General features: G+C 62.6%; 116 protein-coding genes, 2 tRNA genes and 1 pseudogene (1 of these 119 running past the window's edge). 51 read left to right on the top strand and 68 right to left on the bottom strand.

Going from position 1 to position 108,743, the window contains the following annotated elements:
* The 27 genes from AC1DS5_RS14450 to AC1DS5_RS14320 all read right to left on the bottom strand — a co-directional run.
* Positions 1-1,293: the 5' portion of a DUF802 domain-containing protein gene (locus AC1DS5_RS14450; protein WP_477718941.1), read on the bottom strand. It extends 879 nt beyond the left edge of the window; 1,293 of the gene's 2,172 nt are visible here — the first part of the coding sequence; its start codon is at positions 1,291-1,293; its stop codon lies off the left edge, out of view.
* Positions 1,290-2,081, bottom strand: coding sequence for a DUF3348 domain-containing protein (locus tag AC1DS5_RS14445; protein ID WP_477718940.1), 792 nt, complete (start codon positions 2,079-2,081; stop codon positions 1,290-1,292). The genes AC1DS5_RS14450 and AC1DS5_RS14445 overlap by 4 nt, the downstream gene beginning before the upstream one ends.
* A gap of 312 nt (positions 2,082-2,393) precedes the next feature.
* Positions 2,394-2,470: transfer RNA gene (locus AC1DS5_RS14440), tRNA-Met, on the bottom strand.
* An 18-nt stretch (positions 2,471-2,488) separates the two neighbouring features.
* Positions 2,489-2,887: a 50S ribosomal protein L17 gene (rplQ, locus tag AC1DS5_RS14435; protein ID WP_477718939.1), complete on the bottom strand. Its 399-nt coding sequence runs from the start codon at positions 2,885-2,887 to the stop codon at positions 2,489-2,491.
* An 82-nt stretch (positions 2,888-2,969) separates the two neighbouring features.
* Positions 2,970-3,959, bottom strand: a complete 990-nt coding sequence (locus AC1DS5_RS14430; protein WP_011481468.1) for a DNA-directed RNA polymerase subunit alpha — start codon at positions 3,957-3,959, stop codon at positions 2,970-2,972.
* 95 nt (positions 3,960-4,054) lie between these two features.
* Positions 4,055-4,678 (bottom strand): 30S ribosomal protein S4, encoded by a 624-nt coding sequence (gene rpsD, locus AC1DS5_RS14425; protein WP_477718938.1) that lies wholly within the window; start codon positions 4,676-4,678, stop codon positions 4,055-4,057.
* 128 nt (positions 4,679-4,806) lie between these two features.
* Complete coding sequence (rpsK, locus tag AC1DS5_RS14420; protein ID WP_007869288.1) at positions 4,807-5,211, bottom strand: 30S ribosomal protein S11; 405 nt, start codon at positions 5,209-5,211, stop codon at positions 4,807-4,809.
* A 13-nt stretch (positions 5,212-5,224) separates the two neighbouring features.
* Positions 5,225-5,590 (bottom strand): 30S ribosomal protein S13, encoded by a 366-nt coding sequence (gene rpsM / locus AC1DS5_RS14415; protein WP_011481466.1) that lies wholly within the window; start codon positions 5,588-5,590, stop codon positions 5,225-5,227.
* 25 nt (positions 5,591-5,615) lie between these two features.
* On the bottom strand, positions 5,616-5,729 hold the full coding sequence (gene rpmJ / locus AC1DS5_RS14410) for a 50S ribosomal protein L36 (RefSeq protein ID WP_011481465.1): 114 nt from the start codon (positions 5,727-5,729) through the stop codon (positions 5,616-5,618).
* 28 nt (positions 5,730-5,757) lie between these two features.
* Positions 5,758-5,976 (bottom strand): translation initiation factor IF-1, encoded by a 219-nt coding sequence (gene infA / locus AC1DS5_RS14405; RefSeq protein WP_007869286.1) that lies wholly within the window; start codon positions 5,974-5,976, stop codon positions 5,758-5,760.
* An 18-nt stretch (positions 5,977-5,994) separates the two neighbouring features.
* Positions 5,995-7,314, bottom strand: coding sequence for a preprotein translocase subunit SecY (gene secY, locus AC1DS5_RS14400; protein ID WP_477718937.1), 1,320 nt, complete (start codon positions 7,312-7,314; stop codon positions 5,995-5,997).
* Positions 7,315-7,334: 20 nt separating this feature from the next.
* Positions 7,335-7,766, bottom strand: coding sequence for a 50S ribosomal protein L15 (gene rplO / locus AC1DS5_RS14395; RefSeq protein ID WP_477718936.1), 432 nt, complete (start codon positions 7,764-7,766; stop codon positions 7,335-7,337).
* 13 nt (positions 7,767-7,779) lie between these two features.
* A complete protein-coding gene (gene rpmD / locus AC1DS5_RS14390) occupies positions 7,780-7,962 on the bottom strand; it encodes a 50S ribosomal protein L30 (protein WP_011481462.1) in 183 nt (60 codons plus the stop codon).
* Positions 7,963-7,974: 12 nt separating this feature from the next.
* Complete coding sequence (gene rpsE, locus AC1DS5_RS14385; RefSeq protein WP_011481461.1) at positions 7,975-8,493, bottom strand: 30S ribosomal protein S5; 519 nt, start codon at positions 8,491-8,493, stop codon at positions 7,975-7,977.
* 17 nt (positions 8,494-8,510) lie between these two features.
* Positions 8,511-8,876 (bottom strand): 50S ribosomal protein L18, encoded by a 366-nt coding sequence (rplR, locus tag AC1DS5_RS14380; protein ID WP_007869273.1) that lies wholly within the window; start codon positions 8,874-8,876, stop codon positions 8,511-8,513.
* A gap of 11 nt (positions 8,877-8,887) precedes the next feature.
* Positions 8,888-9,421 carry a 50S ribosomal protein L6 gene (rplF, locus tag AC1DS5_RS14375; protein WP_477718935.1) on the bottom strand — a complete coding sequence of 178 codons (534 nt, stop codon included), beginning with the start codon at positions 9,419-9,421 and terminating at the stop codon, positions 8,888-8,890.
* A 24-nt stretch (positions 9,422-9,445) separates the two neighbouring features.
* On the bottom strand, positions 9,446-9,841 hold the full coding sequence (gene rpsH, locus AC1DS5_RS14370) for a 30S ribosomal protein S8 (protein ID WP_122954342.1): 396 nt from the start codon (positions 9,839-9,841) through the stop codon (positions 9,446-9,448).
* A gap of 18 nt (positions 9,842-9,859) precedes the next feature.
* A complete protein-coding gene (gene rpsN / locus AC1DS5_RS14365) occupies positions 9,860-10,165 on the bottom strand; it encodes a 30S ribosomal protein S14 (RefSeq protein WP_293405188.1) in 306 nt (101 codons plus the stop codon).
* Positions 10,166-10,173: 8 nt separating this feature from the next.
* Positions 10,174-10,713 (bottom strand): 50S ribosomal protein L5, encoded by a 540-nt coding sequence (rplE, locus tag AC1DS5_RS14360; protein WP_477718934.1) that lies wholly within the window; start codon positions 10,711-10,713, stop codon positions 10,174-10,176.
* Positions 10,714-10,715: 2 nt separating this feature from the next.
* The gene (gene rplX / locus AC1DS5_RS14355) at positions 10,716-11,036 is read right to left on the bottom strand and encodes a 50S ribosomal protein L24 (RefSeq protein WP_477718933.1); all 321 of its coding nucleotides are present in this window, start codon (positions 11,034-11,036) and stop codon (positions 10,716-10,718) included.
* Between the two features lie 9 nt (positions 11,037-11,045).
* The gene (gene rplN, locus AC1DS5_RS14350; protein WP_007869247.1) at positions 11,046-11,414 is read right to left on the bottom strand and encodes a 50S ribosomal protein L14; all 369 of its coding nucleotides are present in this window, start codon (positions 11,412-11,414) and stop codon (positions 11,046-11,048) included.
* Positions 11,415-11,904: 490 nt separating this feature from the next.
* Entirely contained in the window at positions 11,905-13,521 is a 1,617-nt protein-coding gene (locus tag AC1DS5_RS14345) for a glycerol-3-phosphate dehydrogenase/oxidase (protein ID WP_477718932.1), read from the bottom strand.
* 28 nt (positions 13,522-13,549) lie between these two features.
* Positions 13,550-15,673 carry a TIM-barrel domain-containing protein gene (locus tag AC1DS5_RS14340; protein WP_477718931.1) on the bottom strand — a complete coding sequence of 708 codons (2,124 nt, stop codon included), beginning with the start codon at positions 15,671-15,673 and terminating at the stop codon, positions 13,550-13,552.
* A 55-nt stretch (positions 15,674-15,728) separates the two neighbouring features.
* A complete protein-coding gene (locus tag AC1DS5_RS14335) occupies positions 15,729-16,730 on the bottom strand; it encodes an ABC transporter ATP-binding protein (protein ID WP_477718930.1) in 1,002 nt (333 codons plus the stop codon).
* Positions 16,731-16,757: 27 nt separating this feature from the next.
* Positions 16,758-17,801 carry a carbohydrate ABC transporter permease gene (locus tag AC1DS5_RS14330; protein WP_477718929.1) on the bottom strand — a complete coding sequence of 348 codons (1,044 nt, stop codon included), beginning with the start codon at positions 17,799-17,801 and terminating at the stop codon, positions 16,758-16,760.
* Between the two features lie 10 nt (positions 17,802-17,811).
* On the bottom strand, positions 17,812-18,801 hold the full coding sequence (locus AC1DS5_RS14325; RefSeq protein ID WP_477718928.1) for a carbohydrate ABC transporter permease: 990 nt from the start codon (positions 18,799-18,801) through the stop codon (positions 17,812-17,814).
* Positions 18,802-18,945: 144 nt separating this feature from the next.
* Complete coding sequence (locus AC1DS5_RS14320) at positions 18,946-20,223, bottom strand: ABC transporter substrate-binding protein (RefSeq protein ID WP_477718927.1); 1,278 nt, start codon at positions 20,221-20,223, stop codon at positions 18,946-18,948.
* Positions 20,224-20,580: 357 nt separating this feature from the next.
* Here AC1DS5_RS14320 and AC1DS5_RS14315 point away from each other — a divergent pair, with 357 nt between their 5' ends.
* The 4 genes from AC1DS5_RS14315 to AC1DS5_RS14300 all read left to right on the top strand — a co-directional run bounded on the left by AC1DS5_RS14315 (position 20,581) and on the right by AC1DS5_RS14300 (position 24,302).
* Entirely contained in the window at positions 20,581-21,348 is a 768-nt protein-coding gene (locus AC1DS5_RS14315) for a DeoR/GlpR family DNA-binding transcription regulator (RefSeq protein ID WP_477719049.1), read from the top strand.
* 39 nt (positions 21,349-21,387) lie between these two features.
* The gene (glpK, locus tag AC1DS5_RS14310; protein ID WP_477718926.1) at positions 21,388-22,881 is read left to right on the top strand and encodes a glycerol kinase GlpK; all 1,494 of its coding nucleotides are present in this window, start codon (positions 21,388-21,390) and stop codon (positions 22,879-22,881) included.
* A gap of 104 nt (positions 22,882-22,985) precedes the next feature.
* The gene (proC, locus tag AC1DS5_RS14305) at positions 22,986-23,822 is read left to right on the top strand and encodes a pyrroline-5-carboxylate reductase (RefSeq protein WP_477718925.1); all 837 of its coding nucleotides are present in this window, start codon (positions 22,986-22,988) and stop codon (positions 23,820-23,822) included.
* Between the two features lie 243 nt (positions 23,823-24,065).
* On the top strand, positions 24,066-24,302 hold the full coding sequence (locus AC1DS5_RS14300) for a protein tyrosine phosphatase (RefSeq protein ID WP_477718924.1): 237 nt from the start codon (positions 24,066-24,068) through the stop codon (positions 24,300-24,302).
* A gap of 352 nt (positions 24,303-24,654) precedes the next feature.
* Here the strand turns inward: AC1DS5_RS14300 and ubiA are convergent, their stop codons facing one another.
* Genes ubiA through AC1DS5_RS14285 form a run of 3 tightly spaced genes read right to left on the bottom strand, consistent with a single transcriptional unit; the run spans position 24,655 to position 27,447 of the window.
* Entirely contained in the window at positions 24,655-25,515 is an 861-nt protein-coding gene (gene ubiA, locus AC1DS5_RS14295) for a 4-hydroxybenzoate octaprenyltransferase (RefSeq protein WP_477718923.1), read from the bottom strand.
* Positions 25,515-26,438, bottom strand: a complete 924-nt coding sequence (locus AC1DS5_RS14290; protein WP_477718922.1) for a Dyp-type peroxidase — start codon at positions 26,436-26,438, stop codon at positions 25,515-25,517. The genes ubiA and AC1DS5_RS14290 overlap by 1 nt, the downstream gene beginning before the upstream one ends.
* A 7-nt stretch (positions 26,439-26,445) precedes the next feature.
* A complete protein-coding gene (locus AC1DS5_RS14285) occupies positions 26,446-27,447 on the bottom strand; it encodes a LysR substrate-binding domain-containing protein (RefSeq protein ID WP_477718921.1) in 1,002 nt (333 codons plus the stop codon).
* A gap of 850 nt (positions 27,448-28,297) precedes the next feature.
* Here AC1DS5_RS14285 and AC1DS5_RS14280 point away from each other — a divergent pair.
* Complete coding sequence (locus AC1DS5_RS14280; RefSeq protein ID WP_477718920.1) at positions 28,298-28,663, top strand: hypothetical protein; 366 nt, start codon at positions 28,298-28,300, stop codon at positions 28,661-28,663.
* Between the two features lie 69 nt (positions 28,664-28,732).
* Here AC1DS5_RS14280 and recG read toward each other — a convergent pair whose 3' ends face one another.
* Positions 28,733-30,937: an ATP-dependent DNA helicase RecG gene (gene recG, locus AC1DS5_RS14275; RefSeq protein WP_477718919.1), complete on the bottom strand. Its 2,205-nt coding sequence runs from the start codon at positions 30,935-30,937 to the stop codon at positions 28,733-28,735.
* A 256-nt stretch (positions 30,938-31,193) separates the two neighbouring features.
* Here recG and queA point away from each other — a divergent pair, with 256 nt between their 5' ends.
* The 6 genes from queA to AC1DS5_RS14245 all read left to right on the top strand — a co-directional run bounded on the left by queA (position 31,194) and on the right by AC1DS5_RS14245 (position 38,308).
* On the top strand, positions 31,194-32,255 hold the full coding sequence (queA, locus tag AC1DS5_RS14270; RefSeq protein WP_477718918.1) for a tRNA preQ1(34) S-adenosylmethionine ribosyltransferase-isomerase QueA: 1,062 nt from the start codon (positions 31,194-31,196) through the stop codon (positions 32,253-32,255).
* Positions 32,256-32,516: 261 nt separating this feature from the next.
* Complete coding sequence (gene tgt / locus AC1DS5_RS14265) at positions 32,517-33,713, top strand: tRNA guanosine(34) transglycosylase Tgt (RefSeq protein ID WP_477718917.1); 1,197 nt, start codon at positions 32,517-32,519, stop codon at positions 33,711-33,713.
* 3 nt (positions 33,714-33,716) lie between these two features.
* Complete coding sequence (locus AC1DS5_RS14260; protein WP_477718916.1) at positions 33,717-34,964, top strand: glycosyltransferase family 9 protein; 1,248 nt, start codon at positions 33,717-33,719, stop codon at positions 34,962-34,964.
* Positions 34,934-35,494 (top strand): GtrA family protein, encoded by a 561-nt coding sequence (locus AC1DS5_RS14255; protein WP_477718915.1) that lies wholly within the window; start codon positions 34,934-34,936, stop codon positions 35,492-35,494. Before AC1DS5_RS14260 ends, AC1DS5_RS14255 begins: the two co-directional genes overlap by 31 nt.
* Positions 35,481-37,265: an ArnT family glycosyltransferase gene (locus AC1DS5_RS14250; protein WP_477718914.1), complete on the top strand. Its 1,785-nt coding sequence runs from the start codon at positions 35,481-35,483 to the stop codon at positions 37,263-37,265. The genes AC1DS5_RS14255 and AC1DS5_RS14250 overlap by 14 nt, the downstream gene beginning before the upstream one ends.
* A gap of 41 nt (positions 37,266-37,306) precedes the next feature.
* Positions 37,307-38,308 carry an aldo/keto reductase gene (locus tag AC1DS5_RS14245; protein WP_477718913.1) on the top strand — a complete coding sequence of 334 codons (1,002 nt, stop codon included), beginning with the start codon at positions 37,307-37,309 and terminating at the stop codon, positions 38,306-38,308.
* Positions 38,309-38,329: 21 nt separating this feature from the next.
* Here AC1DS5_RS14245 and AC1DS5_RS14240 read toward each other — a convergent pair whose 3' ends face one another.
* The 4 genes and pseudogenes from AC1DS5_RS14240 to AC1DS5_RS14225 form a co-directional block, all read right to left on the bottom strand.
* Complete coding sequence (locus tag AC1DS5_RS14240) at positions 38,330-39,409, bottom strand: serine endopeptidase (RefSeq protein WP_477718912.1); 1,080 nt, start codon at positions 39,407-39,409, stop codon at positions 38,330-38,332.
* Between the two features lie 42 nt (positions 39,410-39,451).
* Positions 39,452-39,604, bottom strand: a pseudogene (locus tag AC1DS5_RS14235) (DUF2145 domain-containing protein); the annotation flags it as partial.
* 148 nt (positions 39,605-39,752) lie between these two features.
* Positions 39,753-41,702 (bottom strand): MFS transporter, encoded by a 1,950-nt coding sequence (locus AC1DS5_RS14230; protein ID WP_477718911.1) that lies wholly within the window; start codon positions 41,700-41,702, stop codon positions 39,753-39,755.
* Between the two features lie 104 nt (positions 41,703-41,806).
* Entirely contained in the window at positions 41,807-42,613 is an 807-nt protein-coding gene (locus AC1DS5_RS14225) for a hypothetical protein (RefSeq protein WP_477718910.1), read from the bottom strand.
* A gap of 126 nt (positions 42,614-42,739) precedes the next feature.
* Here AC1DS5_RS14225 and AC1DS5_RS14220 point away from each other — a divergent pair, with 126 nt between their 5' ends.
* The gene (locus AC1DS5_RS14220; RefSeq protein ID WP_477718909.1) at positions 42,740-43,471 is read left to right on the top strand and encodes a helix-turn-helix domain-containing protein; all 732 of its coding nucleotides are present in this window, start codon (positions 42,740-42,742) and stop codon (positions 43,469-43,471) included.
* Between the two features lie 162 nt (positions 43,472-43,633).
* Here AC1DS5_RS14220 and AC1DS5_RS14215 read toward each other — a convergent pair whose 3' ends face one another.
* Together AC1DS5_RS14215 and AC1DS5_RS14210 are read right to left on the bottom strand one after the other, a co-directional pair.
* Positions 43,634-44,926 (bottom strand): FIST signal transduction protein, encoded by a 1,293-nt coding sequence (locus AC1DS5_RS14215; protein WP_477718908.1) that lies wholly within the window; start codon positions 44,924-44,926, stop codon positions 43,634-43,636.
* Positions 44,927-44,954: 28 nt separating this feature from the next.
* Positions 44,955-45,848 carry a PhaM family polyhydroxyalkanoate granule multifunctional regulatory protein gene (locus AC1DS5_RS14210; RefSeq protein ID WP_477718907.1) on the bottom strand — a complete coding sequence of 298 codons (894 nt, stop codon included), beginning with the start codon at positions 45,846-45,848 and terminating at the stop codon, positions 44,955-44,957.
* A 322-nt stretch (positions 45,849-46,170) separates the two neighbouring features.
* Between AC1DS5_RS14210 and AC1DS5_RS14205 the strand changes: the two genes are divergently transcribed.
* Both AC1DS5_RS14205 and AC1DS5_RS14200 read left to right on the top strand, forming a co-directional pair.
* Positions 46,171-46,584: a VOC family protein gene (locus AC1DS5_RS14205; RefSeq protein ID WP_477718906.1), complete on the top strand. Its 414-nt coding sequence runs from the start codon at positions 46,171-46,173 to the stop codon at positions 46,582-46,584.
* Between the two features lie 67 nt (positions 46,585-46,651).
* On the top strand, positions 46,652-47,254 hold the full coding sequence (locus AC1DS5_RS14200; protein WP_477718905.1) for a MarC family protein: 603 nt from the start codon (positions 46,652-46,654) through the stop codon (positions 47,252-47,254).
* A 39-nt stretch (positions 47,255-47,293) separates the two neighbouring features.
* Here the strand turns inward: AC1DS5_RS14200 and AC1DS5_RS14195 are convergent, their stop codons facing one another.
* Positions 47,294-48,289 (bottom strand): fumarylacetoacetate hydrolase family protein, encoded by a 996-nt coding sequence (locus AC1DS5_RS14195; protein WP_477718904.1) that lies wholly within the window; start codon positions 48,287-48,289, stop codon positions 47,294-47,296.
* A 271-nt stretch (positions 48,290-48,560) separates the two neighbouring features.
* On the opposite strand from AC1DS5_RS14195, the gene AC1DS5_RS14190 reads away from it, so the two are divergent.
* From AC1DS5_RS14190 to AC1DS5_RS14180, 3 genes are all read left to right on the top strand, one after another.
* Complete coding sequence (locus AC1DS5_RS14190) at positions 48,561-49,358, top strand: IclR family transcriptional regulator (RefSeq protein WP_477719048.1); 798 nt, start codon at positions 48,561-48,563, stop codon at positions 49,356-49,358.
* A complete protein-coding gene (locus AC1DS5_RS14185; RefSeq protein WP_477718903.1) occupies positions 49,355-50,518 on the top strand; it encodes a DUF3108 domain-containing protein in 1,164 nt (387 codons plus the stop codon). The genes AC1DS5_RS14190 and AC1DS5_RS14185 overlap by 4 nt, the downstream gene beginning before the upstream one ends.
* A gap of 129 nt (positions 50,519-50,647) precedes the next feature.
* Positions 50,648-50,929, top strand: coding sequence for a BTH_I0359 family protein (locus AC1DS5_RS14180; RefSeq protein WP_477718902.1), 282 nt, complete (start codon positions 50,648-50,650; stop codon positions 50,927-50,929).
* Positions 50,930-51,069: 140 nt separating this feature from the next.
* Here AC1DS5_RS14180 and AC1DS5_RS14175 read toward each other — a convergent pair whose 3' ends face one another.
* Positions 51,070-52,251, bottom strand: a complete 1,182-nt coding sequence (locus AC1DS5_RS14175) for an AbrB family transcriptional regulator (RefSeq protein WP_477718901.1) — start codon at positions 52,249-52,251, stop codon at positions 51,070-51,072.
* Between the two features lie 73 nt (positions 52,252-52,324).
* On the opposite strand from AC1DS5_RS14175, the gene AC1DS5_RS14170 reads away from it, so the two are divergent.
* The 6 genes from AC1DS5_RS14170 to AC1DS5_RS14145 all read left to right on the top strand — a co-directional run bounded on the left by AC1DS5_RS14170 (position 52,325) and on the right by AC1DS5_RS14145 (position 57,917).
* Positions 52,325-53,206: a ChaN family lipoprotein gene (locus AC1DS5_RS14170; RefSeq protein ID WP_477718900.1), complete on the top strand. Its 882-nt coding sequence runs from the start codon at positions 52,325-52,327 to the stop codon at positions 53,204-53,206.
* Between the two features lie 222 nt (positions 53,207-53,428).
* Positions 53,429-54,277, top strand: a complete 849-nt coding sequence (gene purU, locus AC1DS5_RS14165; RefSeq protein ID WP_477718899.1) for a formyltetrahydrofolate deformylase — start codon at positions 53,429-53,431, stop codon at positions 54,275-54,277.
* Between the two features lie 5 nt (positions 54,278-54,282).
* Positions 54,283-55,182 carry a LysR substrate-binding domain-containing protein gene (locus AC1DS5_RS14160; protein ID WP_477718898.1) on the top strand — a complete coding sequence of 300 codons (900 nt, stop codon included), beginning with the start codon at positions 54,283-54,285 and terminating at the stop codon, positions 55,180-55,182.
* A gap of 100 nt (positions 55,183-55,282) precedes the next feature.
* Positions 55,283-56,785: an FAD-linked oxidase C-terminal domain-containing protein gene (locus AC1DS5_RS14155; protein ID WP_477718897.1), complete on the top strand. Its 1,503-nt coding sequence runs from the start codon at positions 55,283-55,285 to the stop codon at positions 56,783-56,785.
* A 42-nt stretch (positions 56,786-56,827) separates the two neighbouring features.
* A complete protein-coding gene (locus AC1DS5_RS14150) occupies positions 56,828-57,199 on the top strand; it encodes a CidA/LrgA family protein (protein ID WP_477718896.1) in 372 nt (123 codons plus the stop codon).
* Positions 57,192-57,917: an LrgB family protein gene (locus AC1DS5_RS14145; protein ID WP_477718895.1), complete on the top strand. Its 726-nt coding sequence runs from the start codon at positions 57,192-57,194 to the stop codon at positions 57,915-57,917. The genes AC1DS5_RS14150 and AC1DS5_RS14145 overlap by 8 nt, the downstream gene beginning before the upstream one ends.
* Before the next feature lie 93 nt (positions 57,918-58,010).
* Here the strand turns inward: AC1DS5_RS14145 and AC1DS5_RS14140 are convergent, their stop codons facing one another.
* Both AC1DS5_RS14140 and AC1DS5_RS14135 read right to left on the bottom strand, forming a co-directional pair.
* Complete coding sequence (locus tag AC1DS5_RS14140) at positions 58,011-58,562, bottom strand: bactofilin family protein (RefSeq protein WP_477718894.1); 552 nt, start codon at positions 58,560-58,562, stop codon at positions 58,011-58,013.
* A gap of 148 nt (positions 58,563-58,710) precedes the next feature.
* Complete coding sequence (locus AC1DS5_RS14135; protein ID WP_477718893.1) at positions 58,711-59,016, bottom strand: RNA recognition motif domain-containing protein; 306 nt, start codon at positions 59,014-59,016, stop codon at positions 58,711-58,713.
* Between the two features lie 253 nt (positions 59,017-59,269).
* Here AC1DS5_RS14135 and AC1DS5_RS14130 point away from each other — a divergent pair, with 253 nt between their 5' ends.
* Entirely contained in the window at positions 59,270-62,224 is a 2,955-nt protein-coding gene (locus AC1DS5_RS14130; RefSeq protein ID WP_477718892.1) for a bifunctional diguanylate cyclase/phosphodiesterase, read from the top strand.
* A gap of 178 nt (positions 62,225-62,402) precedes the next feature.
* Complete coding sequence (locus AC1DS5_RS14125; protein WP_477718891.1) at positions 62,403-62,771, top strand: SPW repeat protein; 369 nt, start codon at positions 62,403-62,405, stop codon at positions 62,769-62,771.
* A 181-nt stretch (positions 62,772-62,952) separates the two neighbouring features.
* On the opposite strand, the gene AC1DS5_RS14120 is transcribed toward AC1DS5_RS14125, so the two are convergent.
* The 4 genes from AC1DS5_RS14120 to AC1DS5_RS14105 all read right to left on the bottom strand — a co-directional run bounded on the left by AC1DS5_RS14120 (position 62,953) and on the right by AC1DS5_RS14105 (position 68,016).
* Positions 62,953-63,396 (bottom strand): host attachment protein, encoded by a 444-nt coding sequence (locus AC1DS5_RS14120; RefSeq protein WP_477718890.1) that lies wholly within the window; start codon positions 63,394-63,396, stop codon positions 62,953-62,955.
* Positions 63,397-63,577: 181 nt separating this feature from the next.
* Positions 63,578-64,063 (bottom strand): adenosine-specific kinase, encoded by a 486-nt coding sequence (locus AC1DS5_RS14115; protein ID WP_011481379.1) that lies wholly within the window; start codon positions 64,061-64,063, stop codon positions 63,578-63,580.
* Positions 64,064-64,382: 319 nt separating this feature from the next.
* A complete protein-coding gene (locus AC1DS5_RS14110) occupies positions 64,383-67,406 on the bottom strand; it encodes an L-glutamate gamma-semialdehyde dehydrogenase (RefSeq protein ID WP_477718889.1) in 3,024 nt (1,007 codons plus the stop codon).
* 157 nt (positions 67,407-67,563) lie between these two features.
* Positions 67,564-68,016, bottom strand: coding sequence for an Lrp/AsnC family transcriptional regulator (locus AC1DS5_RS14105; RefSeq protein ID WP_477718888.1), 453 nt, complete (start codon positions 68,014-68,016; stop codon positions 67,564-67,566).
* Between the two features lie 185 nt (positions 68,017-68,201).
* Between AC1DS5_RS14105 and AC1DS5_RS14100 the strand changes: the two genes are divergently transcribed.
* The 8 genes from AC1DS5_RS14100 to AC1DS5_RS14065 all read left to right on the top strand — a co-directional run bounded on the left by AC1DS5_RS14100 (position 68,202) and on the right by AC1DS5_RS14065 (position 75,361).
* Positions 68,202-69,287, top strand: a complete 1,086-nt coding sequence (locus AC1DS5_RS14100; RefSeq protein ID WP_477719047.1) for an ornithine cyclodeaminase — start codon at positions 68,202-68,204, stop codon at positions 69,285-69,287.
* Between the two features lie 20 nt (positions 69,288-69,307).
* Positions 69,308-70,234: an arginase gene (gene rocF, locus AC1DS5_RS14095; protein WP_477718887.1), complete on the top strand. Its 927-nt coding sequence runs from the start codon at positions 69,308-69,310 to the stop codon at positions 70,232-70,234.
* Positions 70,235-70,332: 98 nt separating this feature from the next.
* Entirely contained in the window at positions 70,333-71,727 is a 1,395-nt protein-coding gene (argH, locus tag AC1DS5_RS14090) for an argininosuccinate lyase (RefSeq protein WP_477718886.1), read from the top strand.
* A 72-nt stretch (positions 71,728-71,799) separates the two neighbouring features.
* A complete protein-coding gene (locus AC1DS5_RS14085; RefSeq protein WP_477718885.1) occupies positions 71,800-72,570 on the top strand; it encodes a basic amino acid ABC transporter substrate-binding protein in 771 nt (256 codons plus the stop codon).
* A gap of 35 nt (positions 72,571-72,605) precedes the next feature.
* Positions 72,606-73,373, top strand: coding sequence for an amino acid ABC transporter permease (locus AC1DS5_RS14080; protein WP_477718884.1), 768 nt, complete (start codon positions 72,606-72,608; stop codon positions 73,371-73,373).
* Entirely contained in the window at positions 73,351-74,082 is a 732-nt protein-coding gene (locus AC1DS5_RS14075) for an amino acid ABC transporter ATP-binding protein (protein WP_477718883.1), read from the top strand. The genes AC1DS5_RS14080 and AC1DS5_RS14075 overlap by 23 nt, the downstream gene beginning before the upstream one ends.
* A 153-nt stretch (positions 74,083-74,235) precedes the next feature.
* Positions 74,236-74,712: an Lrp/AsnC ligand binding domain-containing protein gene (locus tag AC1DS5_RS14070; RefSeq protein WP_477718882.1), complete on the top strand. Its 477-nt coding sequence runs from the start codon at positions 74,236-74,238 to the stop codon at positions 74,710-74,712.
* Between the two features lie 97 nt (positions 74,713-74,809).
* Positions 74,810-75,361 (top strand): DUF3617 domain-containing protein, encoded by a 552-nt coding sequence (locus AC1DS5_RS14065; protein WP_477718881.1) that lies wholly within the window; start codon positions 74,810-74,812, stop codon positions 75,359-75,361.
* A 295-nt stretch (positions 75,362-75,656) separates the two neighbouring features.
* Here the strand turns inward: AC1DS5_RS14065 and AC1DS5_RS14060 are convergent, their stop codons facing one another.
* On the bottom strand, positions 75,657-76,373 hold the full coding sequence (locus AC1DS5_RS14060; protein ID WP_477718880.1) for a YggS family pyridoxal phosphate-dependent enzyme: 717 nt from the start codon (positions 76,371-76,373) through the stop codon (positions 75,657-75,659).
* 50 nt (positions 76,374-76,423) lie between these two features.
* Here AC1DS5_RS14060 and AC1DS5_RS14055 point away from each other — a divergent pair, with 50 nt between their 5' ends.
* The 3 genes from AC1DS5_RS14055 (at position 76,424) to AC1DS5_RS14045 (ending at position 79,753) form a co-directional block, all read left to right on the top strand.
* Complete coding sequence (locus AC1DS5_RS14055; protein WP_305638300.1) at positions 76,424-77,467, top strand: type IV pilus twitching motility protein PilT; 1,044 nt, start codon at positions 76,424-76,426, stop codon at positions 77,465-77,467.
* Positions 77,468-77,614: 147 nt separating this feature from the next.
* Positions 77,615-78,751 carry a PilT/PilU family type 4a pilus ATPase gene (locus AC1DS5_RS14050; protein ID WP_477718879.1) on the top strand — a complete coding sequence of 379 codons (1,137 nt, stop codon included), beginning with the start codon at positions 77,615-77,617 and terminating at the stop codon, positions 78,749-78,751.
* 87 nt (positions 78,752-78,838) lie between these two features.
* Positions 78,839-79,753 (top strand): NAD(P)-dependent oxidoreductase, encoded by a 915-nt coding sequence (locus AC1DS5_RS14045; protein ID WP_477718878.1) that lies wholly within the window; start codon positions 78,839-78,841, stop codon positions 79,751-79,753.
* Positions 79,754-79,858: 105 nt separating this feature from the next.
* Here AC1DS5_RS14045 and AC1DS5_RS14040 read toward each other — a convergent pair whose 3' ends face one another.
* From AC1DS5_RS14040 to AC1DS5_RS14030, 3 genes are all read right to left on the bottom strand, one after another.
* Positions 79,859-80,530 carry a BON domain-containing protein gene (locus AC1DS5_RS14040; RefSeq protein ID WP_477718877.1) on the bottom strand — a complete coding sequence of 224 codons (672 nt, stop codon included), beginning with the start codon at positions 80,528-80,530 and terminating at the stop codon, positions 79,859-79,861.
* Positions 80,527-81,126, bottom strand: coding sequence for a phosphoheptose isomerase (locus tag AC1DS5_RS14035; RefSeq protein WP_477718876.1), 600 nt, complete (start codon positions 81,124-81,126; stop codon positions 80,527-80,529). The genes AC1DS5_RS14040 and AC1DS5_RS14035 overlap by 4 nt, the downstream gene beginning before the upstream one ends.
* Before the next feature lie 136 nt (positions 81,127-81,262).
* The gene (locus AC1DS5_RS14030; RefSeq protein WP_477718875.1) at positions 81,263-81,730 is read right to left on the bottom strand and encodes a YraN family protein; all 468 of its coding nucleotides are present in this window, start codon (positions 81,728-81,730) and stop codon (positions 81,263-81,265) included.
* Between the two features lie 50 nt (positions 81,731-81,780).
* Between AC1DS5_RS14030 and rsmI the strand changes: the two genes are divergently transcribed.
* Together rsmI and AC1DS5_RS14020 are read left to right on the top strand one after the other, a co-directional pair.
* A complete protein-coding gene (rsmI, locus tag AC1DS5_RS14025) occupies positions 81,781-82,620 on the top strand; it encodes a 16S rRNA (cytidine(1402)-2'-O)-methyltransferase (protein WP_477718874.1) in 840 nt (279 codons plus the stop codon).
* Positions 82,617-83,846: a multidrug effflux MFS transporter gene (locus AC1DS5_RS14020; protein WP_477718873.1), complete on the top strand. Its 1,230-nt coding sequence runs from the start codon at positions 82,617-82,619 to the stop codon at positions 83,844-83,846. The genes rsmI and AC1DS5_RS14020 overlap by 4 nt, the downstream gene beginning before the upstream one ends.
* Positions 83,847-83,901: 55 nt before the next feature.
* Here the strand turns inward: AC1DS5_RS14020 and AC1DS5_RS14015 are convergent, their stop codons facing one another.
* The 3 genes from AC1DS5_RS14015 to AC1DS5_RS14005 form a co-directional block, all read right to left on the bottom strand.
* A complete protein-coding gene (locus tag AC1DS5_RS14015; RefSeq protein ID WP_477718872.1) occupies positions 83,902-84,396 on the bottom strand; it encodes a hypothetical protein in 495 nt (164 codons plus the stop codon).
* 293 nt (positions 84,397-84,689) lie between these two features.
* The gene (locus AC1DS5_RS14010) at positions 84,690-85,142 is read right to left on the bottom strand and encodes an Lrp/AsnC family transcriptional regulator (RefSeq protein ID WP_477718871.1); all 453 of its coding nucleotides are present in this window, start codon (positions 85,140-85,142) and stop codon (positions 84,690-84,692) included.
* A 118-nt stretch (positions 85,143-85,260) separates the two neighbouring features.
* On the bottom strand, positions 85,261-85,746 hold the full coding sequence (locus tag AC1DS5_RS14005; protein ID WP_477718870.1) for a hypothetical protein: 486 nt from the start codon (positions 85,744-85,746) through the stop codon (positions 85,261-85,263).
* A gap of 104 nt (positions 85,747-85,850) precedes the next feature.
* On the opposite strand from AC1DS5_RS14005, the gene AC1DS5_RS14000 reads away from it, so the two are divergent.
* Positions 85,851-86,555 carry a TetR/AcrR family transcriptional regulator gene (locus AC1DS5_RS14000; protein WP_477718869.1) on the top strand — a complete coding sequence of 235 codons (705 nt, stop codon included), beginning with the start codon at positions 85,851-85,853 and terminating at the stop codon, positions 86,553-86,555.
* A gap of 216 nt (positions 86,556-86,771) precedes the next feature.
* On the opposite strand, the gene AC1DS5_RS13995 is transcribed toward AC1DS5_RS14000, so the two are convergent.
* Positions 86,772-86,847 (bottom strand) — tRNA-Arg (locus AC1DS5_RS13995).
* Between the two features lie 218 nt (positions 86,848-87,065).
* Here AC1DS5_RS13995 and AC1DS5_RS13990 point away from each other — a divergent pair.
* Positions 87,066-87,932 (top strand): c-type cytochrome, encoded by an 867-nt coding sequence (locus AC1DS5_RS13990; RefSeq protein ID WP_477718868.1) that lies wholly within the window; start codon positions 87,066-87,068, stop codon positions 87,930-87,932.
* Between the two features lie 105 nt (positions 87,933-88,037).
* Here the strand turns inward: AC1DS5_RS13990 and AC1DS5_RS13985 are convergent, their stop codons facing one another.
* The 4 genes from AC1DS5_RS13985 to AC1DS5_RS13970 all read right to left on the bottom strand — a co-directional run bounded on the left by AC1DS5_RS13985 (position 88,038) and on the right by AC1DS5_RS13970 (position 91,270).
* Positions 88,038-88,595 (bottom strand): DUF2946 family protein, encoded by a 558-nt coding sequence (locus AC1DS5_RS13985; protein WP_477718867.1) that lies wholly within the window; start codon positions 88,593-88,595, stop codon positions 88,038-88,040.
* Between the two features lie 57 nt (positions 88,596-88,652).
* Positions 88,653-89,543: a YheT family hydrolase gene (locus AC1DS5_RS13980; RefSeq protein ID WP_477719046.1), complete on the bottom strand. Its 891-nt coding sequence runs from the start codon at positions 89,541-89,543 to the stop codon at positions 88,653-88,655.
* Positions 89,544-89,928: 385 nt separating this feature from the next.
* Positions 89,929-90,375 carry a YybH family protein gene (locus tag AC1DS5_RS13975; protein ID WP_477718866.1) on the bottom strand — a complete coding sequence of 149 codons (447 nt, stop codon included), beginning with the start codon at positions 90,373-90,375 and terminating at the stop codon, positions 89,929-89,931.
* Positions 90,376-90,379: 4 nt separating this feature from the next.
* Complete coding sequence (locus AC1DS5_RS13970; RefSeq protein ID WP_477718865.1) at positions 90,380-91,270, bottom strand: hypothetical protein; 891 nt, start codon at positions 91,268-91,270, stop codon at positions 90,380-90,382.
* Between the two features lie 43 nt (positions 91,271-91,313).
* Here AC1DS5_RS13970 and AC1DS5_RS13965 point away from each other — a divergent pair, with 43 nt between their 5' ends.
* The 3 genes from AC1DS5_RS13965 to AC1DS5_RS13955 all read left to right on the top strand — a co-directional run bounded on the left by AC1DS5_RS13965 (position 91,314) and on the right by AC1DS5_RS13955 (position 93,421).
* Positions 91,314-91,919 carry a LemA family protein gene (locus tag AC1DS5_RS13965; protein WP_477718864.1) on the top strand — a complete coding sequence of 202 codons (606 nt, stop codon included), beginning with the start codon at positions 91,314-91,316 and terminating at the stop codon, positions 91,917-91,919.
* A gap of 64 nt (positions 91,920-91,983) precedes the next feature.
* Complete coding sequence (locus AC1DS5_RS13960; protein WP_477718863.1) at positions 91,984-92,874, top strand: TPM domain-containing protein; 891 nt, start codon at positions 91,984-91,986, stop codon at positions 92,872-92,874.
* Between the two features lie 4 nt (positions 92,875-92,878).
* On the top strand, positions 92,879-93,421 hold the full coding sequence (locus AC1DS5_RS13955) for a TPM domain-containing protein (RefSeq protein WP_477718862.1): 543 nt from the start codon (positions 92,879-92,881) through the stop codon (positions 93,419-93,421).
* Between the two features lie 539 nt (positions 93,422-93,960).
* Here the strand turns inward: AC1DS5_RS13955 and AC1DS5_RS13950 are convergent.
* The 9 genes from AC1DS5_RS13950 to AC1DS5_RS13910 all read right to left on the bottom strand — a co-directional run bounded on the left by AC1DS5_RS13950 (position 93,961) and on the right by AC1DS5_RS13910 (position 101,172).
* On the bottom strand, positions 93,961-94,377 hold the full coding sequence (locus AC1DS5_RS13950) for a F0F1 ATP synthase subunit epsilon (protein WP_477718861.1): 417 nt from the start codon (positions 94,375-94,377) through the stop codon (positions 93,961-93,963).
* A 12-nt stretch (positions 94,378-94,389) separates the two neighbouring features.
* Positions 94,390-95,793, bottom strand: a complete 1,404-nt coding sequence (gene atpD, locus AC1DS5_RS13945) for a F0F1 ATP synthase subunit beta (protein WP_011481299.1) — start codon at positions 95,791-95,793, stop codon at positions 94,390-94,392.
* A gap of 49 nt (positions 95,794-95,842) precedes the next feature.
* Positions 95,843-96,709 carry a F0F1 ATP synthase subunit gamma gene (gene atpG, locus AC1DS5_RS13940; protein ID WP_477718860.1) on the bottom strand — a complete coding sequence of 289 codons (867 nt, stop codon included), beginning with the start codon at positions 96,707-96,709 and terminating at the stop codon, positions 95,843-95,845.
* 53 nt (positions 96,710-96,762) lie between these two features.
* The gene (atpA, locus tag AC1DS5_RS13935; RefSeq protein ID WP_477718859.1) at positions 96,763-98,316 is read right to left on the bottom strand and encodes a F0F1 ATP synthase subunit alpha; all 1,554 of its coding nucleotides are present in this window, start codon (positions 98,314-98,316) and stop codon (positions 96,763-96,765) included.
* Positions 98,317-98,377: 61 nt separating this feature from the next.
* Positions 98,378-98,908, bottom strand: coding sequence for a F0F1 ATP synthase subunit delta (locus tag AC1DS5_RS13930; protein ID WP_477718858.1), 531 nt, complete (start codon positions 98,906-98,908; stop codon positions 98,378-98,380).
* A gap of 12 nt (positions 98,909-98,920) precedes the next feature.
* Positions 98,921-99,391 carry a F0F1 ATP synthase subunit B gene (locus tag AC1DS5_RS13925; RefSeq protein ID WP_477718857.1) on the bottom strand — a complete coding sequence of 157 codons (471 nt, stop codon included), beginning with the start codon at positions 99,389-99,391 and terminating at the stop codon, positions 98,921-98,923.
* 31 nt (positions 99,392-99,422) lie between these two features.
* Positions 99,423-99,671: a F0F1 ATP synthase subunit C gene (atpE, locus tag AC1DS5_RS13920; protein ID WP_477718856.1), complete on the bottom strand. Its 249-nt coding sequence runs from the start codon at positions 99,669-99,671 to the stop codon at positions 99,423-99,425.
* A gap of 77 nt (positions 99,672-99,748) precedes the next feature.
* Entirely contained in the window at positions 99,749-100,627 is an 879-nt protein-coding gene (atpB, locus tag AC1DS5_RS13915; protein ID WP_477718855.1) for a F0F1 ATP synthase subunit A, read from the bottom strand.
* Between the two features lie 23 nt (positions 100,628-100,650).
* On the bottom strand, positions 100,651-101,172 hold the full coding sequence (locus tag AC1DS5_RS13910) for an ATP synthase subunit I (protein ID WP_477718854.1): 522 nt from the start codon (positions 101,170-101,172) through the stop codon (positions 100,651-100,653).
* 207 nt (positions 101,173-101,379) lie between these two features.
* Here AC1DS5_RS13910 and AC1DS5_RS13905 point away from each other — a divergent pair, with 207 nt between their 5' ends.
* The 7 genes from AC1DS5_RS13905 (at position 101,380) to AC1DS5_RS13875 (ending at position 106,397) form a co-directional block, all read left to right on the top strand.
* Entirely contained in the window at positions 101,380-101,826 is a 447-nt protein-coding gene (locus AC1DS5_RS13905) for a CopD family protein (RefSeq protein ID WP_477718853.1), read from the top strand.
* 66 nt (positions 101,827-101,892) lie between these two features.
* A complete protein-coding gene (locus AC1DS5_RS13900; RefSeq protein ID WP_477718852.1) occupies positions 101,893-102,402 on the top strand; it encodes a DUF2062 domain-containing protein in 510 nt (169 codons plus the stop codon).
* 125 nt (positions 102,403-102,527) lie between these two features.
* Positions 102,528-103,430, top strand: coding sequence for a D-amino acid aminotransferase (locus AC1DS5_RS13895; RefSeq protein ID WP_477718851.1), 903 nt, complete (start codon positions 102,528-102,530; stop codon positions 103,428-103,430).
* Positions 103,427-103,750: a YbeD family protein gene (locus tag AC1DS5_RS13890; protein WP_477718850.1), complete on the top strand. Its 324-nt coding sequence runs from the start codon at positions 103,427-103,429 to the stop codon at positions 103,748-103,750. The genes AC1DS5_RS13895 and AC1DS5_RS13890 overlap by 4 nt, the downstream gene beginning before the upstream one ends.
* Positions 103,751-103,892: 142 nt before the next feature.
* Complete coding sequence (lipB, locus tag AC1DS5_RS13885) at positions 103,893-104,543, top strand: lipoyl(octanoyl) transferase LipB (RefSeq protein ID WP_477719045.1); 651 nt, start codon at positions 103,893-103,895, stop codon at positions 104,541-104,543.
* Positions 104,544-104,641: 98 nt separating this feature from the next.
* Positions 104,642-105,670 (top strand): lipoyl synthase, encoded by a 1,029-nt coding sequence (gene lipA, locus AC1DS5_RS13880; RefSeq protein ID WP_477718849.1) that lies wholly within the window; start codon positions 104,642-104,644, stop codon positions 105,668-105,670.
* A 1-nt stretch (position 105,671) separates the two neighbouring features.
* On the top strand, positions 105,672-106,397 hold the full coding sequence (locus AC1DS5_RS13875) for a helix-turn-helix domain-containing protein (RefSeq protein ID WP_477718848.1): 726 nt from the start codon (positions 105,672-105,674) through the stop codon (positions 106,395-106,397).
* 154 nt (positions 106,398-106,551) lie between these two features.
* On the opposite strand, the gene AC1DS5_RS13870 is transcribed toward AC1DS5_RS13875, so the two are convergent.
* The gene (locus AC1DS5_RS13870; protein ID WP_477718847.1) at positions 106,552-106,749 is read right to left on the bottom strand and encodes a hypothetical protein; all 198 of its coding nucleotides are present in this window, start codon (positions 106,747-106,749) and stop codon (positions 106,552-106,554) included.
* A gap of 216 nt (positions 106,750-106,965) precedes the next feature.
* On the opposite strand from AC1DS5_RS13870, the gene AC1DS5_RS13865 reads away from it, so the two are divergent.
* Complete coding sequence (locus AC1DS5_RS13865) at positions 106,966-107,835, top strand: DMT family transporter (RefSeq protein ID WP_477718846.1); 870 nt, start codon at positions 106,966-106,968, stop codon at positions 107,833-107,835.
* Between the two features lie 132 nt (positions 107,836-107,967).
* On the opposite strand, the gene AC1DS5_RS13860 is transcribed toward AC1DS5_RS13865, so the two are convergent.
* Positions 107,968-108,531, bottom strand: a complete 564-nt coding sequence (locus AC1DS5_RS13860; protein ID WP_477719044.1) for an OmpA family protein — start codon at positions 108,529-108,531, stop codon at positions 107,968-107,970.
* Positions 108,532-108,743: the final 212 nt, after the last annotated feature.

Below are 108,743 nucleotides of genomic sequence, written 5' to 3'. Positions count from 1 at the left end.
CTCCAGTGTCTGGCAGACGGCCTGCTGTTGGGCGAGCGACTGCGCCCCGACGCGCTGCCATTCGCCGTGCAGCGTGGCCGCCATGGACTCCATCGCCTGCGTCCAGGCCTGCAGTCTCTGCCGATCCGCCGAGGCCTGGTCCGATTGCGAGCTGGACACGGCCTCGCCGACCGTTGCCAGCAACGCGCCGGAGCGCTGCTCGAAGGTGTCCGTGAAGGCCGCCAGTGCCCGGTCCAGGCCACTAACCTGGCTTTCGCTGGTCCGCGCATGGTTCTGGAGAGCCGTCGTCCAGGTCTCGGACACGGTGCGGGCGGTGGCGCTGAACTGGGCCGAGAGGCCCGTCAACTGGGTCTGCGCTGCGTCGCTCACGCGCTCGTGCAGACGCTTCGATTCCTGCGCAATTTCCGACATCGCCGCCTCGACCACGGGCTTGATGCTCTCGCCCGCCACTCTTGCGCTGGCCGTCAGGCTGTCTTTCAGGGACTGCCCGACGGTGTCGGCCAGACCGGTGTAGGCGACGCTCACCTCACGGTGGAAATGCGCCTGACTGCCCAGCAGCTGCTCGTTCAACTGCTGGCTCCGGCGTTCCATTCCCTCCATCATGGCCTGCAGCTTGTCGACCACGTCGGGCAAGGCGTGCGCCTGCACCTGCAGCGCCTTGAAGGTTTCCTGACGCTGATGGGCGAGCGAAAACGGCCGAAAGACGGTCGCAATACGGGAGTCCAGCTGCCGCGCGACGTCCACCCTCTCGCGGCGGCTGATGGCCGACAGCAGACCCAGCATGGCCGACGCGGCCACCCCGGCCACCGAGGTGCCAAATGCTAGCCCCAGGCCCTTGATGGGTGCGGCTAGCGCCGACCGGATAGCGTGAAGATCCGTCGAGCCCTCCAGAGCGAACACGGCCCCCTTGAAGGTCACAACCATCCCCAGGAAGGTACCGAGCATCCCCAGCATCACCAGCAGCCCCACCAGGTACGGTGTCAACGCGGGGCCCGGCAAGGCGACCCGTTCACCCTCGATCCGTAAACGCACGGAGTTTTGCAGGGAAGAAGGTACGCCGACTAGCCAGACGCCGATGTCCGGCAGCGGCTGAGGAATGTCGGCAAGCGCCGCCGCCAGCGAGGCTGTGGCAGCGCGAAACTGTCTGAGTTCAAACGCGCCCAGCAAATAAACCCCGGCAATCACCGCCGTCATGACCAGGGCGATCCAGCTCGAACCGACAAACCCCAACCCCACCCAGGTCACGGTCATCAGACCGATGGCGAAGGCGACTGCAAAAAAAATCCTGTTCATTGGTACTTCTTAACCTCGTTGCTGAATGCTTCAATTAGTCCCACGACCGGCTGCAGCCGGACCCCCAGTTCCGCCAGCAAGACCTCCTGCATCTCCTTGCCGAAGACGTCCAGCCACCCGCCCGGTTGTCGCCACAAGGCCGGGTCGTCCTGCTGCTGCGCAAGGTCGAGCCCGAGCTGGTGGGTTTTGCGCAAGTGCCCGAAACGTCGCTCAAGCAGCACAGGCACCGTTGACAGCAGTTTTTGCTCCCGGCCACCGAGCATCTGGTCCATCACGGCATCGAAGGTTGCCAGCTGCCCGAGTTGGGGAGAGACCTTCGCGATGGCTTGCCGGACATGGGCACGCAATGCATCAATCCTCAATGCCATGTGGCGTTGCTGGTCGAGATAACGCTGGTGATACGGTGCATATCCAGCGTCCGTTTCCGTGGCGGCTTCTGGCTGGGGTATCGGGTTCCTGACTTGTTTTCCGCTGGCAGGGGATGCACTGCTTGCTGTGATGGCCTTCACCAAGGCTGTTCGCACCCGATGAAATTCTTCTTCCAGAGCGAAGGTTCTGCCCAACAGCGCATCCGATGGTTTCTCTTCGTCAACCGTCTTGATCGACTGGTGCGCCGCATGGAGCGTGATGCCATCGAAAACGTCCAACCACAGGCCCAATCGTTCCGCAAAGTCCTGCCTCGACGCCTCAACATCCACGGAGGCCAAATCACTGAGCAAGCGAACGAGTCTTGCGCTGCTGAAATTCCTGGGCAAATACATTCCTTTGACGTTGAAACGTGGGAACAAAGTCTGTCGGACTCTACATAAGTAGCCAAAGTCATCGAAAACATGGCCCCTGTCGAGACCACCACCGCAGACACCGCAAAAAGACGCCTTTGAAATAAGGTCTGTCGGAACTTGAACCGAACCGCCCCCTACGACCAGAAACGCTCATCAGTCGGTCAGTGACACGGCTACCTGCAGAAATAGCCAATGGTCACTGCTGAATTTTGAGAAATTTTGTGGCACAGGCTGGGCACGATATAGGCACAGAGTGGGCACAAAGCAAAACGCCCACATGAAGTGGGCGTTTGCTACCAGCCTTGACGGCTTGGATGTTGGTTGCGCGGGCAAGATTTGAACTTACGACCTTTGGGTTATGAGCCCAACGAGCTACCAGGCTGCTCCACCGCGCGATATGTGTTTAGTATACCTTACTCTGCCTTCGCCGCGTCAGTAGTAGTGTCTTCTATTTCAGGACGATCCACCAATTCAACCAGGGCCATGGGTGCATTGTCGCCAACGCGAAAACCCATTTTCAGGATGCGGGTGTAGCCACCAGGACGGGCTTTGTAGCGTGGGCCCAGTTCTGCAAACAGCTTGACCACCATGTCGCGGTCGCGCAGGCGATCGAAGGCGAGACGCTTGTTGGCCAGCGTTGGCTCTTTGGCCAGCGTGATCATCGGTTCCACCACACGGCGCAATTCCTTGGCCTTTGGCAGGGTGGTCTTGATGACTTCGTGCTGAAGCAGCGAGTTCATCATGTTGCGCAGCATGGCGAGGCGGTGCTCGCTGGTGCGGTTCAGTTTACGTAGTCCGTGTCCGTGTCGCATGGTGATTTCCTTTTTAATAATCAGGCAGCCGTATCAGGTACTGCCCGTGCGCCATCTCTTCGAAGATGGTCAGTTTTACAAATTAACGTTTGTCCAGGCCTGCAGGTGGCCAGCTCTCAAGGCGCATGCCCAGAGTCAAGCCGCGGGAAGCCAGCACTTCCTTGATCTCGTTCAGAGATTTCCGTCCGAGATTGGGAGTCTTGAGCAGCTCATTTTCAGTACGCTGAATCAGATCGCCAATGTAGTAAATGTTTTCTGCTTTCAGGCAGTTTGCCGAACGCACCGTGAGCTCAAGCTCGTCGACAGGGCGCAACAGGATAGGATCAAACTGCTGCGAGCTGCGCTGCACCGGTGCATCAAATGCCGCCAGTTCATTGCCTTCCAGCTGAGCGAACACAGCCAGCTGCTCAACGAGAATCTTCGCCGATGCGCGGACAGCATCCTCAGCGGTCACTGCACCATTGGTTTCAATTTCGAGGACCAGCTTGTCCAGGTCCGTGCGCTGCTCAACGCGGGCGCTTTCGACGGTGTAGCTCACGCGCTTGACCGGGGAAAACGAAGCGTCCAGCACAATGCGGCCGATGGATTTCGGTGACTCATCGCCATAGCGACGCATGGTGCCCGGCACGTAGCCACGGCCATTCTCAACCTTGATCTGCATGTCGATCTTGCCGCCGTGCGACAGATTCACGATCACATGTTCAGGGTTGATGATTTCCACGTCGTGCGGCGTCTGGATGTCGGCGGCAGTGACGGGGCCTTCGCCGTCCTTGCGCAGGCTCAGCGTGACTTCGTCGCGGTTGTGGAGCTTGAACACCACACCCTTGAGGTTCAACAGGATGTTGACGACGTCTTCCTGCACACCGTCGATGGACGAGTACTCATGCAGAACGCCGGCAATGGTCACTTCAGTGGCGGCATGGCCAACCATGGAGGACAACAACACACGGCGCAGGGCATTGCCCAGCGTGTGGCCGTAGCCACGCTCGAATGGCTCCAGAGTCACCTTGGCGCGATTCGCGCCAAGCTGCTCCACATTGATGGTTTTAGGTTTCAACAAATTGGTCTGCATGCAGTCTTCCTCTCAATACCCTCGGTTCGTTACACCGATAAGGCCGGCGAAGCACACCCTGGCGATACGGTGCCCCGTATCGCAGGAACGAAAAATTAGCGTGAGTACAACTCGACAATCAACGATTCGTTGACGTCGGCGGCAAACTCATCGCGGTCAGGAACCTTCTTGAAGGTGCCTTCGCCCTTGTCGGCGTTCACATCGACCCAGGCGGGCAGGCCGACCTGTTTTGCGAGCTCGAGCGCTTCGGTGATGCGGGTCTGCTTCTTCGACTTGTCGCGCACGGCGATGACGTCGCCGGCCTTGACCATGTACGAAGGAATGTTGACCGAACCGCCGTTGACCGTGATGGCCTTGTGCGACACCAGTTGGCGCGCTTCGGCGCGGGTCGAACCGAAGCCCATGCGGTACACCACGTTGTCCAGGCGGCATTCCAGGATGAACAACAGGTTGGCGCCGGTGTTGCCTTTGCGGCGATCGGCTTCCTCGAAATAGCGGCGGAACTGCTTCTCCAGCACGCCGTACATGCGCTTGACCTTCTGCTTTTCGCGCAGCTGCAGGCCGAAGTCGGAAGTACGGGTACCTGAAGTACGACCGTGCTGGCCGGGCTTCGAATCAAATTTGGCCTTGTCGCTGATGGCGCGGCGTGCGCTCTTCAGGAAAAGGTCGGTGCCTTCACGGCGGGATAGTTTGGCCTTGGGGCCGAGATAGCGTGCCACTTGAGTGTCCTTGTGTCATCTGCTGCATTGCTGCAGGAGCCTTCGGTGTGAACCTAACGGCGGTGGGCTTGATAAAAAATGCCTGACCTGGCTGACTGCAAGGCAATCAACCAGAGCAGGCAAGGCAATTAAATGCGGCGGCGCTTTTGTGGGCGGCAGCCGTTGTGCGGAACCGGGGTAACGTCGGCAATCGAATTGATCCGGATGCCCAGCGCGCCTAGTGCACGGACGGAAGATTCGCGTCCGGGACCTGGGCCCTTGATTTCAACGTCAAGATTCTTGATGCCCTGCTCAATGGCAGCACGGCCAGCCACCTCGGATGCAACCTGCGCTGCAAAAGGCGTCGACTTGCGCGAACCTTTGAAACCCTGACCACCGGAAGAAGCCCAGGACAATGCATTGCCCTGGCGATCCGTGATGGTGATGATCGTGTTGTTGAAAGAAGCGTGGACGTGGGCAATGCCATCCGCCACGTTCTTGCGTACTTTCTTGCGAACGCGCTGTGCGGCGTTATTGCTTGGTGATTTTGCCATGACGACCTCTCAATTATTTCTTCAAAGCAGCAGCGGCCTTGCGCGGACCCTTGCGGGTGCGGGCATTGGTCCGTGTGCGCTGGCCACGCATGGGCAGGCCGCGACGATGGCGGAAACCACGGTAGCAGCCGATGTCCATCAGGCGCTTGATGTTCATCGTGGTTTCACGACGCAAATCGCCCTCGATGGTGAACAGAGCAATCTGGTCACGGATTTTTTCCAGATCGCCGTCAGTCAGATCTTTGATTTTTTTCGAATAGGCGATATCACATGCTTCGCAAATCTTGCGAGCGCGTGTGCGACCTATGCCGAAAATTGCAGTCAAGCCGATTTCGGCGTGCTGCTGCGGCGGAATATTGATACCAGCGATACGTGCCATGTGCGTCCTCTAAATCTCTTGAAAATCAGCCTTGGCGCTGCTTGTGACGCGGATCCGTACAGATCACGCGTACAACGCCCTTGCGGCGGATGATTTTACAGTTGCGGCAAATTTTCTTGACCGAAGCTGAAACTCTCATTTCTTTCTCCTAAACTTTCTCTCTGTGCTTACTTGGCACGGAACACAATTCGTGCTCGCGATAAATCGTATGGTGTCAATTCAACTGTCACCTTGTCACCTGGAAGAATGCGGATGTAGTGCATGCGCATTTTTCCTGAGATGTGTCCAAGTACAACATGTCCATTTTCCAGCTTCACCCTGAAAGTTGCATTGGGAAGGTTTTCAACGACCTCCCCCTGCATCTGAATCACATCGTCTTTAGACATATCCCATCAAATATCCGGTTAACCGCCCAGTGACGTCTTGAAATTCGCCTTTTTAAGCAACGACTCATACTGTTGCGACATCATGTAATTCTGTACCTGGGCCATGAAATCCATGGTGACCACCACAATGATCATCAACGACGTGCCACCGAAATAAAACGGCACGTTGTATTTCAAAATCAAAAACTCTGGCAACAGGCACACAAACGTGATGTACACCGCGCCGGCCAAGGTCAAACGAACCAGAATCTTGTCGATATACCGGGCCGTCTGGTCACCCGGACGTATGCCTGGAATGAACGCACCACTCTTTTTCAGGTTGTCTGCCGTTTCACGGCTGTTAAACACCAGGGCCGTGTAAAAGAAGCAGAAAAACACAATCGCACTGGCATACAACATCACGTAAATGGGCTGGCCTGGTGTCAATGTGCCGGCAATGTCTTTCAGCCAGCGCATGCTTTCACCCGAACTAAACCATCCAACGACCGTCGCCGGCAACAAAATGATGGAGGAAGCGAAGATCGGCGGAATCACGCCTGCCATATTCAGCTTCAACGGCAAGTGCGAAGACTGCCCGCCATACACCTTGTTGCCCACCTGGCGGCGGGCGTAATTCACCAGAATCTTGCGCTGCCCCCGCTCGATAAACACGACGAAATACGTCACCAAAACCACGACGGCCACGATCACGATCGCTATCAGGATACTCATCGCCCCGGTACGCACCAGTTCCAGCAGGCCACCCATGGCGTTCGGCAACCCTGCCGCAATACCTGCAAAGATCAGAATCGAAATACCGTTACCCAGACCACGCTCGGTGATCTGCTCACCCAGCCACATCAGGAACATCGTTCCAGCGGTCAGGCTGAAGACCGCCGTCATCCGGAAGCCAAAACCAGGCACCAGAACCAGCCCGGGTGAGCTTTCGAGTGCCACGGCGATACCCATCGACTGAAACAGGGCCAACGCCAGTGTTCCGTAACGTGTGTACTGCGTGATCTTGCGGCGACCGGCTTCGCCTTCTTTTTTCATCTGCTCGAACGTCGGCACAACATACGTGAGCAGTTGCATGATGATCGAGGCCGAGATGTACGGCATGATGCCCAAGGCAAACACCGTGAATCGCGCCAGGGCACCACCGGAGAACATATTGAACAAGTTCAGTATGCCGCCCTGCTGGCCCTTGAAAAGCTCTTTCAGCTGGCTAGGGTCAATACCCGGCACCGGGATGTGCGCGCCAATGCGGTACACCACCAGGGCCAGCAGCAAAAACACAAGCCTGTTGCGCAAATCACCGTACTTGCCGGTTTTCACAATTTGAGCCGAGCTGGTTGCCACTGATTTATCCAGTCAGGTATTTAAGCGACGGAGCCGCCAGCGGCTTCAATAATGGCCTTGGCACCCGCCGTGGCGGAAATGCCGTTCAGCTTGACAGCCTTGGACAGTTCACCCGACTTGATGACCTTGACGTTCTTGGCGAGCTGACCCACCAGGCCGGCAGTCTTCAGCGCCAGCAGATCCACTTCGGCCAGGCCGAGCTGCTCCAGCGCGCCCAGAGTGACCTCGGCGTTGAACTTGAGCAGATGCGACTTGAAGCCGCGCTTGGGCAAGCGGCGCTGCATGGGCATTTGACCGCCCTCGAAGCCCACCTTGTGATAACCGCCAGCGCGTGACTTCTGGCCTTTATGACCACGTCCAGCCGTTTTACCCAGGCCCGAACCAATGCCGCGACCGACACGTCGCTTGGCATGTTTTGCGCCCAGGCTAGGCTTGATTCCGTTCAATTCCATGTTGAGTCTCCGCTCAGATAACCTTGACCAGATAACTGATCTTGTTGATCATGCCGCGCACCGCGGGCGTGTCCTGCAATTCGCTGACGCTGTTGACACCGCGCAGGCCCAAGCCGCGCACAGTTGCGCGGTGTGATTCCTTGGTGCCAATCGGGCTGCGAACCAGCTGGACTTTTACTTTGGCTTCTTTGGTCATTTCAATGCTGCCTTAGCCGAAGATTTCTTCGACCGATTTACCACGCTTGGCCGCTATTTCAGAAGCCGTGGTGGAATTGTTCAGTGCATCCATCGTGGCGCGCACCATGTTGTAAGGGTTGCTCGAACCATGGCTCTTGGCCACGATGTCGGTGATGCCCATCACTTCAAAAACAGCGCGCATCGGGCCGCCGGCGATGATGCCGGTACCCTTGGGAGCCGGCGCCATCATGACGTTGGCGGCACCCCAGTGGCCGAATACATTGTGGTGGATGGTGCCGTTTTTCAACGAGACCTTGGTCATGTTGCGGCGCGCTTCTTCCATGGCCTTTTGCACGGCTGCAGGCACTTCTTTCGACTTGCCCTTGCCCATGCCAACGCGGCCGTCACCGTCGCCAACCACTGTCAGTGCGGCGAAACCGAGAATACGGCCGCCCTTCACCACTTTGGTGACGCGGTTGACCGCGATCATCTTTTCCTTCAGACCATCGTCTGGAGCGTCGTTTTGCGATTTTGCTTGAAACTTAGCCATACTTAATTCCAGTCTGCTTAGAACTGCAAACCAGCTTCGCGAGCCGCATCAGCCAGCGCTTTGACGCGGCCGTGGTACGCAAAACCGGCGCGATCAAACGCCACTTTTTCCACACCTGCTGCTTTTGCCTTTTCGGCAATACGCTTGCCAATGGCCTGCGCAGCAGCAACGTTTCCACCTTTACCCGAAGCGCCAATTTCCTTGCGCACTTCCACTTCCGCGGTGGATGCAGCAGCCAGGACCTTGGTGCCGTCGCCAGAAATGACACTGGCGTAAATATGCAGATTGGTGCGATTCACGGTCAGACGGGCAACACCTTGCGTGGCGATGCGGATCCGGGTCTGGCGTGAACGACGAAGGCGCTGCTCTTTTTTGGTCAACATGATGCAGCTCCTTATTTCTTCTTGGTTTCTTTGATCGTGATCTTCTCATCCGAATAACGGATGCCCTTGCCCTTGTAAGGCTCGGGAGGACGAACTGCGCGCACTTCGGCGGCAATCTGGCCTACACGCTGACGGTCAGAACCCTTGATCACCACCTCGGTGGGGGTTGGGGTTGCGACAGTGATGCCAGCAGGCATGTCCATGATCACAGGATGCGAGTAACCCACGGTGAGGTTCAGCTTGGCGCCTTGCGCCTGGGCCTTGTAACCCACGCCGATCAGGCTAAGCTTTTTCTCGAAGCCCTTGGTGACACCCGTCACCATGTTGTTCACGAGCTGGCGCATCGTGCCGCTCATGGCATTGGCTTCACGCGAGTCATTGGCAGGCGCAAACGTCAGCTTGCCGGCATCATTCTTGATGGTGACAAGCGCATTTTGCGTCAGCGCCAAGGCGCCGAGAGCGCCCTTGACATTAATCTGGTCGTCTTTGATTGCCACATCCACACCCTGGGGCACGGTAACCGGCATTTTTCCTACACGAGACATTTCAGTTTCTCCTCAATGCCGCCGTTAGGCCACGTAGCACAGCACTTCACCACCGATGCCGGTAGCGCGCGCCTTGCGATCCGTCATAACGCCCTGGGGCGTCGTGACAATTGCCACACCAAGGCCGTTCATGACCTGGGGAATGGCGCCATGACCTTTGTAGACACGCAGGCCCGGGCGGCTGACGCGCTCAATGCGCTCAATCACGGGGCGGCCTGCGTAATACTTCAGGGCGATTTCCAGTTGGGATTTGCCTTCGTCGGTCTTGACGGAGAAGCCATCGATATAGCCCTCGTCTTTCAACACCTGCGCGATGGCAACCTTGACTTTTGACGACGGCACCAGCACAACGGCTTTTTCAACCATTTGTGCATTCCGGATGCGCGTCAGCATGTCGGCGATAGGATCACTCATACTCATTTGCGGTTCTCCTATTGCTTACCAGCTTGCCTTGGTGATACCAGGGATATCACCAGCAAAAGCCAATTCACGGATCTTGGCGCGAGCCAGGCCGAATTGACGGAACGTACCGCGCGGGCGACCCGTGATTTCGCAGCGGTTACGCTGGCGAGTCGGGTTGGCGTTGCGGGGCAACTTTTGCAGCTCGAGGCGAGCCAGCTGACGCTCTTCATCGGAGCGCTTGGCGTCGTTGGACGTCGCCTTGAGTTCAGCGTATTTCTTGGCGAACTTGGCCGCGAGTTTTTCGCGCTTCAGTTCACGTTGCAGTAAAGCTTGTTTTGCCATGTCCCGCCTCAGTTCTTGAACGGAAAACGGAAGGCGGTGAGAAGTGCCTTGCACTCTTCATCGGTCTTGGCCGTTGTGGTGATGCTGATATTGAGACCGCGCAGGGCGTCGACCTTGTCGTACTCAATTTCAGGGAAAATGATCTGCTCTTTCACGCCGATGTTGTAATTTCCGCGGCCATCAAAGGCGCGACCGGAAATACCGCGAAAGTCACGAACACGCGGCAGGGCCACGGTCACGAAACGATCGAGGAACTCATACATCTGCACGCCGCGCAGCGTCACCATGCAACCAATGGGCAGGTCTTCGCGGATCTTGAAACCGGCGATAGCCTTTTTGGCCTTGGTCACAACAGGCTTCTGGCCGGCAATCTTGGCCATGTCGCTCACAGCGTTGTCCATGACCTTCTTGTCTGCAACAGCCTCGCTCACACCCATGTTGAGCGTGATCTTGGTGATGCGCGGAACCTGCATGGGCGAGGTGTAGCCGAATTTCTCAATCAGGCTGGGCGCGATTTTTTCGCGGTATTGATCTTGCAAGCGTGCCATGTTTATGCAGCCTTAATTTCGTCGCCGCTGGACTTGAAGACGCGCACTTTTTTGCCGTCTGCCAACAACTTGATGCCAACCCGATCCGCCTTGCCCGTTGCAGCATTGAAAATGGCCACATTGGACTGGTGAATCGGCATGCTTTTCTCGACGATGCCGCCGGTGGCGCCCTTGAGCGGGTTGGGCTTGGTGTGTTTTTTCACCAGGTTGACCCCATCCACCAGCACGTGGCTGTCGTCTTTGCGCAGCGAAACCGTGCCGCGCTTGCCTTTATCGCGACCTGCGATCACGATGACTTCGTCGCCTTTGCGAATCTTGTTCATGGGGCGTCCTTACAGAACTTCAGGAGCCAGAGACACGATCTTCATGAACTTCTCAGTGCGCAACTCGCGCGTCACTGGTCCGAAGATGCGGGTGCCGATAGGCTCCAGCTTGGCGTTAAGCAACACTGCCGCGTTGCCATCGAATTTGACGAGCGAACCATCGCCGCGGCGGATGCCCTTGGCGGTGCGAACGACCACAGCACTGTAAACCTCGCCTTTTTTGACGCGGCCACGGGGAGCGGCTTCTTTGATGCTCACCTTGATGACATCACCAACGCTGGCGTACCGGCGCTTGGATCCGCCCAGCACCTTGATGCACATCACGGATTTAGCACCCGTGTTGTCAGCAACATCGAGTTTGGATTGCGTTTGAATCATTTAAATTTAGTCCCAACTTGCACCAGAAAGCCGCATTGCAAAATCCTCGGATCCCGCAAGCCACAGCCCAGTCAGTCTTGGGCCCGTCGTCCACATCACAAACCACTTGCAATGCTTCCGCTGGGCAGAATTCTTCGCCTTTTTCACAGCGAAGCCCACGATTATGGCCGAATCCCAAAGCACTGTCAACTGCCTCTTGTGAAAATAACCCCACAATTACAGCCAGAGACGCCCGCTGGGGCCGGCAGACCAACCGGGTGGCATATTCGGGGAAGCGTCCGCTACGCCCGGGCCCGCGCAAGGCCAGTGACGATATTTACGGGCAAATCGGGCCTTAGCCTAATATTCACCGGGATAAGCAGCTACCAAAAGAGTAGCAAAATTCGCTTCATTGCTGGCTTCATGGTTGAGTTGCGGTGATGGGGATGGTGGCGTTAGTGGTGACCGGATCACCGAAGCCCTCCGTGGCGGTTTCGGGCCGTTCAGTCGTTCAACTCGTTCCGGCTGGCAAGCTGAGGTACTGGCCACAAAGCGCCTGAAATGCCTCCAGCTGCGGATCGACCCCGTTTTCCTGCAGAAGCAGTGCCGCCACCCCGGGCGCCAGCGACCGGGCCTGGGCCGCGTCCAGGAACAGCAGGCGGGAGCGACGAGCCAGCACGTCTTCCACGCAACGCGCGTACTCGTAACGGGCAGCAAACCGCACCATGGCTTCCGTCAGCCCCCCTCCCAGTTCATGGTCGGCGCCCGGCAGGCTCTGCACGGCTGCGGCTTCACTTCCGTACAAGTGAACGCCCGGCGCATCGCTTATCTTATGGCCGGCATCCTGAGCGCCCACTAACTTCAGGTGGGTCGTCACGGTACCCGCACGCCCCGGGAGCAGGCCCGCGGCGAAGCAGGTGTCCAGCACATCCTCAGCCATGGCCCGGTAAGTGGTCCACTTGCCCCCGGTCACTGTGACCAGACCGCTGTTGCTGACCCGCACCGTGTGTTCCCGCGACAGGGCCTGGGTTCTCTCCGCATGGTCATCAGACGGCTTGACCAGGGGCCGCAGGCCGACCCAGATGCTTTTGATGTCGGACGGGCCGGGCGCGCGGCTCAGGTAGCGCGCCGATTCGCGCAGTATGAAATCAACCTCTTCCTTGAACGGCAGCGGCTCGCGGGCCAAATCATGCCGCGGCGTATCGGTGGTCCCCAAAATGGTTTTACCCAGCCAGGGCACGGCAAACAGCACCCGGCCGTCAGCCGTCTTGGGAATCAGCATCGCGTGGTCGGACGGTAAAAACGACCGGTCCACCACGATGTGCACGCCCTGGCTGGGTACGACCATGGGTTGGGCTTCGCGGCCTGTCGCCTGCCCGTCCTGCAAGCGCAGCTGGTCGACCCAGACACCCGCCGCATTCACCACGCATTTGGCCTTGATCTCAAAAAGGCGACCCGTTTCCTGGTCCTGCGCGTGAAGGCCCGCCAGTTTGCCGTTTTCATGAATCAACCCCGTGGCGGCACAGTAATTGACCAGCAGCGCGCCCTGGCGGGCGGCGGTGCGGGCCAGCGCCAGGGCCAGGCGCGCGTCGTCAAACTGGCCGTCCCAGTACTTGACGCCGCCCCGCAGGCGGCCATTGGGTCCTTGCAACTGGACCGTGGGGAGGTAGCCCAGCGTTTCGGTTCGGCTCAAAAACTCTGTTGGCCCCAGTCCGGCCTTGCCGGCCAGGGCGTCGTACATCTTCAGCCCCACGCCATAAAAAGGCGCTTCCCAGAACTTGTAGGAAGGCATGACAAAAGCCAGGGGCTGCGCCAGGTGCGGCGCATTGGCCAGCAGCGTGGTGCGCTCGTGCAAGGCCTCGCGCACCAATGAAATATTGCCTTGCGCCAGATAGCGCACACCACCATGCACCAGCTTGGTAGCCCGCGACGAGGTGCCTTTGGCAAAGTCGTGCGATTCGACCAGCACGACAGAGAACCCGCGCGCCGCGGCATCAAGCGCCACGCCCAGGCCGGTGGCGCCGCCGCCGATGATGGCGATGTCGTACTGACAGGGTTGGGCCAGCCGGGCGATCAGCTCATGGCGCCGCGTCGGCAGCGGCGTGGATTCAGTTGAAATGGGCCTCATTTTCCGTAGTGGGTGTTGCAAAGTTTCCCTAGCCCGAAAAACTCCGCACGCCGCTCACCGGGTCGTCATGGCGATGACGGCCTGCGACGCCGGCCGCCACCGGAATCGACGCACCGAAGCGGGCAAACAAGGGCAGCGCGGACAGCGGCGCCGCGACCGTGTGCACTTGGCCGGCCTCGAAGCGTGCACCGGTGTGGAAGTCAAACCACGCCTCGGGTCCTTTGGGCAGGTAGACACTGCGTGACGTGGCGCCAGCGTGCACCACCGGAGCGACAAGCAGTGCGTCACCAAGCATGAAGTCGTCGCTGTCGGCGAAACATTGCGCGTCGTCCGGAAAATCATAAAAGGTCGGGCGAATGATGGGTTGGTGCAGACCATGGGCGCGCTCGAAGAGAGACCACAAATACGGCATCAGGGTGTAACGCAGCCGGATCGCTGCAGCCACATCAGCCGTCACCGCCGGGTGCAGCCAGGGCACGTTGACGGTGCCGTCCGTTTTCCAGGAGTTCATCACCATGCGCGGGTTCAGGCTACACGCCTGCACCCAGCGCAAAAACAGTTCAGGGTCAGGTGTCGGGCCGGCGAAGCCGCCGACGTCATGGCCGATGTTGAACATGCCCGACAGGGACATTTGCAGGCCGGTGCGGATGTTCCAGCGCAAAGTTTCCCAGCTGGTGGTGTTGTCGCCGGTCCAGGTTTGCGCGTAGCGCTGGATCCCCGGAGAGCCGCCGCGCGTGACGGTGAAGACCTCTTCGTCAGGGCGGTGCGCGGCCTGCGCCTCAAAGGTTGCACGCGTCATCAGCAAGGGATGCAGGGGGCGTGCGCGGTGCATCGGGATGGCTTCGCCAAAGCCATGGCACATGGCGCCATCGTCCATGATGGCGTATTCGTTGTTGTCGTTCCAGCCGGTATCGATTCCGTAGTCGAGTACCTGCGCCTGCAGGTTCTTTTGCCACCAGGCCACGGCCGAGGGATGGGTGAAGTCGAGGTGGGCACCGACGCCGTCCCAGAATTGCTCCACCACGGGCTGCCCGCTTTGGGCGTCGTGGATAAAGCCGCCCTGCGCGCGCACCTCGCCATAGGCGGGGTGGTCATCGAGCAGGCAGGGCTTGATATTGGCCACCACATGCATGCCGGCCTCATGGAACCTGGCATTCAGCGACTTCGGGTCAGGGAACTTGTCGGTATTCCAGGTGAACACATAACGGCGCTTCCCGCGCGACGAGTAGCCCGATCCGTAATGGAAGGACGAACACGCGATGCCCTCGGCTTCAATGCGCGTGATGAAGGCATCGAGTTGCTTTTGCGCGTCGCTCGCATCGGTCAGCCCCATCGCCGTTTGGGCAAACCCCAACGACCAGCGCGGCGGCAAATGGGTGCCACCGATCAGGCGCACAAACTGCGAGATCACCTCGCCGGGTGTGTCCCCCACCATGACGTAGTAGTCCAGGTCGCCGTCATCGATTTCGACATAGCGAAATAGCTCGTGGTAGTTGTCGTGTTCGCAGCCCAGGTCGAAGGTGCATGCCGACAAGGTGTCGTAATAGATGCCCCACCACTGGCCGCCGGGGGCACGCGTCAGCACAAACGGCCAGTGTTTGTACAGCGGATCACCTTTTTTCGGGTCGTAGCCCAGAGAGTCCAGCGCCAGCGTGCGCAAGCGCCTGCCATGCAGGTCGAGCGGCCCGGTCTTGTCGCCCAGCCCGTAGTAGCGCTCGGCGCGGTCGCGCTGCAAATAGTGCCGGACGGCGCCGGTGCGCTGACTCGCGAAATACGACGAGGTCGCACGGTCGCTGAAGAGCACTCGTCCCTGGCTGTCCTGCCACGACAAGGTCAGTGGATCTTCCTTCACCGTCACCGAGAGAGCGCTGGTACGCAGAGTCACCTCTCCGGCCTGCTCGATCACCCGTGCGCCTGGGCGACTGAATCCGCCGGTGTCGTCGCGCTGGCGCCCGGACCATGCGACGTCCTCGCCGGCGTGCGGCGCGATGGCCCAGGTGCGCGGCTCCCGGTAGCCGGACGCTGGTTTGCAGCGCACGCGAACCATGGCGGATTCCAGCACCTGAATGCTGAAGCCAGCGCCGCCTTCGATCGACAGATCGACGCCGTGTTCGTGCGCTTGGGTGACGCGGGCGCGTCCGAATGTCTTCATTGGTTTCTCCTGTTGAATGATTTACCCAGGACCGGATATGCCGGCAGGGTTTGGCTTACAAGCGCAGGCCGTTCTGGTCGAAGCAATGCACGTGCTCCGGCGGCACGGAAACCTTCACGGTGTCGCCGCACCGGATGGATGTCTGTCCGCTCAGGATGATCTCGAATGGCGCATCCGGCACCACATTGCCGCGCAGGACGCTGGTGCTGCCGAGCTGCTCGACCTGCGACACGACCAAGCTCAGTGGACCGCTGTCGGAAAGCTGTGCATGCTCGGGTCGGATGCCCACCGTGTGGGTGCCCGGCTTCGCCATGGGCAGGTGCATCACCGGCACGAAGTTCATGCGCGGGCTGCCGATGAAGCCAGCCACGAACTCGTTGCAGGGCCGGTTGTACAACTCCAGCGGCGCGCCGATCTGCTCGATGCGACCGGCGCGCAGTACCACGATCTTGTCGGCCATGGTCATGGCCTCGACCTGGTCGTGCGTCACGTAGATCATGGTGGCACCCAGGCGGGCGTGCAGGTCGCGGATCTCGGCCCGCATCGACACGCGCAGTTCGGCATCGAGGTTGGACAGCGGCTCGTCGAACAGGAAGAGCTTGGGCTCGCGCACGATCGATCGGCCAATGGCCACACGCTGGCGCTGCCCGCCAGAAAGCTGCGTCGGCTTGCGCTGCAGCAGCTGTTCAAGCTTCAGCATCCTGGCCGCCGCCTGGACCTTGGTCTCGATGACCGACTTGGCCACGCCCAGGTTTTCGAGGCCGAATGCCATGTTGTCGTAGACGCTCATGTGCGGGTACAACGCGTACGACTGGAACACCATGGAGCAGCCCCGGTGCGCAGCGGGAACCTCATTGACGCCCTTGCCGTCGATGCGGATCTCACCGGTGGTGGCGGGTTCCAGCCCGGAGATGATGCGCAGCAGCGTGGATTTACCGCAGCCCGAGGGGCCGACGAAGACGACGAATTCACCGCTGGAAACCGTGAGGTCCACGCCATGGATGGTCGTGATCTTGTCAAAGGTCTTGACGATGTTGGAGAGTTGGAGAGTAGCCACGAAAGTGTCCCGTGTTGATGTCAGGCTTTACTTGACGCCGGCGCTGGCGATACCGGTGGCGATGTACTTCTGCAGGAAAGTGAAAACCAGGGTGATCGGAATCAGGGTGATGACCGTCATGGCCAGCAGGTAGTGCCATTGGGTATTGAGTTCGCCCTGGAAGGCGTTGAGTGCCAGTTGCAGCGTGAAGTTTTCCGACTTGGACAGCACGATCAGTGGCCACAGGAAGTCGTTCCAGCGCCACATGAACGAGAAGATGGCCAGCACCGCCATGGCGGGCGCAGCCAGCGGCAGGATGATCTTCCAGTAGATGCGCCATTCGCTGGCGTTGTCCATGCGCGCGGCCTCGAGCAGCTCGTCGGGAATCGTCAGCATGTACTGGCGCAGCAGGAACACGCCGGTGGGCGTGGCGACCGCGGGCAGGATCACGCCCCACAGGTTGTTCAGCAAGCCCATGCTGGAGATCACCAGGAACGCCGGCACCAGGATGATGGTGGGCGGGACCATCAAGGTCGCGATGATGACCAGGAAAACGGTCTTCTGGCCGGTGAACCGGTACTTGGACAAGGCGAACGCCGCCATGGAGTTGATCAGCAGCGTGATGAGGGTGGCGACCACGGTGATGAACACGCTGTTCCACAAGTAGGTGCCGAAGGCGAACTTGCCGAACAGCTCGGTGTAGTTGCCGCCGGCGAACCTCAGTTCGTTCACCGGCTTGCGCTCATTGATGTTGACGCGGACCTCGGTTTGCGGCTGCTGCGGATCCACCATGGTGGCGACGATGCCAATGCGGCGTACCTGAGCCAGCTCGCGCGTGCTGCCCTGCTCGTCCTTGACCAGGTACAGCGGCAAGGGTTGGTCGTGACCTGGCACCACCGCCGTCTTCTGGCTGTAGGGCAGGAAGCTGGGGGGAAACTGGCTCAGCGCGCTTTCGGTCTTGAAGGACGACATGACGAGCCAGAGCACCGGCCCGAACATGACCACCAGCCCGAGCAGAAGATAGCCGTAGGAGACCCAGTCGGTCCAGTGCAAGCGGCTGCGGCCGCGGGTACGGGTGAGGAAATTCGCCATCGCTCGGTCCTTATTTCTTTGCTTTTCCGGCTTCACCGGCCCTGGACAGCCGCAACTGCGCCAGCGTCAGCGCCATGAGGCCGACAGCGAGGATCAACGAGGCGGCTGCGGCCAGACCGTACAAGTGGATCTGCTCGGCAAAACCGGTCTGGTAGATGTACTGCACGATGAAGGTGGTGGCCGATCCCGGGCCGCCGCCGGTGAGCACGAACACCTCGTCGAAGATCTGCACCGCGCGGATCATCAGCAGCACCAGCACCACGATCAGGTTGGGCATGAGCAGCGGCAGCGTGATGCGCGACAACACGCGCCACGGTGGGGCGGCATCCATCTCGGCGGCCTCATACACGTCTTTCGGGATGGCCTGCAAGCCCGCCAGCAGGATCAGGGTGTAGAAACCCATGTGGGCCCAGATAGACACCACCACCACCCAGAAAAAGGCCCAGTGCCTGTCCAGCAGCCAGTTGATGGGCTCGGCGCCCACGCCCACCAGGCCGGCGTTGAGCACGCCCTGGCTTTGCAGCAGCCATTTCCAGATCAGCGCCACCACCACCGGCGACAGCAGCACGGGGTAGAAGAACACGCCGCGCCAGAAGCCGCGCCCGATGATCTTGCGGTTCAGCACGAGGGCCGTGGCCAATGAGAAGAACAGCATCAGCACGACCTGGATCAGGCTGAACTTGACCGTGCTGAAGATCGAGCGCAAGAAGATGTCCGTGCGGCAGCTCTGCAGGTCCGTGTAATCGCGGCATTCCAGCAGGGTGACGAAGTTCTCCATCCCGGTGAAGGGCCGCTGCGTGGGCAGAAGGTTCACACCGCCGGTCACCGCATACGCCAGATTGATCACGATCGGCAGGAGCGTGAACAGGCCAATCACCAGCAGATTCGGCCCGACAAAGAGCCAGCCGATGCGCGAGGCGCCGAGCCATTTCTGGCCAAGCCGGAACACCGGCTCGAACAGGTTGAAGCAAAAGCCCAAGAAGGCTGAGAAGACTGACATACCGACTCCGATCTACTGTCCCGTGACGCCGCCAGCGCCGCTGCCTTATTCCAGAGACACCGCGGAACTGGCTCCGCCAGGCCGCAGGTGTCGCCCCCTGCAAGGGGGGAGGAGCGACACGCAGTGCGCGACTTGGGGGTGAACCTACTTCCCCGCCTGCTTGACCGCTTCTGCCATGTCGGCGCTGATCTTGGTGACGGCTTCGTCCACGCTGATCTCGCCAACAATGGCCTGCGTGACGCGGGTCACGGTCGGCAGCATCAGGGCGCGGTTGTACTTGTAGCCCTGCAGCGCGTAGGCAGGCGGCGCCAAACTCGCGGTGCCGCTGGTGAACACGCCGAGTGCGGCCTGGGCCGCGGGGCCGGCGCTCGGGTAGCTCACGCCCTTCTTGGCCACGCCAGCATGGGCCGGGATATTGTTGGTCTTGGACGCGAATTCGGCGACGTTGGCTTCTTGCGCCATGAAGTCGAGGAACTGGCCCACTTCCTTCGGCGACTTGGTCGTCTTCAGCGCAGCCCAGGCGGCACCGCCGGGCATGCCGGTGCAGGCCGCCGGGCCGCACGGATTCGGCACGGCGACCCAATCGAACGCGTTGCCGATTTCCTTCTGCATGCGGTTGATCTGCCAGGAACCCGACAGGATCATCACCAGACGGCCGTTCTTGAACTCACCCACGGTATCGGCATAACTGGAGCCGCCCGAGCCGCCCCACGCGTCCTTCAGCATGGTGCCGTCCTTGTGCCAGTCGACGAACTTGCGCACAGTGGTCTTGTAGCCGTCGTCCAACACCAGATTGCCCTTGGCGTCGAAGATCTTGGCGCCATAGCTGATGGCCGGGCCTGCGAAGCGGTGGCCCGAGCGGTCCCAGGCCATGGCGGCCGGCGTCTGCGTGGCCTTGGCCACCTTGCGTGCCGCGTCGACCCACTCTTCCCAGGTCGCTTTCGGCCCGGGCATGGCAATCTTGGCTTGTTCGAACAGCGTCTTGTTGACAAACGGGCCGGTCATCGTCAACTGCGACATGAAGCCGTAGATGCCCTTGTCGCTGGCGCTGGGCCGCAGCCAGGGCAGGGTGGCACCGAAGTTCGCTTCCCAGTATTTGCGGTCCTTCACATAGGGGCTAATGTCCAGGTAGTACTTCGACAGCCCACCCAGGTCGGTGAGGCGCGCAATATCCGGGCCCTGCCCCGCAGCCAGCTGCACCGGTAGCTGCTCCAGAATCGTCTTGAACGGGACGACGTCAAGAATCACCTTGGTGCCGGCGTTTTGGGCCTCAAAACGTTTTGCCAGTGCGGCCGTGACGTCGCACTCGTTGCCATCCTGGTAACACATTACACGGATGTCTGCAGCGCATACCGACACAGGCAACGCAACTACGGCTGCCACCACAGCGGCCAAGCCATTCCTGGAAACACGAACTTTCATAGTGAAATCCTTCATAACGTTCATGGTGAAATCCTTCAAAGCAGTGGAACTTGGGCCTGGCGAACCGACATAGTCACGCCTTTGCCGATTGGCCGACTTTCTTACTGGCGTGATCAAGGGCCAGAGCCGCATCACGCCACCCTGGACAAAACGGGGCCGCGCGGCACGGCGGCAACGAGCGCCGCGCCCTGAAAAAATGAAATGGCGAACAACACAGATACTCCCTGCATGGCTTTGTCAAAGTTCGAATATGTTCTATTGTTGTTCTTTTTTGATTGTTTTATCTAATAGTTTTCCCTTAGTATTTTCCTTTTGTTTCGATATAGAGTGTGAAAAACTCTTGTCATGCATACCCTCGTGAACTCCAATCCCCGGCAAATCAAGCTTCTTGACTTCGTGCGCGCCCATGGCGCGGCTTCGGTTGAACAACTCGCCGACAAGCTGGGCGTCACCCTGCAGACCGTGCGGCGCGATGTGCAGCGCCTGGCGGATGCCGGTTTGCTGGCGCGCTTTCATGGCGGTGTGCGGGTGCCCAGCTCCACCATAGAAAACATTGCGCACCAGCAACGCAAAAATCTCAGCGCAGAAGGAAAGGCGCGCATTGCCCGTGCCGTGGCCCAGCGCGTACCCAACGACTGCTCGCTGATCCTCAATATCGGCACCACGACGGAGGCCGTTGCCAAGGCACTGCTGCATCACAAGGGACTGCGGGTCATCACCAACAACCTGAATGTGGCGGAGATTTTGTGTGACAACCCCGACTGCGAGGTCATCGTGGCCGGCGGCGTGGTGCGCGCGCGCGACCGCGGCATTGTGGGTGAGGCTGCCGTCGATTTCATGCGCCAGTTCCGGGTGGACATCGCCATCATCGGCATTTCCGGCATCGAGCCCGACGGTTCCCTGCGCGACTTTGACTACCGGGAGGTCAAGGTGGCGCAGACCATCATTGAGCACGCCCGCGAGATCTGGCTGGCCGCCGACAGCAGCAAGTTCAACCGCCCGGCCATGGTCGAGCTGGCCCGACTGTCGCAAATTGACCGTCTGTTCACCGATATGCCGCCGCCCGAGCCTTTTCCCGCCTTGCTGGAAGAGGCCGACGTCAGCTGTGAAATAGCCCACCCCTGAGCCGGCACGGCCACCCAACCCCCTCCACACGGAAGCGCCATGACTTACCTGCTCGCCCTTGACCAGGGCACCTCCAGCTCCCGCAGCATTGTGTTTGACGAGCTGGGCCACATCGTGGCCCTGGCCCAGCAGGAACTGCCCCAGATCTATCCCAGGCCGGGCTGGGTCGAACATGACCCGATGGAAATCTGGCGCACCCAGCTGGCCACGGCGCGCGAAGCGCTCGGCAAAGCGGGACTGAAAGCGAGCGACATTCGCGCCCTGGGCATCACCAACCAGCGCGAAACCACGGTGGTATGGCACCGCGCGACCGGCCAACCCATCCATAACGCCATCGTCTGGCAGGACCGACGCGCCGAAGCGACCTGCGCACAACTGCGCGAGCAGGGCAAGGAAGCGCTGATCCAGGCCAAAACCGGGCTGCTCATCGATGCGTATTTTTCCGGCACCAAGCTCAAGTGGCTGCTCGACAACGTACCCGGCGCGCGCGCGCAGGCCGAGCGCGGCGAGCTGGCCTTTGGCACCATCGACAGCTGGCTGATGTGGCAACTGACGGGCGGTGCGCTGCATGCCACCGACGTGAGCAATGCCTCGCGCACCATGCTGTTCAATGTGCACAGCAACCAGTGGGATGCCGAGCTGCTGGACCTGCTGGGTATTCCCGCTTCGCTCATGCCCCAGGTGCTGCCGTCCAGCGCGCACTACGGTGAAACCCGGCCCGAACTGCTGGGCCACGCGATAGCGATTGGCGGCGTCGCCGGCGACCAGCAAAGTGCGCTATTCGGCCAGGCCTGCTTCAAGGCAGGCATGGCCAAAAACACCTATGGCACGGGCTGCTTCATGCTGATGCACACCGGCACGCAATTCCAGACCTCCCGCAACGGCCTGCTGACCACCAGCGCCGCACAAACCACGGCACACCCCGAATTTGCCATGGAAGGTAGCGTGTTTGTCGGTGGTGCGGTGGTGCAGTGGCTGCGCGATGGCCTGCATGCCATCAAGGGCAGCGGCGAGGTGCAGGCGCTGGCGCAAAGCGTTCCCGACTCCGGCGGCGTCATGATGGTGCCGGCCTTCACCGGCCTGGGCGCCCCCTACTGGAAACCCGATGCCCGCGGCACCATCACCGGGCTGACCCGCGGCACGACGGTGGCCCATATTGCGCGTGCCGCACTGGAAAGCATTGCCTACCAGAGTGCCGCCCTGCTACAGGCCATGAGCCGGGATGCGGTGAGCAATGGTGCTGCGCCCTTGGCCGAGCTGCGCGTTGACGGCGGGGCCTGCGCCAATGATTTGCTGATGCAGTTCCAGGCCGACCTGCTGGGCATTCCGGTGCTGCGACCGGCGGTGATTGAAACCACCGCCCTGGGCGCGGCTTACCTGGCCGGCCTTTCCAGCGGGGTGTACCGCAGCACGGACGAGCTGTCCGGCATGTGGCGCGCAGAGCGGACGTTTTTGCCCACCCTGGGCGCCGACAGCGCGGCGGCACTGATGAACCGGTGGGAGCATGCCGTCAGGCAGACGGTGCTTCAATAGCCTTGGCCACCCTTGGCCACCCTTGGCTACCGCGCTGTTCGGCGACAATCCCTTATCGCGCGGATGTTTCAAAGCCGGGCGGATTTTTAGCGAGCGATTGATCCATGAGCACCCAAAACCCTGGCAGCAACGAACACATCGCCTTCATCGGCGGCGGCAACATGGCCAGCGCCGTCATTGGCGGCCTGCTCAAGCAGGGCCTTCCGGCCGGGCAGATCCAGGTGGTGGAACCTTTTGCCGAGCAGCGGGCCAAGCTTGTGCAGCAGTTTGGCGTGGCGGTCAGCGACGCCCCGGGCGCTTCGCTAAGCAGCGCCGGCCTGGTTGTCTGGGCCGTCAAGCCCCAGACCTTCAAGGAGGCGGCAGCGCAGACCCGCGCCCACACTCAGGCCGCCCTGCACCTCAGCGTGGCCGCCGGCATCCGCTCGGACAGCATTGCGCAGTGGCTGGGCACCCAGCGCGTGGTGCGCTCCATGCCCAATACGCCGGCACTGGTGGGCAAGGGCATGACGGCGCTGTTTGCCCGCCCCGCCGCCACCGCCGCGGACCGGGCAGCGGTCGAGCGCGTGATCCAGACCACCGGCGAGTATTTGTGGCTGAATGACGAAGTGCAGCTGGACGCCGTGACCGCACTCTCCGGCTCGGGCCCGGCCTACGTGTTTTACTTCCTCGAGGCCATGATCCAGGCAGGCATGGACATGGGCCTCGACGGCGCGCAGGCCCGCAAGCTGGCCGTGGGAACCTTCGTCGGTGCCTCGGCGCTGGCCCACGCGTCGGACGAGCCGCCCGAAGTCCTGCGCGCCCGCGTCACTTCCAAGGGCGGTACCACCTATGCAGCGCTCACCTCGATGGAGCAGGCTGGCATCAAGCAGCAGTTCATGCAGGCCATCGAGGCCGCCCGGCAACGCGCTGGCGAGTTGGGTGACGAGTTCGGCGCCACCTGATCCCCTTCTATTAGTCTTAGTCCGTTCTATTTTTCCGGCAACAAGATGTTTCGGGGCAAAGCCGTCGTCTTCATCTAACCCGACCAACCCACCAAGCGAAATTTCGGCGCAAGCACAGCCGGCGTCAACCCTGCAACACCCGCAAGCGTTGAAACACGGCGCATGTACCGCCGCTCAGCCCCACCGGGGCCATGATCCGGGCAAGATGCGCTCACAAAAACTTTCTAACATCCGGAATTCAACATGAAAAAATTACTGTCCATCCTCGCCAGCGCCACCGTACTGGCCCTGCCCCTGGCTGCCGTCTCCACGCAGGCCTCCGCACAAACCGGCGCGCCCGTAGCCGCTCCCGCTACGGCGCCGGCCGCAGCACCCGCTGACCAGGCGACCCCGCCCAAGGCGAAGACCTCCGTCAAGAAAAAAAGCAAAGCCAAAGCCAAGCGCAAGGCCAAAGCCACATCGACCAAAAAAGCGATTTGACCCAACGGCACGGTAGCTGGCTGTCCGGGGCACCCGGACAAGTCAGTTGAAGGTCCTGAACAGCCCGCCGCGCGCGGGCTTTTTCTTTTTAACCTAGAAACGGCAGTTGGATGCGTCCGAGTGCGTCGTGATCGGCGTGGCAGGCAAGGCGTGACAACGCAGTGGGCTTGTGCCCACAAGGCGGAGCAACGCCGCATGGCGCGTCGAGCACGGTGCAATCGGACGCATAGCGCTGTTACCTAGAAGGTGAACCCAATCGACGAGGGGAAAGTCAATGTGCATTCGGCTTTCCTGAAGTTTGCGAGCGGTCAACTGCTGTTTCTAGGTTTAATGCAGGCCGGTCAGCCCGGACTCAAGCCACCAGATAAGACAAGGCAATGCCGGCAAACACCGTGCATCCCAGCCAGTGGTTCAGGCGAAACGCCTTGAAGCAGTCGTCGCGCTCGCGTTTGCGGATCAACCAGCCATGCCACAGCGCCTGCAGCCCTGCCAGCCCAATGGCCATCCAATAAATGGCTGCTTGCGGAATGTCGGCAAGGGCCAGAGCCCAAACTGACAGGTACAGCAGGTAACTGAGCATGACCCCCGCCACATCGAACCGCCCCAGCGTGATGGCCGAGGTTTTCATGCCTATCTTCAAATCATCGTCGCGGTCCACCATGGCGTACTCGGTGTCGTAGGCAATCACCCAGAACAGGTTGCCCAGCAGCAGCACCCAGGCCAGCAGCGGCACGCGGGACTGCACGGCGGCAAACGCCATCGGAATGCCAAAACTGAAAGCCACGCCCAGCACCGCCTGCGGCATGGACACATAACGCTTGGCAAACGGGTACACCAGTGTGACGGCCAGCGCGGCAAACGACCAGGCGATGGTGGTGGCATTGGTGGTCAGCACCAGGCCAAACGCCAGCAGGGCCAGCACGGCGCCCAGCCACAGCGCCTCCTTGACCGAGACCGCGCCGCTGGTGACCGGCCGCTGGGCCGTGCGCTTGACGTGCCGGTCAAAGTCCCGGTCCGCCACATCATTGACGCAGCAGCCTGCGCTGCGCATCAGGATGGTGCCCAGCGTGAACACCGTCAGCAAGTGCCAGCCCGGAAATCCGTGCGCGGCCACCCACAGCGCCGACAGCGTAGGCCAGAGCAGCAGCAGCCAGCCCGCCGGACGGTTCCATCGGATCAGCGCAAGGTAAAGATCCAGTTTGCGGCGCAGCATCACAAGCCGAGCTGCCGCAAATCAAGCCGGCCTGCATGCATGGGCGGACACCACAGGTAAGCGCCGCTGACCGGCCTGGAGATACGAAACATCGCATCGACAATGCCATCGTCCAGCCCCACCATGCGGCGCATCTGTGCTTCAAACGCATCCAACGAGCGGCCAAACGCCACAAACACCAAACCAGCCTTGCTGCCGCCCGGCGCATGCAAGGCCCACGGCATGGAGCGCCGCAGCACAAAAGCCTCGGGTTGAAAGCTTTCCTGTGCGGTGCGCTTGACATGGGCCGATTCGGGCGCGTCCTCCAGCTCCTCGTTGTCGCTGCGCCGCCTGCCTATGGTGTCGTCCTGCTCGGGTGGGCTCATGGCTTCAAATGCATCAAAGTCATGCAGCCATTGCTGCACCGCGACGAAACTCGATCCGTCGAGGCCCACCCCCTGCCCCTGCACGAAGGCTGCGGCCTCGGCCGCCTCGCCTTTGGGGTTTTCGGTGCCGTCTTCGTAGCCCGTCAGGTCCCGGCCGTGGCCCGTCGGACCCTGACCATGGCGAAAGGACTCGATCACGCGATCCAGGTGAAGTGCCGGGGCCAGCGCTTGTTCAAGTCGCCGCGTCAGCAACACCAGATCGCCCCGGTCGCTACCGCGCAGCCACAGGCACAGCGCGACGGGCGTGACCGGAAGCTCAATACCACCGCCCGAGAGCGCCGGGAAGTCGCGCAGGCCCGGGACTGCCGCACCCAACGCCGTGACAAGTCCGGCGCCGAATGCCGCCACCACGGCCTGGCCATCCGCCAGCGGGGCGAGCCGCTGCAGGCTTTGGCGCAGCGCCGCCGGCTGCTCGGCCGCAGAGGCTGTGATGGAGAAAAAAGCGTAGCGCCCGACGGTGGGCACCGCTTGCGAAATTCCAGGTTGGGAAAGGCTCATCTTTGCATCAGGACAGTCGTGTGACACCCGGCAGCTCGCAGGCGTAAATGGCATTGCGCAGCGCGGCAATTGCTTCGTAGCGCGTAAAACTGCGGCGCCAGGCCAGCACCACGCGCCGGCTCGGCACGTGCCCTTCGAACGGCAGGTATTTGATGAAGTTGGGCTGCGCGGCAGCCGCAGCGGCCGCGGCGGCCATCGCAGCCTTGCCTTTGGCGGGTTTTTTGGCGACCGGCGCCTCAATCAGCGCTTCCTTGGGCACACCCAGACGCGGCACCAGCGTGATACCCATGCCCGCAGCTACCATGTGCTTGATGGTTTCCAGCGACGAGCCTTCAAAGCTCTTGCGGATGCCGTCGGTGCTGCTGGAAAAGCGCGCGAACTCCGGACAGACCTCCAGCACATGGTCGCGAAAGCAGTGCCCGTTGCCCAGCAGCAGCATGGTTTCCTTCTTGAGCTCTTCGGCAGACACGCTGACGCGCGCAGCTAGTATGTGCGCGCTGGGAACGGCCGCCATGAAGGGCTCATCGTAGAGCGGCGCAATCGCCAGGTTGGTGTCGGGAAACGGCTCGGCCAGGATGGCGCAGTCAATCTCGCCGGTGCGCAACTCCTCCAGCAGTTTGACGGTGAAGTTTTCCTGCAGCATCAGCGGCATTTGCGGCGTATGGGCAATCGCCTGTCGCACCAGGTCGGGCAGCAGGTAGGGGCCAATCGTGTAGATCACCCCCAACCGCAAGGCGCCAGCCAGCGGGTCTTTGCCGCGCTTGGCAATTTCGCGGATGTTCTCGGCCTGCTCCAGCACGCTTTGCGCCTGGCGAACAATCTCTTCGCCCAGCGGCGTGACGGTAATTTCATTGGCATTGCGCTCAAACAGCTTGACCTGCAGCTCTTCCTCGAGCTTCTTGATGGCGACGCTGAGCGTCGGCTGCGAGACATGGCAGGCCTCGGCGCCCTTGCCAAAATGCTTTTCCCGGGCCACGGCGACGATGTATTTGAGTTCGGTCAGCGTCATGGGCTTATTGTCCTGCTTTTCGCTCAGGGAAGCGGATTGCGTTTGTTGAGGTCGTTTTTGGTCTGGCTGGGTTGCCCTTCACTACCAAGCCGGGGGGAGCCCGGCGGCTCGTCACTTTATTTTGCTACGCCAAAATAAAGTAACCAAACAAAAGGCGACCCGCAGTCTGGGTCCCTTCGCTGCGCTACGGGCAACCTGCGCTGCTCGACTCCTGCGGGGGTCCGCAGAACTCGCCTGCGGCTCAAACAACTGCGGCCCTGATCCCGCCTCCGTCTGCGCTGCTCAGCCCAGCCAGGACGGGGTTAGGGAAAAAGTCAAAAGACAAAAAGCACACCGATGCCTCACTCCCTCCCCCGCTGGGGGAGGGTTGGGGTGGGGGCTGACCCCGAACCCGCACCCGTACCTGCACCCACCCCCTTCTGTCTGCGCTGAGGAGCGGAGGGCCAGACGGATCAGGGCTCGCGATTGTCTGAGCCGCAGGCGAGTTGAGCGAGACCCCGGCTGGACCGAGCACCGCAAGGTGCCCGTAGCGAAGCGTAGGGTCGCAGACAGCAGGGTCGCCTTCTCTTTGCTTACTTTCTCTTGGCGACGCAAGAGAAAGTGAGTCGCCCGCCGGGGCGAGTCCCGGCCTGGTAATGAAGGGCAACCCGGCCAGACCAGAAACGACCTCAAAAAGCCCGGTCATAATTTACTCAGGCAGACAAGGTGAAGATGACAAACCCCTGTTCCACCCCCATCGGCCATCCCGGCCGGCGGTTCAGTCCAACAAGGCTTATCCGCAGCAAGAGGTGCTCTTGGTTTCTATCAGCTTGGCCTCGCGGCAGATAAACGCTTCTTTTCGTTAGGACTCATGACAGCACCTTCAAAGCAGCTACTCGGCGGTCTCCTGATCGCTGGGTCATTCGCCATTCTTGGAGCGGCCTACGCTGCGCTTCAAGTCGTCAGTCGCGGTCATTCACTTAGCGGTGCCATCCAATTCATTGCGAGTATCGCGTGCATTGGCTTGTTGCTCGGGGCGATCATTGCGTTCGATGGTGAATCCGAAGTCAAAACCACCGACCGACCTTTTGTGCGCATCGCCGTTGGTTGCTTTTCTGGGCTATTGTTGGCGCTCATTTGGCATTGGCCTGGCGATGGCATTGCGTTGTCGGTTTTGCTGTCAGGCATCCTTGGGTATCTTGGTACTTTTTGGGCAAGGTATGTCGACTTCTATTAGGCCAACAAGCTACTCCAGCGGACGGGCCACCTGCGGCGGCCATCCGTTGAGCCAACGCTAACCGTCAATTCAAGCCCTCAAAAACTCAGCCTTCCCCCCCAACCACCGCAAAATATGCCGCTGCGCCAGCCCGGCATGCTGGTCCAGCATCACCGGCGCCACCCCCCGCGCCCAGGCCAGCAGTTCGGCATCCGTAGTCAAGTCGGCAAAACGCAGCAGCGGTGCACCCGACTGCCGCGCCCCCAAAAACTCCCCCGGCCCGCGAATCTCCAGATCACGCCGCGCAATTTCAAACCCGTCATTCGTCTCCACCATGGCCTTGAGGCGCGCCCGCGCGATTTCGCCCAGCCGGGGTCCGTCGCCGGTTGAATACAACAGCACACAGGCCGATGCCGCCGCGCCGCGCCCGACCCGGCCACGCAACTGGTGCAACTGGGAGAGGCCAAAACGCTCGGCATGCTCGATCACCATCAGCGAGGCATTGGGCACATCCACGCCCACCTCAATCACGGTGGTGCTGACCAGCACGCCCATCACACCCTCGGTGAACAGGGCCATCACGGCTTTTTTCTCGGCCACGGGCATGCGCGAATGCAGCAAGCCCACCCCTACATCCGGCAAGGCCGCGCTCAGGGCTTCATGCGTCTGGGTGGCGTTGATCAGGTCGATTGACTCGCTCTCTTCGATCAGCGGGCACACCCAGTACACCTGCCGGCCTTCGGCGAGCTGGCCGCGTATGCGCTCGATCACCTCATCGCGCCGGGCATCGTTGACCACCTTGGTGACGATGGGGGTGCGCCCCGGCGGCAGCTCGTCAATCGTGGAGACATCGAGGTCGGCGTAGTAGCTCATGGCCAGCGTGCGCGGAATCGGCGTGGCGGTCATCATCAGCAAATGGGGTTCCTGCCCGTTGTCCTGACCATCCAGGGTCATCTTGCTGCGCAGGGCCAGCCGCTGCGCCACGCCAAAGCGGTGCTGCTCGTCAATGATGGCCAACGCCAGATTTTTGAACTTCACCTTGTCCTGGATCACGGCGTGGGTGCCGATGACCAGGTTCGCCTCGCCGCTTTCAATCATGGCCAGCGTCTCGCGCCGCTCTTTGGCCTTCTGGCTGCCGGTCAGCCAGGCGGTCTTGATGCCCAGCGGCTCGAGCCAGCCGATCAGTTTGCGAAAGTGCTGCTCGGCCAGGATTTCGGTGGGCGCCATCAGGGCGCATTGCCAGCCGGCATCCATGCAGCGGGCCGCTGCCAGCGCCGCCACCACGGTCTTGCCGGAGCCCACGTCGCCCTGCAGCAGGCGGTGCATGGGAATGCTTTTTTGCAGGTCGGCGTCTATCTCTGCGCAGACACGCTGCTGGGCCGGCGTCAGCCGGAAGGGCAGGCGCTCCAGCAGCTGCTCGTGCAGGGTGCAGTGCGGCCCCTGCAGGCTTGCCCCATCCGCTGCGGGATTGCGCATCGACGGGCCGCCCAGGGCCGGGGCGCGCATGGCGGCACGCCCGCGGCGCGCCTGCAGCTGCGACAGCTGCTGGGCCAGCAGCTCCTCGGCCTTCAGCCGCTGCCACGCCGGATGGCTGCGGTCTTCGAGCGTGGCCAGCGCCGCGTCGGGCGTGGGATGGTGCAAAAACTGCAGCGCCTCGCGCAGCGTATGCAAGGGATGCGGCAGGTTTTTACTTAAAAACGGGGCGGGAATGGTTTCGCTCAGGTCGGCGCGGGCCAGGCCGCTGAGCACGGCCTTGCGCAGATAGGCCTGCGGCAAACTGGCCACCGTTGGATACACCGGCGTCAGCGCACCCGGCAGCTCACCGCCCGCCAGCTTGAAGCTGGGATGCACCATCTCGCGGCCAAAACCTCCCGCGAAGGAGCCGCCCCGGATCTCGCCGCGCACCCGCACCCGGGCGCCGACGCTCAGGGTCTTCTGGTGCGAGGGGTAGAAATTGAGGAAGCGCAGCACGCAGGTGTCGCTGCCGTCGTCCACCGTCACCCGCAACTGGCGGCGCGGCCGGAACGCGATTTCGCTGTGGGTGACCTGCCCCTCGATCTGCACCATGTCGCCGTCCCGCGCATCGCGCAGCTGCACGATGCGGGTTTCATCCTCATAGCGCAGCGGCAAATGCAGGGCGAGGTCAATGTCGCGGCGCAGGCCCAGTTTTTCGAGGGCCTTTTGTGCCGGAGATTTGGCCGGAGGTTTTCCCACCGGGGCTTTGGGCGCGGCCCGGTCCCCGGCCATCTCCTCGGAGGTGGCGGCTTTTCGGGCAGGAGCACCGGGTGGCGACATGGGACAATTGTGCCGTCAACCTAGAAACCGCAGTTGACCGCTTGCAAACATCTAAAAGTCCGCTTGAATACCGTCATTCTCCTTTTCGCTGGCACTCACCTTATAGATGACAGCGCTATGCACCCGATTGCGCCACCCGCACAGCACCATGCGGCGTTGCTCCGCCTTGTGGGCAACAGCCCACTGCGTTGTCACGCCTTGCCTGGCGCCGCGCGGGCAGCACACTCGGGCGCATCCAACTGCGGTTTCTAGGTTTATGAAGACGCATTTCAGCCTCAGCGATTTTGATTTCACGCTGCCCGAAGAACTCATTGCCCAGCACCCCGCCGCCCAGCGCAGCGCCTCGCGCCTGCTTGACGGCCGGGACACCCCCGCAGTAGACCGCCGCTTCGCCGACCTGCCCGGGCTGCTGAACCCGGGCGATCTGCTGGTGTTCAATGACACCCAGGTGGTCAAGGCGCGGCTGTTCGGCCAAAAATCCACCGGCGGGCGGCTGGAACTGCTGATCGAGCGGGTGTTGCCCGCCCTCGCCGACGCCAGCCATGAAGTCGCGGCGCACATGAAAGTGAGCAAAAAGCCCCTGCCGGGCGCCGTGCTGCAGATGGACGGCGGCTTCACTGCCACCCTGCTGGGCCGCTGGCCGCAGGAGGACGGGCCGCTGTACCGCTTTCGCTTCAGCAGCGACCCCTATGTGCTGATGGCGCAGCATGGCCATGTGCCGCTGCCGCCCTATATCACCCACAGCGACTCTGCAGAAGACGAGCTGCGCTACCAGACGGTGTTTGCGAAAAACCCCGGCGCCGTGGCCGCACCCACCGCCGCCCTGCACTTTGACGAAGCCATGCTCGCGCAGCTGGAGGCGCGCGGCATCGCGCGCGCCAGCGTGACCCTGCATGTGGGCGCGGGCACCTTCCAGCCCGTCAAAACCGAGAACATTGCCGACCACACCATGCATTTCGAGCGCTTTGACGTGCCGGCCGCCACGCTGCAGGCGATTGCCGCCTGCAAGGCGCGCGGCGGCCGCGTGGTGGCCGTGGGCACCACCACCGTGCGGGCGCTGGAATCCCATGCCAAATTTGGGCCCGACTGCAACGACACCAACATCTTCATCACGCCGGGTTTTGAGTTTGCCGTGGTGGACCTGCTGCTGACCAACTTTCACCTGCCCAAGAGCACGCTGATGATGCTGGTCAGCGCATTTGCGGGCTATGAACACATCATGGCGCTGTACCGGCATGCGATTGCCGGGCACTACCGCTTTTTCAGCTATGGCGATGCCATGCTGCTGGCGCGCAAAACCCCGCGCGCGGGCGTTTAAACCTAGAAACAGCAGTTGACCGCTCGCAAACTTCAGGAAAGCCGCATGCCCATTGACTTCTCCCTCTTCGATCGCGTTCACCGTCGGAGTGACAGCGCTATGCGCCCGATGGCACCCTGCTCGACGCGCCATGCTGCGTTGTTCCGCCTTGTGGGCAACGGCCCACTGCGTTGTCACGCCTTGCCTGGCACGCCGATCACGGCGCCATCGGGCGCATTCAACCGCTGTTTCTAGGTTAAACACACCTGCGACAATCACAAGATGCTCGAATTTGAAGTTCTGAAGACCGACGCAAGGACCGGCGAAGGGGCCAACGCCCACCCCGGCTCGCATGCCCGGCGCGGCCGGTTGACGCTCACCCATGGCGTCGTGCAAACGCCCATCTTCATGCCGGTTGGCACCTATGGCACCGTCAAGGGCGTGATGCCGCAGTCGCTGCACGACATGGGCGCCCAGATCATCCTGGGCAACACCTTCCACCTGTGGATGCGCCCCGGGCTGGACGTGATGAAACAGTTCGGCGGCCTGCACCGATTTGAAAGCTGGGACAAACCCATACTCACCGACAGCGGCGGCTTTCAGGTCTGGTCGTTGGGCGAGATGCGCAAGATTTCCGAAGAAGGCGTGAAGTTCGCCTCGCCCGTGAACGGCGACAAGCTGTTCCTGACGCCCGAAATCTCCATGCAGATCCAGACGGTGCTCAACAGCGACATCGTGATGCAGTTTGACGAGTGCACGCCCTACGACACCAAGGGCCACATCACCACCGAAAGCGAAGCGCGCAGCTCGATGGAACTGAGCCTGCGCTGGGCCAAACGCTGCATCGCCGAGTTTGACAAACTGGAAAACCCCAACGCGCTGTTTGGCATTGTGCAAGGCGGCATGTACCAGAACCTGCGCCACGAATCGCTGGATGCGCTGGTGGAGCTGGACTTGCCCGGTTACGCGGTGGGTGGCGTGAGTGTGGGCGAGCCGAAGGAAGAAATGCAGCGCATCATGGCGCACACGCCCCATCGCCTGCCGGCCGACAAACCGCGCTACCTGATGGGTGTGGGCACGCCCGAGGACCTGGTGGAGGGCGTGGGTGCCGGCATTGACATGTTTGACTGCGTGATGCCGACGCGCAATGCGCGCAACGGCCACATGTTCACGCGCTTTGGCGACCTGAAAATCCGCAACGCGCGCCACAAGGCCGACGATCAGCCCCTGGATCACACCTGCACCTGCTACACGTGCAAGGGCCGCACGCTGCCTGACGGCAGCATGTCGGGCGGTTTTTCGCGGGCCTACCTGCACCACCTGGACCGCTGCGGTGAAATGCTGGGCCCGATGCTGGCCAGCATCCACAACCTGCATTACTACCTGAACCTGATGCAGGAAATACGCGATGCGCTCGATGCAGGGCAGTTCGGCGAGTTCGCCGCGCGGTTCCGGACCGACCGGCTAAGAGGCGTCTGAGCGATGAACATCCAGCTGCAACGATGGATTGACCGCTGGGTCGGCATTCCGTTGTGCGCCGCGGTCTCTGGCCTGGATGCGGTGACCAGGGCTTTGCGGGGGCCGTCCCGCGAGGCGGCCGCCACCACCGCGCCACGAGCGATCGTGGTGATCCTGCTGTCCGAAATGGGCAGCCTGGTGCTGGCACACGAGATGTTTGCGCGCCTGAAGCAGCGCTACCCCGGCGCCGAGCTGCATGCCCTGCTGTTCAGGAAGAACCGGGAAATCCTCGACCTCATGCAGGTGGTCGACCCAGCCCATGTGCACACCGTGGATGACAAGTCGCTGCCTGGCCTGCTGTCCAGCCTCTGGAAAGCGGTGGCCGAACTGCGCCGCGCGAAGGTCGATGTGGCGATCGACTGCGAACTGTTCTCGCGCATCAGCAGCCTGCTGTCGTTTGCCAGTGGTGCGCCGGTTCGCGTGGGCTTTCACCGCCATACGCAGGAAGGCCTGTACCGCGGCTCGCACATCAACCGACCCGTGCCCTACAACCCTTATCACCACATCAGCGCGCAATTTCTGGCGCTGGCGCGTGCCATCGACTCCACGGCGGTACCGAAATCAAAGCTGCCAATGGTGGGCACCACCAAGCCCCCGCCGCCTGTGCAGCTGGACGCCGTGCTGGTGCAGGGCATTGCGCAGCGACTGGCGCAGGACTTTCCCGCCATCGCCGGCAAGCCGCTGGCGCTGGTCTACCCGGGCGGCGGCATTCTGCCCATCCGCGCGTGGCCGCTGGCCTCGTACACCACGCTGTGCGAAGGCCTGGTGGCCGACGGTTGCGCGGTGGCGGTGATTGGCCTGAAAGACGACCAGGCGCTGGCGCAGCAACTGGTCGCCAACGTCAACCAGGCCTACCCGGCGGGGCCGGTGATCGACCTGACGGGCTACACACGCTCGGTCGCCGAGCTGCTGGCGCTGTTCCATGTGGCGCGCCTGCTGGTGACCAACGATGGCGGACCCGGGCAGTTCGCCGCATTAACGCCCATCTGGACCCTGATGCTGTTCGGGCCCGAAACGCCCGGCCTCTATGCGCCGCAGACGCCAAAGTGCCATTCGTTTTACAGCCAGTGGCCCTGCTCGCCCTGCCTGACTGCCTACAACCACCGCTCCTCCTACTGCGACGGCGACAACCAGTGCCTCAAGGTCATTGCGCCCGCCGCGGTGCTGGCCAAGGCGCGGGAATGCCTGGCCGAAACTCCGGCGATGGCCTGATGGGAACACTCCGGTCCATCGCGGAGGCGCTGATCAGCCGCCTGCCACCCCGCCTGCAGCCTATGGCGCGCTGGCGCTTCATCAAGTTTGGCGTGGTGGGCGCCAGCGGCACGGTGATCAACATCGCCGTGCTCTATGTCGCGCAGGAGTTTTTGCTCAGCTTCATCGCAGACTTCCACTCGCGGCTCAATTACTCGATTGCCCTGGCCATCACCTGCGCGACCATCAGCAACTTTTACTGGAACCGGCGCCTGACCTGGCGGGACCGCAAGCACGAGGTCCATCATTCCGCGCTGTTCCTGTTTTCCAAATATGTGATGGCGGCGGCCCTGTCGATTGCCGTTCAGTCCGTGCTGACCAAATGGCTGGCCATCTACCTGCACTACATCCTGGCCAACCTGGTGGCCATTGTGCTGGCCAGCGTGTGCAATTTTGTCGCCAATGACCGCATGACGTTCCGCCGCCGCGCGAAAATTCAGCCGCCCAATGCTGCCACAACGCCCCCTGCCGATGTCCATGACCAGCCCTGAGCCACTGAAGCCCCGCCTTCCCGCCCACTTCCTCTGGCTGGCCCTTGCCGTCGCGGTTGCGCTGGGCTACCTGTTCGGCCTGGACGGCGACCATATTCCCCGCCTCGGCGATGAGCTGGTGTACGCCCACATCGCGCGCCTGACGGCGGAAACCGGCCATTGGCTGCCGCTGGTCAGCTCTTACGACTTCATGCGCAACACCAAGCCCCCGCTGCTGTTCTGGCAGGCGATGGCGGCGGGCGGCTGGGGCGAGCACTGGACGCTGCTCAGCCTGCGCCTGCCCAGCGTGGTCTATTCCTGGGCGATTGCGCTCATGGTGGGCCTGCTGACCTGGAAGGTGGTTCGCAATGAGGTCACGCCCACCCCGGAGGCAAGCCCCGGCGCCGCGACGGCCGCGGACCGCAGCAGCCGGGCGATCACCCTGGGCGCGATTGCGGCGCTGGCCTATCTCTCTTTTTTGAGCAGCTACCGTTATGGCCGGCCCTACCTGACCAGCTCGCCCGAGACCTTCTGGCTGTTCGCTGTGTTTTTTGCCCTCGCCTGGTCCCCGGCGAAACTGCTGGCCTCACGCTGGAAGTTTCCTCTGCTCGCAGGAATCGCCATCGGCATCGGCTGCCTCTACAAATCCTTCGCCATGGTGGTGCCGGTCGGCTTCGGCCTGGCGCTGTGCTACCAGGTGCTGGGCGCCCGGCAAGCCCCCTGGCAGATTTTCCGGCGCGGCATCGTCATCGACGCCATCAAGGTCGCCACCATCTGCGCAATGGCCCTGGCGGTGTTTGGCTTGTGGTTCGCCATTGACCCGCAACCGGGCGAGGTGTGGCGCGAGTTTGTGGTTGGCGAAAACGCCGGCAAATTCAAGTCATCACCCGGCTACTTCAAGGTTGCTTTCCGCAGCAGCGGCGGGCTCCTGACGATTCTCACGGGCTACTTTTCAAACGCCGGTTTTCTGCTGCCCGTCGCGGTCGGCTGTGTCTGGACCGCCTGGCGCAGTTACCGTCGGGGTGTGCCCGTCAGCGATGCCGAAAAAATCCTGTGGCTCTGGCTGCTGGCGCTGGCGCTGGTGTTCCTCCTGCCCAACCAGCGGTCTGCCCGTTACCTGATACCGGCCATGCCAGCCCTCGCGATCCTGATGGCGCTGTACTGGAGCGGCATTGCGCGCGTCTGGTTCAGCATCGCCCTGGCGCTCTGCCTGCTGGGCACCCTGGCCATGGGCCTGATCGGATTCGGTGCGGTGCGCGCCACACAAACCGGCTGGCTTTATTCGCCGCTGTTTTGGCTGTTCCTGGCAGCCCTTGCCGCAGCCTGCGTCATCGGCATGGCCAAAAAAGAGCTGGCCCGCCCAATCGCCGCCGTGGCCGGTTTCGCCGTGCTGTTTGCGCTGGCCTGGGCCACCGCACCGTTCAACGGCGAGAGGGGCCACTTCCGTGCAGAAACCAATGCGCTGCTCAAGGGCCAGGCCGTGTCCGTCCCCAGCAACTTCAACGGCCATTTTGAGCGTTACGAATTCATCATTCCGGGTGCAAAAATTGTTCCCTACTTCGCAGCGCAACCGGTCGACTACCAGGACGTCAACGCCCTGTTCAAAAACACCCGCTATGCCCTGGTGCAGCGCCGGGTCGGGCAGAAACCCTGCGATGCGTGCCGCATCCTCGATGAACGCTGGGACCTGCGCTCGCGGCAGGACGAGAATGAAGGCCAACTGGCCGTCTTCAGAACGCCCGAGACCTACCTGTATGCCAAGGAGTACTTGGTCGAACGGCTCACACCCTGAGCGCCGTCTCGCCCCCGTCTTTTTTCAGCAAGGAACTGACCATGCAATACCGCCGCCTCGGAACCAGCAACCTCAAAGTCTCGACCCTCTGCCTGGGCACCATGATGTTCGGCCAGCAGACGCCTGTTGAGGAGGCGGCGCGCATCGTGGCCTCGGCGCGCGAGCAGGGACTCAACTTCATCGACACGGCCGACGTCTACAACAAGGGACAGTCGGAAAAGGACGTCGGCAAACTGCTCGCCGGCCAGCGCCACCACTGGGTGCTGGCCAGCAAGCTCGGCAACCCGGTCAGCGGGGCCGTCAACGAGAGCCATTACTCGCGGCGCTGGCTGATCCAGCAAACCGATGCGATCCTGACCCGGCTGCAAACCGACTACCTCGACATCCTGTACCTGCACCGCGACTACCACGAGGCCAACCTCGAAGAGGCGGTGCGTGCGCTGGGCGACCTGATCCGCCTGGGCAAGATCCGCAGCTTCGGCCTGTCCAACTTCCGCGGCTGGCGCATTGCCGAGATCGTTCGCCTGTGCCGGGAACTGGGTGTGCCGCCACCGGCCGTGTGCCAGCCTTATTACAACCTGCTCAACCGCGGGCCGGAAGTGGAAATCCTGCCGGCCTGCGGCCATTACGGCCTGGGCGTCGTGCCCTACAGCCCGCTGGCGCGCGGCGTGCTGACGGGCAAGTACCCGCCAGGCCAGCCGCCGGCTGAGGGCACGCGCGCCGGCAGCGGCGACCGGCGCATTCTGGAAACCGAGTTCCGTGAGGAATCGCTGGTGATCGCCCAGAAAATCAAGGCCCGCTGCGAGGCCAGGGGCCTGGTTCCCGGGCAGTTTGCCGCCGCCTGGGTGCTGGCCAACCCCATCATCAGCTCTGTGATCGTCGGCCCGCGCACACTGGCGCACCTGGAAGACGTGTATGCCGCCACGGAGCTGAAGCTCACGCCGGACGACGAGGCCTTCATCAACGGCCTGGTGGTGCCCGGCCATGCCTCCACCCCGGGCTACAACGACCCGGCCTACCCTTTCTTCGGCCGCCCGGTCTGAGAACCTGTTCTTAGCCCGGCTTCAGACCGCAGGAGCCGCTGAGGCCGCCGGTGGCGCGGGCCTGGCCTGCTCGCCGCTGGCGCCACAGGCATGGCAGAACCTGGCGAAAGCGCTCTTGCGGGTGGTGCATTTAAAGCAATGGTCAAACAGGCCGATGCCGCAATGCGGGCAAAAATCGATCTCCGGGTTCTTGAGGTCTACCGCCCGCTCACATCCCGGGCACACAGCCTTGGACAACCGCGTCAGCGCGGTGTCGTAACTCAGCTCCTCGCGGCGTTGCGCATCGGGTAATTGCTCCGCGAGCTTCTGTTTTTCGAGGTAGCGATTGAGCGAAATAATCGCCTGCCGCCCCACCAGCGCCGTCACCACAATGCCGACGATGTAGCGCACATAGCCGCCATAGCTTGGCAGGTAGGGCACCAGCTCGACGAAAAAGGCGAACAGCGCAAAGATGATGAAGCCCCAGACAAAGGGCCAGTAGGTGCTCTTGCGTTTTTTCGCAAACAGCCAGCCGGCGGCCACCAGCAGCGGCAAGGTCAGCGCCAGGCGGTACAAAAAGACGCGCAGCTCCACGCGGCGGTATTCGGCGTTGAGCAGCTTTTGCGCCACTTCCTGCAGTTCGGCGAGTTTGCCGCGTTCGCGCGCTGCCGCCTGCCGGGCATCGAGCGCGGCCTGCTGCTGCGCCTCCACGGCCACGCCGGTGGCGCGTTCGCGGGATTTCAGCACGTCCAGCGCCCGGGTCCGTTCGATCAATTCGGGGTCCTGGTCGGCCAGTTGCGTGGCATGGCGCGTGGACAGCCAGTTGTTGAAGGTGTCGCGGGCCGCGGCCGAGTCGGCCTGCGCGGCGCGGCGCTTGAGCTGCGCCTGCTCCAAAGCACTTTGGGCGTCCTGCTCGGCACGCGTGGCGGTTTTGATCGCCGTGCGCAGGGCAGTCGTGGTGGCCGGGTCCATGAAGTCGTCGAGCGAGAGCCGCTTTTCCACCTTGGGCAGATCGCCCACCACGGTGCCGCCCAGCCCGATCAGGAAACCGGCAAACACCAGCGCCACCAGCCACAGGCCGCGGTGAAACCATTTCTCGGAGAGTCGCAGACCTTTGCTCATGATGGGTTCCTTGTTTGAAGCAGTCGGGCAGGATGACAGGATTTAAAGTTTGACGATTGTCGGGGTTTGGCCCGGTGCCGCCGGCTGCGCGCGCGGCAGCCAGTCAAACACCTCGACGGTGACAGTCTCGATGCGGTCCGAAAAACGCTTGTCGTTGGGATGGTCGTCAAACGCTACATTGGCGGCCGTCAGGCGGGGCCTGGAATCACGGTGTATCAGCGTCTGCATAAAAGACCTTTGAGGTCGTTGCGGTACCTCCAATGTGCCGCGGCGCCCCAAAAATTGATGCAGATACCGATACAGTGACCACTGAATGATCTTTTAGTATCAGTTTTCGATACTTTCAGGCATCCATCAGCGCGGCCACGCGTATTCGCAAAGCCTCGGGCTGCACGTCGGCGGGCGCGATGGCCGGTCCGGCATTCAGGCCGACCCGGCTGAAAAAGCCGCGCCGGAACGGCCGCACCATCGCCGTGCCCTGCTCCACCCGGCTGAAGAATGAGCCCCACAGGTTGGTCAGGGCCATGGGAATGACCGGCACGCGGAGGCCGTCGCGCTCGGCGTTTTCGAGGATTTTCATGATGCCGGCCTTGAACACCTGAAGCTCCCCGTCCTTGGTGATGCCACCCTCGGGGAAGATGGCCAGCAAATCACCATTGCGCAGCACCCTGGCAGCCGCTTCGAACGCCGCTTCATAGGCCACCGGGTCTTCCGCGCGCGGCGCAATCGGAATAGCCTTGGCCAGCCTGAACAGCCAGCCCAGCACCGGCATTTTGAAAATGCGGTGGTCCATCACGAAATAAATCGGCCGCGGGCTGGCGGCCATCAGCAGCACCGGGTCCACAAAGCTCACATGGTTGCAGGTCAGCACCGCGGCGCCCTGCGCGGGGATGTTGTCATCGCCGCTGATTTTGAAGCGGTACACGCAGCGCGAGGCGACCAGCGCGATGAAGCGCAGCAGGTATTCCGGCACCAGCAGGAAGATGTAGAACGCCACCACCGCATTGGCCAGGCCGACGAACAGGAAGATCTGCGGAATGCTGAATCCGGACTTGAGCAGCGCGCCCGCCAGGATGGCGCTGACGATCATGAACAGCGCATTGAGAATGTTGTTGGCGGCGATGATGCGGGCCCGGTGCGTGGGCTGGCTGCGCAACTGGATCAAGGCATACATCGGCACGCTGTACAGGCCGGCAAACAGACTCAGCAGCGCCAGGTCGGCCATCACGCGCCAATGGGCGGGCTGCGCCATGAAGCTGGCGAGGCCCATGACGGGCGACATCGGCAAGCCCCGTGAGGCGAAGTACAGGTCTACCGCAAAGACGCTCATGCCAATCGCGCCCAGCGGCACCAGGCCGATCTCGACGTGGCGCCGGCTCAGCACTTCGCACAGCAGTGATCCGGTCGCGATGCCGATCGAGAAAACCACCAGCAGCAGGGACGCGACCTGCTCATTGCCGTGCATCACCTCCTTGGCGAAACTCGGGAACTGGCTCAGGAAGACCGCACCAAAAAACCACATCCAGCTGATGCCCAGCATGGAGCGAAACACCACCAGGTTCTGATTAGCAAGCTTGAGGTTGCGCCAGGTTTCCGTGACCGGGTTCCAGTTGATCCTGAGGCCGGGGTCGGTGGCCGGCGCCAGCGGAATGAACTGCGCCGCGACACGGCCCACGAGCGCCAGCAGCACGCAGGACAGCGCCACATAGTGCGGACCGACACCCGGCACCGCCACGATCAGGCCACCGACGATGTTGCCTAGCAGGATGGCCACAAAGGTGCCCATCTCGACCATGCCGTTGCCGCCGGTCAACTCACGCTCGCTCAGTGCCTGCGGCAGGTAGGCAAACTTGACCGGGCCAAACAGCGTGGAGTGCAGCCCCATCAGGAAGGTGCAAGCCAGCAGCACCGTGGCCTGCAGATGGACGTTGCGACTGGTGAAGCCCGCGGCAGCGATCAGCATGATCACCACTTCCAGGTTCTTGACGAAGCGGATCACGCGGGTTTTTTCGAACTTGTCGGTGAGCTGCCCACTGGTGGCCGAAAACAGCAGAAAAGGCAGGATGAACAGCGCCCCGATCACCAGCCCCGCGAGGGCGGGCGGCAGCCAGCTCACGCTGAGCTGGTAGGTCACCATCACGGTGAAGGCGAACTTGAACAGGTTGTCATTGGCCGCGCCCGAAAACTGCGTCCAGAAAAAGGGCGCAAAGCGGCGCTGCTTCAGCAGCGCGAACTGGTTCGGATGCTCGTGTGCTGCCGGTGGGGGCGCCAGGGCGCTTGTATCAACACTCATGCTGGACTCCTCTATTCGCTTTTATTCGCTTGTTGCTTGTGGGCTTGTGGGCTCTTGCTGTGGCCACGCAAAAGGCATGGCCGCTCGCCGTGCAGCCGCTTTGCTCAGGCGGGGATGTGCAGAGATTCTGCCTTGGTTTTCTGCGCGGGTATCAGCGCAGACACCACCGGCCAGGCGGCACAACTCGCCACCACATGTTTCAGGCTGTGGCCCGACACGAGTTGCCCGGTCCAGTCAAAGACCAGCTGGTCCCCGAATTCAAACAACTTTGCCAGCGCATACAGGGCGATCACAAGCATCCAGCGAATGGGCAAGCCCCCTGAAGGATGGGCCGCCCCCTCGGGCAGCGGCGGCAGGCAGGCCAGCCAGACCATCAAACCCAGGCCGCCGAATTGCAGGAGGCCCCATGGCAGCGCATTGCCTGAGGCCAGCCAGACCCCGACGCTCAAGGGCCCCAGCACCAACACCGCCGCAGCGATGGCGACGCCCGCGCGGGCACTGGCGCGCCCGGCAGCCGCCAGCCCCAGCAAGCCCGCAAACGCAACGACCATGCCGAGCCGGTCAATCGCCAGGCGCGGGTCATCCGGCTGCCAGTGATACCAGGCAGACCCTGCCGCCGTGGCCAGCAGGCCGGCAAAGAACAGGGCCGCCAGGCCGTGTTGCGCCATGCTGCCGGCCGGCCCCGCAACCCGACGCCGCCACGCGAGACAGCCCAGGCCCGCCGCACCCCACAGCGCAAACGGCAGGTTGCTCAGCACATCGAGCGCAAAGGGAATGCGCCCCCACGCTCGCTGATCGGCAAGGTCATGCAGGTGCGCTGGCTGTGCCACTGACGGGCCGACCACGGCCACGACCAGCAACACCAGCACAGCGCCCAACAGCAGGCGCTCGGGTTTTTCAAGTTGGAACATGGTGGAAGTCCTTTCAATATAAGTGGGCGCAGTCTGAGCGCACAAGCTGAAAATCCCTCCATCCATCGATACAAGCTGAATCCGCACGACCTGAAGTATCGATAATCAATACCAAGGAGTTTTTTCATGAGCACAAGCGCTGACCTGGTCATCGTTCTGAAGAAGGAACTGAAGGCCGCCCAGATGACCTATGCCGACCTGGCCCGGGCCCTCTGCATGGCCGAGTCCAGCGTCAAGCGCATGCTGGCCAAAGGCGACATGCCGCTGTCGCGCATCGACGCTATTTGCCGTGCCTTGAAACTGGACTTTGCCGAACTGGCCAGGCGCGTGGCTGACACCCAGCCGCTGCTGGCGGAGCTCACGGAAGCGCAGGAAAAGGCGGTGGTGGCCGACAAGAAACTTTTACTCGCCGCGATTTGCGTGCTGTCCCAGTGGACACTGGAGCAGATGACGGAGTGCTACCGCCTGTCGGAGGCCGAGTGCATCAAATACCTGGCGCAGCTGGACCGCATCGGCATCATCGAACTCAAACCGCTGAACCGCTACCGGCTCAAACTCGCCAAGACCTTCCGCTGGCGACCGCACGGCCCGGTGATGGACTACTTTCGCGACAACGCCTTGCTGGACTACTTTTCAGGCGGCTTCGATGGCGGCGGTGAAGGCCTGCTGTTGGTGCATGGCTCGATCAGCCGCAGCCTGGCACCCTCGTTTCTGGAGCGCATGCAGCGCGTGGCGCAAGACTTCGCGCAGCAACACCAGGCCGACCAGAAACTGGCCGCCAAGGACCGCGAGGGCTACACCTTGCTGCTGGCCATGCGGAGCTGGGAGTTTGAGGCGTTTGCGGCGTTGAGACGTTGAATAGGGCACACCCCTGTTGCCGCTCACTTCGCGTAGCGGCCTCTCCCCTTGCAGGGGACGGCACCTGCAGACTGGCGAAGCCAGCTCTGCGGCCCCTGCTGGTGGGTAGCGGCATCCCATCTCGCCTGCGACATGTAACGCGCTCCCATCGAAGAACGCGTGTCAGTCCGTGGCCGCAAACACCGTCAGCACCCCGGTATAGCCATACAGGTGGTGGCGCGCAATTTCGCCGCCCGCGAAGAAGCCCACCAGCGGCACGTCGCCCAAGGCTCGCCGCACGATCTGCAACTCGGCGCTGGGCGCGCCAAAATGGGGGCCGCCGCGGCCCGAGCAGCTGACATAAATGGCGCCTGCGATTCGCCGGGCCGGATGCGGCGCTGCGTCGGCTGGCATGCCGCTGAGGGCGCTGGCGACGTCCAGCGTGACTTCTTCAGGCTCCAGCTCTTCGCGGATTTCGGCGCAGACCCGAATCAGGTCGGCACGCGCGGCCTGCGCGTTGCGTTCGCAAAAAGCCAGCTTCATGCCCACGTGGGGGATGTCGGCTATCGCGACGCCCTTGCGAGCGGGGTCCAGCCCGATCAGGTGGCGCACCACGACTTCCGCGCCAAACTGGCCCGCCCGCCGGCTGCGGGCGTCATGCAGGCTGTCCTCGGGGCGGCTCAGGCCCACCAGGGTCGTGCGCACCTTGGCCAGCGCCTCGCGCGGCTGGTCCAGCGATACGCCCAGGTCCTCCAACAGCACATCCAGCGCCGGCTGGCCATCCAGCCCGGTCACCACATTGCTCTCGCAGGCGGTGATGTCGTGATTCGCCGAGACGGGCTGGCAGCCTTGCGTGACGCGTGACATCAGCGCCATCCCGCCCGACAGATCGCGCGCAAACGCCACGCCACTCAGGCCCCCGTTGAACACGCCGCCGGCCGCGCCATGCCCCTTGACGTTGCCGTGGCCGCTGAAGGCAAACTGCACGGTGCTGGAGCGGCTCGACGCCAGGCCGCCAAAGACGTAACCACTCTCGGTACGCTGGGCCATCTCGGCAATCAGTTCAGCGACGTCGGGCGTGCCAGCATCGGCATGCACCAGGGCGGTATGCGCCTTGAAACGGCCACTGGCCGCGGGGGGCAGCGGCGACACGCCGGAGAACACGCGGTACTGGTCGTGCGGCAGTTCGCACAACATCACCGCCAGCGCGGGCTCGTCAAAGTACTCGACATTGTTCGACGCGATGCCCACGCCCACCGTGCCGCTCCAGTCGGTGATGTCGGGCAGCTCGGCGCTCAGGTGATCGAGGATATCCTGCGCATGGGCGGCGTAATGGTCGGTGATGTAGAGCAGCGCCAGGGTGGGCGCATGGGCATACGCGGGCAAGGCCATGTGGGCACGCAACTGGGCCAGCGCAAGGCCGGCCGCCATCCGCCATTGCGGATGGGTGGCATGGCCATAGGGAAAAAGCTTCATGGGATCCCGGCAGACGAATTCAAGGTGTTCAAGGTGTGGTTTTTCGGACCGTACTGCGCGCGGTCTTGCGCGCCGGCGTTTTGGCTTTGGAGCTTGACGGGGATTTTGCAGCCGACGACGCCATGGAGGCCGGTGTAGGCCAGTCCTGGGCGCTGCGCAGCGCGGTGTTCATGGCGGCGCGCGCCCCGCCCGCCACCGTTTTTCCGGCGCTTTCAGCCATGCCTTTGGCCAGGCCCGTGGCCATGTCGGTGGCCGTTTTCACCGCATCCTTGGCCAACCCGGCGGCCATGTTTTTGGTAGTGTCCACGGCGGTCTTTCGGGCGACATCTTTCATGGCATCCGCTGCAATGGTCTGGAACTGCTGGGTCAGGGCACCCCACCATTGCATCGGGTCGACCACGCCGCCCGCGGCAGCGGCCGCATCGGGAGACTTGGCTGCCGCCACTTTGGCTTTTGCCTTGGCCTTGGCCCCGGCTTTTGCCGCCGTGTCTTCGCTAGCTTGTGCACTTGCCTGATGGCCGTTAAAAGCCGAAGGCGGGATCTCCAGCCCGGAAAATGTCTTGCCCTTGTCGGCTACGCTGTCGGCAACCTTGAGCTTGAAGGCGTTGGCCACATCGCCCATGTTGAAATTCATGCCCCTGAGCGTCGCCAGGGTCATCTTCTGCACCTCCAGCGCCTGGATGGTGGCCTTGAGGGCCGTGGCATTCTGGTCCAGCCAGAACTGCACCGCCTTGAGCTCGTCGATGCGCTTGTCCAGTTCTTCCACATTGAGCGTGGGCGCGACCCAGCTCCCCAGCTTGGGCAACTGCGGAATGCTTTGCGTCGCACTGTCGGCCGCCTGCCTGGCCAGGTTTTGCAGGAAGTCAAAACCGGGCACAAGCTTGCCGAAACCGGCAAAGGAATTGTTGTCTGCGTCGCTCATGGTTGTCTCCTGCCGAGTTGGGCAATATTGTGTGGTCCGGATAAGTTGCCATGCCATGAGCCTCACGGGATGAGGCCAGGATGCGCCTTCATTGTGCAACGCCATGGCGGGACGTCAACCGGTTTTTACACGCCAGAGATACGCCAGAGCCACGCCGGCCCTCATGGGACAGGGGGTTGGCACAAGAAGGGCATCGCGCAATCCATCGATCAGAGAGGGCCTCACCCTCATCACACGGACTTTTTCGCTATTGATTTGATAGCACCCTGCCACACGGGACACCTTCAGGGGAAGGCGGGCAAGCGCCCGCTAAACTGGCGCCATGAAAAGCCTGTTTCACTTTGCCTTCAATGTCAGGGACCTGGACCTCGCACGCGGCTTTTATGGTGGCGTGCTGGGATGCACCGAGGGCCGCTCTACCGACACCTGGGTCGACTTCGACTTTTTTGGCCACCAGATTTCACTGCATTTGGGCGAGCCGTTCAAAACGGAGCGCACCGGCCATGTCGGCGACAAGCTGGTGCCCATGCCCCACTTCGGACTGGTCCTGGCCCTGCCCGACTGGCAGGCCCTGGCCCAACGCCTGCAGGCGGCCCACACCGAATTCGTGCTGGCGCCGCAGGTGCGCTTTGAGGGCCAGCCCGGCGAGCAATGGACGATGTTTTTTTGCGATCCGTTTGGCAATCCCATCGAAATCAAGGGCTTTCGCTCGCTGGATGCGCTCTACGCCGGCTGAGCGTGACGCCCCCCGGTTCGTTCGCCCCTGATCTGCCTGATCTCCAACCACCTGTCACGCTGCAGCCATGGCCTACACCTTTGCTTCGGCCACCGTCTTGCTGCTGCTGATCACGGATCCGCTGGGCAACATTCCCATCTTTGTCAACGCCCTGCGCGGCGTGGCCCCCGAGCGGCGCATGCGCGTCGTCCTGCGGGAGGTGCTGATTGCCTTCCTGCTCTTGCTGGCCTTCATGTTTGTCGGCGACGGCTTTCTGCGCCTGATGAACCTGAGCGACCTGTCGCTGCAAATCGCCGGGGCCGTGGTGATGTTCCTGATCGCGCTGCGCATGATTTTCCCCTCGGACCAGCCGGAGGCCGCGCCCCTGCAGGGTGAACCGCTGATCGTGCCGCTGGCCATTCCGGGGCTGGCGGGCCCCTCGGCACTGGCCACGGTGATGCTGCTGGTCTCGCAGGCTCCGGCGCGGCGGCTGGAATGGATTGCCGCGCTGAGCGTGACCATGGTGGTCTGCGCGGTGGTGCTGGTGCTGTCCGAGCGGATTCAGCGCATCGCGGGCGACCGCGTCATGATGGCCTTTGAACGGCTGATGGGGCTGATCCTGGTGGCCATCTCGGTGGAAATGCTGCTGCGCGGCCTGAAGCTCTTTGTGGCGCAGCTCGGCCACCCGTAAACCGCCCATCCCCCGGCGGGGATTTCAGGTTGAATCGGCTTACCGCAGCGGCGCAACCTTCTGCTCAATCGCACCAAACACCGACAGCCCATCCTTGCCCTTGACCTCGATGCGGATGGTGTCGCCAAACTTCATGAACGGCGTTTTCGGCTTGCCGTCCTCGATGGTTTCAGTCGCGCGCTTTTCGGCAATGCAGCTGTAGCCGTGGCTCCAGTCCTTGTTGCTCACGGTGCCAGAGCCCACAATGCTGCCGGCGCGCACGTTGCGGGTTTTGCAGATGTGGGCAATCAGCTGCCCGAAGTGAAAGGTCATCTCGGGTCCGGCCTCGCACATGCCGACCTTGCGGCCGTTCCAGGTGCTTTGCAGCGTCATGTGCAGACGGCCCTTGTCCCAGGCATTTTCTCCATTGAACACCAGTTCATCCAGCGTCACCGCGACCGGGCTGAAGGCCGTGGCCGGCTTGCTCTGGAAAAAGCCGAAGCCTTTCGCCAACTCGTCGGGTATGAGGTTGCGCAGCGACACGTCGTTGGCCAGCATCACGAGGCGTATGCCTTCGAGCGCCTGCTCGGGCGTGGCGCCCATGGGCACATCGGCCGTGATCACCGCGACCTCGGCTTCAAAGTCGATGCCGAATTCTTCGCTGGCAACCACCACGTTGTCACAGGGGCCGGCGAAGTCGTCGCTGCCACCCTGGTACATCAGCGGATCGGTATAAAACGTGGCGGGCACTTCCGCATTGCGGGCCTTGCGCACCAGCTCCACATGGTTGATGAAGGCCGAGCCGTCGGCCCATTGGTAGGCGCGCGGCAGCGGCGCCATGCATTGCGCCGGCTCAAACGGGAAGGCGTGGCGCGCCTTGCCGTTGTTGAGTGTTTCGTACAGGTCCTGCAGTTGGGGCGAAAGGAAGTTCCAGTCGTCCAGCACCTGCTGCAGTTTGCTGGCGATGCCCGTCGCATAATGGGCGGTGGCAAGATCGCGCGACACCACAACGAGCTGGCCGTCGCGGGAACCGTCTTTGTAAGTGGCGAGTTTCATCAATATCCTGATTGGGTGGCTGGCGGGTTTTCTTCAGTGTTGCATTGCAAAAAGCACACTGGATTGTGCCGTCCCTGAAGGGCTCGGGCGCTTCGCGGCACCCTGCCACTGCCCGGGGAACGCCTCAAAACCTGAAAATCATTGTTTCGCGTTACGATAAGTGAAATCAGTTTACCTAAATGTAATTCGAAATTCTCTCACTTTCATGAACGCTCCTCCTGGCTCCCTCGACATCCCGCTTGCCGCGCCGCCTGCTGCGCCACTCACCGATCTGCCACCCCAGCGCGCGGGCATTCAGTCGGTGGAGGTTGGGTTCAGCCTGCTGGGGGTGCTGGCCGCAGCACCCGGTCCGCTGATGCTGCGCGACTTGGCGGCGGCGGCAGGCATGAGCGCGGCCAAGGCGCACCGCTATCTGGTGAGCTTCCAGCGCCTCGGGCTGGTCACGCAGGATGCCGGCTCCACGCGCTACGACCTCGGGCCAACCGCACTCAAGTTAGGGCTCGCTTCTCTTTCCCGGCTTGACAGCGTGAAACTGGCGCGTCAGCGCCTGCAGCCGCTGACGGAGCAGATCGGCCAGACCCTGGCATTGGCGGTCTGGGGCAATCAGGGCCCGACCATTGTTCACTGGGAGGAGTCGCCCCAAGCCATCACCGTCAACCTGCGCCTGGGCGACGTGATGCCGCTGCTGTCCTCGGCCACCGGCCTGTGCTTTGCGGCCTTCATGCTGAACCAGCATGCGCCGCAGAACCGGCTGGCCGCATTGCTCAAGGACGAGCTGGCACGCACCCAGAAGCTGGGACGCAAGGACCTGCCCACCAGCATGGCCGAGGCGACCGCGCTGCTGGAAGAAGTGCGCCGGCGCGGCTTGGCGCGCGTTGTGGACACCCTGCTGCCCGGCGTGGCCGGTTTCTGTGCGCCGGTGTTTGATGCCGACGGTCATCTGGCGCTGGGCATGGTGGCGCTGGGCTCGCTGGCCACGTTTGATCCGGCCTGGGACGGCGCGGTGGCCCGGCCACTGGCGGCAGCCGCCCGGCAACTTTCCAGCGATCTGGGGTTCACAGGGGCATGAACAGCGTGCTGGCAGCACCAGGGGTAGCTTCGGGGGGGTCGCGCGCGGCACCCCCCTGGCGAGCGCTGGTCATGCTGGCCGTGCTGGTGCTCGCCGTACACACGCTGCTGCTGCGAACGACGCCCGACCGGTTTGGCCCGGAAACGGACCCTGCGTCCACCCGCAGCCGCACCGCGCCGGCATTTGTCACGCGCAGCATTGAGGTCCTTCCACCGGCCAAGGTGCTTCCCCCGCCAGCAGCGCCTCCCGCGGTCAAGCCCGCAGTCAAGGCGCCGGTCAAACCCAAAAGGCCTCCTGTTCCTGTTAAAGAAAATGAGGCTGTGGCCGCTGATGCACCTGCGCAGCCTGCTATTGATTCTGCAGCGCCTCAAGCCCCCGACTCACTCGCGGGCAGCGAACCTCCTGCCTCGTCCAGCGCGGACAGCGTGCCGCTCCCGACGGCCGATACGTCCGCCAAGGAACCACCCATGCCCGCGGCGCCTGCGCTGCCAGCCGGCCCCAGCCTGACTCCGGTAACGGCCATGGCCCTGCCCCCCAGCGTCAGGCTGGCCTACAAGATGACCGGCCAGGCCAAGGGCATGACCTACCACGCGAACGCCGAACTCGGCTGGCATCAGGCGGGCGGCAGCTATGACGCCCGCATGACCGTGAGCGCGCTGTTTCTGGGCTCGCGCAGCATGGCCAGCAGTGGCCAGGTGGGCGCCGAGGGGCTGGCGCCCACGCGCTTTTCGGATAAATCGAGAAGCGAGGTGGCTGCCCATTTCGAGGCCGACAAAGCCCGCATCACCTTCAGCGCCAACACGCCCGCCGCCCCATGGGTCAAGGGCGCCCAGGACCGGGTGAGCGTGTTTTTACAGCTGGGCGGCATGCTCGCAGGCAAGCCGGCCAGCTTTCCGGTCGGCTCCAGCATTTCGCTGTACACCGTGGGACCGCGCGATGCGGATACCTGGACCTTTCTGGTGGAGGCCGAGGAAAGCGTCAGCCTGCCTTTCGGGGACATCGTCGCTCTCAGGCTCACGCGCCAGCCGCGCCGTGAATACGATCAGAAAGTGGAAGTCTGGTACGCGCCCTCGCTGGGCTACCTGCCGGTGCGCAGCAAAATAACCCAGTACAACGGCGATTTTGTCGACCAGCAGCTCAATACCGTGAATAAATTCTGAAAATCGCTGCGCAATTTGCCATAAACGCCGCAGCGTGACTTTTTGCCTGCCTATACGGCGCATTGCGGCTTACCCTGTCCTCTTGAAACCTGGCACCAACGTTGCTATGTAAAGGCGAAGGACATCACCATGCACATGCTTTACGACTCCGACTCTTTTGTGGTGGTTCAGATTCACGCGAACGCGCCCGAAGAATCTGCGCCAGCGCCCGCCGTTCCCCAGCTGGCGCGCCACGGCTTTGAAATCGTGGACAAACGATCGGGCAAAGAGGTGTACCTTGACGGCTCGTGGGCAGAAATGTTCCAGGAGCGCCTCAGTGCCTGGGCGAAAAACACGCCGACCCAGGAAGAAATCGAAGACACGCTCGAAGGCTATAGCGGGCTGGCTAACACGCCCATCTCGTTGCACTAAAAAAGCCCCCACGCTTTTCACTTCGTGTAATGCGCTGCCCCCCCGGGGGGGCGCTGCGCCTGCGGCCCGGCGAAGCCGGTTCCGCGGCCCCTGCTGATGGGGTGAGCCGCCACGCTCGCTCTCTGCCTCCTTTTTTCTTGTCATTTAGCGGGTGGGCTTTCAGCCTGCGCCGCGGGGCGCTTCTGGTACATCCAGCGGTACATGGGCTCGGCCAGCAATAACACGGCCGCCAGCCGCGTGACGTGAAAGGCCGTCACGACGGGAACGCCCAGCTGCAACACCTTGGCCGTGATCGACATCTCGGCAATCCCGCCCGGCGAGGTGCCCAGCAGCAGCGTGGCCCAATGAAGGCTGCTGAACCGTGCCAGCAGCCAGGCAAAACCGGCACACAACCCCATCATCCCGACAGTCGCCAGCGCCACGGAGCCGAGCCAGCGCGGCGCCAGATGCACAAAACTGCGGGTAAAGCGCACGCCCAGGCTGATGCCGATCACGAGCTGCGCGGCATTGGTCAGGGGCTGCGGGATGGCCGACAGCGTCACGTCACACGCGGTCAGCAGCAAAGACACCACCAGCGCACCGATGAACCAGGGGTTGGCGCGGTCCAGTTTGAGCATGGCCCAACAGCCGATGCCGGTCAGTCCAGCCAGCAGCGCCAGCCCCGGCAAGTGAACGTCCCGGGCACCCGGGAGCGTGGTGTCCAGCCCATGCAGGCCGGCCCACTGAAAGCCAAAGGGAATGATCAGCGTCACCAGCAGCACGCGCAGGCTGTGTGCCGACGCCACCAGGTCCGTCTGCGCGCCGTGGCGCTCGCCCATCAGGGTCATTTCGGAGGCCGCGCCTATGGGGGCGGCGAAGTAGGTCGTGATGCGCGACAAGCCTGCCACATGAAATCGGGCACCCCATGATGGCCGGGGCGCAGGCTGCTGCTGGCCGGCCATGGCGGTCGGCCCCGGCCCGCGATGCACCCAATACAGCCACTCACCAAAGGCCAGGCCCAACAACAGCGCCCAGGCAATGTTCAGCGCAATCGCCCACCACAAGCCGGCCATCAGCGCCACCACCTGCGGTGTGAAGTAAAGCCCCAGCGCGCAGCCAATAATCCACTGGCCGGCATTGCGCAGCGGCGTCCAGCTGGCCGTGGCGCCGCCCAGCATGGAACATGCGGCGGTTACCAGCAACGGCCCGATCATCCATGGCAGGGGCGTGCGCAACATGACGCACAGAGCGGCCGCGGCCCAGGCGATCAGCAGCGTCAGGATGACGCAAACCGACGGAGATCGAAGCAAGGACGATAGGCGTTTGGCTGCGTCAGGAAGCATGGACGTGTAAGCGGAAAATGACAAGGAAAAAGCATGCCGGGCGGAGCCGGGCCGAAGGCATTAGTATCCACCGATGTTTCATTTCCCTTTGCCGGCTTTGTCAGCCTTGTCAGTTTTGTCAGGGCTCCCCGGTGCACTGGTCTGTGCTGCCGCCGTGGCGCTGACGAGCGGCTGCGCCAGCCGACCCGGCCCTCCGGAGGCGCCCATCCTCCAACCCGCCAGCGGCAGCACTGCCGCAGCCACGGCCGCCCGGCTCGATGCCCTGCTGCCCATGGATGCGCTGCTGATCGGCGAACAGCACGATGCCGCAGAACACCAGCAGGTAGCGCAGCAAGTCATCGCGCACCTGGCGCAACGCGGCCTGCTGGGGGCCCTGGCGCTGGAAATGGCCGATGCCGGGGTGAGCACCGCCACTCTCCTGCCCAGCGCCTCCGAAGAACAGACACGCTATACGCTGAAATGGAACGACAAAGCCTGGCCCTGGGCGGCGTACGGACCGGCCGTGATGACGGCCGTGCGCGCCGGCGTGCCGGTGCTGGGCGCCAACCTGCCGCGCGCACAGATGCAAAGCAGCATGGACGACAGCAAGCTCGACGTTCAATTGCCCGGCCCGGCCCTGAAGGCACAGCAGCAGCTGATTCGCATGGGCCATTGCAATCTGCTGCCCGAGAGCCAGATCACACCCATGACACGCATCCAGATCGCCAGGGACATCATCATGGCCCAAACCCTGAACCAGGCAGCGCTGCCCGGCAAGGTGGTGGTGTTGCTGGCCGGCAGCGGTCATGTGGACCGCACCGTGGGCGTGCCGCAGCACCTGGCCGCGGAATTCAAGGTCCGTGCCATTCGCCTGCGCGCAGGCAACGCCACGCCCGAAAAAGCGGACGCCTTCGATAGCGTCTGGGGCACGCCAGCACTCCCCGATATGGACTACTGCGCGAGCCTGCATAAATAGGCCCCCACGCTTGTCACTGCGTGTAATGCGCTGCCCCCCGAGGGGGCCGCTGCGCCTGCGGTCTGGCAAAGCCAGTCCCGCGGCCCCGGCTGGGGTGGAGAGCCTCCACGCTTTTCACTGCGTGTAGTAATCTTGCATTCCGGTGCTCTTGCGCCTCCCCGGCACCCGGGATTCCGGCCGGATCAGGCGATCGGTGGCGGAGCCTGCGACAATTCATCCCCTATGAACCACGCATATATCCTGACCCTGTCCTGCCCGGACCGTAGGGGCATTGTTCACGCCGTTTCCGGTTTTTTGCTGCAGAACGGCGGCAACATTGAAGAAGCCGCCCAGTACAACGACCATGACACGGGCCTGTTTTTCATGCGGGTGCAATTTGCCTGTGACCAGCTGACGCACGCGGAGCTGTCGCAGCAGCTGAAGGGCTTTGCCGAGCCGTTCCAGATGAACTGGAAGCTGCACGCAACCACGCAGCCCATGCGCACGGTCATCATGGTCAGCAAGGAGGGCCATTGCCTGAATGACCTGCTGTTTCGCTGCAAATCGGGCCTGCTGCCGCTGGACGTTCGCGCCATCGTGTCCAACCACCGGGAGTTCTACCAGCTGGCCGCCAGCTACAACATCCCTTTCCACCATTTTCCGGTGACCGCCGCGACCAAGGCCCAGGTCGAGGACAAGCAGCTGGAAATCATCGAATCAGAGGGCGCCGAGCTGGTGGTGCTGGCGCGCTACATGCAGATCCTTTCCAACGACCTGTGCCGCAAACTGGCCGGCCGCGCGATCAACATCCATCACTCCTTCTTGCCGAGTTTCAAGGGCGCCAAACCCTATTACCAGGCGCATGACCGCGGGGTAAAACTGATAGGCGCGACCGCCCACTATGTGACGGGCGACCTGGACGAAGGCCCGATCATCGAGCAGGACGTGGCACGCGCAGACCACAGCAAGACCGTCGAAGACCTGACGGCCATGGGCCGCGACACCGAAAGCCAGGTGCTGGCGCGCGCCGTCAAGTGGCACAGCGAGCACCGCGTGCTGCTCAATGGCCACAAGACCGTCATTTTCAAGTAACCGCCATGGCCGCGCCGGCGAGAATTCCGCCCATTCAGTGCCTGCTGACATTTGAAGCGCTGGCGCGGCTGCGCAGCGTGACCCAGGCCGCGGAGGAACTCTGCGTCACGCCCAGCGCCGTGAGCCACCGGGTCAAGCAGCTCGAGCAGATCATCGGCACCAAGCTGTTTGGCCGCGCCGATTTCTCCTTGACCACCGAAGGCAGCGAATACCTGGCGCATGTGCGCGAGGGCCTCGCCACACTGCAGAAGTTCCCGGGCACAGCGGGCCAAAACGGCACGCCCGGCAAACGCAAGCTGCGGCTGGCGGTCACGCCCACGTTTGCACGTTCCATTCTGATTCCGCGGTTGCGGCAATTTACCGAGGCCTATCCCGAGATTGACCTGACCTTGCAGGTCTCCATTCCCCTGCTAGACGTGGTGGCCGAGGACGCCGACCTGATCGTGCGCTTCGGCACCGGGCGCTATGCCGACCTGGAACATGTGTGCCTGGCCAGTGACGACATCACCCCGCTGGCCTCGCCGGCCTTTGTACGCGAGCACGGACCCTTTGAAGCGGCCGAAGACCTGGAAGGCGAAAACCTGCTGCGCTCCCCGCTGGAGCCCTGGCGCACCTGGTTTGCCGCCAACAACCTGGACTGGCCCGAACCGCAAGACGGCTCCCAGTTCAATGACATCGGCCTCATGTGCGATGCGGCCGCGGCGGGCATGGGCATCGCGCTCGTCCGCCTCAAGCTGGGTGCGCCCTGGCTGGACAACGGCTCGCTGGTGCGCCTGGGCAATAACGCTGTCTTCGGCAGCAACATTGCGAGCCCGCACGCCCACTACCTGTGCTGGCGCACCGGCACCATGGACCGCTGGGAATGCACGGCATTTGCCGACTGGCTGCGCAAAAGCCTGAACTGAGGTTCACCGACCGGCCCCGCATTTCACACAGGGATTTAAATTTCTTCAACCCGGCGGGGGCGGCTTGCCCTACAGTTTCATCTCACTCAGGAGTCCGACCATGAACGCCCCCGCATCCAGCCTGCAGCAAGATTTGCCAGAACGATCAGAACGGCAGTCACAGGTCGTTGGCGCCTTGCAGGCGGTGCTGCCCGCCCATGCGCTGCTGTGGAACACCGAGGACACAACGCCTTATGAGTGCGACGGCCTGACAGCCTACCGGCAGCGACCACTGGTGGTGGCCCTGCCCGAAACCTATGCCCAGGTGCAGGCCGTGCTGAAAGCCTGCCACGGCCTTGATGTGCCCGTGGTGGCGCGCGGCGCCGGCACGGGCCTGAGCGGCGGCGCCATGCCGCACCGGCTGGGCGTCACGCTGTCGCTGGCCAAGTTCAACAAAATCCTGAAGCTCGACCCGACCAGCCGCACCGCCGTCGTGCAGGGCGGCGTGCGCAACCTGGCGATCTCCGAGGCGGCAGCGCCCTACGGCCTCTATTACGCACCCGACCCGTCGAGCCAGATTGCCTGCACCATCGGCGGCAACGTCGCCGAGAATTCCGGGGGCGTGCACTGCCTCAAATACGGTCTCACCGTGCACAACGTGCTCAAGGTCAGGGGCTTCACCATCGCGGGCGAAGAAGTCGAATTTGGCAGCGATGCCCTGGATGCGTCGGGCTACGACCTGCTGAGCATCATCATCGGCAGCGAAGGCATGCTGGCCGTGACCACCGAAGTCACCGTCAAGCTCGTTCCCAAACCGCAACTGGCGCGCTGCATCATGGCCAGCTTTGACGACCTGCGCAAGGCCGGTGACGCAGTGGCGGCGGTGATTGCAGCCGGCATCATTCCAGCCGGGCTGGAGATGATGGACAAACCCATGACCGCCGCCGTCGAAGACTTTGTGCACGCCGGCTATGACCTGACGGCCGAGGCGATCTTGCTGTGCGAGAGCGATGGCACACCCGAGGAGGTCGAGGAAGAAATCGGCCGCATGAGCGAGGTGCTGCGCCGCTGCGGCGCCACCGCCATTGCCGTGAGCCAGAATGAAGCCGAACGCCTGCGCTTCTGGAGCGGCCGCAAGAATGCCTTCCCCGCGTCTGGCCGCATCAGCCCCGACTACATGTGCATGGACTCCACCATTCCGCGCAAACGGCTGGCCGACATCCTGCTGGCCATTGCCGAGATGGAAAAGAAATACCAACTCCGCTGCGCCAACGTGTTCCATGCAGGCGACGGCAACCTGCATCCGCTGATCCTCTTTGACGCCAATGACCCGGACCAATTGCACCGCTGCGAGCTGTTTGGCGCCGACATCCTGGAAACCAGCGTCGCCATGGGCGGCACCGTCACCGGTGAGCACGGCGTTGGCGTGGAGAAACTCAACTCCATGTGCGTGCAGTTTTCCGCGGAAGAAAACGAGCAGATGTTTGGCGTCAAGCGCGCCTTCGACGCCAGGGGCCTGCTCAATCCCGGCAAGGTGATTCCGACCCTGAACCGCTGCGCCGAGTACGGAAAAATGCTGGTACGGGGCGGCCAGATCGCGCATCCGGACCTGCCGCGCTTCTGACAACCAGGCAACTCGGAATAAGGAAGCGGAAACGCACCGACCATGCAAGCCCTGCGCGGACTGGCCTGGCTGCTCGCACTTCAGTCCGTGGGTGAGCTGATGACGCGCGGATGGTCCCTGCCCTTTCCGGGGCCTGTCATTGGCATGATGCTGCTGCTCCTGGCGCTGCGGTGGAGCGTGGTGCGCGAGCCTGTTGCCGCATGCGCCGATTTTTTACTGACACACCTTTCGTTACTCTTTGTACCCGTCGGCGTGGGTGTGATGACGCATCTTTCGCTGGTCAGCCAGTATGGCGTGCGCATGCTGGCAGTCGTTGTGCTGTCCACATTGGCCGGGCTGGTGGTGACTGTTTTGAGCCTGCATTTCCTGCAGGGCCGCACCGACCCCCTCGGCAAGGAAGGCCCGGATGCCTAAGTTCGTGGAGTTGTGGGTCTATCTCTCGGCCACGCCGCTGTTCGGGCTGACCGCAACACTGGTGGTGTATGTGCTGGCCCAGGCAGCGTACGCGCGCCTGGGGCATGCGCCCTGGGCTAACCCGGTGCTGTGGACGGTGGTGTGCATAGCCAGTGGCCTGCTGCTCACTGGCGTGCCCTACCCCAGCTATTTCGCGGGCGCGCAATTCATCCATTTCCTGCTGGGTCCGGCCGTGGTGGCGCTGGCCTGGCCGCTTTGGCAGCGGCGCGAGGAACTGCGTCGACGCTGGTGGCGCTTGCTGCTCGCCGCCCTGGCAGGCGGCATGGCCGCGAGTGGCTCGGCGCTGCTGCTGGCGTGGGCCTTGAACCTGCCGGCGGACGTCGCGCTATCGCTGGTGCCGAAGTCCGTGACGGCACCCGTCGCCATGGGTATCGCTGAAAAAATAGGCGGCATTCCGGCGCTCGCTGCCGTGTTTGCCGTCATCACCGGCCTGGTCGGGGCGCTCGCCGGCAAGTACCTGTTCGATGCCTTGCGCATACCGACGAACCAGGCGGGATGGGCCGCACGCGGCTTTGCCCTGGGCACGGCGTCCCATGGCATTGGCGCGGCGCGCGCCCTGCAAGTCAACGCCGATGCCGGCGCCTATGCCGGCCTGGCGCTGGGCCTGCAAGTGGTGCTTGCCTCCCTGCTGATACCGCTGGCGTTCCGCTGGTTTTAGGCTTCGCGGGCAAGCTGCCGGCGCGGCTGTCCAGCCGCCCCCTCCGGGACGCCCCGAGGGTTCAGGCTGAATTTCCGCGCTTCTTTTCTCGTCTTATACCGCCTGCAAACCTGGCTTGGCCGCGGCCACCGGCTTGCTGCCCGAGGCGCCGAACTGGATCTCACCCGAGAGCTGTCCGCCTTCTTCGACCACCAGCTTGCCATAGCGAATGGTGCCGGTAACCTTGCCGGTCGAATAGATCACCAGCTTCTGGCGCACCGTCAGGTTGCCATTGAATTCGCCGCGAATTTCAGCGACATCAATTTCGGCCGAGCCCTTGAAGGCGCCCTGCTCTGCAATCTGGATCACGCGCGAATCCATGGTCGCTTCGACCAGGCCTTCCACGACCAGGGTGTCGCAGTCGGTGATTTCCACGCCCTTGAGCTTGATATTGGGGCCGACCGTCAGCTTGCTGCCGCCTTCCTTGCTGGTGGAGGCTGCAGGATCATTCACAGGTTTGGCATTGCTTTGCTGATTGGCAGCCGCGGAAGCAGACTGCAATGTGCTGGAGCTTCCTGCGGCTCCATAACCGGGTGCACCATGACGCAAATTGGGGGACGTGGTAGACGTCTCATTTTCTCGTTTGCCAAAAAACGGTGTTGCCATGTGTCTTCCTTGAAAAAGTACGCATGGTACGTCTGCAGAAAATAAAAAGATCCGCCCTTGTGCAAGAGAGGTAACCAAATTAATTTTCGCAGGATGCTGCTGTAGCGCACCCGGTATGGCATTCGAGGCGCGCGTGCTGGCCCTTCAACTAGAAGTTGCCGGAGTCAGCCCACTGGGATGAGGGACCGAAGTCTTCCTGCGAGTCCGGCGAAACCAGATCAACCACGAAGACCACTTCGCCGCCGAACTTTCCCACGCCCAGCGTCTTCATCAGGGCCTGTTCATTTTCGGGGGAGTCCAGGCGCAGGAAGCAGATGGCCTGCTGCTTGCCTTCATGCATGGCCGTCAGGATGTCCAGCCTTTCAACGCGGCCAAATCTTGAGCACAGGGCGTGGAGAGCAGGTTTCAGTGTGGCAACATCAGGGCATTGCTGCAAATCCTGCATGGAATTCATGATGCATCTCTCCCTGTACTTTCTACCGGCAGCCCGGGTCTACAAAAAAGCCTGGCTTTAAATATACTCGGCACAATGCTAACGCCATGTGACATTTAACACAACAATCCAACATATTCCTGAGGCAGCTCCCCTATGGAACGTACAGCGTCGCTGGAACCTAATAGTGCACTGAGTCAGGTCATGTCGGCAATGGTTTTTTCAAGGCCCATCATGCACCGTTTATGCACCCACTGACTGGAGCGAACGCCTTGTGACTTCCAACCCGCCCGCCATCCCCCGCAGCGCAGCAGAGGCCGGAGCGTCTGGCGTCAGCGTTACGCCTCTCTCCGAACCTGACTTTGACGGGCTGGTGCAGCTGGCCGCGAAGTTGTGCGGAACCCGTGCGGCCGTCCTGCAGCTGGTGGACGAAGAGACGCCCCCGTCCTCATGGTCGGTGGGCCTTCCAGAGGTAGAGGTGGCGGCCGGCTTGACCGATTTTTACGCCCGGGTTCTGCAGCCTGGCGGGAAGCCCCTGACGATTCCCGACGCCGCAGCGGACCCAGAGCTGTCCCGCCACCCGATGGTGGCCGGCCCTGCAGGCCTGCGCTTTTTCGCGGCGGTCCCACTCATAGCGGCCGATGGCACGCCACTGGGGGTGCTGGCCGTCATGGACCCGGCTGTCCGCACGTGCCGGGACGCGGACCTGAGCGCCCTCGACATCCTGGGCCGGCAGGTGGTGGCGCAACTGGAGCTGAGGCGCCAGCACCGGCTCCTGGCGGACCATAGCACCGAGCAGCAACAGCAAAGCCAAAGGCGCCTGCACATCGCCATGCGCACCGCCCAGATGAGCAGCTGGTCGATGGACCTCGCAGACGGCCGCCTGACCTTGTCCCCCGAGTTCGCCGCCATGCTCGGCACCGGCGCGGCCATGCCGGGCACGCTCGAGGAGCTGCTGCGCCGCTGCGCCCCAGAATCGCGCGCCAGACTCCGCCAGGTCATCACGGAATGCGCGCGTAACGCGACGCCCTTCGACGAGGAAGCCCAGTTGCTGACCGCGCAGGACGGGCGCCGGTGGGTGCGGATGATTGGCGAAGTAGTCCGCAGCGCCAACGGAACGGTCGCCCGTATCCAGGGCGCCCTGCAGGACATCAACGCCCGGAAACAGGCGCAGGAGGAAACCCTGCGCCTGGCCATGCGCCTGACCACCACGTTGGCCAGCATCACCGAGGCTTTTGTCACACTGGACCGCGAGGGCCGCTTCACCTACCTCAATCAGGAGAGCGAGCGGCTGCTGCAGCGCTCGACCGCCGAGTTGCTGGGCCAGGAAATCTGGCAGGATTTCGGCGAGGAGGTGAGCGGACGGCTGCGCCAGCACATCCAGCAGGCGCTGGCCAGGAATCGTCAGGTGGAGTTCGAGGATTTCTACCCGCCGCTCGGCAAATGGCTGGAAGTGCGCGCCTATCCGTTTGCCGAAGGCCTGGCAGTCTACTTTCGCGACGTCAGCGAGCGGCGCAATTCCCAGGAGCAGTTGATGCTGCTGGAAACCGGCATCGCGCGGCTGAACGACATTGTGGTCATCGTCGAGGCGTCGCCGCGCCATGGGTCGGGGCCGCAGATCGTCTTCGTCAATGACGCCTTCGAGCGGCATACCGGCTATACGCGCGAGGAGGTGCTGAGCCGGATGCCGGGCATGCTGCAGGGGCCCGAGACGCGGGAGGACGAGCTTGCCCGCATCTTCGGCGCGCTGCGGCAATGGAAACAGGCGCGCGGCGAACTGATGATCTACCGCAAGGACGGCGGGTCGTTCTGGGTGGACCTGGAAATCGTGTCGGTGGCGGCCAAAACCGGCGAGCTGACCCACTGGGTTGCCGTGGGCCGCGACATCACCCAGCGCAAGGCGGCCGACGAGAAGATCCATCATCTCGCCTTCTACGACCCCCTGACGGAGTTGCCCAACCGCCAGTTGCTGCTGGACCGGCTTGAACAGGCGCTGGAAGACTGCGCCCTTACCCGGCAGGAAGGCGTGCTGATGTTCATCGACCTGGACAACTTCAAGATCCTCAACGACACCCTGGGGCACTCCAAGGGTGACCTGCTGCTGCAGAAGGTGGCCGTACGCCTGAAGGGCTGCGTGCGCAAGCTCGACACCGTGGCGCGCCTGGGTGGCGACGAGTTCGTGGTGATGCTGCAGGACCTGGGCACACACCCCGAAACTGCGACCCGCAAAGCCCAGATCGTCGCCGAAAAAGTGCTGGCCACCCTGCGAGAACCGTACGACCTCGCGGGCTACCAGCATTACAGCACCTCCAGTATCGGCGTGACCCCCTTCAACATGCTGCAGGGCAGCGTCAGCGAACTGCTCAAGCAGGCCGATCTGGCGATGTATCAGGCCAAGACCATGGGCCGCAACACGGTCTGCTTTTTTGATCCGGACATGCAGGCTTCCGTCAGCGCCAACGCCGCCCTGAGCACCGACCTGCGCGCGGGCCTGCGGGAGCACCAGTTCCTGGTCCACTACCAGCCGCAGGTCGACCGCGAGCAGCGCATCACCGGCGTGGAAGCCTTGCTGCGCTGGAAGCATCCGCAGCGCGGCATGGTGAGCCCCGCGGACTTCATTCCGGTGGCCGAAGAAACGGGCCTGATCCTGCCGCTGGGTCAATGGGTGCTGGAGCAAGCCTGCCTGCAGCTGGCGGCCTGGCAGAAACGGCCTGAAACGGCAGGCCTGAGCATTGCCGTCAACGTCAGCGTGCGGCAGTTTCGCCACCCCGACTTCGTGGACATGGTGATGGCCGCGATCAAACAGACCGGCATCCGGCCCCACAACCTCAAGCTCGAGCTGACGGAGAGCCTGCTGGCCGACCGCATGGAAATCGCCATCGCCAAGATGGGCACACTCAAGGCGCTGGGCGTGACCCTGGCGCTGGACGACTTCGGCATGGGCTACTCCTCGCTGTCCTACCTCAAACGGCTGCCGCTGGACCAATTGAAGATCGACAAAAGCTTCATTGCGGACGTCTTCAGCGACCCGAACGACGCCGCCATCTGCAGCGCCATCATTTCACTGGCGCAAAGCCTGGGACTCGATGTGATTGCCGAAGGCGTCGAGACCGAGGCACAGCGCAGCTTTCTGGCCGAGCAGGGTTGCGGCTACTACCAGGGCTACCTGTTCTGCCCGCCACTCCCCATTGCCGAGTTCGAGGCCTTTATGCGGAGCGCGGCAACCTGACCCCATGCGCCATGGCGCCGCACGGCAGGGCTGATACCGGTCCCTACGCTCACCGTCTCACTACGTTCTCGGGGAACGGACTGCAACGCAGCGTCAGCCGCGGGTTCGGCGCCTCTTGTTGCTTATTCTTACAGTAGTTCTACACTGAAGATTCCCAAGCTTTGATGTGGAGGTTGTCATGGATACCCTCAATCGTTGGCAGGACAGACTGGAAATCGCCGCCGGTCTCTGGCTATGCATTTCGCCCTGGGCGCTGGGCTTGCCGGTAGCGGCGGCCTGGTGCGCTGTGGTGGTCGGCGTTGGCATCATCCTTCTGGCCTCTGAAGACCTCTTTTTAACAACCCAGATTGATGACTGGGGCAATGCCCTGCTGGGCATCGGGCTGATGATCTCGCCGTGGGTCTGGGGTTATGCGGATCATCAAAACGCCATGATCAACGCGCTGGCCATCGGCTTGCTGGTCGCCGCGATGTCGCTGTGGGCGCTGGAACGCGTCGTCTACGACAAATTCAAGGAGTGGAGAGCGCACCATCCCGCCCACAGCTGAGTGACCTTGCGCCGGAGCGGCCGAAGACTTCATCGTTGGCCTGCTCGTCGGCCACATCCATGGTGCTGCCAGGCTGGCCACGCGCCATCGGCTCTCCTGTCATGGAAAGTGACTGGATACCCCAGAATGGACGTTAACCGACGTGTATTGGGGTTAGAGGTGCGGCGGGATCATCCGCCGGTCAAAGATAGATGCAGGACTCCAGATGTCCGGCGAGTTCTTTTTCGCTGGCCTTGGTGTAATCCTTTTCGAAGCGGTCGGTGACCAGGTTGGCGGTGTGGCCGTCCAGCTTGTCGTTGATCAGGCCCATGAAAGAGGGCGGGGCGATAAGGATGGCGCGCCCGAACTGGTTGGTGCTGCGGCCATGGTTGAACTCGCGCGCCAACTCCTGGGCGAAATGCTGCGCGGCGTTGCGCTTGGGGTCGGTCTGGGGCTGGCAGGCACCGTGGCCGTTGCCAATGCCCGGCATGTGTCCGGGGCGGTCGGTGACCAGATCGGCGTTTTTTTGCCGGCTCTCCGGGTGTTCGGTCTCCTTCAGAATCTTGAGTCCTTTCTTGGTGCCGTGGTTGGCATAGATTTTGGCGGTGCTTGCGTTGGCGACCAAGATCCAGGTGGTGTTGGGCATATGCATGCTCCTTTGAAGTAAACGGGCAACCAGTCACGTTGCCCTCTTACGTTAGTCGCCGGCGCCGCCGAATGCAAGCGGGCTGACAAATCAACCCCATTCCCATTGTTCGAACGACGCCGCCGAAGCCGGTAGTCCGGCAATGATTTACGGATCCCCTCCAGCCGCGCCGGCTCTTCAATCAAAGCTTGTAACCGATTTGCCGCAACAGATTCTTGCGCCAGCTGATGTCGTCCTCGTCCTCGACCCCTTTGGTTGGAAAGCCGTCCACCACGCCCAGGACACCGCGTCCCTGCTCCGTCTCCGCAAGAATCACTTCGGTTGGATTGGCTGTTGCGCAGAAAATGCGGCATACCTCCGGCACCATTTTGACGGTGTTCAACACGTTCAGCGGATAGAAGCCTTCCCCCAGGAAAATGATGAAGCAATGGCCCGCAGCAAGAGTCTTTGCGTTATTCCGGGCAAGTTCGACCATGGCGGGGTCGGTACCCGACCATCGCACCAGGCATTTGCCGGAAGCTTCGCAAAAGGCCAGGCCAAACTTGATGCCCGGCACGGCGCCCACCAGCGCTTCGTGGAGGTCCTCGACGGACTTGATGAAGTGGGTCTGCCCCAGAATGAAGTTGGTCGCTTCCGGCTTGTCGATTTTCACAGTGATGAGTTGCATATCGAACTCCTTCTTTCCCGGCTTGACTTGCCAGAGCGGTGAGGTGACACAACATACCTGACTGCCAATACCTCTAACGCATGGAAAATTCAATCACCTGAGTTCAAGTATCGCCACCGTCGGCCCATCCGGCAAGCGCCGATTCCCGTGTTCGAAACCTGGTTTGCGCGAGACCCGCAGCCCGAACGGGGGTTCAGGCTCTGGGGTGATTGAGATTTGCGCAACCTGTCCGCGACAGGAGCAGCTTTATCCCAAGGCGAACTTTTAGCCACTCTTAGCAAGTCTTAGCCACTCTTCACCTCACCCGTTGATGGCTCGCTCACCCCGCCAGCAAAGCTGCGTTTCCACCTGCCGCCGTGGTGTTGACGGTCACGGTCTGCTCGGCGCAAAAACGGTACAGGTAGTGCGGCCCGCCGGCTTTCGGGCCGGTGCCGCTGAGGCCTTCGCCTCCGAACGGCTGCACACCCACCACCGCGCCAATCATGTTGCGGTTGACATAGATGTTGCCCACATGCGCGCCAGCGGCCAGGGCCTGCGCGCGCGAGTCGATGCGGGTCTGGAGGCCCAGCGTGAGGCCGTAGCCGAGGGCGTTGATCTGTTCGATGACGGCTTCCGGGCTTTTCAGTTCGCCGCTGCCCCAGCGCACGATCTGCAGCACCGGGCCGAAGATTTCGTCCTTGACCTCGGCCAGGCTGTTGACCTCAAACGCCGCAGGCGTGATGCTGTTCGCCATCAAATCGTGGGCATCCCCTCCATTTTCCTTGCGCGCCACCAGCACTTTTGAGCTTGAACCCAGGCGCGTCAGATGCCGCTGGATGTTGTCGAAGGCTTCACGGTCAATCACCGGGCCGACGTCGGTGGCCAGCTCGGCCGGGTTGCCCACCACCAGTTCCTGCGCCGCGCCCTCGATCATTTCAATCACGCCGTCGGCAATGCCTTCGTGCACGCACAGCAGGCGCAGCGCCGAGCAGCGCTGGCCGGCGCTGCGAAACGCGCTTTGCACCACCGCATCGGCCACCTGCTCGGGCAGCGCGGTGCTGTCGACCAGCATGGCGTTGATGCCGCCGGTCTCGGCGATCAGCGGCACGATGGGGCCGTCCTTGGCGGCCAGTGCCCGGTTGATGATTTTGGCGACCTGGGTGGAGCCGGTGAACACCACGCCCGCCACCTGCTTTGCTGCCACCAGCGCGGCGCCCACGGTTTCGCCTGGGCCGTGCAGCAGCTGCAGTGCGCCTTCGGGCACGCCAGCCGCATGCAGCAGTTTCACCGCCTCCCAGGCCACACCCGGCGTTTGCTCGGCGGGCTTGGCCAGCACGGCGTTGCCGGTGGCCAGCGCGGCAGCGACCTGGCCGGCAAAAATCGCCAGCGGGAAATTCCAGGGGCTGATGCAGACCCAGGCGCCGCGCGCCGTCAGGCGCAGTTCATTGGTCTCGCCGGTCGGCCCCGGCAGCGCGACAGGCGCCATGATGCGCTCGGCTTCATTGGCGTAGTAACGCAGGAAATCCACCGCCTCGCGCACCTCGGACACGGCGTCGCCCCAGGTTTTGAACGCTTCCTTCACCAGCAGCGCGCAGAACTTCGGCATCTGCTGCTGCAGCACATCGGCGGCGTGGCGCAGGATGGCGGCGCGTTCGGCCACCTCCACCTTGCTCCATTTTTGATAGCTGCTTACTCCCGTAGCGACCGCACTGGCAGCCAGCCTGGCATCGAATTCCGGCACTTTGGGAACCTGCACAGCTTCAAAGGCGTCAAGCAGCGGCGCGCGCATGCTTTCCACCGTCAAGTCCAGCCCCGCGCTGTTTTTCCGGCTCGGGCCATACAGGGCGAGCGGCAGCGGCAAAGACGACTCAGGCTCCAGCCGCAGCGGCGAGATCAGCAACTCGCCCATACCCACCGACTCGTCAGCCAGCTGGTGCACAAAAGAGGAATTGGCGCCGTTTTCCAGCAGGCGGCGCACCAGGTAGGCCAGCAGATCGCGGTGCGCACCGACGGGCGCGTAGACGCGGCAGCTGATCAGCGGGTTCTTCAGCACTTCGCGGTATACGCCCTCGCCCATGCCGTGCAGGCGCTGCAACTCAAACTGGGGCGCCATGCCCACCGCCGGCGATGCCGCCTTCACGCTGCGCGCTGCCATTTGCAAAATCGCGGCAATCGTGGCGGCATTGTGGGTGGCGAACTGCGGGTAGATCGCGTCGGGCGCGTCCAGCAGCGCGCGGGCGCAGGCCAGGTAGCTGACATCGGTGTGGTGCTTGTGGGTGAACACCGGGTAGTGCGGCAGGCCCTGCTCCTGTGCGCGCTTGATTTCCGAATCCCAGTAGGCGCCCTTGACCAGGCGGCACATCAGGCGCAATTTGTATTTGCGGCCAATGGCGGCAATGTGTTCGATCAGCTCCAGCGCGCGCGTCTGGTAGGCCTGCATGGCCAGGCCAAAGCCCTGCCACTGCGGATGATGCTGCGCCACCCGCGCGGCGAGCGCTTCGAACACGGCGAGCGACAATTCCAGCCGGTCGACCTCTTCAGCGTCTATCGTGAGGTTGATGTTGGCCTGGGCCGACAACTCGCACAAGCCCCAGACACGCGGCACCAGTTCCGCCAGCACGCGCTCGCGCTGGGCGTCTTCGTAGCGCGGGTGCAGCGCGCTGAGCTTGATGGAAATCCCGTCGTTTTTCTCACAGGCGCCCGATTTATGGGCCTTGACAGCAATTGATTGGATGGCTTGCGTGTAGCTGTCGAGGTAGCGCAGCGCGTCGGCATCGGTGCGCGCGCCCTCGCCCAGCATGTCGTAGCTGAAGCGCAGGTTGGCTATTTTCTTGCGGGCGCCATCGGCTTCGGCCATGGCATCGCCAATGGTCTGCCCCAGCACAAACTGGTGGCCCAGCAGCTGCACCGCCCGCAAGGTGGCGGCCACGACCGTGCGCGCACCGAGCTTGCCCATGAGGCCGGGTTCCACATCCGTGCGCCCTGCGCCCGCCTGCGAATGCGGCAAAAACTTCTTGGACAAGGCAATCGCGGTGGACGACAGGCGTGCCAGCGTCGAGTCGCCCGCCCCTTCGAAGTCGGCGCGGCCCAGCTGATCGGCCGTGAGGGCGATCGCGGTCTCGGCATCGGGCACGCGCAGCAGCGCCTCGGCCAGGCGCATCAGGGCTAGCCCTTCGGCGCTGGAGATCGGGTACTCCTTGAGCAAACTCTCCATGGCCCAGAACGGCGGCGGGTTCTCGCGCACGGCTTGCACCCAGGGGCGGGCGGCTTGTGCCGCAGCGGGCCAGTCCAGCACCCCGCTCAAGGCGTCCAGACGGTGGGAGACGATGTCGGCTTCGGGCCGGTAGGGAAAAGGTAAACGCATGGAAACCTCGAAATATTTGCTAGATACTCGATGTTGAATCGTTTTTTGATTAATTTTTCACTGTATTTTTAACAATATGATGAATAAATCAAACCACCGAACGCCCAAACCGGCGAAGCATGCACCGTATGCATCCTGACGTCCTGACGTCCTGGCGTCAGGTCGGCAGGCTGCTTTGCGACTTGATTTCTTCCATGCAAATCATCGATCGCACTCCGGAAACACCCGGCACCTGCATCAGGCGATCCGTCAGGAACAGGGACAGGCTTTTCAGGTCGGCCGCCACCACCTTGAGCAGGTAGTCAAAGTCGCCGGAGATGGTGTGGCATTCGACGATTTCTGAGAAAGCCATCACATTGCGCTCGACCTCGCGCACATTGCGAAACTGCTCGCGGTCCAGCGACAGGCTCACAAAGGCCGTGACCTCCAGCCCGATGGCCGCAGGCGACACCAGGGCGGCATAGCGGCGGATCACGCCTTTCTCTTCCAGCGTACGCACGCGCCGCAGGGTTTGCGGTGCCGACAGGTGAATGCGCTCGGCCAGCTCCACATTGCTCATCCGGCCGTCGTCCTGCAGCCATTTCAGAATATTTCTATCGTAGGCGTCCATCAATCACTCCGGAATGGTAATTTTGATTTTTATGAAATTTTATTTCTTAAATCATCATAAACACGCATCAATAGGAAATCAAATTTCCAGCCATCCGACCTAAGATTGTGTATCGCCACCCGCCAGGCGGGCCCTGTACAAAAGTGCCCGCAGCCGGGTGGTTTGCCTGACAAAGAAAGAAAATGATGGTTGCTTTTATTGGTACGAATGATTTGCAGGAGCACCTGGCGACAACCCGCCCCGAAGGTGCCATCGGCGAATTGGTGCGCATGATTGACGAGGATTTCCGGCGCTGGCCGCAGTTCGACAAGACGGCCCGCGTGGCCAGCCACTCGCCGATCGGCGTGATCGAGCTGATGCCGATTTCCGATGGCCGCCAGTACGCCTTCAAATACGTCAACGGCCACCCGCAAAACACCCGCGACGGCCTGCTGACCGTCACGGCGTTTGGCGTGCTGTCGGACGTGGACACCGGCTACCCGCGCATCCTGTCTGAACTGACGCTGACCACGGCGCTGCGCACGGCCGCCACCTCGGTGCTGGCCGCCCAGCATCTGGCCCGGCCCGACAGCCGCTGCATGGCCCTGATTGGCAATGGCGCGCAAAGCGAGTTCCAGGCCATCGGCTTTCACTGCCTCATGGGCATCGAAGAACTGCGGGTCTATGACGTGGATCCGCAGGCCACCGACAAGCTGGTCCGCAACCTGCTCGCCTACCCCAGGCTGCGTATCTACCGCGCCAGCTCGATCGCCGACGCGGTCCGCGGCGCCGACATCGTGACCACCGTGACGGCTGACAAAACCAACGCCCTGATCCTGACGCCCGAAATGATAGAGCCCGGCATGCACATCAACGCCGTGGGCGGCGACTGCCCGGGCAAGACCGAGTTGCACGCCGACATTCTTTACGCCGCCAAAGTGGTGGTGGAGTACGAACCCCAGTCACGCATCGAAGGCGAGCTGCAGCAGATGCCGCCGGACTTTGCGGTGACCGAGCTGTGGCAGGTGCTGAACGGGCAGGCGACCGTGCGCACCGATGCCGCCCAGGTCACGGTCTTTGACTCGGTGGGCTTTGCGCTCGAAGACTTCTCCGCCATGCGTTACCTGGAAAAACATGTGCTGAAAGACACTTCGCGGGTGCTCGACCTGATTCCCGAACTAATGGACCCGAAAGACCTCTATGGCATGGGCATGGCCCGTACCGCGCCCGCACCGGCCCCCGACCCCGTCACCGCAGGCACCCCGAACCGCAGCGCTGCGGCGGCCTGCTGATCGAACCGCAGAAATCCATTGTGAAAACCATCCACCTGATCGGTGCGCCCACCGATATTGGCGCCAGTGTGCGCGGCGCGGGCCTGGGGCCCGACGCCCTGCGGGTCGCCGGCCTGCCGCAGGCGCTGCGCGATCGCCAGCTGCACGTCATTGACAGCGGCAACCTGGCCGGCCCCCCCAACCCCTGGGAGCCGCCACGGGACGGCTTTCGCCACCTGCCTGAAGTGATTGCCTGGAACCAGTCCATCTACACCGCCGTGAACGACGCGCTGGCGGCCGGCCAGCTGCCGGTGCTGCTGGGCGGCGACCACTGCCTGGCCATCGGCTCCATCAGCGCCGTGGCACGCCACTGCAAGGCCGCCGGCAAGCAGCTGCGCGTGCTGTGGTTTGACGCCCACGCAGACACCAACACCGCCCACATCACGCCCAGCGGCAACATCCACGGCATGCCTGTGGCCTGCCTGCTGGGCCACGGGCCCGAAGCGCTCACCCACCTGGGCGGCGAGGTCGCCCTGCAGGCACGCGAGCTGCGCCAGATCGGCGTGCGCAGCGTCGACGCCGAAGAGCGCGCCTTTGTCACCGAACTGGGGTTTGAAGTTTTTGACATGCGCTACATCGACGAATTTGGCATGCGCGCAACGATGGAGCAGGCGCTAGCGGGCGTGGACAGCAACACCCACCTGCACGTCAGCTTTGACATGGACTGCATGGATCCGGAGATTGCGCCCGGCGTCGGCACCGCCGTGCGCGGCGGGCCCACCTACCGCGAGACCCAGCTGTGCATGGAAATGATTGCCGACACCGGCTACCTCGGCTCGGTCGACCTGGTCGAGTTGAACCCGGCGCTCGATGTGAGGAACCAGACCGCCGAACTGGCGGTGGACCTGATCGAGAGCCTGTTCGGCAAGTCCACCCTGATGCGGCAGACGCCCGCCGCCGGGCTCTGACATAACTCAAGGCCCCTGGCGACACAGCAACCCACACACAAAGAACAAACAGAGAACAAACAGAGAACAAACCGAGAAAAAGAGGAGACAAAAGCGACATGTTTGCAGAAGCAAAAACTGAGGCCTGGTCCGGGCGCTTTGCCGCGCCGATGGACGAGCTGCTGACCGACTACCAGCAATGCCTGGACATCGACATCCGCCTGGCCGGCGTGGACATTGACGGCTCCCTGGCCCATGCCGAAATGCTGGCCAGCATCGGCGTGCTGTCCGGGCAGGACCTGGCCGACATCCAGCGGGGCATGGCCAGTATCCGCCAGGAAATCAGGGAAGGCGTGTTCCCCTGGGCCAAGGACCGTGAAGACGTGCACATGAACATCGAGCACCGCCTGACGCAGCTGATCGGCGATGCCGGCAAGCGGCTTCACACCGCGCGCTCACGCAACGACCAGGTGGCCACCGACCTGCGCCTGTACACCCGCCATGAACTTGATGGCCTGTGCGACGAACTCAAGGAACTGGTCACCGTGGCGCTGGACCTGGCTCGCACGCATGCCGCCACCATCATGCCGGGCTGCACCCATCTGCAGATTGCGCAGCCGGTGACGTTTGGCCACCACCTCATGGCCTATGTCGAAATGTTCCTGCGCGACATCCAGCGCGTGCGCCAGGCGCGTGAGCGCCTGAACGAGCTGCCATTGGGGGCGGCCGCGCTGGCCGGCACCTCCTTCCCGATTGACCGCCATTTCGTCGCCGGGCGGCTGGGCTTTGCCGGGGTCTGCCGGAACTCGCTGGATGCGGTGTCGGACCGGGATTTCGTGATTGACGCCTGCAGTGCCGGCGCACAAATCATGATGCATTTGTCGCGGCTGTCGGAAGAGCTGGTGTTCTGGTCCAACCCGCTGATCGGCTTCATCGAAATCGGAGACCGTTTCTGCACCGGCTCGTCCATCATGCCGCAGAAGAAAAACCCCGACATTCCAGAGCTGGCGCGCGGCAAGGCCGGCCGGGTGTTCGGCAACCTGGCCAGCGTGCTGGCCGTGATGAAATCCCAGCCCCTGGCCTACAACAAGGACAACCAGGAGTCCAAGCAGCCGCTGGTCGACACGCTCGAGACCGTGCGCAGCTCGGTCCGGGTGTTCAGCCGCCTGCTGCCTTCGCTGGGCGTCAACCAGGAGCGCATGCGCGCGGCCGCCGGCGCCGGGTTTTCGACCGCGACCGACCTGGCCGACTACCTGGTCCGCCGGGGATTGCCTTTTCGCGAAGCGCATGAAGTGGTGGCGCTGACGGTTCGCCGCTGCATCGAATCCGGCAAGGATTTGAGCCAGCTGACCCTCGAGGAATTGCGCCAGTTTTCCCCCGTCATTGAGGCCGACGTCTTCCAGTCGGTGACGCTGGAGGGTTCGGTTCTGGCCAGAAATCATGTCGGGGGGACTGCACCCGCTGCAGTCACCAGCGCCATTGAGAGTGCCCGGCAACGGGTAGCAGCGGCCTGACCGGCCGCCGCATGCCAGGTTTTGTTTTTATCCCACGTTGACACTAACTATTTTTATTCACCGGAGAACTTCATGAGCTTGAAACGCCTAGCCAGTCTTGCCTTCACCACCCTTGCGCTGTTTGCCTCAGGTCTCAGCAGCGCCCAAAGCCAGGAACTGGTAGTCGGCTCCAGCGCCACCTACCGGCCGTTTGCCTACGAAAGCCCGAGCAAGGACATCGTCGGCTACGACGTGGACATGATCAAGGCCATCGCCCAGAAGGCGGGCCTCAAAATCAAGATCGTCAACACCCCCTGGAGCGGCATCTTCGCGGCCCTGAACAACGGCGACCTCGACCTCGTGATCTCCGGCGTCACCATCAACGACAAGCGCAAGCAGTCCTATGACTTCACCAGCCCCTACTTTGAGGCGCGCCAGCTCATTGCCGTGCACAGCAACAGCCCCGCCAAAAGCCTGAAAGACCTGGCCGGCAAGAAGATCGGCGTGGTCAACGGCAGCACCGGCGACGACATGGCCTCGCGCGAGTTCGGCAAGACCAACCCCGACATCCGCCGCTTCGAGAGCACCCCCGTGGTGATCTCCGAGCTGGCCAACAACGGCCTGGATGCGGCCATCGGCGACAACGGCGTCATCGCCTTTCGCGCCCAGGAGCACAAGCAGCTCAAGACCGTGAGCGACCCGGCCTTTCCCAAGGAGTACTTCGGCATCGTCGTCAAGCAGGGCAACAAGGCCTTGCTGGACAAGCTCAAYGCCGGCCTGGCCGCGGTGAAGGCCGACGGCAGCTATGCCCAGATCTACAAGAAGTGGTTCCAGGCTGAGGCCCCCGTGCTGCCGGCCCAATAAGCGCCGGCAACGACTGGGTTCACGCYTTTTCCTGTATGGAGCAAGTCCTCTGGTTCGGCTGGTTTCGCGCCGACATCATTTCAGAATACGCCGTGCTGTTCTGGCGCGGCCTGCAGATGACCATCACCGTCACGCTGATCTGCATCGTGCAGGGCACGGCGCTCGGCCTGGCCATCGGCATGGCGCGCCTGGCGCAGGCGCGCCACGCGCCKGCCCGCCAGCTGTGCCAGTACGCCCTGCGCTGGCCGTCCACCGTGTATGTCAGCTTTTTCCGCGGCACGCCGCTGTTTGTGCAGATCCTGCTGATCCATTTTGCGGTGCTGCCGCTGTTCATCAACCCGGCCGACGGCCTGCTGATTTCGGGCGAGAACGCGCGCCACATCAAGCAGAACTACGGCGCCTTCCTGTCGGGCGTCGTGGCGCTGACGCTGAACGCGGGCGCCTACATCTCGGAGATCTTTCGCGCCGGCATCCAGTCGATYGACAAGGGCCAGGTGGAGGCCGCGCGCTCGCTGGGCATGCCGTTTCCGCGCACCATGTACCACGTGGTGCTGCCGCAGGCGTTTCGCCGCATGCTGCCGCCGCTGGGCAACAAYGCGATTTCGCTGCTGAAAGACTCGTCGCTGATCTCGGCCATTGGCCTGGCCGAGCTGGCGTATGCCGCGCGCACGGTGGCCGGCGCCTATTCGCGCTACTGGGAGCCCTACCTCACGATTTCGCTCATGTACTGGGTGCTGACGCTGGGCCTTGCTTACCTTGTGAAGAGACTGGAGGCTCGCTATGGACGAGGTGATTCGCGTTAACCGGCTGACCAAGCAGTTTGGCCATCTGCCGGTGCTGCGCGGCATTGACTGCAGCATCAAGGCGTCGGAGGTGGTGTGCGTGATCGGGCCGTCGGGCTCGGGCAAGAGCACCTTCCTGCGCTGTCTCAATGGCCTGGAGGACGCCAGCGGCGGCGAGGTGCTGGTGCATGGCGTGTCGGTRCATGAGCCSGCCACGGATGTGGATGCGCTGCGCGCGGAAATCGGCATGGTGTTCCAGCGTTTCAACCTGTTTCCGCACAAGACGGTGCTGGAGAACATCACGCTGGCGCCGACCAAGGTGCGCGGGCTGACCGCGCTGGARGCGCGYAACCGCGCCAGCGAGCTGCTGGTGAAGGTGGGCCTGCTGGACAAGATCAATGCCTACCCGAACCAGCTCTCGGGCGGGCAGCAGCAGCGCGTGGCGATTGCCCGGGCGCTGGCGATGCAGCCGCGCATCATGCTGTTTGACGAGCCGACCTCGGCGCTGGACCCGGAGATGGTCGGGGAGGTGCTCAATGTCATGCAGGCCCTGGCCGAGGAAGGCATGACCATGGTCGTCGTCACCCACGAGATGGGCTTTGCCCGCCAGGTGGCGGACCGCGTCATCTTCATCGATGAGGGGCTGGTGGTGGAGGAAGGCAGCCCGGAGGCCATCTTTACCACGGCGAACAGTGAGCGGACGCGCGCCTTCCTGAGCAAGGTGCTGTAGACCGAAAGCCAGGCAGAGTCCGGCCCCCTGCCTTCCACGTCATGCATGGCGTGGTGCGGGGGCCCGGGAATTTGCACGGGCCACGCAGGAAAATGCAGGCGAGCGACGCAGCAGCAGCGGGGCTACACTGAAGCCCCCAAACCCGCATTCCCCATGCAATCTTCCGTCAGCCTCGATCGCATTGACCTCAAAATCCTGAGCATCCTGCAGGAAGATGGGCGCGTTTCCAACCTCAAGCTGGCCGAGAGCGTGGCCCTGTCGCCCACCGCCGTGCTGGCGCGCGTGCAACGGCTCAGCCGGGACGGGTACATCCTGGGTTACGCGGCCCAACTCAATCCGATGAAGCTGGGCGCCGGCATGATGGTGTTCGTGGAGGTGTTGCTGGACCGCACCACCCCCAATGTGTTTGAAGCCTTCAAGGCGGCGGTGCAGGTGCACCAGGAAATCATGGAATGCCATATGGTGGCCGGCGGCTTTGACTATCTGCTCAAGACCCGCATGGCCGACATGGCAGCCTACCGCTCGTTTGCCGGCACCGTGCTGTGGCAATTGCCCGGCGTGCGCGAGACCCGCACCTACGCGGTGATGGAAGAGGTGAAAAATACCACGCGGCTGGCGCTGGGTGTGTGAAGGTGACGGCGAGGGGTTGCAAACCGGTGCGTGCCGGCAATAATGCGGGATCGATGCGAGATCGCCCTCCAAACTTGTCTTTTCAACAAGGATGCCCATGAAATTCAACCCCGCATTTCTGGTCACGATCGCACTGGCCATGACCATAGCCACCGGCGCCGCCGCGCAAACCATGAAACCGGGTTTGTGGGAGATCAACAACAAGATGCAACCGGGCTCGGGCTCGGGCGAGATGGAACAGGCCATGGCCAACATGGACAAGCAGATGGCCGGCATGCCGCCCGAACAACGCAAGCAAATGCAGGACATGCTGGCCAAACAGGGCATGGGTCAGGGTGGCGCCGGCGGCATGAGCATGAAGGTTTGCATGACCAGGGAAATGGTCGAGCGCAACGAAATGCCGTCGCAGCAGCAAGGCGACTGCAAGACCACCCACTCGCCGCGCAGTGGCAACACGATGAAATTTTCCTACACCTGCACCCAACCGCCGTCCAGCGGCGAAGGCCAGATCACCTACGTGAGTGACACCGCCTACACGATGAAGATGGCGACCATCGCCACGGTCAGGGGCAAGGCCGAGAAGATGAACATGGACGCTTCGGGCAAATGGCTGTCGGCGGACTGCGGCAATATCAAGCCGAAGAAATAGCCCCCACGGTCGCTCACTGCGTGTAGCTCCCTGCCCCCCGAGGGGGCCGCTGCGCCTGCGGCCCGGCAAAGCCGGTTCCGCGGCCCCTGCTGGCTGGAGAGATGCCACTTCTTGGCCCCACGGTCGCTCACTTCACACCCGATCGTCCTGAGCCTGTCGAAGGATGCCCCCGAGGGGGCCGCTGCGCCTGCGGCCCGGCGAAGCCGGTTCCGCGGCCCCTGCTGGATTAGAGCCTCACGCAGCTTCCCGTCGCCCCGAGGTATCGAAGGGCAGTGCCATCTGGCGGAACAGGGGCTCATCTCTTTCCGAAGATCGCGGTGCCCACGCGAACCATGGTGCTGCCGGAATGGATGGCGGCCTCCAGGTCGGCCGTCATACCCAAGGACAGCGTGTCCATGGGTGCAGGCAACACGCCTGCCGCATTTATCTGGTCAAAAAGGGCTCTCGTTCTGGCGTGGATGGCGCAAGCAGCTAGAAAATCGGTAGCAGGCTCGGGAATCGCCATCAGCCCCCGCAGCACAAGGCGTGGCAATTGCGAGACGGCCTGCGCCAGCGCCTGGACATCTGCGGGCGCGAGGCCCGACTTGTTCGCGCCGCCATCCACATTCACCTGCAAACAGATCTGCAGGGGCGGCAGATGGGGCGGCCGCTGCTCACTGAGGCGTTGCGCAGTCTTCAGCCGGTCGACCGACTGAACCCAATCGAAGTGCTCGGCCACCAGCCGGGTCTTGTTGCTTTGCACCGGCCCGATGCAGTGCCACTCCAGCGCGGCAGGCGCGCCGGCCTGCGCCGCTTGCCAGGCGCGCAGCGCCAGAATTTTCTCCACGCCCTCGGCAACGTAGTTTTCTCCAAACGCACGCTGCCCGTCCGACATGGCGTCAATCACGGCATCGGCGCCAAATGTTTTGGAAACCGCCAGCAGGCGCACGCTGGCCGGATCGCGCCCCGCGGCCACACACGCCGTGGTAATCCGGTCACGGACAAGCTGGAGGTTGCGCACAATCATGGTCATAATCGAACTGTAAACTCAGATTCAACCTAGACTTCCAAGGATCCCCCGGGATGGACATTACGCAGCTGCTGGCCTTTAGCGTCAAAAACAAGGCGTCCGACTTGCATCTGTCGGCAGGTTTGCCACCCATGATCCGCGTTCACGGCGACGTGCGGCGCATCAACATCGACCCGCTGGACCACAAGCAGGTGCATGCCATGGTGTACGACATCATGAACGACACCCAGCGCAAGAACTATGAAGAGTTCCTGGAGGTCGACTTCTCCTTTGAGATTGACGGCCTGGCGCGCTTTCGCGTCAATGCCTTCAACCAGAACCGGGGTGCCGGTGCGGTGCTGCGAACCATTCCCTCCAAAATCCTGACGCTGGAGCAGCTCAACGCGCCGAAGATCTTTGGCGACCTGGCGCTCAAGCCGCGCGGCATGGTGCTGGTGACCGGTCCGACCGGCTCAGGCAAGTCCACCACGCTGGCGGCCATGGTCAACTTCCTGAATGAAACCGAATACGGCCACATCCTCACGGTGGAAGACCCGATCGAGTTTGTGCACGAGTCCAAGAAATGCCTGATCAACCAGCGCGAGGTCGGCCCGCACACGCTGAGCTTCAACGCCGCGCTCAAGTCCGCCCTGCGCGAGGACCCGGACGCGATTCTGGTGGGCGAGATGCGCGACCTGGAAACCATCCGGCTGGCCATGTCGGCCGCCGAGACCGGCCACCTGGTCTTCGGCACGTTGCACACCTCGAGCGCCGCCAAGACGATTGACCGCATCATCGACGTGTTCCCCGCCGAGGAAAAGGAAATGATCCGTTCCATGCTGTCGGAGTCGCTGCAGGCCGTGATTTCGCAAACGCTGTGCAAGACCAAGGACGGCGCGGGCCGGGTGGCCGCGCACGAAATCATGCTGGGCACCAGCGCTATCCGCAACCTGATTCGTGAAGCGAAGGTCGCGCAGATGTACTCGTCCATCCAGACCGGCAACAGCGTGGGCATGCAAACGCTGGACCAGAACCTGACCGAGCTGGTCAAGCGCAACGTGATTTCGCCCGCGGAAGCGCGCGGCAAAGCGAAAATACCGGAAAACTTTCCAGGCTAGATATATGGCCCCCACGCTTGTCACTTCGTGTACTGCGCTGCCCCCCAAAGGGGCTAATTTTTCTTGGGGCGGCCCGGCGAAAAATTGCATGGCCCACAATTGCGCCTCTTCGGCAGCCACTGAATCCACTTAACAGGAGGTGCTCTCATGGAGCGCGATCAAGCCAGCAAATTCATCCACGACCTGCTGAAGCTCATGGTCAGCCGCAGCGGCAGCGACCTGTTCATCACCGGCGACTTTCCGCCGGCCATGAAGGTGGACGGCAAGGTGACCAAGGTCTCGCCGCAGCCGCTCAATGCCGGCCACACGCTGGCCCTGGCGCGCGCCATCATGAACGACAAGCAGGCGGCGGAGTTTGAACGCACCAAGGAATGCAATTTCGCCATTTCACCGCCAGGCGTGGGGCGCTTTCGCGTGAACGCCTTCGTGCAGCAGGGCAAGGTCGGCATGGTGATGCGGACGATCCCGGCCGTGCTGCCCACGATTGACGGGCTGGGCGTGCCCCAGGTGCTCAAGGATGTGGTGATGAGCAAGCGGGGGCTGACGATTCTCGTTGGCGCCACCGGTTCGGGCAAGTCCACCACACTGGCGGCCATGGTGGACTGGCGCAACGAACAGTCGTTCGGCCACATCATCACGATTGAAGACCCGGTGGAGTTTGTCCATGCGCACAAGAACTGCGTGATCACGCAGCGCGAAGTGGGCCTGGACACCGACAGCTGGGAAGCCGCGCTGAAAAACACCCTGCGCCAGGCGCCTGATGTGATCCTGATGGGCGAGATCCGCGACCGCGAAACCATGGAGCATGCCATCGCCTTCGCGGAAACCGGCCACCTGTGCCTGGCCACGCTGCACGCCAACAGTGCCAACCAGGCGCTGGACCGCGTGATCAACTTCTTCCCCGAAGAACGCCGTACCCAGCTGCTGATGGATTTGTCGCTCAACCTCAAGGCCATGATTTCGCAGCGGCTGGTTCCCAAGCAGGATGGCAAGGGCCGCTTTGCGGCGGTCGAGGTCATGCTCAATTCACCGCTGATCTCCGACTTGATCTTCAAGGGCGAAGTTTCCGAGATCAAGGAGATCATGAAGAAAAGCCGCAACCTCGGCATGCAGACTTTCGATCAGGCGCTGTACGACGCCTTTGAAAGCCACTTCATCACCTACGAGGATGCGCTGCGCAACGCCGATTCGGTGAACGACCTGCGTTTGCAGATCAAGCTCAATTCGCAGCGCGCCAAGTCGACCGACCTTGCCGCGGGCACCGAGAATTTCGCCATCGTATAACCCATCAGGGCCGAGCCTGTCGAGGCCCCCAACCTCCGAACGCCTGTCGACAAGCTCAGGGCAAAAGGACAGCAGAGTCAACACGCCGTGAGCAGCACCAACGCCAAAACCTACGAACCGTCTTCCCCACGCAAAGTTGCATTCCTCGGCCTGGGTGTGATGGGCTATCCCATGGCCGGCCACCTGGCGCTCGCGGGCCATCACGTGACCGTGTACAACCGCAGCCCGGCCAGGTCGACGGCCTGGTGCGCTGAATTTGCGGCCACGGCCCGGCCGTCCAGTGCGACTGTGCCGCGCCTGGCAGCGGACGGAGCCGATGTGGTGTTCAGCTGCGTCGGCAACGATGATGACCTGCGTTCCGTCACACTGGGCCCGGACGGTGCCTTTGCGGGCATGAAGCCCGGCGCGGTCATGGTGGACCACACCACCGCCTCGGCCGATGTCGCTCGCGAGCTCCATGCCGCCGCCAACCAGCTCGGACTGCACTTCATTGATGCGCCGGTATCCGGCGGCCAGGCGGGTGCGCAGAACGGTGTGCTCACCGTGATGTGCGGTGGCGAGGCGGCAGCATTCGAGCGTATCAAGCCGGTCGGCATGGCCTTTTCCAGGGCTTTCACACGGATGGGCGAAAGCGGTGCGGGCCAACTCACCAAGATGGTCAACCAGGTCTGCATTGCAGGCCTGGTGCAAGGCCTGAGTGAAGCCATCGCCTTTGGCCAGAAAGCGGGGCTGGACATGAACCAGGTGCTTGATGTGATCGGCAAAGGTGCAGCCCAAAGCTGGCAGCTCGACAACCGCGGCAAAACCATGGCGGCCGATCAGTTCGATTTCGGCTTCGCGGTTGACTGGATGCGCAAAGACCTGGGCCTGGTGCTGGATGAAGCCAGGCGCAATGGCGCACGCCTGCCCGTGACGGCCCTGGTGGACCAGTTCTATGCCGATGTGCAGGCGATGGGCGGGCGACGCTGGGATACGTCCAGCCTGATCAGGCGCCTGAAATAAGAAGGCGCGCTGTGGGCGATCGCCGCCCTGTCAAACAGCACCCTGTCAATGGCAGCTGGCGATGAGCTCCGTCGCTTTGCCGGGTCGCCGATCTTGATCAGCCCCTCAATTGCTGGCGGGCTTGGCGGCGGCAGGTTGCGGCTGGGCGGAGGCGGCCCCCACCCGAATGCGCGCCAGCTCTTCCTCGCTGATGATCTCGAGGAGCCGGACGACTTTTTGCACGCCTGGCGTGGCGCGAACCATTTCGGTGGCCCGGTCGGATTCGCGCTGGGTCACGCGCCCCATCAGGTAGGTCGTGCCCCGCTCGGTGACCACCTTGAAGGAGTTGGCCTGCAGATCCCGCGCATCGACCAGCATGGCCTTGACACGACCAGTCACCAGCAGGTCCGAGGAGCGCTCCATCAGCGACGGGCTGTCCAGGACGGCCAGTTCATTGACCACCGACACCACGTTCTCCACGCGCGAAACCACCTGTTCAACCAGCTGCTTGTCCTGGGCATTGGGCACCTCGCCCGTCAACAGCACCTGGCGGTTGTAGCTGGTGACGCTGACGCGCACGCGCGTACCGAGGTTGCTGCGGATTCGGCTGGCAGCCCGCAACTCGATGCCTTCATCCTCCAGCTGTGCACCCGAGGTGCGGCGGTCGGTCACCACCAGCGCAGTCCCCGCCGCTGCCCCGCCCATCACCAGGGGCACGCAGGCTGTCAGTCCTGCTGCCACGGTTGCCGTTGCACATGCAAACAGAGCCAGTCGCCTCATCATCACGGAATGCTTCATGCGGGATTCTCCTGATCGCCAAGTAACTGGGTGTCCACGCCATCACAGATGCAGTGGAGGACGAGAAGGTGCACTTCCTGGATGCGCGCGGTCCGCTCGTGCGGCACGCAGATATGCACATCGGTTTCGCGCAAGGCATGCGTCATCTTGCCGCCGCCCCGGCCGGTGAGTGCCACCACGGTCATCTCGCGCTCATGGGCCGCCTCAATGGCCGCCAGCACGTTGGCCGAGTTGCCGCTGGTGCTGATGGCGAGCAACACGTCGCCAGCGCCGCCAAGCGCACGGACCTGCTTGGAAAAAATCACATTGAAATCGTAGTCGTTGGCAATCGCCGTGATGATGGAACTGTCCGTCGTCAGGGCTATGGCACCCAGCTCCGGCCGCTCCCGCTCATAACGGCCCACGAATTCGGCGGCGAAGTGCTGGGCATCCGCCGCCGAGCCGCCATTGCCGCAAGCCAGTACCTTGCCGCCGCTGGTCACGCTGGCAAGGATGGCCTGTACGGCCGCAGCGATCGGTTTGGACAAGACGTGCGCTGCCTGGTACTTGAGGTCGGCGCTGTCGATGAAGTGCTGTTCAATACGTTGTTCAAGCATGCGTCAATGATAGCGGGTCACGAGGAAGGCCTGCCCCCCGGAAGGAGCAGGGACCCGGCAAAGACCAACATGGTTACAAATCCCCCCGGCCCCGGCTGCGCCGCAGCGGGTGTTTTGGCACCCGCGTCAACTCTCGTCAGGAAGCATCGAACGCGGCGGGCAGCCACTCGAGGCGGCCATTCTCACCCTCACCCTCACCCTGAGCCTGGCCCTGCTTCAGCGCCCCATGCACCAGCACCACATCAAAGCGGCAGGGCGGGGGACTGGCAAAGCGCATCAGGTAGTGGCGGGCCGCAAAAATGATGCGTTGCTGCTTGGCCGGGCTGATGCTGGCGGCGGCACCCCCATGCGAGGCGCCCGATCGCTGGCGGACCTCGACGAACACCAGCGTGCCGTCGGGCGTGCGCATCACCAGGTCAATCTCGCCTCCACCGCGCCCTGGCGTCCGATAATTGCTTTCCACGGGGATCAAACCGGCCCGCGCCAGAAAGACCTGCGCGGCCGACTCTGCAGCATCACCCCGGGACTTGGTGGTAACCTGCCCTGGCTGCGCCCGAGAACCGTCCGGCGGCGGCTTGACAACCTGTTTTCTGGAAAACCACATTGAACGCTTCTTTCGACTTGGCTCTTGCCGCGGCACGCGCTGCAGCAGGTATGCAGCATTATCCGGAAGCCATGCTGTATGTCGTTGCCACGCCGATTGGCAACCTGGCCGACATCAGCCTGCGCGCGCTGCACGTGCTGCAACTGGTAGACGCCATCGCCTGCGAGGACACGCGCCACACGCAGACCCTGCTGCGCCAATATGGCATAGAAAAACCCCTGCTGGCCGTGCACGAGCACAACGAAGCGCAAGCCGCGGGCCTCGTGATTGAACGCCTGCAGCGCGGCGAACGCGTGGCTTATGTCAGCGATGCAGGCACACCGGCCGTGAGCGACCCTGGTGCGCGCCTTGTTGCCGCCGTCCGGGCCGCAGGCCTGAAGGTCATGCCCCTGCCCGGCGCGAGCAGCGTCACCACGGCACTGAGCGTGGCGGGCCTCACGGGCGACTCGGGCTTTGTGTTTGCCGGTTTTTTGCCGAGCAAGGCCGGCGAGCGCGATCAGGCAGTTGCGGCACTGCAATCCGATACCCGGGCCACCGTGATTCTGGAAGCACCGCATCGCATCGAAGCGCTGGCGCGCGCCCTGGCGGTGCTGCAGGGCCGGCTGGTCACCGTAGGCCGCGAGCTGACCAAGCAGTTTGAGGAAATTGCGACAGTGCCTGCACAGGAGCTGGCCGCTTGGCTCGCCGCCTCTCCCCAGCGCACGCGCGGTGAGTTTGCGCTGGTGCTGCATGCAGCTGCCGCTCAGGAAACCCCTGAAGACAGCACCCGGGTGCTGCAACTGCTGCTGGCCGAGCTGCCGCTGAAAACCGCCGTCAAGATGGCCGCCGAGATCACCGGCGCGCCGCGCAACGATTTATATGAGGCTGCCTTGAAACTCAAGAAGGCATGAACCCGAACGCCGACCAACTCTGGCGCGCGCCGCGCTGGACGCTGGCCGTCCTGCTGGCCGTCCTCGGCATGCTGGGGCCGTTTTCGATCGACACCTACATTCCGGCGTTCTCGGGCATTGCCACGGCGCTGGGCGCCTCGCCGGTGGAAATGCAGCAAACGCTGTCAGCCTACCTGTTCGGTTTTGCCTTCATGAACCTGTTTCATGGTGCGCTGGCCGACAGCTTTGGCCGCCGGCCGGTGGTGCTGTGGGGAATTGCGGTGTTCACCCTGGCGTCGGCCGGCTGCGCCGTGTCGCAAAGCATTGGCCAGCTGGTGTTGTTCAGGGCGCTGCAGGGCCTCTCCACGGGCGCTGGCATTGTGGTGTCGCGTGCCGTGATACGCGACATGTACCCGCCCGCGCAGGCTCAGCAGGTCATGAGCCAGGTCACCATCTATTTCGGAGTCGCGCCTGCCATTGCGCCCCTTATGGGCGGCTGGCTGTTTGTGCACCTCGGCTGGCACAGCATTTTCTGGTTTCTCACGGGCGTCGGCGCAGTGCTCTGGGCCGCCAACTTCCGGTTTTTGCCGGAAACACTGCGCACCGAAGAGCGCCAGCCGTTTGAAGTCAGGCACCTGATGCGCGGCTACTGGCAGCTGGGCTCCAGTCCGCGCTTTTTGCTGCTGGCGCTGGCCAGCGGCGTGCCCTTCAATGGCATGTTCCTCTATGTTCTGGCGGCCCCGGCGTTTCTGGGCGAGCACCTGTCCCTGCAACCCACCGAATTTTTCTGGTTTTTCATCCTCACCATCTCCGGCATCATGTCGGGCGCCTGGCTGAGCGGCAGGCTGGCCGGGAAGATTGCGCCCAAACGGCAGATACGGCACGGCTTTGTCATCATGCTGGTGACCTCGCTGGCCAACCTGGCCGCCAACCTGCTGTTCGCGCCGCATGTTTCCTGGGCGCTGTTCCCGATCGCCGTGTTTGCCTTTGGCTGGGCGCTGATGGTGCCGGTCGTCACGCTGCTGGTGCTGGACCTGTACCCCGAGCGGCGCGGCATGGCCTCATCCCTGCAAGCCTTCATTGGTTCAACGGCCAACGGCCTGGTGGCGGGCCTGATTGCGCCGCTGGTCATGCACTCCACGCCTGCGCTGGCCGCGGTTTCGCTGGGCATGATGTGCATCGGGCTGGTGTCCTGGGTATACCTGCACCGCCGCTGGCCGGACATCGGCCGTGCGGTGTCCCTATAACCCGTGCTTCCGTGTTTCCGTATTTGCTGCCCGCCGCTGCGGGGAACGGCACGGATCAGTTGTTGTCGTTCATCCTGATCGGGATTTCCATTCCCTGCGAGGTGCGCCGAACCACATTGCCGGCATCCAGGTAGACCCAGAAGTACTTGCTGGCGTCCAGATCCAGCCAGCGGTAAGTCAGGATATCGCCCTGCCAGGAGCCCACGCGATCCACCGTGGCGGGCCGGCCAAACTCGCGCTCCACGTCCTCGCGCCGCCACTTGCCCACTTCAATTTTTGAGAACTCATCAAGAGTCAGGACTTGCCGCGCCGCAACAAGCCTGCCTGCAGCATCCAGGTCCACCATCACGGCGGTCTGCCCCGCCGGCTGCGCAGAATATTGCAGCCGCGTCCCCGTTCCCAGCGGCAGCACGCGCGACGGCGTTCCGTAATGGGCAATGACCTCGTCGCGCGACATGCCCGGTCGCACCGCCGTGACGGCGCAACCGGCCATGAGCAGGACGGCAAGAACGGCAAGAACAACACGGGAAACAGTTTTAACGGCCTTCATGGGAAACTCCTTTTTATTGAACTCCAGATAAGACCCCGACCGCAGGTCAATGGTTCAAGTGGTTGAATTGAGGTGGGGTACGGTCTGGCCAAACCCTGAAGCCAGCCTTTGACCTTAACCTTGGCTTTTGGTCCTTGATCTCCCGCCCGGGGTGCTCGCTTCAGAACCGTCATTACACCCCAATCTTTCCCTGGCGCCGTCAGGCTTGGGAGTCGTCGGTGAACTGGACACAAGCGATTCCAAGATGCGGCTTCGGTTGGTCCGACGGTCCTGATCAGCGGGATACGTGCTCGTTAAATTATCGGCAAGTCTGCCTTTTTCAGGGTGCGCAACACAAAGCTGGACTTGCTGTGCCTGACGCCCTTGATCTTGTAGAGCTTCTCGCGCAGCAGCCTTTCGTAATCCTTGGTGTCCTTGACCGCGATGCGCAACAAATAGTCGTATTCGCCTGACACCAGATACGCTTCGATGACCTCGGGAATGCTCGCCAGGGTTTCGCCGAACTTTTCCAGCGTATTGTCTGAATGACTGTCCAGCGTGACCTGCACCATCACGGTCTCACCCAGGCCCAGGGCCTCGGCATTGAGGTTGACGGTGTAACGCTCGATGACGCCCGTGTCTTCCAACCTCTTCATCCTTGTCCAGCAAGGCGTGCTGCTCAGCCCCACCGCCTGGCTGATTTCCTGAAGGCTGGCGCGGCCATTGCGCTGGAGTTCAGCAAGAATTTTCCGGTCTATTTTGTCCATGCAGGAAGATTATCTGCAGATTCTGAAAATAACCACTACCTTTTCGCCCAACCGCATTGGATCGCTCAATTCAGAGAAGCTTTTATCTGGCCGCTGGCGCACACGCTTTGCAAAGTCTTTAACGTCCGAGCGCTTCGGCATTGCGGATCGCGGTTACCTTGACGACTCGAACTACTGGACGCCCGTTGACCAACACAGGACGATGGTGGTCATCAGCCAGGAGTACGCCGATTTCGTGAACGCCGGCCGCTGTCGGGCAATGACCGAAGCGAGCTTTGATGATGTCACCACCGGTGTCGCTGTTCATGCTGTTGTACGGGCGGCCGGGAATGTTGCAACTGTCGCCGGCCGGATCGATTTTCATGTGGATGTGACCGCATCGCGGTGTATCTCCGCACTGGCCCGCAGCGCGGAGCAGGAAATTGCTGCGAACCACGACGCCCACCGCAGCTTCAGCATCGCTACCCAAGGGAATGATTGCGCCTTCAGGCGGCCATACGATCTCGAGGGTCGGCGCGTCTTGCGCTGAGATAAAGGTGCTCATGGCAATCAATGAGATCGCAAGCAGCGAGCGGGAGACGGCGGCGCCGATGTTCAAGTTCATGTTGTTTCCTGGTTGAGGTACGTTTATGTAATCACTGAATACATTGAGCTGCGATTCTAACCCTAAAATAAGCGGCGATTACATTGACTTGGACCGACCCCAGAATGACGCCTCCCGCTCCCTCCCAAAATGGCGACCCCGTTTCCCGTGGCAGCTATCACCATGGCAGCCTGCGCGAAGCATTGGTGGCAGCCGCACTGGAACTCATCGAGGCGCACGGCGTGGAGAACCTGAGCGTGCGCGAAGCCGCGAAGAAGGCCGGCGTCTCTCCCGGCGCCCCGTTTCGCCACTTTCCTACCAAGGCTGCATTGCTGACCGCCGTTGCAGAGCAAGCCACGGAGCGTCTTCACGCGCAGGTGGAATTGGGCATTGCCAATAGCGCGGGCAAGCCTGCACTGCTGCGTTTCGCAGCCATTGGAGAGGCCTATCTGGAATGGGCCGCGCGTCATCCTACGCATTTCCAGGTCGTGAGTCAGCGCCATCTGCTCGATGCCGATGCTCCCGCGCGTCTGGCCTTGCACAACGACGCGATCCGCGCCCGTATGCAGGCATTGCTGGAGGAGGCGTTCGAGGACACGCCCAGCGCGCTCGCGCGGCTACCAGCGCTGCAATTACTCGGCCGAGCGCTCGTCTACGGACTTTCACGCATGGGCGTTGACGGACATTTTCCGGAGTGGGACCTTCGCCACGCTTCTGCGCCGGTGGCCGTCCGCGATGCATTTGTGCTTTTCATTGAACTACTGGCGGTCGGACGTGACGCGCAAACGAGTGAGGCTGTGACCCAATGGGCGAAGGGACTACCTGCTTGATGCCGATGTCCCCGTCAATGGATTATTCAAGGCCGACTCGATTTCTGACGACTTCGCCCGCAATGCAATGAAAGCATTTAGCAGCGTCGCAATTGCATCTGAGGCTATGGCGCGGGCGATCGCGTACGCCACATTGAATAGCCCGCCGAGGTAGGCGCTTTGATGCACCTGAAGAACCATACATATCAATATCTTACGTAGGTTCAAAAGGGGTTTTGGTGCGGCTGGCGGGGATCGAACCCACGACCCTTGGCTTCGGAGGCCAATACTCTATCCACTGAGCTACAGCCGCAACGCTGGAGAATGACGAGAACCAGGGGTTCACGACATTTGCGAACCCTGGAATCTCTGCGCTGTGCGCATGATTCCCGCCGCACAGTGCACCTGATTCTATCAGCGATGCACCGCCGGTCCGGGATTTAGAGCACCCCCGGCTATAATGCGAGGTTGCTGAGCAGACGCCTTCATCAGCCCGCGATAGCCCCCGATTTTTAGTTTTTTGAGGACGCCATGAGCGCTAACGATCACACTACGGCCCACGAAGAAGCCCACACCGGTCCGATCAAAACCCCACAGCAACTGCTGGCGGCGGTTTTTTTCTCTTTCGTTGTTCCCATTTTTGCCATCATCGGGCTGGTTTACTACGTGACCTCCGCCAACAAGCCGTTGGCCGGCGCGGTCGATGTCGAAAAAGCCGTTGCGCAGCGCATCCAGAAAGTTGGCACGGTTGAAATCCGTGATGCCAACCGCCCCCTCAAGTCCGGCGAAGAAGTCTACAAGGCGCAATGTGTCGCTTGCCACGCCGCGGGTGCGGCCGGGGCTCCCAAGTTTGGCGACGCGGCTGCCTGGGCACCGCGCATCCAAAGTGGTTTTGCAGCGCTCTGGAATTCTGCCCTCAAAGGCAAAGGCGCCATGGGCGCACAGGGCGGTGGCGACTTCGAAGACGTCGAAGTTGGCCGTGCCGTGGTGTACATGACAGCTGCCGCCGGCGGCAAATTTGCAGAACCCGCCGCCCCTGCGGCAGCAGCCCCCGCATCAACCGCGGAAGCTGCAGCGGCCCCACCGGCTTCCGTGGTGGCAGCCCTGGCAGCCGCCAACAAACCCGCGCAGGCGGCTGCTGGCAACGCACCGGCTGCAGCGGGCGCCGGCGAAGCGCTGTACAAGCAGGCTTGCGTGGCCTGCCATGCCGCAGGTGTGGCCAACGCGCCGAAATTCGGCGACAAGGCAGCCTGGGCACCCCGCATCAAGACCGGCCTGGACGCCCTGACGGCCAGCGCCATCAAGGGCAAGGGTGCCATGCCTCCCAAAGGCGGATCCACCGCCGCTGACGCCGACATCCGCTCGGCGGTTGAATACATGGTCAACGCCGCCAAGTAGCCCGCACAACAGCGCTGTTGCTACCCCATCAAAAAGCCGGTCACTGACCGGCTTTTTTATTTATGGGAAAAGAGGGTGGCAGCCGTATGGAGCATGCACCGCCAGCTACTTTTTTTGCAGCAACTGCGGACTGCGTACATAGCCGAACCGCACCGGCAAGTCGTGCGTGGGCAGCTCCTCGGGTACCCACAGGCCCTGCTCCACCGCATCGGCTGCGCAAGCCATGTCCTGCGTATGGACCAGGCCGAAGCCCAGATCAGTTTCGAGATACAAGCGGCCATGCTCGTCCACGATACAGCGCTGGACCCGGGCCGGCTGGCCGGTGTGCGCCGTGACCGCAAAGCCTGGCACCACATCAATGCGCCAGATCAGCGGCGTGGCTTCCAGTTCCACATAGACGCGCTGCGGGCCGTTCTGGAAAAACCACTGGCCGCCGGCATCGCTTTCGTAGTTGCGCTGGATAAAGTCGATGAGCTTGTCGTGCTTGAGCAGCGAGCCTTTGCCGGCCAGGTTACCTGCCGCCCCTGCGGAAGCAAAAGGACCGGCGGCCTGGGCCTTGTCGTCGCGCATGTACCAGTTGCCACGCGCATCCAGCCCAAGCCAGCCGTAGCAGTTGGGAACGTTGGGCCATTTGGCGATAGCCTGGCGAACAATGTCATCCATACGGCTATTTTGCGCTGTGCCAGCCTGCTTTGCCCATACCGCTTGATGCGCGCAGGGTTAAAGCTGCGTGGCCAGAAAGGCGGCAACCGCTTCCGGCATGACGCGCACATGCCCGGGAAAGGGCGCCGAAGGGAAGCCCACATGGCCGCCCTCGGCAGGACGCCAGAGGGTGACATGACTGCTCACCTCCGCGGCCTGGGGCAGGCTGCTGACAGGAATAAACGGGTCGTTCAGCGCATTCAGGACCAGCGCCGGCACGCCTATCTTGTACAGATGCGGCTTGGCCGAGGCCCGCGTCCAATAGTCTTCCGTGTTCCTGAACCCATGGAGCGGCGCGGTGAACACATTGTCAAAGGCATACAGGTCACGGGCCGCCAGCAATTTCTGGCGATCGAAGAGCCCAGGGTGCTGCTCCAGCTTTTGAAGTGCCTTGGGTATCATGGTTTTGAGGAACATGCGGGTGTACACCTGACGATTGAACCCCCGGCCTATGGCCCAGCCGCTGGCCGCCAGATCCAGCGGCGAGCAGACGGAGGCAATGCCCGCGACGACTTGCCGGGCCTCGGCACCCCACTCGCCAGCCCAGCGCATCAGGGCATTGCCGCCCAGCGAGATGCCCACGGCCATGACCGGCCCGGCGTGCTGCGCGGCAAAGCGCCTGAGTATCCAGTCGATCTCGGCGAAATCGCCCGAGTGGTAGGCGCGCGGCGCCAGGTTGAGCTCGCCCGAGCAACCGCGGAAATGCGGCACGGCGCAGGCCCAGCCGTGGCTGCGGGCCACATCGGCAAAGGCCTCGGCATAGTGGCTGGCCGAAGAGCCCTCGAGGCCATGAAACACGACCAGCAATGGAGCCCCCACGTTCTTCACTGCGTGTAATTCGCGAGGCCTTGCAGGCCGCGGCTCGCCAGACGCTTCGCCTCTGTCGCCTGTCCAAACCTGCTCAAGCAGGCTTGGAGCCGCAGGCTCCAGCCCCTCGGGGGCTAATTTTCCTTGGGGCGGCCCGGCGGCAAATTGTGCGGCTCCTGCACTCACCGCTTCTTGCACCGGGATGCTTGCGCTCGCTGGTATCGGCGGGGACGGCCACAGCGCCGGGCCGACCCCATCAGGGCCAGTGCCCTCGGAGAGCAGCAAACCACCCACAGCGGGGAGCGTGGGGGCGTTACTCACCAGCCAGTCCACATCCACAAAATCGTCATCAGGCGTGGTCCAGCGCTCGCGGCGGAACTGCGGCGGCGGTCCCAGGAAGCGGCGGGAATGCACTGCGGCCCAGATGGTCTGGAGATTGCCGCCTGGAAGCCACCAGGGCGCTGAGTAATTCATCGCTGCGGCCCCCTCAATGAAGAACGGGCGGGATGTCAGAGACTTCCTGCATTTCGCGCGGCGTGCCCGGGCTGGCATGGTGAGCAACCAGCCGCCAGCCTTGCGCGGTCTTGTGATACACGTTGGTGGCAATCACATAGGCGTGGCGGGGGCCTTCATTGGTGAGCACATCAATGCGCTCCAGCACACTGTGCACACTGGCGCTCATGGTTTCCAGCTTGCGCACCTTGATGGCGTGAGCCTGAATGCTGCCATTGGAAAACATGGCGTCAAACGTGGCGCGTATGGCGGCGGCACCCACCAGTCGCGCGCCGCCGGGGTGTATGCAAATGATGTCATCCTCATCGCCCCAGCAGGCCATGAGTTTTTCGATGTCGCCGCTTTGCAATGCTTCGTAAAAAGCTGCCTCGATATCGTCGGCGTTGCCGTTGCTGGCGGGCGGGACTTTGGGTTTGGGCATGGAGTCAATCAGACGATGAGCGATGGAGAGCCGGCGTTGAATCCGGTGCTGAGTTCTGCTTGGGATTGTGCCCTGCAGCAAGCCAGGCCTGAACCACGCCCTGCATGCTCCGGGCCTGGCCGGCGCTTTGGCCGGTGCTGCTGCTCTGGCCGGCCTGCCACAGCAGTTCCGGCGCAGCCACATGCGTGCCCGGGGGCAACACCCGCAAGGCAGCATCCACGAACTCGGCCAGCTTGGCCGGGCGCACCGGCTGCTCACTCGCCGGGATCATGTACTTCAGGGTGGAGAGCATCCAGCCCGCAGTCTTCTCCAGCAGACCCGAAACCGCCGGCGCTTCTGCCTTGCGGGCCGAGCGCACCAGCAGCATGCGCTCAAAGCCGAGTGCAGCAACGGCCTGCTCATCGAGATTGGCGAGGCCGCGTTTGAGCGCATCGGGCAGGCGCCCCGACGCGTGCGGCACCACGATCACCAGAGTTTGTACGCCGCAGCGCTTGAGCCAGCGGGCCAGCGCCGGCAACTGCTCGGGGGCTGGCGTCCAGAGCGTGCGTTCACGTCCGTAGTAAAGCCGGGGCGGCTCGAACATGACCAGGCCGGTGTGCGCCGGCTGCGGTCTGGCGGGCCACTGCTCAATCGGCAGGGGAGCGGCCAGCGCAATACCCACTGCAGGCAGGCCGGTGACCATGGCCTCGGAAACGAGCACTTCGGTATGCGCAAAACGGCCACTGCCCACGAGGCGACGCAAGACCTCGCTGCCCAGCACGCCGGCGGCCCCGACCACGAGCAGCCGGGGCCTGGCGGGCTGGGAGGATGCGGGCGGGTGCAGCGATGCCTGTAGCGCCTGCAGCGGGTTGCCCACCGGCAAGGTGTTGCGAGGCGCGAAAGGAGTTGACGACATTCGACTATGTTAGTGTTGCGGCTTGTATTTTGGAGGCCCTTCCATGAAATCCCGTATTTTTAGTTTCACCGGTTGGATGCTGGCGGCCGCACTGAGCGCGCTGCTCACCGGTTGCGGCTACAACGACTTCCAGCGCCTGGATGAGCAGACCAAATCCGCCTGGTCCGAGGTGCTGAACCAGTACCAGCGCCGCGCTGACCTGGTGCCCAATATTGTGGCCACGGTCAAGGGCGAAGCCGCCTTCGAGCAAGACACGCTGACCAAGGTGATAGAAGCGCGGGCCAAGGCCACCTCCATTCAGGTCACACCCGAAACGCTGAACGACCCGGCGGCCTTCAACAAATTCCAGGCAGCGCAAGGCGAACTCGGCAGCGCACTCAGCCGGCTGATGGTGGTCAGCGAGCGCTATCCCGAGCTCAAGGCCAACCAGGGTTTTCGCGATTTGCGGGTACAGCTGGAGGGCACGGAGAACCGCATTACCGTGGCGCGCAATCGCTACATCCAGACTGTGCAGGAGTACAACGTGCTGACACGCAGCTTCCCCAGCAACCTGACGGCCATGGTGTTCAGTTACAACGTCAAACCCAACTTCAACGTGCAGAACGAGGCACAGATTTCCACGCCACCGGTGGTTGACTTCAAGAAATAAGCAGTACCCCGGATTGGCCGTGCGTCGTTTTGCGGGTTTTCCATGTCGGGGCGGCGCCCTTCTGATGCTGGGCGTGCTGCTGGCCGCCTGGCTACCGCTGGCCGCGTGGGCGCAAAGCGTGCAGGCGGTGCCGGCCCTGACGGCCCATGTCATGGACAGCACCGGCACGCTGGATGCGACCCAACGCGCAGCGCTTGAGGCCAAGCTGGCGGCCTTTGAGCAGGCGCGTGGCGCCCAGGTGGTGATGCTGATCGTGCCGACCACCCAGCCCGAAGACATCGCCGCCTACGCCCAGCGGGTGGGTGACACCTGGAAGATCGGGCGCAAGGATGTCGGTGATGGCCTCCTGCTGGTGGTCGCGAAGAACGACCGCAAGGTCCGCATTGAAACCACCAAAGCGCTGGAAGGCGCCATTCCCGATCTGGCGGCGCGCCAGATCATCGAGAGCGCCATTACCCCGCGCTTCAGGCAGGGAGATTTTGCGGGAGGTCTGAGTGCCGCCGCCGACCAGATCATGACGCGCATCAGCAGTGAAAGCCTGCCGACGCCAGAAAGCCGGAGCGCTGGCCGCCCGCAAGACAGCGGCTTTGACTGGATGGATCTGGCCATCTTCCTGTTTTTTGCGGTGCCCATTGGCGCCCGCATCATCGCCAGTGTGCTGGGCCGCAAGGCCGGCTCGGTGGCCACCGGTGGGGTGGTTGGCGTGCTGGCCTGGATCTTCACCAGCAGCTTGGTTGTCGCCGGCATCGCCGCGCTGGTCGGCCTGGTATTCGCCCTGTTTGCAAGCCTGGGCTCCCTGGGCCGGGGGAGCCGTTCTTCCCGCTGGGGTGGCCCGGGCACCACGGGAGGCTTTGGGGGTGGTGGCGGTGGCAGTTGGGGCGGCAGCAGCGGCGGCGGCTTCAGCAGCGGTGGTGGTGGAGACTTTGGAGGCGGTGGCGCCTCGGGTGACTGGTAAGGCCATGCAGAGCAAGCTCACAACCCTTATCAGGCACCTGTGGCTGGACGCGTCGGACGCCCGGCGTGCCATCCCGCCCGACATGCTGCAGCGCGTGACACAACGGGTGGCCGCCAGCGAGCGCCACCACAGCGGCGAGATTCGCATTTGCGTGGAAGCGTCGCTGCCCCTCAGCTATCTGTGGCGGCTGAACCGACAGCAGCCCATCCGCAGCCTGACGCGGCAGCGAGCGCTCACCCTGTTTGGCAAGCTGCGCGTCTGGGACACCGAACACAATAACGGTGTGCTGATTTATGTCTTGCTGGCCGAGCATGCCATTGAAATCGTGGCAGACCGCGGCGTGGCGCGGCATGTGAGCGCGGCCCAGTGGCAGGAAATGGTGGAGCGCATGGCCCGTGCGTTCCGGGAAAAGCGCTACGAAGACGGGCTGACCCAGGCGCTGGAAGAAACCTCGGCCGTACTGATAGCGCACTTTGCGCTGGATGCCACGCAGAACGGCGCATCCGGCCAAGCGAACGAGCTGCCCGACACTCCCCTGCTGCAGTAAGCTTGCGCCGGGAGCTCAGGACGAACACTGCCACCCCGGTGGGGCGAGCCGTCACCGGACCCGTTCAACCGGAGAACAGCACACCCAGAACAAACAGCGCAGTCAACGCCAGCGCTGCTCGCCGTAACCATATCTTGCGCGAACGCCTTGCCTTGCGCCGGGGTGAAAGCCGTTCTACCCACGCCAGGCTGTCCAATGTACTGTCCATATGTATCACCTCGTCGACAAGTTTGGAGCCCCGTCAGACGATAAGGCGCAGTAGCGTGAGATGTTGTCAGTTTAGGTATCCAGTTGTTACCCGCGCTTGCAAGCGCTGCACAAACGATCATCGCGCAGAACGACATCAGCTCCTGATTTGATAGCACGCCAATCAGAAAAGCAACGGCTGCAGCCGTTTTGTCTTCACGCACTTACGGCCACCAGCGCCTAGGCCAGGTGGCGGGCGGCAGGTGACCATGAAAAAGCCCCTCACCTTGCGGGAGGGGCTCGTACGCTCCATCAAGGGAGCCGGCGCAGCAGGCCAGGCCTGCTCCATGCCTTTACTTCTTCTGGCGGTATTTGCGCAGTGCGGCAATCTGGGCGGCCATGACGGTGAGTTCAGACTGGGCCATGGCGATGTCAATGTCGCTTCTGGCGTTTTTCAGTGCCTCTTCCGCGGCTGCCTTGGCTTCGCTGGCCTTGGTCTCGTCCAGGTCCTTGCCGCGAATGGCGGTGTCGCTCAAGACCGTCACGCAATTGGGCTGCACTTCCAGCAGGCCACCGGCCACAAACACAAACTCTTCCGTGCCATCCTCTTTTTCAATGCGCACGGCACCCGGCTTGATGCGGGTGATCAGCGGCGTGTGGCGCGGGTAAATACCCAGCTCGCCGGCCTCACCGGGTAAAGCCACAAACCTGGCTTCACCGGAGAAGATGGACTCTTCTGCGCTGACGACGTCGACGTGGATGGTAGTCATATGAACCGCCCGTTAAACTTTTTTCGCTTTTTCAAACGCTTCGTCAATGGTGCCGACCATGTAGAAAGCCTGCTCTGGCAGGTGATCGCACTCGCCAGCCACAATCATCTTGAAGCCGCGAATGGTTTCGGCCAGGCTGACGTACTTGCCGGGCGAGCCGGTGAACACTTCAGCCACGTGGAAGGGCTGCGACAGGAAACGCTGGATCTTGCGGGCGCGGGCCACGGCCAGCTTGTCTTCAGGGGCCAGTTCGTCCATGCCCAGAATCGCAATAATGTCGCGCAGTTCCTTGTAACGCTGCAGCGTGCCCTGCACTGCACGGGCAGTGGCGTAGTGATCTTCACCCACCACGTTGGGGTCGAGCTGGCGGCTGGTCGAATCCAGCGGGTCCACGGCGGGGTAGATACCCAGCGAGGCGATGTCACGGCTCAGCACCACGGTGGAGTCCAGGTGGGCAAAGGTCGTGGCAGGCGAGGGGTCGGTCAAGTCATCCGCCGGCACGTAAACGGCCTGGATGGACGTGATGGAACCGACCTTGGTGGAGGTAATACGCTCTTGCAGGCGACCCATTTCCTCGGCCAGCGTTGGCTGGTAGCCCACGGCGGAAGGCATGCGGCCCAGCAGCGCGGACACTTCGGTACCCGCCAGCGTGTAGCGGTAGATGTTGTCCACGAAGAACAGCACGTCGCGGCCTTCGTCACGGAAGGACTCGGCGATCGTCAGGCCGGTCAGCGCCACGCGCAGACGGTTGCCTGGGGGCTCGTTCATCTGGCCGTACACCATGGCCACTTTTGACTCGCCGAGGTTCTCGAGGTTCACCACGCCGGAATCGGCCATCTCGTGGTAGAAGTCGTTGCCTTCACGGGTACGCTCGCCCACACCGGCAAACACGGACAGGCCCGAGTGCGCCTTGGCGATGTTGTTGATCAGTTCCATCATGTTCACGGTCTTGCCGACGCCGGCGCCGCCGAACAGGCCCACCTTGCCGCCCTTGGCGAACGGGCACACCAGGTCAATCACCTTGATGCCGGTTTCCAGCAGTTCCTGCGAGGGGCTCAGTTCATCGTAAGCCGGGGCTTTGCGGTGAATCGGGGCCGTCAGGGTCTGGTCAACCGGACCGCGCTCGTCAATCGGCGCACCCAGCACGTCCATGATGCGGCCAAGCGTGGCCTTGCCCACGGGAACCGTGATGTTGGCGCCGGTGTTGTACACCGTGTTGCCGCGGCGCAGGCCGTCGGACGTGCCCAGCGCAATCGTACGCACAATCCCGTCACCCAGCTGCTGCTGGACTTCCAGCGTCAGCGCGGAGCCTTCCATCTTGAGCGCGTCATAAATCTTGGGCATCTGGTCACGCGCAAACTCCACGTCCACCACCGCACCAATACACTGAACAATCTTGCCTTGAGCCTGAGCCATGATTGAATCCTTTTCCGTTTCTTTAAATCTTTAAATCGGGTGCGGCGGTTTAAACCGCGGCAGCACCGGCAACGATTTCCGAAAGTTCTTTCGTGATCGCCGCTTGACGCGTTTTGTTGTAGATCAGCTTGAGTTCGCCAATGACACTGCCGGCGTTGTCGGTTGCAGCCTTCATGGCCACCATGCGTGCCGACTGCTCGGACGCCATGTTTTCGGCCACGGCCTGGTAAATCAGCGCCTCCACATAGCGGAGCAGCAGGTCGTCAATCACGGTCTGCGCGTCCGGCTCGTAGATATAGTCCCAGCCATGCTGGTCCTTGTCGGCCTGCAGATGAGCCGCCGTCAACGGCAGCAACTGTTCCACCACCGGTTCCTGGCGCATGGTGTTGATGAATTTGGTGTAGCACAGGTACACCGCATTGATCTTGCCTTCGCTGTAGGCGTCGAGCAGCACCTTGACGGGGCCGATCAGTTTCTCGAGGTGCGGCTTGTCACCCAGCTGGGTGGCATGCGACACCACTTTGGCGCCGACCCGATTGAGGAAGCCCAGGCCCTTGTTGCCAATGGCCACGGCCAGCGCATCATGTCCTGCAGCCTGCAGATCCTTGAGCTTGCTGGTGACCGCCCGGAGTACATTGGTGTTCAAACCGCCGCACAGGCCCTTGTCAGTCGTCACCACGATAAACCCGGTGGCCTTGGCGTCATTGGACTCCATGAAGGCATGGGTGTATTCGGGGTTGGCCTGACTCAGGTTGGCTGCGATGTTGCGGATCTTGTCACTGTAAGGACGGGCCGCGCGCATCCGTTCCTGCGCCTTGCGCATTTTGGAGGCCGCCACCATTTCCATGGCTTTGGTGATCTTTTTGGTGTTTTCCACCGATTTGATCTTGCCGCGTATTTCCTTGCCTGCTGCCATAGTTGGTCCTAAGGGTTCCTGATGGTTTGTGGAGCTTGCTGTTCAGGGCAGGCTCAGGCAAACGACTTCTTGAACGCAGCGACCGCCGTGTTCAACTCGGCCTCGGCATCCTTGTCCATGGCTTTGTTGGCTTCGAGCTTGGCCATCAACGCAGCGTTCTTGTCCTTCAGGAAGGCATGCAGGCCGTGCTCGAAAGCCAGGACCTTCTTGACTTCCACGTCGTCCATGAAGCCCTTGTTCACGGCGAACAGCGTGGCGGCCATGTTGGAGATGGACAAAGGCGAGTACTGCGCCTGTTTGAGCAGTTCGGTCACGCGGGCACCGCGGTCCAGCTGCTTGCGGGTGGCTTCGTCCAGATCGGAAGCAAACTGCGCGAAGGCAGCCAGTTCACGGTACTGGGCCAGGTCGGTACGGATACCACCGGACAGGTTCTTGATCAGCTTGGTCTGGGCAGCACCGCCGACGCGGGACACCGAGATACCAGCGTTAATAGCGGGACGGATACCGGCGTTGAACAGGCTGGTTTCCAGGAAGATCTGACCGTCGGTGATCGAAATCACGTTGGTCGGAACGAAGGCGGACACGTCACCGGCTTGCGTTTCAATGATCGGCAGCGCGGTCAGCGAACCGGTCTTGCCCTTGACGGCGCCCTTGGTGAAGTCTTCAACATACTTCTCGTTCACGCGGGCTGCGCGTTCGAGCAGACGGCTGTGCAGATAGAACACGTCGCCAGGGTAGGCTTCGCGGCCGGGTGGGCGGCGCAGCAGCAGGGAAACCTGGCGGTAAGCCACGGCCTGTTTGGACAGGTCGTCATACACGATCAGTGCGTCTTCGCCGCGATCGCGGAAGTACTCGCCCATCGTGCAGCCGGAGTAGGCGCTCACATATTGCATGGCCGCCGATTCGGAAGCCGAGGCTGCCACCACGATGGTGTAGTCCATGGCGCCGGCCTGCTCCAGCGAGCGCACCACGTTCTTGATTGACGAAGCTTTTTGACCAATTGCGACATAGACGCATGAAACGCCTTTGCCCTTCTGGTTGATGATGGCGTCAATGGCCACAGCGGTCTTGCCGGTCTGGCGGTCGCCAATGATCAGCTCGCGCTGGCCGCGGCCGACAGGAACCATGGAGTCGATGGACTTCAGGCCGGTCTGCAGGGGCTGGTCGACCGATTTACGGGCAATCACGCCCGGGGCGACCTTTTCAATCACGTCAGTCATCTTGGCGTTGATCGGACCCTTGCCGTCGATCGGCTGGCCCAGCGCGTTGACCACGCGACCCAGCAGCTCGGGACCGACCGGCACTTCCAGAATGCGGCCCGTGCACTTGACGGTGTCGCCTTCGGCGATGTGTTCGTATTCGCCCAGAATCACGGAGCCGACAGAGTCACGCTCAAGGTTCAGCGCCAGGCCGTAAGTGGGCGTGCCGTCGGCGGTTGCGGGGAATTCCAGCATCTCGCCCTGCATCACATCGGACAGACCGTGGATGCGGACAATACCGTCGGTCACCGAGACCACGGTGCCCTGGTTGCGAATGTCGGCACTGACAGTCAGGCCTTCGATACGGCTCTTGATCAGTTCAGAAATTTCTGCGGGATTGAGTTGCATGACTCTTTCCTTCTTTCTAGGTTGTTGGCTAAAGACTTGGGGAATGCGCGAAAACGCCAGCTCAAGAAATCAGCGCCACTTTCATTTGCTCTAAACGGGCTTTCACCGAGGTGTCCAGCACCTCGTCACCCACCACGACACGTACGCCGCCAATCAGGGCCGGCTCCAGCTCCACCTTGAGGTTGAGCTTGCGGCCGAAGCGCTTTTCCAGCGTTGCGGCCAGATCAGCCAATCCCGAATCGTTCAGCGGAAATGCGCTGTATACCGTGGCATCGGAGGAACCGCTCTGCGCATTTTTCAGCACGCGAAACTGGGCGGCAATTTCCGGCAGGACGCTGATGCGGCCGTTGTCGATGACGGTGCGCAGGAAATTCTTTGCAGCGTCGGGCAGCTGGTTTTTGGCAACGCCCGTGATCACATCAAAGGTCTGAGCCGCCGAGACGCTGGGATTGCCGGCAAACTGCTGCAATTGCACGTTGGCGGCAATGGCAGCCAGCTCATCGAGCCAGGCGGCTGTAGCGCCCAGGTCAGAACCAGACGCCTTGAACAGCGCTTCAGCGTAGGGACGGGCAATGGTGGCTAGTTCGGCCATGTATATACTCGCTTAAAGTTCGGTCTTCAGGCGGCCCAGCAAGTCAGCGTGCACACCGGCATTGACTTCCTTGCGCAGAATCTGCTCGGCACCCTTGACGGCCAGTGCAGCCACCTGCTCACGCAGGGTCTCGCGGGCCTTGACGGTTTGCTGCTCGGCTTCAACCTTGGCGGCGGCAATGATCTTGCCGCCCTCTTCGGTTGCCTTGGCTTTGGCTTCTTCGATCAGGGCCTGGCCACGGCGCTCGGCCTCGGCCAGGCGCACTGCCGATTCGTTGCGCGACTTGGCCAGCTCTTCTTCCACGCGCTTGTTGGCCACGGAGAGTTCGGATTTGGCCTTGTCGGCAGCGGCGAGGCCGTCAGCGATTTTTTGGGCACGCTCGTCCAGCGCTTTCGTAATGGGCGGCCACACAAATTTCATTGTGAACCACACCAGGATCGCGAAAACAATCGCCTGGACGAACAGGGTTGCATTAATACTCACGGCAACGCCTTTCTGTCGAATGTTGTGATGATTACTTCAGCACAAAAGGATTGGCAAACGCGAACATCATCGCGATACCCACGCCGATCAGGAAAGCGGCGTCGATCAGACCTGCGAGCAGGAACATCTTGGTTTGCAGTTCATTCATCAGCTCAGGCTGGCGGGCAGCAGCTTCGAGGTATTTGCTGCCCATGATGCCGATGCCGATACATGCGCCGACAGCGCCCAGGCCAATAATCAGGCCAGCGGCCAAAGCGACGAGACCGAGAACGTGTTCCATTTAAAGCTCCTATGGATTTAATTAACTAACAAACAAAAGAAAAAGAGAAACGGGAAAAGGAAAGCAGACCGAAAAACTCAGTGGTGATCGTGAGCCTGGCCGACATACACCAGCGCCAGCATCATGAAAATGAAGGCCTGCAGGGTGATGATCAGAATGTGGAAAATGGCCCAGACGGTACCGGCCAGGATTTGGCCGACCGGCAGCAGAACGCCCGACAGCGATGCCGCAGCAGCGCCGCCCATGAGCGCAATCAGCATGAACACCAATTCGCCGGCATACATGTTGCCAAACAGTCGCATGCCATGCGAAACCGTCTTGGCCGCGAATTCGATCATTTGCATCAGGAAGTTGACCGGCCAGAGTACCGGGTGGCTGCCAAACGGCGCCGTGAAAAGCTCATGCACCCAGCCGCCCGCACCCTTGATCTTGATGTTGTAGGCAATGCAGACCAGCAAGACAGAGACAGACAGACCCAGCGTGGTGGAAAGATCGGCCGTGGGCACAACCCGCATGTAGGCGTGGTGTGCATCATGACCGGCAGCACCATAAATCCCCGCCCAGATCTTGGGCAGCAGATCCACGGGCAGCAGGTCCATCGCGTTCATCAGGAAAATCCAGACAAAGACGCTCAGCGCCAATGGCGCAACCAGCTTGCGGCTGTGGGTGTTTTTGATGATGCCGCGGGCCTGGGTATCAACCATTTCCACCAGAATTTCCACGGCAGCCTGAAAGCGCCCCGGGATACCGGCGGTTGCCGACCGTGCAGCCAGCCACATGAAGAGGCTGCCGACGACGCCCAGCAGCACCGCCCAGAAAATGGAGTCGAGGTTGTACACCGAAAAGTCGATGACGCCGCTCATGGGCTTGTTTTGCCAATGCGTCAGGTGGTGGCCGATGTATTCACCGGCCGTCGGGCCATGGGCAGTAGTAGCTAAAGTGGCTTCAGAACTCATCACTCAACTCTTCTTAATATTGACTAGGCTAATCTGTTCGATCGGGACTGGAACCAAAGCACCAGCCAGACCACCTTCATCGTTACCACCAAACCGACCAGCAGGGCTGGCCAGCTCAAATCCGAAACCATGCGGGGGGCGGCAAACAACATCGCCACCGTCAGGCCAATCTTGACCATTTCCCACAAAAAAAATCCAACGACCGCAGCACCCGGACTCATGGAAGACACCTTGCTGGTCAGGCCGCGTGCGAACAGGGCACCCGGCACCACCACCGCCAGCGCGCCATACAACGCCGACCAGCCTGCACCTTGCCTTCCGGTCAGCACCCAGGCAACACACGCCACCAGAACACCGGCCATCAGCTGCCCCGCCAATACCGCCCACGGAGAGACAGAAGGCTTCGCCTCACGAAGCTTTTGGGCTTCTTCGCGCGTCAAGGGCTTGAAACCCTCGCCGCCCGCACCATCTTCATCAATCTCCCCCACATCCTTCGCAGAACTCCGAACTTCGGAATCGGCGGCCGAATTTGCTATTTTGGACATCACAAATTACGGTAGGGTTACAGGGCCGTTGCCAGCAAAGCCCTTGATTATACGTAGAAACCCCACCGCGCCGACAAAACCCGAAATTTGAATCTGAATTAAAGGCAATTGACACGCCTGTTCAAGTGCGCTGCCGGGTGGGCCACAATCGATGTTTTGGCCTCCCACCCCATGGTCGTCCGCCTCATTCATGAAAGAAGTCCTGCCATGCACGCCCTGATGAAATTTCTCCATGTCCTTGCCGCCATCACCTGGCTGGGTGGCGTGAGTTTCATGCTGTTTGCCTTGCGCCCTGCCGCGGCGGAACTGATGGCGCCACCCCAGCGGCTGCCGCTGATTGCGCAAGTCCTGCACCGGTTTTTCAGGGTGGTATGGCCCGCCATCGGCGTTCTGCTCCTGAGCGGCCTGGCCATGCTGCTGGGCGTTGGCATGAAAAACGCGCCGGTTGGCTGGCACCTGATGCTCGGCATCGGGCTGCTGATGTTCGCACTGTTTGGCCATCTTTATTTCGGCCCCTTTCGCCGCATGAAACAGGCCCTCGGCGATTCGAACTGGCCTGAAGGCGGCCGTCGCGTCGGACAGATCGCCACGCTCGCCATGACCAACCTGGCATTGGGCGTCCTGGCCATCGCCGCTGTCATCTTCCTGGCCTGATATGAAGAGGACCAGCGTTGACCAGTTTTTTTTCCAAGCCTTGCCGTGAGAGCGAATAAGAGCACGGTGTCTCGGCGCACAAGCCTGGCAGGCCGGGTGAAGGCATCCCTGCCTACCCGCGAAACGCTGTCGGCCCACCCCTGGCTCAAACCGATCGCCCACCGGGTGCTGGACCCCCAGCTGTGGCGCCCTCACCACGAATCAGTGGCCCGTGGTGTGGCCATTGGCATCTTCTGGGCCTTCGCCATTCCGTTCGCGCAATTTGTGGTGGCGGCGGCCCACAGCGTCTGGTGGCGCGCCAATATTCCGGTGGCGGCAGGCGCCACGCTGATCACCAACCCCTTCACCATAGGCTTTTGGCTCTGGCTGGCCTACCGGGTGGGCAGCCTGTTGCTGCACGCCCCGCCCCCGCCGCCCGTGGCGGAGGGTGCCGGCGTGCTGGCTTGGCTGACGGCCTTTGGCGCCCCGGCCATTCTGGGCATGGGCATCTTTGCGGTGGGTGGCTCGATAACGGGCTACATGCTGGTCAAACTCGTCTGGCGCCTGCGTGTCTGGTTCAAGCGCCGCCATCGGTAGAAAATGGGCGCTGCCTGCACACCCTCCCACATGCTTGCAATACGCCCTTCGATTTGTCCTTCTTCTCTTTCTTCTCTTCCTTCTCTTCCTTCTCTTAGTTCTATTTCTCCTTCTCCCCAATCACCATGACGTCCCCTCCCGCCAACGCCCTGCCCGACACACCGTGTTACCTCAACGGTGAGTTCACCAGCCTCAAAGACGCCAAGATCAGCGTGCTGGACCGCGGCTTCATCTTCGGTGACGGCGTGTATGAAGTGGTGCCGGCCTACGCGGGCAAGCTGTTTCGCTTTGAGCAGCACATGGCGCGGCTGGACCGCAGCCTGGCAGAACTGCGCATCGCCAACCCCATGACGCATGCCGAGTGGCGCGAACTCACGCTCAAACTGATGGCGTCTTACGCCCAGTTCATGCCGGCCGATATGGAGAAAGGCAATCAGCTGATCTACATCCAGGTCACCCGCGGCGTGGCCATGCGCGACCACCCCATGCTGCCCGGCCTGACGCCCACAGTCTTCGTCATGACCAACGCCTTGAAGCTGCCCAGCCCACAGCAGCGTGAAGAAGGCGTGGCCTGCGTGACCGCAGACGACTTCCGTTGGGAAAAGGCCCACATCAAGAGCGTCAGTCTGCTGGGTGCAGTGTTTTCGCGCCAGATCAGCGTGGACGCCGGCGCGGTCGAAACCGTGATGTTTCGTGACGACTACCTGAGCGAAGCGGCCTCGAGCAACGTCTGGGTCGTCAAGAACGGCAAGGTGATGGGGCCGCCCAAGGACCAGCTGGTGCTCGAAGGCATCCGTTATGGCCTGATGGAGGAAATGTGCCGCGCCCTGGGGCTGGGGTTTGAGCTGCGGCGCATCACGCGCGCCGAGGTGCTGGCGGCCGACGAACTGCTGCTGTCATCGGCCACCAAGGAAGTGCTGCCGGTCACGCGGCTGGACGGCCAACCCGTTGGAAACGGCCGGCCCGGCCCCATCTATGCCAGCTTGTACGCTGCATACCAGCAGGCCAAACGAGAGCAATCCACATGACGACTTCACCGAAACACCCGCCGACAACCCCACCGAAAGCCACGCCCGAGCCCGCACCGCGACAGGAGTCGCTGATCGACTACCCGTCCCTCTTTCCCATCAAGGTCATGGGCGTGAAAGTCGATGGGCTGGTGGCCGCGATCACCGCCGTGGCCCGCCAGTTCGACCCCGGGTTTGACGCCACCACCATCGAGCTGCGCGAAAGCAAGGGCGGCAAATACCTGGGCGTCACCATCACGGTGACCGCCACCAGTCGCGAGCAGCTGGACGAGCTTTACCGGACACTGTCCACCCATCCCATGGTCAAAGTGGTGCTCTAAAAATGCTGCCCCCACGCTTCGCCGCTGCGCGGGTCGCTGCCCCCCGAGGGGGCTGGCCTTGCTTGGGGCGGCCCGGCGCGGCGGCCGTACCGTGTTGATCCGCCGCCTGGGCCGGGTGGACTACTTGCCCACCTATGAAGCCATGCAGGCTTTCACGGCTGCGCGCAACCTGGAACATTCACGCGAAAGCCCATTGCAGCCCAATGATTCGGGTGATCAGCTATGGATTTGTGAGCATCCACCGGTCTATACGCAGGGCCTGGCGGGCAAAAGCGATCATATCCTGAACCCGGGTGACATCCCGGTGGTGCAGACCAACCGCGGCGGGCAGGTGACTTTTCACGGTCCGGGCCAAGTGGTGGCTTACCCGCTGATCGACCTCAAGCGCGCCGGCTACTACGTCAAGGAATACGTCTACCGGATCGAGGAGTCGGTCATCAGGACTCTGTTGTATTTTGGCGTCACAGGGCACCGCGTCACCGGCTCGCCCGGCATTTATGTGCGGCTGGACGACCCGGCCTCCCACGCCGCGCTGACCGGGCCGCTGGACCCGGCCAATCCTTTTCGCGGCCTCGGCAAGATCGCCGCGCTGGGTATCAAGGTCAGCCGCCACTGCACCTACCACGGCGTGGCGCTCAATGTGGCCATGGACCTGGAACCCTTCTCGCGCATCAACCCCTGCGGCTATGCCGGGCTGAAAACAGTCGACCTTCGTACAATCGGCGTATCTGTCACGTGGCAAGAGGCTGCGGACGTGTTGGGGCAGAAGCTGTCAAGCTATCTGGCACCCTGATTCCCCGCTCGGGCTGAGCCTGTCGAAGCCCCCGGTTCCTGCCGGCCATCAGCGGATTACCCAGCCCTTCGACAGGCTCAGGGCAAACGGCACCCGACATGAGCACATCAGAAGCCACCAATCCAGTCGTCCGCGACGTCCAGGCCCTGGAAACCTACAACCCGCTGGCCAAGCAGAAGGCGGCGGCCAAGCTGTCGCGCATTCCAGTCAAGGTCGAACGTGCCGAAGTGCTGAAGAAACCCGACTGGATTCGCGTCAAGGCCGGCAGCCCGACCACCCGCTTTTACGAGATCAAGCAGATCCTGCGGGAAAACAAGCTCAACACCGTGTGCGAAGAAGCCAGTTGCCCCAACATCGGCGAGTGTTTCGGCAAGGGCACCGCCACCTTCATGATCATGGGCGACAAATGCACGCGCCGCTGCCCGTTCTGTGACGTCGGCCACGGCCGGCCCGACCCGCTGGACGTGAATGAGCCCGAGAACCTGGCCAAAACCATTGCCGCACTCAGGCTCAAATACGTCGTGATCACCAGCGTGGACCGTGACGACCTGCGCGACGGCGGCAGCGGCCATTTTGTGGAATGCATCCAGAAGATTCGTGAACTGTCGCCCGGCACCACCATCGAAATCCTGGTGCCCGATTTCCGCGGCCGCGACGACCGCGCGCTCGAAATTTTGAAGGCGGCGCCACCCGATGTGATGAACCACAACCTCGAAACCGCGCCGCGTCTCTACAAGGAAGCGCGTCCCGGGAGCGACTACCAGTTTTCACTGAACCTGCTCAAGAAATTCAAGGCGCTGCACCCCGACGTGCCCACCAAGAGCGGCATCATGGTCGGCCTGGGTGAAACCGACGAAGAGATTTTGCAGGTCATGCGTGACATGCGCACGCACAACATCGACATGCTGACCATCGGCCAGTACCTGGCGCCGTCGACCAGCCACCTGCCGGTGCGCCGCTATGTGCATCCCGACACCTTCAGGATGTTTGAAGAGGAAGCCTACAAAATGGGCTTTACCCACGCCGCCGTGGGTGCGATGGTGCGCTCCAGCTACCACGCCGACCAGCAGGCGCATGCCGCAGGCGTGGCTGAAAAAGCAGACAGCGCGGCCAGCGTCACCCTTTGACATGAACACGCCGCAGGGCTCGCTGTCGCTGCGTCGCTACGGCGCTTCACACGGCAGCCATGCGCATACCCATTTTCAAGTGTTGCTGGGCCTGGATGGTGTGCTCGAACTCGAAGTGCAAGGCCACGGCCAGCGCATTGGCACGGGTGACGGCTGCGTGATTGCACCCGGCGAGCGCCATGATTTTGAAGCCCGTTCAGGTAGCCGCTGCCTGGTGCTGGACACCGCCGACAAGGGCTGGGCTCGTTGCGCATCTCAACCGGCCCGGCCCGAGCAGGCGCTGGCACTGGCCCGCTACCTGGTGCACACCATTGAACAACCCGGCCCACTGACCCGGCACTACGGCCCGGCCTTGCTGCTGGATGCCTGGGGCACGCCTTCGCTCGGTACGGCGCAGCATAGCCAACGCCCCGTACGCCCTGTAGATTGGCAGCAGCTTGCCCATTGGGCGCAGCGCCATTTGCATGAACCGTTGAGCGTGGCGCAACTGGCGGCGCAGGTATTTTTAAGTCCCACCCAGTTCGCGGCGCGTTGTCGCCGCGAAACCGGACAGAGCGTGATGCAGTGGCTGCGCCATCAGCGTCTGGCGCAAGCCCGGCAGCTGCGCGCCAGCGGTGTCAGCGTGGTCGAGGCAGCCCTGCGCTGCGGTTACCAGTCACCCTCGGCGCTGACGGCGGCGATGCGGCGGCATTGGCCCTCTCTTGAAGGCCTGGAAAGCGCTGCATAAGTCCGCGCGAGTTCTTGGTGCGCCGGTCGGGACGGGCTACCAGGCGTGTTTTGCAGCCAATAGCCCGCTATTGGCAAAAATACAGCGCAGCAGACCGCCCGAATCCGGGCGGTCACGGACCGCGAGGGCTTGCGCAGGCCTCGCTGATACCGACCTAATACCGACGCGGATCGTATGGATAGCGGTCGTTGCGATTGCGCACACCATCGCCGTCCCGGTCGCCATAACCACCATAGCCCTGGGATGCGCCGTCGCGATAGCGATAGCCTCGCCCCTCATCGTAATGAGCCGGGTAAGCCACACAACCCGACAAACCGGCCAGTACCAGCAACAACACTGCGAGTTTTTTCATAAGGTTCTCCTTGAAAATCTTGCCTGCACAAGCATTTCAATCCCGTCACATACCGGCCAAGTGTCTGGTGTGAACTCAAACGTGAAGCTTGTTACCGGATGTAGCACGGGCGTACCGGGGTTTGCGCCCTGAATCCACCCCAAAACCGTCGTTGCGCAACAGCAAAGCGTGCTTGCGCGACGATGGGGCGCGCCAGCTGCCTCTATCCTTGAGGCCATGCAAGCCAATTTATATGCACTGGGTGCAATCGCCTTATGGGCCGCGCTCGCCTCGCTCGGGGTGTCGCTCAAACATGTACCGCCCTTCCTGCTCACGGGTCTCGCATTGATCATTGGCAGCGTTCTGGCTTTGCCGTACGTGGTGAAAGACCGGCGGCAATGGCGGGTCGCGCCAAGCACGCTCGGCCTGGGGGTGTTTACCCTGTTTGGTTTTCACTTCCTGCTGTTCATAGGGCTGCGCATCGCGCCGGCCGTCGAGGTCAATTTGGTCAACTACCTTTGGCCCTTGTTGATTGTGGTGCTCGCACCGCTGTACCTGCCCGGTGTCAAACTGCGCGGCGTCCATGTCGTGGCCGCGTTGGTGGGCTTTGCCGGCGCGGCCCTTGCCATCCTGGGCGGGCGCGAGCCGGCGGGTATGGCGCTCAACCACGCCGGCTGGGGCGCTGGCCCGGGTTACCTGCTGGCGCTGGCATCCGCCTTCATATGGGCCAACTACTCGCTGCAAACCAAGCGTGCCGCGTTGACGGGCAAAAGATTTCCCACCGCAGCGATTGGTTTGTTCGGCCTGGTATCGGGCCTGTTATCGCTGTTGTGCCACTGGGCGCTGGAGCCGCAGGTGGCGCTGTCAGGGCGCGACTGGCTGCTGCTGGCGGTGATGGGACTGGGCCCGCTGGGTGCTGCGTTTTTTCTGTGGGACAAGGCGCTCAAACTCGGTGATGCGCGGCAGATCGGCATCTTGAGTTACCTGACGCCCCTGGGTTCCACCGCCTTGCTGCTGGTGGTCAGTGGCAGGGCACTAACCGCCACCATCGCCATTGCTGCCGCGATGATTTTGGGCGCTGCGGTATTGGGCACCCGCTCAAGATAGCCAAGGCAAGTCAGGCCCCCACAAGCCGCACGAGTGGATAAAAAATAAAGGGTGGCGACGGCTGAGCGCCATCACCACCCTCCTCCCTGCCCGGTTCAAATTTCCAGGTTCCAGGTTCAGCCCGCTGGCACCTTACTTGGCAGCAGGCCGCTCCACCACTTCGATGTCCACGCGACGGTTCTTGGCGCGGCCTTCTGCGGTGGCGTTGTCGGCCACTGGCTGGCTTTCACCGCGTCCCTCGGTACGAATGCGCTGACGATCCACGCCTTTGCTCACCAGGTAGGCCTTGACCGACTCGGCGCGTGCCAGCGACAGACGCTGGTTGTAGGCATCCGAGCCCACGGAGTCGGTATGGCCCACGGCGATCACCACGTCGATGTTGACAGCCTTGAGGCGATCCACCAGCGCGTCAAGCTTGCCGGTGCCACCAGCCTTGATGGTCGCTTTGTCGAAGTCAAACAGCGTATCGGCCGCCAGGCTGATCTTTCCGGGCAGCGGCTGCACGGCGGAGGTCGGGGTCGCACGCGCACGCGGTGGAATGACTGTTCCAGCCTTGATCTTCTCCATGGTGTCGACCACGGTCTCATCCTGCGGGCACAGCTCGGCCGGGTCGATGCCGGAGCGGTCCTGCCCCGCATCCTGGGCGCCGGGCACATCGGCGCGCTTGACGTTGAGCGCCGTCACCAGCTGCCCCATGCCCGCCAGCGTGCGCGCCTGCGCAATGATCTGGTCGTAGCTGGCGTTGACGTAGGAGCGGTTGGCCTGGAAGTATTCGTTCTGGCTGTCCAGCAGGTCCAGCAGCGTGCGCTGGCCCAGCTCGAACTGCTGCAGGTAGGCTTCGCGCGATTTCTCGGTCGACAGGCGGTGCTGGTCGCGGTAGGCCAGCTGCTCGTTGAGGGTCCGCACAC

It is taken from the genome of Polaromonas sp. P4_H1 (assembly GCF_056400945.1).
Note: the sequence above shows the minus strand (reverse complement) of the source record. Positions and strands in the feature narration are given on the sequence as shown.

Excerpts from the sequence above, each read along its gene's own strand:
- rplQ (WP_477718939.1), bottom strand. The coding sequence starts at position 2,887 with ATGCGACACGGACACGGACTACGTAAACTGAACCGCACCAGCGAGCAC.
- AC1DS5_RS14430 (WP_011481468.1), bottom strand. The coding sequence starts at position 3,959 with ATGCAGACCAATTTGTTGAAACCTAAAACCATCAATGTGGAGCAGCTT.
- rpsK (WP_007869288.1), bottom strand. The coding sequence starts at position 5,211 with ATGGCAAAATCACCAAGCAATAACGCCGCACAGCGCGTTCGCAAGAAA.
- rpsM (WP_011481466.1), bottom strand. The coding sequence starts at position 5,590 with ATGGCACGTATCGCTGGTATCAATATTCCGCCGCAGCAGCACGCCGAA.
- rpmJ (WP_011481465.1), bottom strand. The coding sequence starts at position 5,729 with ATGAGAGTTTCAGCTTCGGTCAAGAAAATTTGCCGCAACTGTAAAATC.
- infA (WP_007869286.1), bottom strand. The coding sequence starts at position 5,976 with ATGTCTAAAGACGATGTGATTCAGATGCAGGGGGAGGTCGTTGAAAAC.
- rplO (WP_477718936.1), bottom strand. The coding sequence starts at position 7,766 with ATGGAATTGAACGGAATCAAGCCTAGCCTGGGCGCAAAACATGCCAAG.
- rpmD (WP_011481462.1), bottom strand. The coding sequence starts at position 7,962 with ATGACCAAAGAAGCCAAAGTAAAAGTCCAGCTGGTTCGCAGCCCGATT.
- rpsE (WP_011481461.1), bottom strand. The coding sequence starts at position 8,493 with ATGGCTAAGTTTCAAGCAAAATCGCAAAACGACGCTCCAGACGATGGT.
- rplR (WP_007869273.1), bottom strand. The coding sequence starts at position 8,876 with ATGTTGACCAAAAAAGAGCAGCGCCTTCGTCGTTCACGCCAGACCCGG.
- rplF (WP_477718935.1), bottom strand. The coding sequence starts at position 9,421 with ATGTCTCGTGTAGGAAAAATGCCGGTTACCGTGCCCCAGGGTGTGGAT.
- rpsH (WP_122954342.1), bottom strand. The coding sequence starts at position 9,841 with ATGAGTATGAGTGATCCTATCGCCGACATGCTGACGCGCATCCGGAAT.
- rpsN (WP_293405188.1), bottom strand. The coding sequence starts at position 10,165 with ATGGCAAAACAAGCTTTACTGCAACGTGAACTGAAGCGCGAAAAACTC.
- rplE (WP_477718934.1), bottom strand. The coding sequence starts at position 10,713 with ATGGCACGCTTGCAAGATCAATACCGCGAAAAAATCGCGCCCAGCCTG.
- rplX (WP_477718933.1), bottom strand. The coding sequence starts at position 11,036 with ATGAACAAGATTCGCAAAGGCGACGAAGTCATCGTGATCGCAGGTCGC.
- rplN (WP_007869247.1), bottom strand. The coding sequence starts at position 11,414 with ATGATTCAAACGCAATCCAAACTCGATGTTGCTGACAACACGGGTGCT.
- AC1DS5_RS14345 (WP_477718932.1), bottom strand. The coding sequence starts at position 13,521 with ATGAGGCCCATTTCAACTGAATCCACGCCGCTGCCGACGCGGCGCCAT.
- AC1DS5_RS14340 (WP_477718931.1), bottom strand. The coding sequence starts at position 15,673 with ATGAAGACATTCGGACGCGCCCGCGTCACCCAAGCGCACGAACACGGC.
- AC1DS5_RS14330 (WP_477718929.1), bottom strand. The coding sequence starts at position 17,801 with ATGGCGAATTTCCTCACCCGTACCCGCGGCCGCAGCCGCTTGCACTGG.
- AC1DS5_RS14325 (WP_477718928.1), bottom strand. The coding sequence starts at position 18,801 with ATGTCAGTCTTCTCAGCCTTCTTGGGCTTTTGCTTCAACCTGTTCGAG.
- AC1DS5_RS14320 (WP_477718927.1), bottom strand. The coding sequence starts at position 20,223 with ATGAAAGTTCGTGTTTCCAGGAATGGCTTGGCCGCTGTGGTGGCAGCC.
- glpK (WP_477718926.1), top strand. The coding sequence starts at position 21,388 with ATGACTTACCTGCTCGCCCTTGACCAGGGCACCTCCAGCTCCCGCAGC.
- proC (WP_477718925.1), top strand. The coding sequence starts at position 22,986 with ATGAGCACCCAAAACCCTGGCAGCAACGAACACATCGCCTTCATCGGC.
- AC1DS5_RS14300 (WP_477718924.1), top strand. The coding sequence starts at position 24,066 with ATGAAAAAATTACTGTCCATCCTCGCCAGCGCCACCGTACTGGCCCTG.
- ubiA (WP_477718923.1), bottom strand. The coding sequence starts at position 25,515 with ATGCTGCGCCGCAAACTGGATCTTTACCTTGCGCTGATCCGATGGAAC.
- AC1DS5_RS14290 (WP_477718922.1), bottom strand. The coding sequence starts at position 26,438 with ATGAGCCTTTCCCAACCTGGAATTTCGCAAGCGGTGCCCACCGTCGGG.
- AC1DS5_RS14285 (WP_477718921.1), bottom strand. The coding sequence starts at position 27,447 with ATGACGCTGACCGAACTCAAATACATCGTCGCCGTGGCCCGGGAAAAG.
- AC1DS5_RS14280 (WP_477718920.1), top strand. The coding sequence starts at position 28,298 with ATGACAGCACCTTCAAAGCAGCTACTCGGCGGTCTCCTGATCGCTGGG.
- recG (WP_477718919.1), bottom strand. The coding sequence starts at position 30,937 with ATGTCGCCACCCGGTGCTCCTGCCCGAAAAGCCGCCACCTCCGAGGAG.
- queA (WP_477718918.1), top strand. The coding sequence starts at position 31,194 with ATGAAGACGCATTTCAGCCTCAGCGATTTTGATTTCACGCTGCCCGAA.
- tgt (WP_477718917.1), top strand. The coding sequence starts at position 32,517 with ATGCTCGAATTTGAAGTTCTGAAGACCGACGCAAGGACCGGCGAAGGG.
- AC1DS5_RS14260 (WP_477718916.1), top strand. The coding sequence starts at position 33,717 with ATGAACATCCAGCTGCAACGATGGATTGACCGCTGGGTCGGCATTCCG.
- AC1DS5_RS14255 (WP_477718915.1), top strand. The coding sequence starts at position 34,934 with ATGCCTGGCCGAAACTCCGGCGATGGCCTGATGGGAACACTCCGGTCC.
- AC1DS5_RS14250 (WP_477718914.1), top strand. The coding sequence starts at position 35,481 with ATGACCAGCCCTGAGCCACTGAAGCCCCGCCTTCCCGCCCACTTCCTC.
- AC1DS5_RS14245 (WP_477718913.1), top strand. The coding sequence starts at position 37,307 with ATGCAATACCGCCGCCTCGGAACCAGCAACCTCAAAGTCTCGACCCTC.
- AC1DS5_RS14240 (WP_477718912.1), bottom strand. The coding sequence starts at position 39,409 with ATGAGCAAAGGTCTGCGACTCTCCGAGAAATGGTTTCACCGCGGCCTG.
- AC1DS5_RS14230 (WP_477718911.1), bottom strand. The coding sequence starts at position 41,702 with ATGAGTGTTGATACAAGCGCCCTGGCGCCCCCACCGGCAGCACACGAG.
- AC1DS5_RS14225 (WP_477718910.1), bottom strand. The coding sequence starts at position 42,613 with ATGTTCCAACTTGAAAAACCCGAGCGCCTGCTGTTGGGCGCTGTGCTG.
- AC1DS5_RS14220 (WP_477718909.1), top strand. The coding sequence starts at position 42,740 with ATGAGCACAAGCGCTGACCTGGTCATCGTTCTGAAGAAGGAACTGAAG.
- AC1DS5_RS14215 (WP_477718908.1), bottom strand. The coding sequence starts at position 44,926 with ATGAAGCTTTTTCCCTATGGCCATGCCACCCATCCGCAATGGCGGATG.
- AC1DS5_RS14210 (WP_477718907.1), bottom strand. The coding sequence starts at position 45,848 with ATGAGCGACGCAGACAACAATTCCTTTGCCGGTTTCGGCAAGCTTGTG.
- AC1DS5_RS14205 (WP_477718906.1), top strand. The coding sequence starts at position 46,171 with ATGAAAAGCCTGTTTCACTTTGCCTTCAATGTCAGGGACCTGGACCTC.
- AC1DS5_RS14200 (WP_477718905.1), top strand. The coding sequence starts at position 46,652 with ATGGCCTACACCTTTGCTTCGGCCACCGTCTTGCTGCTGCTGATCACG.
- AC1DS5_RS14195 (WP_477718904.1), bottom strand. The coding sequence starts at position 48,289 with ATGAAACTCGCCACTTACAAAGACGGTTCCCGCGACGGCCAGCTCGTT.
- AC1DS5_RS14185 (WP_477718903.1), top strand. The coding sequence starts at position 49,355 with ATGAACAGCGTGCTGGCAGCACCAGGGGTAGCTTCGGGGGGGTCGCGC.
- AC1DS5_RS14180 (WP_477718902.1), top strand. The coding sequence starts at position 50,648 with ATGCACATGCTTTACGACTCCGACTCTTTTGTGGTGGTTCAGATTCAC.
- AC1DS5_RS14175 (WP_477718901.1), bottom strand. The coding sequence starts at position 52,251 with ATGCTTCCTGACGCAGCCAAACGCCTATCGTCCTTGCTTCGATCTCCG.
- AC1DS5_RS14170 (WP_477718900.1), top strand. The coding sequence starts at position 52,325 with ATGTTTCATTTCCCTTTGCCGGCTTTGTCAGCCTTGTCAGTTTTGTCA.
- purU (WP_477718899.1), top strand. The coding sequence starts at position 53,429 with ATGAACCACGCATATATCCTGACCCTGTCCTGCCCGGACCGTAGGGGC.
- AC1DS5_RS14160 (WP_477718898.1), top strand. The coding sequence starts at position 54,283 with ATGGCCGCGCCGGCGAGAATTCCGCCCATTCAGTGCCTGCTGACATTT.
- AC1DS5_RS14155 (WP_477718897.1), top strand. The coding sequence starts at position 55,283 with ATGAACGCCCCCGCATCCAGCCTGCAGCAAGATTTGCCAGAACGATCA.
- AC1DS5_RS14150 (WP_477718896.1), top strand. The coding sequence starts at position 56,828 with ATGCAAGCCCTGCGCGGACTGGCCTGGCTGCTCGCACTTCAGTCCGTG.
- AC1DS5_RS14145 (WP_477718895.1), top strand. The coding sequence starts at position 57,192 with ATGCCTAAGTTCGTGGAGTTGTGGGTCTATCTCTCGGCCACGCCGCTG.
- AC1DS5_RS14140 (WP_477718894.1), bottom strand. The coding sequence starts at position 58,562 with ATGGCAACACCGTTTTTTGGCAAACGAGAAAATGAGACGTCTACCACG.
- AC1DS5_RS14135 (WP_477718893.1), bottom strand. The coding sequence starts at position 59,016 with ATGAATTCCATGCAGGATTTGCAGCAATGCCCTGATGTTGCCACACTG.
- AC1DS5_RS14125 (WP_477718891.1), top strand. The coding sequence starts at position 62,403 with ATGGATACCCTCAATCGTTGGCAGGACAGACTGGAAATCGCCGCCGGT.
- AC1DS5_RS14120 (WP_477718890.1), bottom strand. The coding sequence starts at position 63,396 with ATGCCCAACACCACCTGGATCTTGGTCGCCAACGCAAGCACCGCCAAA.
- AC1DS5_RS14115 (WP_011481379.1), bottom strand. The coding sequence starts at position 64,063 with ATGCAACTCATCACTGTGAAAATCGACAAGCCGGAAGCGACCAACTTC.
- AC1DS5_RS14110 (WP_477718889.1), bottom strand. The coding sequence starts at position 67,406 with ATGCGTTTACCTTTTCCCTACCGGCCCGAAGCCGACATCGTCTCCCAC.
- AC1DS5_RS14105 (WP_477718888.1), bottom strand. The coding sequence starts at position 68,016 with ATGGACGCCTACGATAGAAATATTCTGAAATGGCTGCAGGACGACGGC.
- AC1DS5_RS14100 (WP_477719047.1), top strand. The coding sequence starts at position 68,202 with ATGGTTGCTTTTATTGGTACGAATGATTTGCAGGAGCACCTGGCGACA.
- argH (WP_477718886.1), top strand. The coding sequence starts at position 70,333 with ATGTTTGCAGAAGCAAAAACTGAGGCCTGGTCCGGGCGCTTTGCCGCG.
- AC1DS5_RS14070 (WP_477718882.1), top strand. The coding sequence starts at position 74,236 with ATGCAATCTTCCGTCAGCCTCGATCGCATTGACCTCAAAATCCTGAGC.
- AC1DS5_RS14065 (WP_477718881.1), top strand. The coding sequence starts at position 74,810 with ATGAAATTCAACCCCGCATTTCTGGTCACGATCGCACTGGCCATGACC.
- AC1DS5_RS14060 (WP_477718880.1), bottom strand. The coding sequence starts at position 76,373 with ATGACCATGATTGTGCGCAACCTCCAGCTTGTCCGTGACCGGATTACC.
- AC1DS5_RS14055 (WP_305638300.1), top strand. The coding sequence starts at position 76,424 with ATGGACATTACGCAGCTGCTGGCCTTTAGCGTCAAAAACAAGGCGTCC.
- AC1DS5_RS14050 (WP_477718879.1), top strand. The coding sequence starts at position 77,615 with ATGGAGCGCGATCAAGCCAGCAAATTCATCCACGACCTGCTGAAGCTC.
- AC1DS5_RS14040 (WP_477718877.1), bottom strand. The coding sequence starts at position 80,530 with ATGAAGCATTCCGTGATGATGAGGCGACTGGCTCTGTTTGCATGTGCA.
- AC1DS5_RS14035 (WP_477718876.1), bottom strand. The coding sequence starts at position 81,126 with ATGCTTGAACAACGTATTGAACAGCACTTCATCGACAGCGCCGACCTC.
- AC1DS5_RS14030 (WP_477718875.1), bottom strand. The coding sequence starts at position 81,730 with ATGTGGTTTTCCAGAAAACAGGTTGTCAAGCCGCCGCCGGACGGTTCT.
- rsmI (WP_477718874.1), top strand. The coding sequence starts at position 81,781 with ATGCAGCATTATCCGGAAGCCATGCTGTATGTCGTTGCCACGCCGATT.
- AC1DS5_RS14020 (WP_477718873.1), top strand. The coding sequence starts at position 82,617 with ATGAACCCGAACGCCGACCAACTCTGGCGCGCGCCGCGCTGGACGCTG.
- AC1DS5_RS14015 (WP_477718872.1), bottom strand. The coding sequence starts at position 84,396 with ATGAAGGCCGTTAAAACTGTTTCCCGTGTTGTTCTTGCCGTTCTTGCC.
- AC1DS5_RS14010 (WP_477718871.1), bottom strand. The coding sequence starts at position 85,142 with ATGGACAAAATAGACCGGAAAATTCTTGCTGAACTCCAGCGCAATGGC.
- AC1DS5_RS14005 (WP_477718870.1), bottom strand. The coding sequence starts at position 85,746 with ATGAACTTGAACATCGGCGCCGCCGTCTCCCGCTCGCTGCTTGCGATC.
- AC1DS5_RS14000 (WP_477718869.1), top strand. The coding sequence starts at position 85,851 with ATGACGCCTCCCGCTCCCTCCCAAAATGGCGACCCCGTTTCCCGTGGC.
- AC1DS5_RS13990 (WP_477718868.1), top strand. The coding sequence starts at position 87,066 with ATGAGCGCTAACGATCACACTACGGCCCACGAAGAAGCCCACACCGGT.
- AC1DS5_RS13985 (WP_477718867.1), bottom strand. The coding sequence starts at position 88,595 with ATGGATGACATTGTTCGCCAGGCTATCGCCAAATGGCCCAACGTTCCC.
- AC1DS5_RS13975 (WP_477718866.1), bottom strand. The coding sequence starts at position 90,375 with ATGCCCAAACCCAAAGTCCCGCCCGCCAGCAACGGCAACGCCGACGAT.
- AC1DS5_RS13970 (WP_477718865.1), bottom strand. The coding sequence starts at position 91,270 with ATGTCGTCAACTCCTTTCGCGCCTCGCAACACCTTGCCGGTGGGCAAC.
- AC1DS5_RS13965 (WP_477718864.1), top strand. The coding sequence starts at position 91,314 with ATGAAATCCCGTATTTTTAGTTTCACCGGTTGGATGCTGGCGGCCGCA.
- AC1DS5_RS13960 (WP_477718863.1), top strand. The coding sequence starts at position 91,984 with ATGCTGGGCGTGCTGCTGGCCGCCTGGCTACCGCTGGCCGCGTGGGCG.
- AC1DS5_RS13955 (WP_477718862.1), top strand. The coding sequence starts at position 92,879 with ATGCAGAGCAAGCTCACAACCCTTATCAGGCACCTGTGGCTGGACGCG.
- AC1DS5_RS13950 (WP_477718861.1), bottom strand. The coding sequence starts at position 94,377 with ATGACTACCATCCACGTCGACGTCGTCAGCGCAGAAGAGTCCATCTTC.
- atpD (WP_011481299.1), bottom strand. The coding sequence starts at position 95,793 with ATGGCTCAGGCTCAAGGCAAGATTGTTCAGTGTATTGGTGCGGTGGTG.
- atpG (WP_477718860.1), bottom strand. The coding sequence starts at position 96,709 with ATGGCAGCAGGCAAGGAAATACGCGGCAAGATCAAATCGGTGGAAAAC.
- atpA (WP_477718859.1), bottom strand. The coding sequence starts at position 98,316 with ATGCAACTCAATCCCGCAGAAATTTCTGAACTGATCAAGAGCCGTATC.
- AC1DS5_RS13930 (WP_477718858.1), bottom strand. The coding sequence starts at position 98,908 with ATGGCCGAACTAGCCACCATTGCCCGTCCCTACGCTGAAGCGCTGTTC.
- atpE (WP_477718856.1), bottom strand. The coding sequence starts at position 99,671 with ATGGAACACGTTCTCGGTCTCGTCGCTTTGGCCGCTGGCCTGATTATT.
- atpB (WP_477718855.1), bottom strand. The coding sequence starts at position 100,627 with ATGAGTTCTGAAGCCACTTTAGCTACTACTGCCCATGGCCCGACGGCC.
- AC1DS5_RS13910 (WP_477718854.1), bottom strand. The coding sequence starts at position 101,172 with ATGTCCAAAATAGCAAATTCGGCCGCCGATTCCGAAGTTCGGAGTTCT.
- AC1DS5_RS13905 (WP_477718853.1), top strand. The coding sequence starts at position 101,380 with ATGCACGCCCTGATGAAATTTCTCCATGTCCTTGCCGCCATCACCTGG.
- AC1DS5_RS13895 (WP_477718851.1), top strand. The coding sequence starts at position 102,528 with ATGACGTCCCCTCCCGCCAACGCCCTGCCCGACACACCGTGTTACCTC.
- AC1DS5_RS13890 (WP_477718850.1), top strand. The coding sequence starts at position 103,427 with ATGACGACTTCACCGAAACACCCGCCGACAACCCCACCGAAAGCCACG.
- lipB (WP_477719045.1), top strand. The coding sequence starts at position 103,893 with ATGCAGGCTTTCACGGCTGCGCGCAACCTGGAACATTCACGCGAAAGC.
- lipA (WP_477718849.1), top strand. The coding sequence starts at position 104,642 with ATGAGCACATCAGAAGCCACCAATCCAGTCGTCCGCGACGTCCAGGCC.
- AC1DS5_RS13875 (WP_477718848.1), top strand. The coding sequence starts at position 105,672 with ATGAACACGCCGCAGGGCTCGCTGTCGCTGCGTCGCTACGGCGCTTCA.
- AC1DS5_RS13870 (WP_477718847.1), bottom strand. The coding sequence starts at position 106,749 with ATGAAAAAACTCGCAGTGTTGTTGCTGGTACTGGCCGGTTTGTCGGGT.
- AC1DS5_RS13865 (WP_477718846.1), top strand. The coding sequence starts at position 106,966 with ATGCAAGCCAATTTATATGCACTGGGTGCAATCGCCTTATGGGCCGCG.
- AC1DS5_RS13860 (WP_477719044.1), bottom strand. The coding sequence starts at position 108,531 with ATGGGGCAGCTGGTGACGGCGCTCAACGTCAAGCGCGCCGATGTGCCC.